The sequence below is a fragment of the Halioxenophilus aromaticivorans genome (genome assembly GCF_042850945.1).
Classification (GTDB): domain Bacteria; phylum Pseudomonadota; class Gammaproteobacteria; order Pseudomonadales; family Cellvibrionaceae; genus Halioxenophilus; species Halioxenophilus aromaticivorans.
Map to the genome: position 1 here is coordinate 5,241,567 of NZ_AP031496.1, position 115,343 is coordinate 5,356,909.

General features: G+C 51.9%; 90 protein-coding genes and 5 pseudogenes (2 of these 95 cut by a window edge). 36 read left to right on the plus strand and 59 right to left on the minus strand.

Annotated features, from left to right (window positions below):
- The 8 genes from ACGHM3_RS22285 to ACGHM3_RS22320 form a co-directional block, all read right to left on the minus strand.
- Positions 1–93 carry the start of an acyl-CoA dehydrogenase family protein gene (locus ACGHM3_RS22285; RefSeq protein WP_345426564.1) on the minus strand. Its footprint begins 1,053 nt before the window's first position, so the window shows 93 of its 1,146 coding nt (coding positions 1–93); its start codon is at positions 91–93; its stop codon lies beyond the left edge, outside the window.
- A gap of 13 nt (positions 94–106) precedes the next feature.
- The gene (locus ACGHM3_RS22290; RefSeq protein WP_345426566.1) at positions 107–1,348 is read right to left on the minus strand and encodes a thiolase family protein; all 1,242 of its coding nucleotides are present in this window, start codon (positions 1,346–1,348) and stop codon (positions 107–109) included.
- A gap of 43 nt (positions 1,349–1,391) precedes the next feature.
- Entirely contained in the window at positions 1,392–2,180 is a 789-nt protein-coding gene (locus tag ACGHM3_RS22295; protein WP_345426568.1) for an enoyl-CoA hydratase-related protein, read from the minus strand.
- A 241-nt stretch (positions 2,181–2,421) separates the two neighbouring features.
- Positions 2,422–4,860: a TonB-dependent receptor gene (locus ACGHM3_RS22300; RefSeq protein WP_345426570.1), complete on the minus strand. Its 2,439-nt coding sequence runs from the start codon at positions 4,858–4,860 to the stop codon at positions 2,422–2,424.
- 146 nt (positions 4,861–5,006) lie between these two features.
- A complete protein-coding gene (locus ACGHM3_RS22305) occupies positions 5,007–6,557 on the minus strand; it encodes a wax ester/triacylglycerol synthase family O-acyltransferase (RefSeq protein WP_345426572.1) in 1,551 nt (516 codons plus the stop codon).
- A gap of 8 nt (positions 6,558–6,565) precedes the next feature.
- The gene (locus tag ACGHM3_RS22310; protein ID WP_345426574.1) at positions 6,566–8,143 is read right to left on the minus strand and encodes an AMP-binding protein; all 1,578 of its coding nucleotides are present in this window, start codon (positions 8,141–8,143) and stop codon (positions 6,566–6,568) included.
- Between the two features lie 12 nt (positions 8,144–8,155).
- Positions 8,156–9,352, minus strand: coding sequence for an iron-containing alcohol dehydrogenase (locus tag ACGHM3_RS22315; RefSeq protein WP_027951045.1), 1,197 nt, complete (start codon positions 9,350–9,352; stop codon positions 8,156–8,158).
- 35 nt (positions 9,353–9,387) lie between these two features.
- Positions 9,388–10,893 (minus strand): aldehyde dehydrogenase, encoded by a 1,506-nt coding sequence (locus ACGHM3_RS22320; RefSeq protein WP_035528815.1) that lies wholly within the window; start codon positions 10,891–10,893, stop codon positions 9,388–9,390.
- Between the two features lie 235 nt (positions 10,894–11,128).
- Here ACGHM3_RS22320 and ACGHM3_RS22325 point away from each other — a divergent pair, with 235 nt between their 5' ends.
- Positions 11,129–12,145: an AraC family transcriptional regulator gene (locus tag ACGHM3_RS22325; protein ID WP_345426581.1), complete on the plus strand. Its 1,017-nt coding sequence runs from the start codon at positions 11,129–11,131 to the stop codon at positions 12,143–12,145.
- A 406-nt stretch (positions 12,146–12,551) separates the two neighbouring features.
- Here the strand turns inward: ACGHM3_RS22325 and ACGHM3_RS22330 are convergent, their stop codons facing one another.
- Positions 12,552–13,601 (minus strand): DNA-binding protein, encoded by a 1,050-nt coding sequence (locus tag ACGHM3_RS22330; protein WP_345426583.1) that lies wholly within the window; start codon positions 13,599–13,601, stop codon positions 12,552–12,554.
- 205 nt (positions 13,602–13,806) lie between these two features.
- On the opposite strand from ACGHM3_RS22330, the pseudogene ACGHM3_RS22335 reads away from it, so the two are divergent.
- Positions 13,807–14,406 (plus strand): annotated as a pseudogene (locus tag ACGHM3_RS22335) (integrase); the annotation flags it as partial.
- Between the two features lie 74 nt (positions 14,407–14,480).
- On the opposite strand, the gene ACGHM3_RS22340 reads toward ACGHM3_RS22335, so the two are convergent.
- Positions 14,481–17,501: a Tn3 family transposase gene (locus tag ACGHM3_RS22340; RefSeq protein WP_008250625.1), complete on the minus strand. Its 3,021-nt coding sequence runs from the start codon at positions 17,499–17,501 to the stop codon at positions 14,481–14,483.
- Positions 17,502–17,735: 234 nt separating this feature from the next.
- Between ACGHM3_RS22340 and ACGHM3_RS22345 the strand changes: the two genes are divergently transcribed.
- From ACGHM3_RS22345 to ACGHM3_RS22360, 4 genes and pseudogenes are all read left to right on the plus strand, one after another.
- Positions 17,736–18,758 carry an RES family NAD+ phosphorylase gene (locus ACGHM3_RS22345; protein ID WP_146191183.1) on the plus strand — a complete coding sequence of 341 codons (1,023 nt, stop codon included), beginning with the start codon at positions 17,736–17,738 and terminating at the stop codon, positions 18,756–18,758.
- 216 nt (positions 18,759–18,974) lie between these two features.
- Positions 18,975–19,877: a helicase C-terminal domain-containing protein gene (locus ACGHM3_RS22350; protein ID WP_059400345.1), complete on the plus strand. Its 903-nt coding sequence runs from the start codon at positions 18,975–18,977 to the stop codon at positions 19,875–19,877.
- Between the two features lie 48 nt (positions 19,878–19,925).
- Positions 19,926–20,561, plus strand: a complete 636-nt coding sequence (locus ACGHM3_RS22355) for a ParB/RepB/Spo0J family partition protein (RefSeq protein WP_227740917.1) — start codon at positions 19,926–19,928, stop codon at positions 20,559–20,561.
- A gap of 168 nt (positions 20,562–20,729) precedes the next feature.
- A pseudogene (locus ACGHM3_RS22360) lies at positions 20,730–20,897 on the plus strand (transposase); the annotation flags it as partial.
- A 36-nt stretch (positions 20,898–20,933) separates the two neighbouring features.
- On the opposite strand, the gene ACGHM3_RS22365 reads toward ACGHM3_RS22360, so the two are convergent.
- Positions 20,934–22,391 carry an alpha/beta fold hydrolase gene (locus tag ACGHM3_RS22365; RefSeq protein WP_345423099.1) on the minus strand — a complete coding sequence of 486 codons (1,458 nt, stop codon included), beginning with the start codon at positions 22,389–22,391 and terminating at the stop codon, positions 20,934–20,936.
- Between the two features lie 191 nt (positions 22,392–22,582).
- On the opposite strand from ACGHM3_RS22365, the pseudogene ACGHM3_RS22370 reads away from it, so the two are divergent.
- Positions 22,583–25,146 (plus strand): annotated as a pseudogene (locus ACGHM3_RS22370) (Tn3 family transposase); the annotation flags it as partial.
- 1,121 nt (positions 25,147–26,267) lie between these two features.
- On the opposite strand, the gene ACGHM3_RS22375 reads toward ACGHM3_RS22370, so the two are convergent.
- The 8 genes from ACGHM3_RS22375 to ACGHM3_RS22410 form a co-directional block, all read right to left on the minus strand.
- Positions 26,268–26,549, minus strand: coding sequence for a type II toxin-antitoxin system YafQ family toxin (locus ACGHM3_RS22375; protein WP_011114071.1), 282 nt, complete (start codon positions 26,547–26,549; stop codon positions 26,268–26,270).
- Positions 26,536–26,799 carry a type II toxin-antitoxin system RelB/DinJ family antitoxin gene (locus tag ACGHM3_RS22380; RefSeq protein WP_011114070.1) on the minus strand — a complete coding sequence of 88 codons (264 nt, stop codon included), beginning with the start codon at positions 26,797–26,799 and terminating at the stop codon, positions 26,536–26,538. The genes ACGHM3_RS22375 and ACGHM3_RS22380 overlap by 14 nt, the downstream gene beginning before the upstream one ends.
- A 202-nt stretch (positions 26,800–27,001) precedes the next feature.
- Positions 27,002–30,007, minus strand: coding sequence for a Tn3 family transposase (locus ACGHM3_RS22385; RefSeq protein ID WP_008246811.1), 3,006 nt, complete (start codon positions 30,005–30,007; stop codon positions 27,002–27,004).
- Positions 30,008–30,113: 106 nt separating this feature from the next.
- Entirely contained in the window at positions 30,114–30,611 is a 498-nt protein-coding gene (locus ACGHM3_RS22390; RefSeq protein ID WP_345423107.1) for a PIN domain-containing protein, read from the minus strand.
- A complete protein-coding gene (locus ACGHM3_RS22395; protein ID WP_345423110.1) occupies positions 30,608–31,066 on the minus strand; it encodes a helix-turn-helix domain-containing protein in 459 nt (152 codons plus the stop codon). The genes ACGHM3_RS22390 and ACGHM3_RS22395 overlap by 4 nt, the downstream gene beginning before the upstream one ends.
- Positions 31,067–31,811: 745 nt before the next feature.
- Positions 31,812–32,096 (minus strand): NadS family protein, encoded by a 285-nt coding sequence (gene nadS / locus ACGHM3_RS22400; RefSeq protein ID WP_345423113.1) that lies wholly within the window; start codon positions 32,094–32,096, stop codon positions 31,812–31,814.
- 5 nt (positions 32,097–32,101) lie between these two features.
- The gene (locus tag ACGHM3_RS22405; protein WP_345423167.1) at positions 32,102–32,416 is read right to left on the minus strand and encodes a type II toxin-antitoxin system RelE/ParE family toxin; all 315 of its coding nucleotides are present in this window, start codon (positions 32,414–32,416) and stop codon (positions 32,102–32,104) included.
- A 71-nt stretch (positions 32,417–32,487) separates the two neighbouring features.
- A complete protein-coding gene (locus ACGHM3_RS22410; RefSeq protein WP_345423116.1) occupies positions 32,488–33,105 on the minus strand; it encodes a tyrosine-type recombinase/integrase in 618 nt (205 codons plus the stop codon).
- A gap of 434 nt (positions 33,106–33,539) precedes the next feature.
- On the opposite strand from ACGHM3_RS22410, the gene nadC reads away from it, so the two are divergent.
- A complete protein-coding gene (gene nadC, locus ACGHM3_RS22415) occupies positions 33,540–34,394 on the plus strand; it encodes a carboxylating nicotinate-nucleotide diphosphorylase (protein ID WP_345423119.1) in 855 nt (284 codons plus the stop codon).
- Between the two features lie 149 nt (positions 34,395–34,543).
- Positions 34,544–35,005 carry a MarR family winged helix-turn-helix transcriptional regulator gene (locus ACGHM3_RS22420; protein WP_345423122.1) on the plus strand — a complete coding sequence of 154 codons (462 nt, stop codon included), beginning with the start codon at positions 34,544–34,546 and terminating at the stop codon, positions 35,003–35,005.
- 134 nt (positions 35,006–35,139) lie between these two features.
- Here ACGHM3_RS22420 and ACGHM3_RS22425 read toward each other — a convergent pair whose 3' ends face one another.
- Positions 35,140–36,420: a Rieske 2Fe-2S domain-containing protein gene (locus ACGHM3_RS22425; protein ID WP_345423125.1), complete on the minus strand. Its 1,281-nt coding sequence runs from the start codon at positions 36,418–36,420 to the stop codon at positions 35,140–35,142.
- Positions 36,421–36,743: 323 nt separating this feature from the next.
- On the opposite strand from ACGHM3_RS22425, the gene ACGHM3_RS22430 reads away from it, so the two are divergent.
- From ACGHM3_RS22430 to ACGHM3_RS22445, 4 genes are all read left to right on the plus strand, one after another.
- Positions 36,744–37,673, plus strand: a complete 930-nt coding sequence (locus ACGHM3_RS22430) for a PDR/VanB family oxidoreductase (RefSeq protein ID WP_299081232.1) — start codon at positions 36,744–36,746, stop codon at positions 37,671–37,673.
- Positions 37,648–38,820 (plus strand): Gfo/Idh/MocA family oxidoreductase, encoded by a 1,173-nt coding sequence (locus ACGHM3_RS22435; RefSeq protein ID WP_345423132.1) that lies wholly within the window; start codon positions 37,648–37,650, stop codon positions 38,818–38,820. Before ACGHM3_RS22430 ends, ACGHM3_RS22435 begins: the two co-directional genes overlap by 26 nt.
- Before the next feature lie 3 nt (positions 38,821–38,823).
- Positions 38,824–39,810, plus strand: a complete 987-nt coding sequence (locus ACGHM3_RS22440) for an ABC transporter substrate-binding protein (RefSeq protein ID WP_115469681.1) — start codon at positions 38,824–38,826, stop codon at positions 39,808–39,810.
- A 105-nt stretch (positions 39,811–39,915) separates the two neighbouring features.
- Positions 39,916–40,500, plus strand: coding sequence for a hypothetical protein (locus ACGHM3_RS22445; protein WP_115469680.1), 585 nt, complete (start codon positions 39,916–39,918; stop codon positions 40,498–40,500).
- Between the two features lie 116 nt (positions 40,501–40,616).
- Here the strand turns inward: ACGHM3_RS22445 and ACGHM3_RS22450 are convergent, their stop codons facing one another.
- On the minus strand, positions 40,617–40,997 hold the full coding sequence (locus ACGHM3_RS22450; RefSeq protein ID WP_345423140.1) for a group II truncated hemoglobin: 381 nt from the start codon (positions 40,995–40,997) through the stop codon (positions 40,617–40,619).
- Between the two features lie 109 nt (positions 40,998–41,106).
- Here ACGHM3_RS22450 and ACGHM3_RS22455 point away from each other — a divergent pair, with 109 nt between their 5' ends.
- Complete coding sequence (locus ACGHM3_RS22455) at positions 41,107–41,847, plus strand: class II aldolase/adducin family protein (protein WP_345423143.1); 741 nt, start codon at positions 41,107–41,109, stop codon at positions 41,845–41,847.
- A gap of 29 nt (positions 41,848–41,876) precedes the next feature.
- Here ACGHM3_RS22455 and ACGHM3_RS22460 read toward each other — a convergent pair whose 3' ends face one another.
- From ACGHM3_RS22460 to ACGHM3_RS22495, 8 genes are all read right to left on the minus strand, one after another.
- A complete protein-coding gene (locus tag ACGHM3_RS22460) occupies positions 41,877–42,749 on the minus strand; it encodes an EamA family transporter (RefSeq protein ID WP_345423146.1) in 873 nt (290 codons plus the stop codon).
- A gap of 53 nt (positions 42,750–42,802) precedes the next feature.
- Complete coding sequence (locus ACGHM3_RS22465) at positions 42,803–44,710, minus strand: TRAP transporter fused permease subunit (protein WP_345423149.1); 1,908 nt, start codon at positions 44,708–44,710, stop codon at positions 42,803–42,805.
- A gap of 36 nt (positions 44,711–44,746) precedes the next feature.
- Positions 44,747–45,742, minus strand: a complete 996-nt coding sequence (locus ACGHM3_RS22470; RefSeq protein WP_345423152.1) for a TAXI family TRAP transporter solute-binding subunit — start codon at positions 45,740–45,742, stop codon at positions 44,747–44,749.
- Between the two features lie 682 nt (positions 45,743–46,424).
- The gene (locus ACGHM3_RS22475) at positions 46,425–47,555 is read right to left on the minus strand and encodes a toprim domain-containing protein (protein WP_345423155.1); all 1,131 of its coding nucleotides are present in this window, start codon (positions 47,553–47,555) and stop codon (positions 46,425–46,427) included.
- Between the two features lie 13 nt (positions 47,556–47,568).
- On the minus strand, positions 47,569–47,745 hold the full coding sequence (locus tag ACGHM3_RS22480; protein WP_345423158.1) for a hypothetical protein: 177 nt from the start codon (positions 47,743–47,745) through the stop codon (positions 47,569–47,571).
- Between the two features lie 107 nt (positions 47,746–47,852).
- Positions 47,853–48,185: a hypothetical protein gene (locus ACGHM3_RS22485; RefSeq protein WP_345423161.1), complete on the minus strand. Its 333-nt coding sequence runs from the start codon at positions 48,183–48,185 to the stop codon at positions 47,853–47,855.
- A 252-nt stretch (positions 48,186–48,437) separates the two neighbouring features.
- Positions 48,438–48,824: a hypothetical protein gene (locus tag ACGHM3_RS22490; RefSeq protein ID WP_345423163.1), complete on the minus strand. Its 387-nt coding sequence runs from the start codon at positions 48,822–48,824 to the stop codon at positions 48,438–48,440.
- 69 nt (positions 48,825–48,893) lie between these two features.
- The gene (locus ACGHM3_RS22495) at positions 48,894–50,708 is read right to left on the minus strand and encodes a cobaltochelatase CobT-related protein (RefSeq protein ID WP_345423165.1); all 1,815 of its coding nucleotides are present in this window, start codon (positions 50,706–50,708) and stop codon (positions 48,894–48,896) included.
- A 150-nt stretch (positions 50,709–50,858) separates the two neighbouring features.
- Between ACGHM3_RS22495 and ACGHM3_RS22500 the strand changes: the two genes are divergently transcribed.
- Together ACGHM3_RS22500 and ACGHM3_RS22505 are read left to right on the plus strand one after the other, a co-directional pair.
- The gene (locus tag ACGHM3_RS22500) at positions 50,859–53,879 is read left to right on the plus strand and encodes a Tn3 family transposase (RefSeq protein WP_008250625.1); all 3,021 of its coding nucleotides are present in this window, start codon (positions 50,859–50,861) and stop codon (positions 53,877–53,879) included.
- A 51-nt stretch (positions 53,880–53,930) separates the two neighbouring features.
- Entirely contained in the window at positions 53,931–54,989 is a 1,059-nt protein-coding gene (locus ACGHM3_RS22505) for a NupC/NupG family nucleoside CNT transporter (RefSeq protein WP_390517691.1), read from the plus strand.
- Positions 54,990–55,042: 53 nt separating this feature from the next.
- Here ACGHM3_RS22505 and ACGHM3_RS22510 read toward each other — a convergent pair whose 3' ends face one another.
- Complete coding sequence (locus tag ACGHM3_RS22510) at positions 55,043–55,999, minus strand: 2-oxoglutarate and iron-dependent oxygenase domain-containing protein (RefSeq protein ID WP_345426353.1); 957 nt, start codon at positions 55,997–55,999, stop codon at positions 55,043–55,045.
- 199 nt (positions 56,000–56,198) lie between these two features.
- Here ACGHM3_RS22510 and udk point away from each other — a divergent pair, with 199 nt between their 5' ends.
- Positions 56,199–56,828 carry a uridine kinase gene (gene udk / locus ACGHM3_RS22515; protein WP_345426355.1) on the plus strand — a complete coding sequence of 210 codons (630 nt, stop codon included), beginning with the start codon at positions 56,199–56,201 and terminating at the stop codon, positions 56,826–56,828.
- An 82-nt stretch (positions 56,829–56,910) separates the two neighbouring features.
- On the opposite strand, the gene ACGHM3_RS22520 is transcribed toward udk, so the two are convergent.
- The gene (locus tag ACGHM3_RS22520) at positions 56,911–57,894 is read right to left on the minus strand and encodes a LacI family DNA-binding transcriptional regulator (RefSeq protein WP_345426357.1); all 984 of its coding nucleotides are present in this window, start codon (positions 57,892–57,894) and stop codon (positions 56,911–56,913) included.
- 158 nt (positions 57,895–58,052) lie between these two features.
- Positions 58,053–60,215 (minus strand): TonB-dependent receptor, encoded by a 2,163-nt coding sequence (locus ACGHM3_RS22525; protein WP_345426359.1) that lies wholly within the window; start codon positions 60,213–60,215, stop codon positions 58,053–58,055.
- 639 nt (positions 60,216–60,854) lie between these two features.
- Here ACGHM3_RS22525 and ACGHM3_RS22530 point away from each other — a divergent pair.
- From ACGHM3_RS22530 to ACGHM3_RS22575, 10 genes are all read left to right on the plus strand, one after another.
- On the plus strand, positions 60,855–63,236 hold the full coding sequence (locus tag ACGHM3_RS22530; protein ID WP_345426361.1) for a zinc-dependent metalloprotease: 2,382 nt from the start codon (positions 60,855–60,857) through the stop codon (positions 63,234–63,236).
- Between the two features lie 352 nt (positions 63,237–63,588).
- Positions 63,589–64,299 carry a phosphatase PAP2 family protein gene (locus ACGHM3_RS22535; RefSeq protein WP_345426363.1) on the plus strand — a complete coding sequence of 237 codons (711 nt, stop codon included), beginning with the start codon at positions 63,589–63,591 and terminating at the stop codon, positions 64,297–64,299.
- Between the two features lie 141 nt (positions 64,300–64,440).
- Positions 64,441–64,776 (plus strand): hypothetical protein, encoded by a 336-nt coding sequence (locus tag ACGHM3_RS22540; protein WP_345426365.1) that lies wholly within the window; start codon positions 64,441–64,443, stop codon positions 64,774–64,776.
- Between the two features lie 60 nt (positions 64,777–64,836).
- Positions 64,837–64,992: a hypothetical protein gene (locus ACGHM3_RS22545; protein ID WP_345426366.1), complete on the plus strand. Its 156-nt coding sequence runs from the start codon at positions 64,837–64,839 to the stop codon at positions 64,990–64,992.
- A 280-nt stretch (positions 64,993–65,272) separates the two neighbouring features.
- Complete coding sequence (locus ACGHM3_RS22550) at positions 65,273–65,425, plus strand: hypothetical protein (RefSeq protein ID WP_345426367.1); 153 nt, start codon at positions 65,273–65,275, stop codon at positions 65,423–65,425.
- 6 nt (positions 65,426–65,431) lie between these two features.
- Positions 65,432–66,202 carry a hypothetical protein gene (locus tag ACGHM3_RS22555; RefSeq protein ID WP_345426368.1) on the plus strand — a complete coding sequence of 257 codons (771 nt, stop codon included), beginning with the start codon at positions 65,432–65,434 and terminating at the stop codon, positions 66,200–66,202.
- 125 nt (positions 66,203–66,327) lie between these two features.
- Positions 66,328–67,743, plus strand: a complete 1,416-nt coding sequence (uxaC, locus tag ACGHM3_RS22560; RefSeq protein WP_345426370.1) for a glucuronate isomerase — start codon at positions 66,328–66,330, stop codon at positions 67,741–67,743.
- Between the two features lie 337 nt (positions 67,744–68,080).
- Positions 68,081–69,295, plus strand: coding sequence for a pectinesterase family protein (locus tag ACGHM3_RS22565; protein ID WP_345426372.1), 1,215 nt, complete (start codon positions 68,081–68,083; stop codon positions 69,293–69,295).
- 7 nt (positions 69,296–69,302) lie between these two features.
- Positions 69,303–72,194, plus strand: coding sequence for a pectate lyase (gene pelA, locus ACGHM3_RS22570; protein WP_345426374.1), 2,892 nt, complete (start codon positions 69,303–69,305; stop codon positions 72,192–72,194).
- A 125-nt stretch (positions 72,195–72,319) separates the two neighbouring features.
- Entirely contained in the window at positions 72,320–73,108 is a 789-nt protein-coding gene (locus ACGHM3_RS22575) for a rhamnogalacturonan acetylesterase (protein ID WP_345426376.1), read from the plus strand.
- On the opposite strand, the gene ACGHM3_RS22580 is transcribed toward ACGHM3_RS22575, so the two are convergent.
- From ACGHM3_RS22580 to ACGHM3_RS22590, 3 genes are all read right to left on the minus strand, one after another.
- The gene (locus ACGHM3_RS22580; protein ID WP_390517696.1) at positions 73,092–73,913 is read right to left on the minus strand and encodes a hypothetical protein; all 822 of its coding nucleotides are present in this window, start codon (positions 73,911–73,913) and stop codon (positions 73,092–73,094) included. The two genes, ACGHM3_RS22575 and ACGHM3_RS22580, sit on opposite strands and share 17 nt — an antisense overlap.
- Before the next feature lie 92 nt (positions 73,914–74,005).
- Complete coding sequence (locus tag ACGHM3_RS22585; RefSeq protein ID WP_345426242.1) at positions 74,006–75,091, minus strand: ResA-like WAxxUGC motif-containing protein; 1,086 nt, start codon at positions 75,089–75,091, stop codon at positions 74,006–74,008.
- A 4-nt stretch (positions 75,092–75,095) separates the two neighbouring features.
- On the minus strand, positions 75,096–75,593 hold the full coding sequence (locus ACGHM3_RS22590; RefSeq protein ID WP_390517698.1) for a limonene-1,2-epoxide hydrolase family protein: 498 nt from the start codon (positions 75,591–75,593) through the stop codon (positions 75,096–75,098).
- A gap of 332 nt (positions 75,594–75,925) precedes the next feature.
- On the opposite strand from ACGHM3_RS22590, the gene ACGHM3_RS22595 reads away from it, so the two are divergent.
- The gene (locus tag ACGHM3_RS22595; RefSeq protein ID WP_345426238.1) at positions 75,926–78,298 is read left to right on the plus strand and encodes a TonB-dependent receptor domain-containing protein; all 2,373 of its coding nucleotides are present in this window, start codon (positions 75,926–75,928) and stop codon (positions 78,296–78,298) included.
- Positions 78,299–78,425: 127 nt separating this feature from the next.
- Positions 78,426–79,370 (plus strand): AraC family transcriptional regulator, encoded by a 945-nt coding sequence (locus tag ACGHM3_RS22600; RefSeq protein WP_345426236.1) that lies wholly within the window; start codon positions 78,426–78,428, stop codon positions 79,368–79,370.
- Between the two features lie 91 nt (positions 79,371–79,461).
- Here the strand turns inward: ACGHM3_RS22600 and ACGHM3_RS22605 are convergent, their stop codons facing one another.
- The 14 genes from ACGHM3_RS22605 to hexR form a co-directional block, all read right to left on the minus strand.
- On the minus strand, positions 79,462–81,180 hold the full coding sequence (locus ACGHM3_RS22605) for a glycoside hydrolase 43 family protein (protein WP_390517701.1): 1,719 nt from the start codon (positions 81,178–81,180) through the stop codon (positions 79,462–79,464).
- Between the two features lie 55 nt (positions 81,181–81,235).
- Entirely contained in the window at positions 81,236–82,693 is a 1,458-nt protein-coding gene (locus ACGHM3_RS22610) for a tagaturonate reductase (protein ID WP_345424125.1), read from the minus strand.
- A gap of 113 nt (positions 82,694–82,806) precedes the next feature.
- The gene (locus ACGHM3_RS22615; RefSeq protein ID WP_345424128.1) at positions 82,807–83,601 is read right to left on the minus strand and encodes a gluconate 5-dehydrogenase; all 795 of its coding nucleotides are present in this window, start codon (positions 83,599–83,601) and stop codon (positions 82,807–82,809) included.
- The gene (gene kduI, locus ACGHM3_RS22620; protein WP_345424130.1) at positions 83,598–84,440 is read right to left on the minus strand and encodes a 5-dehydro-4-deoxy-D-glucuronate isomerase; all 843 of its coding nucleotides are present in this window, start codon (positions 84,438–84,440) and stop codon (positions 83,598–83,600) included. The genes ACGHM3_RS22615 and kduI overlap by 4 nt, the downstream gene beginning before the upstream one ends.
- A 21-nt stretch (positions 84,441–84,461) precedes the next feature.
- Positions 84,462–86,900 carry a glycoside hydrolase family 88 protein gene (locus ACGHM3_RS22625; RefSeq protein ID WP_345424133.1) on the minus strand — a complete coding sequence of 813 codons (2,439 nt, stop codon included), beginning with the start codon at positions 86,898–86,900 and terminating at the stop codon, positions 84,462–84,464.
- A gap of 70 nt (positions 86,901–86,970) precedes the next feature.
- A complete protein-coding gene (locus tag ACGHM3_RS22630) occupies positions 86,971–89,682 on the minus strand; it encodes a TonB-dependent receptor (RefSeq protein ID WP_345424136.1) in 2,712 nt (903 codons plus the stop codon).
- Between the two features lie 277 nt (positions 89,683–89,959).
- Positions 89,960–91,483, minus strand: coding sequence for an altronate dehydratase family protein (locus ACGHM3_RS22635; RefSeq protein WP_345424139.1), 1,524 nt, complete (start codon positions 91,481–91,483; stop codon positions 89,960–89,962).
- A gap of 126 nt (positions 91,484–91,609) precedes the next feature.
- Positions 91,610–92,638, minus strand: a complete 1,029-nt coding sequence (locus ACGHM3_RS22640; protein ID WP_345424142.1) for a LacI family DNA-binding transcriptional regulator — start codon at positions 92,636–92,638, stop codon at positions 91,610–91,612.
- A 13-nt stretch (positions 92,639–92,651) separates the two neighbouring features.
- Complete coding sequence (locus ACGHM3_RS22645; protein ID WP_345424145.1) at positions 92,652–94,106, minus strand: glycoside hydrolase family 28 protein; 1,455 nt, start codon at positions 94,104–94,106, stop codon at positions 92,652–92,654.
- A gap of 17 nt (positions 94,107–94,123) precedes the next feature.
- On the minus strand, positions 94,124–95,062 hold the full coding sequence (locus ACGHM3_RS22650) for a sugar kinase (protein ID WP_345424148.1): 939 nt from the start codon (positions 95,060–95,062) through the stop codon (positions 94,124–94,126).
- An 84-nt stretch (positions 95,063–95,146) separates the two neighbouring features.
- A complete protein-coding gene (locus tag ACGHM3_RS22655) occupies positions 95,147–96,439 on the minus strand; it encodes a TRAP transporter large permease subunit (RefSeq protein WP_345424151.1) in 1,293 nt (430 codons plus the stop codon).
- Positions 96,440–96,441: 2 nt separating this feature from the next.
- Positions 96,442–96,930, minus strand: coding sequence for a TRAP transporter small permease (locus ACGHM3_RS22660; protein WP_345424156.1), 489 nt, complete (start codon positions 96,928–96,930; stop codon positions 96,442–96,444).
- Positions 96,930–97,928 carry a TRAP transporter substrate-binding protein gene (locus ACGHM3_RS22665; RefSeq protein ID WP_345424161.1) on the minus strand — a complete coding sequence of 333 codons (999 nt, stop codon included), beginning with the start codon at positions 97,926–97,928 and terminating at the stop codon, positions 96,930–96,932. The genes ACGHM3_RS22660 and ACGHM3_RS22665 overlap by 1 nt, the downstream gene beginning before the upstream one ends.
- A 286-nt stretch (positions 97,929–98,214) precedes the next feature.
- Entirely contained in the window at positions 98,215–99,078 is an 864-nt protein-coding gene (gene hexR, locus ACGHM3_RS22670; protein WP_345424164.1) for a transcriptional regulator HexR, read from the minus strand.
- A gap of 173 nt (positions 99,079–99,251) precedes the next feature.
- Here hexR and eda point away from each other — a divergent pair, with 173 nt between their 5' ends.
- The 3 genes from eda (at position 99,252) to ACGHM3_RS22685 (ending at position 101,520) form a co-directional block, all read left to right on the plus strand.
- The gene (eda, locus tag ACGHM3_RS22675) at positions 99,252–99,890 is read left to right on the plus strand and encodes a bifunctional 4-hydroxy-2-oxoglutarate aldolase/2-dehydro-3-deoxy-phosphogluconate aldolase (protein WP_345424167.1); all 639 of its coding nucleotides are present in this window, start codon (positions 99,252–99,254) and stop codon (positions 99,888–99,890) included.
- A gap of 49 nt (positions 99,891–99,939) precedes the next feature.
- Positions 99,940–100,995, plus strand: a complete 1,056-nt coding sequence (gap, locus tag ACGHM3_RS22680) for a type I glyceraldehyde-3-phosphate dehydrogenase (RefSeq protein ID WP_345424170.1) — start codon at positions 99,940–99,942, stop codon at positions 100,993–100,995.
- A 63-nt stretch (positions 100,996–101,058) separates the two neighbouring features.
- Entirely contained in the window at positions 101,059–101,520 is a 462-nt protein-coding gene (locus ACGHM3_RS22685) for a methylglyoxal synthase (RefSeq protein ID WP_345424173.1), read from the plus strand.
- A 63-nt stretch (positions 101,521–101,583) separates the two neighbouring features.
- On the opposite strand, the pseudogene ACGHM3_RS22690 reads toward ACGHM3_RS22685, so the two are convergent.
- From ACGHM3_RS22690 to ACGHM3_RS22700, 3 genes and pseudogenes are all read right to left on the minus strand, one after another.
- Positions 101,584–101,780, minus strand: a pseudogene (locus ACGHM3_RS22690) (IS3 family transposase); the annotation flags it as partial.
- Between the two features lie 219 nt (positions 101,781–101,999).
- Positions 102,000–102,338 carry an MBL fold metallo-hydrolase gene (locus ACGHM3_RS22695; protein ID WP_390517708.1) on the minus strand — a complete coding sequence of 113 codons (339 nt, stop codon included), beginning with the start codon at positions 102,336–102,338 and terminating at the stop codon, positions 102,000–102,002.
- Complete coding sequence (locus tag ACGHM3_RS22700; protein ID WP_345424176.1) at positions 102,236–102,898, minus strand: MBL fold metallo-hydrolase; 663 nt, start codon at positions 102,896–102,898, stop codon at positions 102,236–102,238. The genes ACGHM3_RS22695 and ACGHM3_RS22700 overlap by 103 nt, the downstream gene beginning before the upstream one ends.
- A 241-nt stretch (positions 102,899–103,139) precedes the next feature.
- Between ACGHM3_RS22700 and ACGHM3_RS22705 the strand changes: the two are divergent.
- Positions 103,140–103,985 (plus strand): annotated as a pseudogene (locus tag ACGHM3_RS22705) (LysR family transcriptional regulator).
- Positions 103,986–104,064: 79 nt separating this feature from the next.
- Here the strand turns inward: ACGHM3_RS22705 and ACGHM3_RS22710 are convergent.
- Complete coding sequence (locus ACGHM3_RS22710) at positions 104,065–104,451, minus strand: hypothetical protein (protein ID WP_345424179.1); 387 nt, start codon at positions 104,449–104,451, stop codon at positions 104,065–104,067.
- Positions 104,452–104,687: 236 nt separating this feature from the next.
- On the opposite strand from ACGHM3_RS22710, the gene ACGHM3_RS22715 reads away from it, so the two are divergent.
- Positions 104,688–105,704 carry an endonuclease/exonuclease/phosphatase family protein gene (locus tag ACGHM3_RS22715; RefSeq protein WP_345424182.1) on the plus strand — a complete coding sequence of 339 codons (1,017 nt, stop codon included), beginning with the start codon at positions 104,688–104,690 and terminating at the stop codon, positions 105,702–105,704.
- Positions 105,705–106,061: 357 nt separating this feature from the next.
- On the opposite strand, the gene ACGHM3_RS22720 is transcribed toward ACGHM3_RS22715, so the two are convergent.
- The 4 genes from ACGHM3_RS22720 to ACGHM3_RS22735 all read right to left on the minus strand — a co-directional run bounded on the left by ACGHM3_RS22720 (position 106,062) and on the right by ACGHM3_RS22735 (position 110,831).
- Complete coding sequence (locus ACGHM3_RS22720) at positions 106,062–107,225, minus strand: acetyl-CoA C-acyltransferase (RefSeq protein WP_345424186.1); 1,164 nt, start codon at positions 107,223–107,225, stop codon at positions 106,062–106,064.
- Positions 107,226–107,433: 208 nt separating this feature from the next.
- Positions 107,434–108,822, minus strand: a complete 1,389-nt coding sequence (locus ACGHM3_RS22725) for a GTPase/DUF3482 domain-containing protein (RefSeq protein ID WP_345424189.1) — start codon at positions 108,820–108,822, stop codon at positions 107,434–107,436.
- Positions 108,822–110,315 carry a DUF2868 domain-containing protein gene (locus tag ACGHM3_RS22730; protein WP_345424192.1) on the minus strand — a complete coding sequence of 498 codons (1,494 nt, stop codon included), beginning with the start codon at positions 110,313–110,315 and terminating at the stop codon, positions 108,822–108,824. Before ACGHM3_RS22730 ends, ACGHM3_RS22725 begins: the two co-directional genes overlap by 1 nt.
- A gap of 108 nt (positions 110,316–110,423) precedes the next feature.
- Positions 110,424–110,831 carry a nuclear transport factor 2 family protein gene (locus ACGHM3_RS22735; protein ID WP_345424195.1) on the minus strand — a complete coding sequence of 136 codons (408 nt, stop codon included), beginning with the start codon at positions 110,829–110,831 and terminating at the stop codon, positions 110,424–110,426.
- A gap of 342 nt (positions 110,832–111,173) precedes the next feature.
- Between ACGHM3_RS22735 and ACGHM3_RS22740 the strand changes: the two genes are divergently transcribed.
- On the plus strand, positions 111,174–111,956 hold the full coding sequence (locus ACGHM3_RS22740) for a hypothetical protein (protein ID WP_345424198.1): 783 nt from the start codon (positions 111,174–111,176) through the stop codon (positions 111,954–111,956).
- Positions 111,957–112,047: 91 nt separating this feature from the next.
- Here ACGHM3_RS22740 and yghU read toward each other — a convergent pair whose 3' ends face one another.
- Positions 112,048–112,899, minus strand: coding sequence for a glutathione-dependent disulfide-bond oxidoreductase (yghU, locus tag ACGHM3_RS22745; protein ID WP_345424201.1), 852 nt, complete (start codon positions 112,897–112,899; stop codon positions 112,048–112,050).
- Positions 112,900–113,034: 135 nt separating this feature from the next.
- A complete protein-coding gene (locus ACGHM3_RS22750; RefSeq protein WP_345424204.1) occupies positions 113,035–113,997 on the minus strand; it encodes a hypothetical protein in 963 nt (320 codons plus the stop codon).
- A 392-nt stretch (positions 113,998–114,389) separates the two neighbouring features.
- Between ACGHM3_RS22750 and ACGHM3_RS22755 the strand changes: the two genes are divergently transcribed.
- Positions 114,390–115,343, plus strand: partial view of an MFS transporter gene (locus ACGHM3_RS22755; RefSeq protein ID WP_345424207.1) — the 5' portion only. The gene runs 414 nt beyond the window's last position; only the first 954 of its 1,368 coding nucleotides appear in the window; the start codon lies at positions 114,390–114,392; the stop codon falls past the right edge of the window.

The following is a 115,343-nucleotide window of genomic DNA, read 5'->3' on the forward strand; positions in this document are numbered from 1 at the left end:
GTGTTCACGGAAAGCCGGTTCGATCTCATTATCGAGAAACTTGCGCAGATTCTCGATAATCATCTGCTGTTCTTCGCTTCGTTGGAAATTCATCGTTAATTCTCCTTTACTGCTTCGAGAGTATGCTTACTGCGGCTGTAGCCTCTTCCAGGCCGACCAGGCCACCACCGTTTTCCTGTACCGCGATCCGCGCACCTTCAACCTGCCGCGCGCCGGCTTCGCCCCGCAGTTGGGTCACCAGCTCAAAAATCTGGCCGAGGCCGGTGGCACCAATGGGATGCCCCTTGGACTCCAGGCCACCGGAGGGATTGACCGGCACCCGGCCGCCGATGGTGAAGTCACCGCGCTCGGCGGCGGGGCCGCCCTCGCCCCAGGGCACCAGTTGCAGGTTTTCCACCTGGATAATTTCGCCCATAGCGGTGGCGTCGTGTACTTCAACCACGCTGACATCCTGCGGTGACACGCCAGCCTTTTCGTAGGCCTCTTTCGCGGCCAGGGCGGTAATGTGTTGTTCGTAGTCCTCGGCCGCGCGACTGGTTCCGGAGCGGAATACGCTGCTGAGCAACCTGACCGCCCGGGAGGCGTCGCCCTTGAGCCGCTTCAGACCCTCGGCGTTGCATAACACTGCCGCAGCAGAGCCATCAGAAATGGGCGCGCACATGGGCAGGGTCAGGGGGTAGGTAATCGGGGGAGCGGCCAGTACCTCTTCCACGGTGTAGGGAATCTGGTACTGGGCCAGGGGATTGTGTACAGAATGGGTGTGGTTTTTGGCACAAACCGCAGCGATCTGCTCCTGGGTGGTGCCGAAGGTCTTTATGTGCTGGCGGCAGAAGGCAGCGTACACATCCATGAACATGCTGTAGGGCTTGCCTGATTGGGAGCCTTCCGGGGGGGTTATGCCCTCCCCCATTTTCAGCAGGTACTCCTGGTTTGAATCAACCGTGGTCACATCCCAGGCAGAATCAAATGCGGCGAACATTTTTGCCTTGTCATGGGTGAACATTTTCTCCGTACCCACCGCGATAGCGACATCACAGCTGCCGGCGCGGATGGCCTGGGCCGCCAGGTACAGGCCCGAGGTGGCGGAAGCGCAGGCGCCCTCCACGTTAAAAATGGGAATGCCCTCAAAACCCATGGAGCGCAGGGCTACCTGGCCGGGCACCATGTGCTGGTCCTGCAGGAAGCCGATCACGCAGGAAGCGAAAAAGGCCTCGCCTACCTCGTTCTTGTCGGCTCCGGCGTCGCCCAGGGCCATCTGCACCGCCTCGGCGGTCAGGTCCTTGTAGCTCTTGTCCATGTGGCGACCGAAGTTGGTCATGCCAACTCCGGCGATAAGAATATCTGTCATTTCACTCTACCTCTGTGTCTGATTCTTGTCTTAGCGTTCGCGCTCAACGACCCTGGAACTCAGGCTTGCGTTTCTCGGCAAAAGCAGCCAGGCCTTCCTGCATATCCCAGGAGCGCTGGTGTTTGCGGAACTCGTACATCTCGTGCAACAGGGCATCGTCGCGGGTCTTGTCGGCGGCGGCGTTGGCCACCGACTTCATCCGGCGCAGGGCGATGGGACTCTTGGCGGCGATGTGCAGGGCCAGTGCCTGAGCGGCCTCCTGCAAATTTTCATCGGCCACCACCTCGTTGACGAAGCCGTAGGTTTTCATTTCCTGGGCTGACAGGGTATTGCCGGTAAACAACAGGTACTTGGCGACATTGTGGGGCACGATACGCGGCAGTACCGCGGCACCGCCCGCCCCCGGGTACACCCCGAAGTTGGCGTGTGCATCGCCGATCTGGGCGCTCTCTGCGGCCACTACAAGGTCGGCGCACATGGCAGTTTCCAGGCCTCCGGCCATGGTGATGCCGTTGAGGGCAGCGATAACAGGCTTGGGGAAGTCACGCAGTGGGTTCAACACGTTGTCGCACAGGCGATCGAGGAAATCCGGCTCACCCGGGGGCACATTGAGGCTGTCCTGCACCTGCTTGAGGTCAGCGCCGGCGCAGAAGGCTCTGCCCATGCCGGTGATAACCACCACCTTGATAGCGTCATCAGTCAGGATCTGTTCCATGTACTGCTCGTACAGGGCAATCATATCCAGGCTGATGGAGTTCATGGCATCGGGACGATTCATGGTCAACCAGGCCACTCCATCCCTGTTTTCGTACAAAAGGGCAGCGTCACTCATTGGAAAACTCCTGATACTGGCCCGTTTATGGGCCGTCATTGTTCGCGGAAACCCACGCCGGGCATCACTCCTGCACTCTCGGAATACTATAAGCGCTCGGGGCTGCCGGCCCCTTGTCATCAGAGCTTAAATAGTTGTCTGGATGATAGTTGTTGACGGGAGATTTGTGAGTCGATTCGGGCGAATTGGTGGTGAGAAAAAAACGGCACCTGCTGCCTCGGCAGCAGGCGCCGGAAAGGACTTAAAAGTTATAGCCGAGCGACAGTCCGTAAACGCGGGGCTCTTCAACCCAGCCTACATACACACCCGGGCTCAACGGCGCGTCAACCGAGGCGGTATAAGTGGTCTCGTCAGTCAGGTTACGGCCGTAAAGGACAACTTCCCAGGTACCGTCCAGGGACATCAGGCCGATGCTTGCATCGATCTTGGTGTAGGAATCCTGCAGCGCGTTTTCGTCGAGGTCACCGTCGAGGTAAAACTCATCCTTGTAGTTGACGTCGACGTGAATGTTCAGCTCCACAGTATCGAAGGCATAGGTGTAATCAGCATAGAGCGATGCGCTGTGCTCCGGTGCAAAGGCGCCGCGCTCGCCGGCCAGGTCCTTGGTGCCTGCGCCAGCGGAGTTCGGGCAGGTACCCAGGCCAATCTCGACAACGGAACAACCCGCCCCCGGATACGAATCGAACTCGTGATCGAGGTAGGCATAGCTGCCGCCGATTTCCAGTGCATCGGTAGCGGCGAACTGCGCTTCGATCTCGATACCCTGGACGGTCAGCTCCGCCGCGTTGCCTACGACAAAACTTGTGCCACCCCAAGAAGTAACCTGCAGATCTTCCAGCTCAGATCTGTAAATGGCTGTCGCGACGCGCGCACGGCCATCCATGAAGTCCTGTTTTACACCCAACTCCCAGGCAGTCACGGCTTCGTCTTCAAACTCGTGACCGGGTCGAGACGAGCCATCGGGATTCGCTGTATCCGGGCTGAAATTGAAGCCGCCAGACTTGTAACCTTCCGAATACGAAAGGTATGCCATTCCGGTGTCACTGTATTCCCAGCGCAGGCGAGCAGAGGGGTCAAAATGACTTTCATCACGCTCGTCTTCAAAATAGGCAGCGTATCGATCCAGGCTGCCGGCATGTGCCGCGGCCGCAGCTGTCGCACCGGCATCGCCAGTAGCCACCATGACATTGGTCAGGTATTCAATAAGATCTGCGGACCCGGCAGTAATGTCAGGAGTCACTATATCGTTTACTTGCCCTGGTGCGCCCTGGCCGATGGTAACCAGCTTGGTCATTTCCTTCTCATCTTCCGAGTAACGCCCGCCAAGATCGAGGCTCAGGGTATCGGTGATGTCGAAAGTGACTTCACCGAAAATTGCCATTGTCGTGGTGTCCTGGTCGAAATCGGTCAGACCGGACGATGTGTCTGTCTCACCAAACGGTGTCACGAAAATGGTGGGGACTAGCCCGCCAAATGTGCCATCGATGTGAGTACCTTCGTCCAATTCCAGCTCCTGGTCCTCGTAGTAAACACCCGCGATAAAGTTAAACCGGCCATCCCAGTTTGTAGCAACACGGATTTCCTGGCTGAACATGTTCAGCTTTTCCTGGTCGATATTCTCGATGAAGTTGGGAGGCAGGAAGTCCACATCATGGTACTGCTCGAATTCAAAGTCAGATATGCCGGTCAAGGACGTTACCGTGTAGTCACCGACATCCCAGTCGATTTTCACAGAGAAGGCGGTCGAAGTCGTGTCCTCGGTATCACCCCTGCCCCACTGCAGGTTGCCTACCCAACTTTCATAGTCATCGCCTCCGGGTGCATCGGCCGCCGCAAATTGACCACCAGTAAGTGCGGCAGAGAGGGCCAGAGTGCTAGCCGGGGGCAGGCGGTCATCAATCGTATAGGCGTTCATTTCCTTGCCGGTACTTTCCATATCCACGTGTGACGCCTTGGCAACAATCGACAGGTTGTCGGCTGCATCCCAGGCCAGTGTCAGGCGAGCCATCTTGTTGGTTTCTTCCTGCTCATCGGTGTCCCGGAACCTGTTATCCATGTAACCATCGGAGTCTTCCTGGCGCAGCACCAAGCGGGCCGCAACACTGTCGCTCAGACTGCCTGATACGATGCCAGTGTAACGTGTGGTGGACTGCTCAGGCTCAAACGCGGCCTTGATGGACCCGTTGAACTCATCGCCGACGACCGGATTGGCTGTTTCCACCTTGATAGCCCCGGCCACGGTGTTCTTCCCGAACAGGACACCCTGGGGACCGCGCAGAACTTCCACTTGCTGCAGGTCAACCAGGGACTGAGTGAACTGGCGGCTACGGGACTGGTAGATGCCATCGATGTACATGCCTGCGGATTGCTCGAAGCCCTTGTTGATACCGGAGCCGACACCGCGAATACGGATGTTGGTTGTCTGGGCACCGCGGCCAATCTGCAGGCCGGGCACCTTGCCGGAAAGCTGCTCCATATTGGAGATACCCTGGGACTCCATGGCCTGCCCGGACACAGCGGTGACAGCCACTGGAGCATCCATCAGGGTCTCAGTCCGCTTACGGGCTGTAACTACCACTTCTTCCAGGCTCTGTGCCTGGGCGGGCACCGACTGGTAAAGCAGTACCTGTGACACAGCTACTGCCAGTGCCAGTGGTTTGGTTTTGACAGAAATGTTCATGGATATCCTCTCTTTGCGTAGTTATAGGAGCGATCTGCAAATATTCGCAACGCCCCACTTTTGGTGGATAATTTGCCTGCCAATAACACGCTATCAGGGGGCAGAGTACTTGCCCTAACAATTAAAATTATTGCCTGAAAAGTACATCAAGCAGTTTTTTTGCCGGTTGCCTTTCTTCGCGCTGCTTTCTTGCGGGGAGCTTTTCTAGCTGCCACCTCCTTCGCTGGGCGTCGTTTAGGTGGCGTAACGTTCGCTGCCAGCAAATCCGCGTAACTCTGCTCAATACATTCGGTCAGGAATTCCGGGTCGGGCACGATCTCGCGGCAGGCCGTAGGACTGATACAGATTTCGCCGTCGTAACTGGTGACAGCGACAGTCAAGCCCATGCCATCGGTACACGGTGCAACAATCGACCAGTACCGCATCCGGGCGCCCTTGAGGTAAAGGGGCACGTTGGGGCCAGGCACGTTGGAAACAGCGACATTGAACAGGCGCTTACCGGTGCCACCGGCATCCAGTCCAATCCGTGCGATCAGTTTGCCCGTGGCCGCCAGCAGCGATGCGGGGATATGTTTGTTGATATCCGTCAGATCGTTGGCGCCGATGGCGTCCACGATGCTCTTGGATCGGGCTGTATTCTCCTGCACAAATGCCAGGCGCTCTTTCGGGTCGACTATGTCGGTGCCGATGGCGGCGCCCATAAAGGTGATATTGTTTGCACCGGGTTCCGCGTCTGGCCCAGGGCGCGTATTCACCGGCATCATCGCCACCATTGTCTCCCCGGGCAGTTCACCGTGGTGGTCCAGGTAGCGGCGCAGAGCGCCTGCAACGATGGTCACAACCACATCGTTGATGGTACTGTCGGCTACGGCCTGGCGCATCCCCTTTAGTTCGTCCAGATTGAAGCGCGCAGTGCAAAAAATCCGGAAAGGAGAAACCCGCCCGTCGAACCGGGTTGTGGGCACTTTGCTTCCCGAGGAATGTTCTTCAAAGGGATGCACCGCCCTCTGCTCCACTACCTTGAGCAGTTTTCTCCCGGCCTTTGGCAGCAAATTCGACAGTGGCCGGGCCAGTCGCATCGGCGAACTGGCATTGTTCCACCACGCCCGGGTGGCCATCTCCACGTGGCTGGGGGTGCGGATGTGACTGGTGACATGCTCACCACCGGCTCCCGGCTTCTTTCCCCTGGCGTCCAGATCGTGCAAGGCCCAGGTCATCTGCGCTGCTGCGGTACCATCCACCGCCGCGTGGTGCATACGGGTGAGAATGGCAAAACTGCCGTTGGGCAACCAGTCGACATTGTCCAGCCCCTCCACCACATACATCTCCCACAGGGGGCGATTCATGTCGAAGTGGGGCTTGGTCAGCCGCGAGGCCAGGATACAGAACTGGCGCCAGTCGCCAGGCTTGGGCAGGGCCACGTGGAATACGTGGTTCTCAATACGGAAGTTCTCATCTTCCACCCAGTAGGGATAGTCCAGAGCCAGGGGCACCTGCTTCAGCTTCTGGCGGAATATGGGCGAGGTAGAGGTTCGCGACTCAATATGCTCCAGGATTTCCTTGAAACGCAGATGACCGCCACCCGGAATAGTCGACTGGTCATACACATAGATCATGGTACCGCCGGTGCTGGCGCGGTCCGTATCCAGGTAGATGAAGGACGCATCCTGCCCTGATAATTGCTTGAGCTCACTCATAGGCTAACTTACCCGACCTTGCGGCCGGCCTCGCCCCAGTATTTTTCCCGGACATTGCGACGCAGTACCTTGCCCACCACACTCATGGGGATCTCTGAGACGATATCGATGGTCTTGGGGGTCTTGTAACCACCCAATTCGTTGCGCACGTGCTCGATCAGCTCAGCGGGATTGGCCGATGCCCCTTCTTTCAGCATGACCTCCGCGTGCACTGCCTCACCCCACTCCTCGTGCGGAACACCTACCACCGCAGACATCAGTACTGCCGGGTGGCTGTTGAGGGCAGACTCCACCTCGTTGGCGTAGACATTGAAACCGCCGCTGATGATCATGTCCTTCTTGCGATCGACGATGTGGAAAAAACCGCGCTCATCGATGCGGCCTATATCCCCGGATTTCCAGAAGCCGTCCTGAAACTCGGAAGCGGTCTGCTCCGGATCGCCGAAGTAGCCCGATACAATGGCGCGGGAGCGCAACCAGATTTCACCGGACTCTCCCCGCGGAACGGGGTTGCCGTCGTCGTCCATGATCTCCAGTTCGGTAAACGGCGCCGGGCGTCCAGCGGAGGCCAGGTGCGATTCGTCGCCGTCCTCACCCACCAAATGGTCGGTCTTACTCATGGACATCGCCACACCGAAGTGCTCAGTGGAGCCGTAAACCTGGATGAAATTATTGCCGAATGCTTGCTGTAACTCCGCCAGCTTGCTGGGGCTCATGGGAGCGGCCCCGTAGAACATGTTCTCCATGGTTGCCAGGCGCGCCCGCCCTTCTTCATTCATATCCAACAGGCGGTATAACAGGGTCGGCACGGCGAAGCCGTTGGTGATGCGCTCGGCGGCGATATTGTCGCACCAGGCTTCCAGGTCAGGCACATTCATGGTCACGGTACAGCCACCCTTAAACAGGGTCGGGCCGAACATCATGCCGCTGCCGTGGGTGATAGGCGCCAGGTGAATAAAGCGGGTTTCCGGGCTCCAGGCGGGATCAGGCAGGGCCCAGTAGGAATCCCGGCAGGCCAGCCAGGTGTCGGCAGAATACATGGCGCACTTGCCGCGACCGGTGGTGCCGCCAGTGAAGCGCATGATCACCACGTCCTCGCGGTCGTCGATCACCACGTTGGGGTTGCTGTCGTCCACCTGCTCCAGCAACTCCCAGAACAGGTGCACGCCAGAGTACTCTTTTTCCGGCGTATCCATCGCCACAATGGTGACCTGGCGCTCGCGCAGCATCTCGTAGTGGCTTTTTAGCAGGTCGGCTTCGATGAACACCACCTTGGCGTTGACCGTATCGACCTGGTAGGTGTGGTCGTCCAGGCTGTCGCGGTAATTGGTATAACACAGGGCCTTGCCGGCTTTTACCGCGGTGAACCAGTGAATCAGGGACGCATTGTCGTTATCCAGGATCACCACCGCGTTGTCGCCGCGCTGCAGGTCCAATTTGTGGCGCATCATGTTAACGATGCGATTGGTCAGCAGATGATACTCCCGGAAGGTATAGCGCCGCTGGCGCTCGATATTTACCAGGGCTTCACGATCTGCGAAGGCATCCGCGAGACGCTGACTAACAGTGCTGAAATTCATTCTCATGGCAACCTTTCCCTATGACCAGCCGCAGACCCGGCGGCACACCGTTTCTATAAGGTCCATGGGCAGCGGCAGGAACGCCGCGATGGGATCGCCGGCGATCGCCGCGGCGATTTCAGGCAGCTTCGATTCAGGGATGTCGTGGCGGGCGAAGTCGCGGGGATGCCCCGTCGCTTCGAGCAAGCCGCTGATTGCAGCTGCGCAGGCCAGGACAGCGTCTCGACCCTCGCCCTCAACGCCGAACACGCCCTTCAGGCGATCGGCAACCGGCACGTAGAAGTCAGCGAACTCCTCCATCACGATGGGCAGTAGTACACCGTTCGCCTCGCCGTGGTGGATATGACAGGCCGCACCAAAGGCGTGAGCAAAATTGTGCACCGGCACAGCCCCAAAATCGTTCACTACCGCGCTGCAGGCCATGGCGCTGGCATTGAGCATGGCCTGGCGCGCCAGCAGGTTCGAACCATCGGCTACCACTTTGGGCAGGTTCTCCAGGATGATCTTCGCGCTGGTCTCAGCGTGGGCCAGGGTGAAATCCCCCGTGTTCGGATGTCCCATAATCTCTACAGCGTGAGTCAGGGCGTCCATACCGGTGGCGGCGGTCAGCATGGGCGGCAGGCCGGTGGTCATGTGCGCATCCAGTACCGCGATATCCGACTCCAGGTAGTGGCTTACGATCAGGTGCTTGATGCCCAGATCCTTGTTGTAAATCACAGCACCGTTGGTCACTTCAGCGCCGGTACCGGCAGTAGTGGGCACCGAGATATGCGGTACGCCCATATACTGCACTTCCGGCCAGTGCATCATCTTCACCGGCGACTTCAACAACTGGGCCACGCTGTCTACCCCGGAGTACATGGCGAGCTTTACCAACTTCACCGAGTCGAGTACGCTACCGCCACCCACGGCCAGCAGGCCATCGGCGCCGGTAGCCCGCGCCATCTTCAGACACTCGTCGATACAACCGGATTCCGCATCCGGTGCGGTATCGGTAAACACGCTCGCCAGGCGAACTCCGCCAGGACCGCGTTGCTCGTCAAACAGGGCCGCGACCTTGTCGACAATTCCCACATCTTTCAGGCCCTGGTCACTGACCAGGAGAACGTTTTTACTACCCAGGCCGCTGAACAGGCCGGGCAGGCGAATGACAGTGCCGGGACCCGCGTGGATCATGCTCCGCTGCCAGTATTGAAATGCGCCAGTGCTGGACATCGTTTTTATCCTCTCAGGGTGATCGACCGGTTTACTCAGACGCTGCGATGCACCAGGCCATACATGGCCTTGGCATTCGGGTCAGTCTCGAAACTGGTCACATAGTTTTTGGTTTCCAGGTAGCCTTCCATGGACGCGATATTGATCTCCCGTCCGTAACCACTCTGCTTGATACCGCCGAAGGACATATCACCGCTGATGGCATGCCAATCGTTGACCCACACGGTGCCCGCTTCCAGGCGGTGACTGACGGACTGGGCGGCAATGGGGTCACCGGTCCAGACACCTGCGGACAGCCCATAACAACTGTCGTTGGCCATATCGATGGCGTCTTCGACATCGCTGTACTTGATAACCGATAGCACCGGGCCAAAGATCTCCTCGTTGTAGATTTTCATATCGGGGGTAACATCAGTGAAGATGGTGGGCTGTACGAACATTGAGTCGGGGAACTCTTCTACCGACAGCGGCCCGCCACCACAGGCGACTTGGGCGCCTTCGGCCTTACCGGATTCGATATAACCCAGCACTCGCTCGTAGTGCGCTCGATAGGCCATGGGGCCCAGGGTGGTTGCCGGGTCGAACTGGCTGCCGGCCTTCATCTTACCGGCCAGTTCCGCCATGCGCGCCACCAGTTCATCGTGTATGGACTCGTGAACAAACAGACGGGTGCCGGATATGCAGATCTGCCCCGAGCCCAGCAGGAAGCCGTAGGTCGCCCCCCTGGCCGTCAGTTCAATCGGCGCATCAGGCAGTACGACGCCGGGGCCCTTGCCGCCCAGTTCCAGGGTCACCCGCTTCATGGTATCGGCGGCTTCTTTCTGGATCATGGCACCGGTGCGACCAGAGCCGGTGAAAGAAATCTTGGCAATCCCCGGGTGGGAAGACAGGGCGGCTCCCACGTCCGGCCCAAGCCCAGTCACCACGTTGACGACACCCGGGGGCAGCAGGTCCTGTATCAGCTCCATTGCCCGAACTACCGCCAGAGACGCAGTCTCGGCAGGCTTGATGATCACAGTATTGCCCGCGGCAATCGCCGGCAGCATTTTCAGGAAGGCCAGGAACAGGGGGCCGTTCCAGGCGGTAATCAGGCCGCAAACCCCAAGGGGCTGCTTGACGATTTTCACATCGTGGGCTTCGGGTACAGCACGCACCGGGGGGTACTCGACGAATGGATAGCTCTCCAGGTTCTCCGAGAATATCTGCACAAACTGCATCACTGCGGGGATATCAAAACCCTGCAGACGGGTCACCGACAGCCCGGTACACTTGGCTTCAAGGCCCAGCAATTCCTCCATATTGGCCCCCAGCACCAGCGCCATACGGGCAATGATATTGGCCCTTTCACTGGTAGCGGTATTTTTCCAGCTCTTGAATGCCTCGCTTGCCGCTGCCACAGCCCTATCGACATCTGCACTGTTACCGGCGGCGGCCTTGCCGATCACCTGCCCCATAACGGGATCAATGAGATCTAAATACTGGCCGGAAGAAGGAGAAACAAACTCTCCGTTAATGATGTGGTTCTGGGTGGGGATGCTCACGTAGACCTCTCTCTGGAGATTGGTGTGTTATTCGTTGTGTAGGCTAAACCCAAGCCGGACACACTACTTGGCCCTAAAAACAAATAACCCGGTAAAACTGTCAGAGCGTGCCACCTGTTATACCTCCCCCTGTGCCGAACCAGGCTCTGAACAAAAGGTCTTTTTCTTTTTTTTTCAAGTTGTTATCCTGCAGTGTGCGGTGATGAGATACTGATAACGAGGAATTTCCAAGAGGATGAGCGAGACCACCTCGGCCACTACGATCGCGTCCTATACCATGGCGATTCATATGGCGCTGGAAGCAAATGGCTTCGACGCTTCGGAAGTATTCAGGGCGGCAGGCTTGAGTGACACCCCGAGCCAGGATCCCCTTGAACGCTATACCACGGCCCAGATGGCCACCCTGTTCCGTGAGTCTGTCAAATCCACCGGAAACCCCGCATTTGGTCTCACCGTAGCGCGCTTCCTGCACCCCTCCAACGTGCATGCCCTGGGCTATGCCCTGTTGGCCAGTTCGAGCCTGCGGGATGCTTGTGAAAGGCTGGTCTACTATTTCCGCATAGCCAGTAACCAGGGCGTTTATCGCATTGATGAGTCTGAAGATCGTTACTGCCTGGTTCTGGAGGAGATCGCGGACGGTGTCGCCTATGAAACCATCGACACCTGGAACGCATTCGTCATCCGCGTTTTTCGGATGATCTACCTACCCGATTTTGCGCCTATTTCAGTCTCGCTCGCACGCCCCCGACCAGAGGGCTACGAAGACCTGTATACGACAAGCTTTCACGTTCCGGTGACATTCGACACCACCACTTGTGAAATCTGCATGGACCAGGCTGTCATGGACATTCCGCTACGGGGCGGTAACCGCGAGATTGCCAGTGAACACGACAAGATCCTGCAGAGCTATATCGCCGCACTGGACGCGGAGGACATCGTCAACCGGGTCAAGCGCGTCATCTTGCAGAAACTGCCGTCGGAAAACTGTACCAAACAACAGGTGGCCAGCGAACTGGCCATGAGCCCAAGTGCACTGCAGCAAAAGCTGGCGGCGCGGGAATCCAGCTTCCAGGACCTGCTGAACCAGGTGCGAAAGTCCCTCGCACTGGACTATATGGAACAATCCCGGGTGAGCATCACCGAGATGAGCTTTATGCTGGGCTTTAACGATACCAGCAGTTTTACCCGGGCTTTCCGCCGCTGGACCGGCAAGTCACCCCGCGACTACCGTCGGGAAAAAGGGGTGGAGTAAGCGTGTAGGGGCTCACCTACGGCGCGCCTCGCTTCCCGAGCCCGCTCCGCATAGAATTGCGGATGCTACATATGGCATGGAGCTACAAGCAAACCGAAGAAACAAAAATGTTACCCTTTTGGCCAACACGGGCTTCGCTTCTGTTTGAATGCGTTATCTTACGCAATCGGTTAGATACGGACCAGCGGGGGCATTTGAACGAAAACCTACGGTTTTGAATCCCGAGACCACGTCGTAACCGTAGGTTTCTGTCCAATAGCCTCTATCCACTTAATTTGAGATACGACCGGTAAAACTTCCAGATGTAGCCACTTTAAACATATCTATCTGATATTATTGAAGTTATCAAAACTTACGCGCAATTACGCATGATTTGCGTAATCAGAAATACAGCCGACTTCTACTATCAAAGCGAGCCCTGTAGTTGCTTGAATTGTCCCTGGATCATCGCCTTTTCCTGAAGGATTACCTTGTTCTCATCGGTCAGAAATGCAATCTTGTCCTGGCAGGTCTTTAGTTCGGCTTTGGTGGTCTCCAATATTTGAGATAACACAGCCAATTCCTTGCTGACATCTGCTTTCTGAGTGGTGGCCACAGCCATGTTTTCCGCCAATTGTTCATTTTTATGCAGTAAATTCCGATACTTCGTCACGGCATCTTCAAGATCGCGTTTCAGATCCTGGATATCTTCTATCTTACCGTTTAGCTCCCTGTTTAGCGTTGCATTGACCTGTTCAAGTTTGCCGGCGTTGCTTTGCAACTGTGCATTGGCTTCAAATAATTCGGACGCTTTGGACTCGGCCTGGGTGAGCCGGTGTTGCAGATCCCGAACCTGGTCTTTTAATCCCTGAGTAACTGTACGAAACTGGACGCGCTCCTGCTGACGGTCTTCCGCAGTGCGCTGCTGATAGTGTTCAAAGTGCTCCCGAATATCCTTGTTTTCCTGCTTGAGTTCAGCAACACTTCCCTTCAGTTCAGTCGCCCTCGCAATCGCTTCGTCTCGTTGGGACTCGGCTTTAACCAGGCTGATACGGACATCTTCCAGAGACTTTTCTGCCTCACCTTTTTCTTTGTTTTGCCGCTCAATCTGGCTATCAAGGTCTTGTTGTCGGGCAGTTAGCTGCACGATGGTGTTTTTGGCATCGGTCAACTCTCTGCGAAGCTCTTTATTGTAACCTTCAAATTCCAGACGGGCCTGCTCGATACGATGGCCGGCCATTTGTTGCACCCGCTCATGCAGTGACTTTACCACTTCGATCAAGTCGTTCGGTAGTCCGCCGATATCGGCCGCCTCTCCGTTATCGGATCGCCAACGTTTGAGCAGTGGCGCGATGGTGCTTTTGCTGCCGGTGCCGAGATGTTCACGCACTCGATCTACAGTAGGTTCTTGGCGCTGACTTTTGATGGCTTCAGCGGCTTTGGCAACGTCGTGGTAAGTGACTCCGGCACGGGCCATGGTGGATTCCTCTCGGATTATTTAATAACGTATTATGTAACACGTAATATAACATTATATTGATGATTTTCAAACGCGCTTGAATTTCCAAATTTAACCACCGATAATGACCATTATCGTAGGTTAATATGATCAGGCAAAACTTTTCCACTTGTAACGCCGGTACATAGCCACCTTTTGAGCGACTCCAGTAGGAATCCGATGCATGAACAATAAACCGCCAAAATTGGCCACTGGCCTATCGTTACGTAATGAGGAGTCAGGTCAGATAGTCCGCCAGGGCTCCGAAGCGCTGCGCCATTACCTACAGGCAGCGACCTCAGATAACACCCGCAAGGCGTATCGGTCGGCCATCCGGCAGTTTGAAAAATGGGGTGGGCGTCTCCCGACAGATCGGGATACAGTGGTTCGCTACCTTTTAGCCCGTGCCGAGTCGCTCAACTCTCGAACCCTGGATCTCCATCTGACGGCTATCGGGCAGTGGCACTACTACCAGGGCATCGTTGACCCCGTGAAAGATCCCTTGGTCCGCAAAACGATGGAAGGAATTCGGCGCACCCATGGCCAGCCAAAACGCAAAGCCAAGGCACTGCGCCTGGAGCACATTGCTCAGATGGTGAATTACCTGCGGCACCTGCCCGACAGCAAAAAGAAGCAACGGGACATTGCAGTGCTGTTAACTGGCTTTTTTGGGGCCTTTCGTCGCAGCGAACTGGTTGCCATTCAAGTGAGCGATCTGGTGTGGGAGCCCGAGGGTCTGATCATCCGGTTACCTCGCTCTAAAACGGACCAGCAAGCAACAGGGGGTCCTAGGGATTTTGCCTCCAAATACTGCAAAAGCCTCTGAAGCGCCCATGTTTACTGGCCTGTAGAGAGGCATCAACTTTCACCTTTCGGCCGATACCCCTCAATTGGCGCCATTAAATCATCCAGTTTCGGAAGTTCTCCCGTCGGCGCGAACGTATACGTACCCCGGAAGTTGATATTCTCCCACGCGACAGGTGATGCGCCCTTTACGGTTTCCATGTATTTTTCGCTGCCCTGCTCCTCGAAGCTGTCCAGCAGGTTGCTGAGTACTTTCGAGTTGAAGTAGATAATGGCATTTGCTACCAACCGGGCGCTTTCGTTCCAGATTTGTATCTCCTCGTCGCTATTTCCCCGGAACCGGTCGCTGTTCACGTTGCTGATTGCCCGGCGCAACTGGTGATAAGCTTCTCCCCGATTCAAGGCTCGTTGCACGTGGTTTCTAAGGCTGGCGTCATCGATGTAATCCAGCAGATATTGGGCCTTCAACAGTCGGTTATATTCAGTCAGCGCTTTCAGTAGAGGGTGGTTTTGCTTGTAGCCTGAGAGTTTCCGGACCAATGTGGCTTGGGTGGTTTTCCGGTGAGCCAGTGAGACGGCAATTCGCTGGATGGTGTCCCAGTACTCCATGATGATCTGTGTATTAATCGGTTTACGCAACGCGAGTTTCAAGCGCTGATTCTCGTCCTCGGAGATATTGAACATCTCATTGATGACCCTGCCTACCTGAGCATATCGGGGGGCGAACCGGTATCCAAACAGATCGAGCAAGGCAAAATTGACGTGGTTTACCCCGTGGGTATCCGTGGAGAGCGTATCTGGAATGATCTCAGTACTGTTATTCATCAGAAGATCAAAGATGTAATGGGATTCATGTTCGTTAGCGCCGATCACCCGGGCATTGATTGCCATATGATTGGCGTTCAGGCTGATAGCCGAGACCCCTTTGCTGGTGCCGAAGTATTTTGAGGAATACCGGGTACGGAATGTCTCGCGCTTAGCTTCGAACTTTTGGCCATCGGCGCTGGCATGCAGGTTGTCATCCTGGATATTGTAGTGATTAAAAATGCTCAGTCGCGTAGTGGCGTTGTTGATGCGGTCATTTGCGGCATTCAGTGTTTCCAGTCGAAGGTAGTTCGCCTGGATCGTACTCAGCTGATCGTAGGTGCGGTCGGAGATCTGGGCGATACCATAGATGCCCTGGTTTGTGGCATTAGCGATCAGGATCGCCAGCAAGTCCACTTCATACTGGCGGCTTTTGGAGGTCATGCCCAGCACGTGCTCAAAGTCGTCAATAAATCCGGTATCCTGATCCACCACGCGCAAGACATCGGCGACTCCGATTGCCCTCATTTGCTGGAAGAACGGGTTGTTCACCAGATGTTTTTTGCCGGCAGTCGGTAAGCGCCAAAGGTGTTTACCCCCCTTCGGGCGCAGAATGATATCCCTGTTGTCCAGGCGTTCCAGGTAGTCACTGACCTCGTGTAGCCGAGTGGCCAACTGATCCGTCATGCGCGGGATCAGTTGCTTTGGATCCTCAGTAATTTTGGGCTGCTTCGTACCCTCGACCAAGGCCTGCTTCTGATTTTTCCAAGTCTGTGGTTTTACCAGATCGTCGTCCAGTGCACGATACCGTATGACTTCTGGCAGCACTAACTGGCCGTTTAGGCGGCTGGGAATCTGCAAATACAAGAACCATTCATATCTAGCCTTGTCTATGCCGCCGTCAGATTTCAACAAGAGTGGTCGCGTGGCTTTGGGTGGAAGACGCCTGTCAATACTGACATCCCCGAGCATATTGCCGGCTGCCAGCTCCTGTCGAGCTTGACTCAAGACCGCTGCCAACCGTTGTGTTTTATCGGTGCCATCAATGCGAAGACAACAAAAGAGTGATCGTAACAGGCCGGTTCTCAACGTAGATTCTGTATCCAGGTGTTGCCAGAACGCCTCATCCGCCGACTGCTTCTGATTGCCGAGATACCGGCAGACGGAGCTCAGCTCACTAGCATTGAGAACCTGGAATGCTTGTTTCTGTACAGAGTGGAATGACGTATTGGGATCGATACGATCATCAACGAACAGACGCAAGATTTCCGCAGCTTTACTCACATTGGTAGCCGCCTTTTGCCAATCCCGATAAACTCGGTCCTGCGCCAGCTGATGCGCTCGTTGCTTGACCTGTCGAACGTGATGAATGAACCCTTCGGCCATCCGTTCCAGCCCCTCTTGGTATCGAAACTGTAGGTAGCAAAGCAGATATAGGCACTGATTCTCAGGCGACTGACGTTTTATTTTGGCGCCGTAATAGTGAATCCGTTCGGCATAGTGCTGCTGATTTTTTTGAGACAGAGAAAGCGAGTCGAGGACAGCGGTCACCTCTGCCATCAGCGGTTGAATGTGGTGATACACTGCAAGTTCTTTCTGCAACTCGGTACCGGTGAAATTGCGCGCGCTGCCGCGCAATTGTGTTAACGTAAGCTGGTCATTACCGGATACCAGTGTATTTAGTATAGCCGTCAATTTTGGGCTACACGCGGCACCGATCTTCTCATGCAGTCGCTGCTGATGCTGGTTAACCACCTGGCTGACGATCTTCTGCAGGGTGCTATAGGCAGGAATGGCGATTTTCTGGTGAGCCAGGAACTCAATGGCAGCATCAAAGAGAGCACGCGCCGCGACCCAGCTTTCAGCGCAGACCAGTAAGTGTTCAACAAGCCGGGGTTGATGCTCAGGATCTTTCCAATTTTCATAATCGATCATGGAAAAAATCCGCTCATAAATGCGGGACTTTTGATCAGATTTCAGACTGAAGCGCCGAAATTTCAGGCCATCGAAGTGATTTTGCGCAATAAATTCCAGGTCATCCCGCATGGATTTAAATGTCGGATTGAGCAAGATGGGCTTGCATTTGAAGTAGCCCAACAATGCGATGGCGATACAGCGATACTTGCGTTGCCTTATTCTGGCCAGCTCAGCACGCTCTTTATCATTCAATGTGAAGTAAAACCGCTGATACGATTCGTTGAAGGACGGGACGCCGTATAAATCCTCGATTTCAGCGGCAGTGAGAATCGATAGTCGCTTGTTTCTGCTCATTCTTTGACCCAAAGGCCGAAGAAGATACTGAAACTTGAGCTAAATTAAAATTAATAGTGGCTTGGAGGCCAGTAAATACGGGGACTTCAGCGGTTTTTGCAGTATTTGGGGGCAAAATCCCTAGGACCCCTTCCTTGGCCGAACGTGTTTCGAGGCCCAAAACTCGTGCCATACTTGGCCTCATGCGGTTGAATTTCCTATCCGTACCTGCCGGAACACTTCGAGCTGGACCATGTGCTCTATCCCGGTTACGAACTCACGCTGAATGATGTCGTGGGCCATGCGATCCGATGCAGTTCCGAGGCCGTCCGGAGAGCGGTCGCTGCGTGTCTTGAAGACCCCGAGGCGGATGAAGAGGACTTTTACTGGCCGGGACAGGAGTACAGCCGCAGGTCCAGCCCGTTCGAATCGGAGGACCACGAACGCTGGTATGCGGTCGGCCCCTGGCACCACATTGCCCACGAGTTGGCCCATGGCCGGCGCTTTTTCAACGATGCCGCGCGCTCGTTCTTCGAGTGGTTGATCGGCGAGGCGCTCGAGGCCGAGGATCCAGAGACCCCGGGAACACCCGCCCTGGTGACCATGCTCGACGCCGGCGCGGCTTTCTACCGCTCCCGCATTGCCAGCGGTGAGCTGGAGGCAAGGTCGTTCGCAGAGAACCCGGGCATTGCGCTCGGCGCCGCTCCCAAGGAGCGAGCGGCCAACAACCGCATGAGCCCCGCCGGCGTTCCCTTGCTCTACGTTTCGCGGGAGATCGACACCTGCATCGCCGAAGTTCGTCCCTCGATCGGGGACACCGTGGTGGTGGGGCGCTTCCAGTCCACAGCATCCCTGAGGTTCTTCGATTTCACGAGGCTGGGTCGCCGGCTGCGACATGCCCCCTTGAGCTTGTTCGACCCCAGCTACCGAAAGCGCAGCGAACATCGGCTGCTGCTGGAGTACCTGCATGAAGAGATCGCTCGACCGGTCCGGACCGGCGATACGGATTACGTGATGACGCAGGCGCTGGCGGAGTTCATCCGCTACGACAAGAAGTGGGCTTTCGATGGCATCGCTTTTCGGTCCGTGCAATGCGAGGGTGGCGTGAACTATGTTCTGTTCGATAGAGGCGAGCCGGAGGCTATGCTGGCCCCGGACTGGCGGCCAGCCTTCCACCTGGCGATTGAGTGCGAGGCTGTCTCGATGCACGTGATCGAGGGCGTGCGTTATAGCCATGTTCCTGCCTCTATCCCGGTGCAGGCGACCAAGTCCTGGTGAACTGCGTATGGGCCACAGCGTGGCCTCGGGTGCGCTGCAGGCTACCCACGCCCCGCTGCGCCGGGCCTTGAAGACGCGCTTTGTTGCGAGAAGCTGGGCGCATGCTCAGCGACGAAGAGAAAGCCCGCATGCAGTCCTGTCTGCGCACCTTGCGCGAGGCCATGCCGGGCTTCGCCAGCCGCCGCGCGCAGTTGGTGATGATGGCCGAGGTGGCACATGTCCTTGGCACGCTGGATCGAGCGCGGTGGCAAGGAGGTCAGGGCGGGCCGGACGACAGAGTTCCACGTCTGCGCTGCGCCGATCGGTGGCGGAGAACGCCTGCGCACGCTGCTGTGGGATCGTGCCGGCGCTGCCGTGCTGACCTCGGCGACGCTGCAGGCCTGCGGCTCGTTCGACCTCTTCATGGAAGAGGCTGGCCTGAAGGCATGGGAGGGGGTGCATGCGCTCAGCCTGCCATCACCCTTCGACCATGCGGCGCAGGCCGAGCTGCACCTGCCGCGCATGCGCTCCCATCCGCTCGATGCCCAGGCGCATACCGAGGAGGTGGCAGCCATGCTGCCCGCCCTGCTCGAGGCGCAAGCCGGGTCTCTGGTCCTGTTCGCATCGGCAAGGCAGATGCATCAGGTCGCGCATGCGCTGCCGGAGGCGCTGCGCGAGCAGATCCTCGTGCAGGGAAGCACGTCCAAGCGCGAGCTGCTGGCGCGCCACAAGGCTCGCATCGACCAGGGCCAGCGTTCGGTCCTCTTCGGTCTGGCCAGCCTCTCCGAGGGGGTGGACCTGCCCGGCGCCTACTGCACGCACCTGGTAGTGGTCAAGTTGCCCTTCGCGGTGCCCGACGATCCGGTCGAGCAGACACGCCGGGAGTGGATCGAGGCGCAGGGGAGGTCCGCCTTCCATGAGCGCAGCGTCCCCGAGGTCGGCATCCGGCTGGCGCAGGCGGTGGGGCGGCTGCTGCGCACGCCCGAGGACCACGGCCGCGTCACGGTGCTGGATCCGCGGCTGGCGAGCACGCCGTGGGGCCGGCGCCTGCTGGCGGGCCTGCCGCCGTACCGACGTGTGCGCGGCGCGGCGCCAGGCTTGCCATCCGACGCGGCAACGGTCGATCGTTCGGCCGCGTGACGGCGCCAGCGGCGGCTCTTGAAGGTGCGTCGCGGTAGGAGATCCTGGGTGGACCAACACCGATCCACCCATGAACTCCATATGGAGGGCATCGGCGCGGTCGGCGTGCTCGAACCCATCGTCGTGCGGCCTGTGCTGGGCACCGACCTCTTCGAGATCATCGCCGGTGAGCGCCGTTGGAGAGCCGCAAGGAACGTCTTCGGCGACGACTACGACATGCCCGTGGTCATCAAGGACGCCAGCGACGAGGCGGCCGAGGCCATGTCGGTGATCGAGAACTACTACCGCGCCGCCATGTCGCCGGCCGAGGAAGCCCGTGCCGCGCAGCGCCAACTGCTGCGCCAGCGCGGCGACAAGGAAGAAGCCGCCCGCCTCATGGGCTGGTCGCCCGAGGTGTTGGAGCGGCGGCTCGCGCTGATGGCCTGCACACCCGCAGTGCTCAAGGCGCTGACTACGCGCAGCATCCAACTCGGCCACGCCGAACTGCTCTCGGGCACCCCACCGGAGAAGCAGGACGGCGTGCTGACGCAGAAGGTGCCGGTGACCTTGCCGAAGTCCCAACTCGGACGCTATGCGCGCCGGCTGCCTGATGGTTCCCTGGTTTTCGCCGCTTCTGGTCAGACATGCGAAAAGGTTGAACCTTATGCATTCGTATCAGTGCTCAGGCCGGGCCGCCGGCTTTGATCGCATCGTGTAGGCCTTCTCAGTCCGGGAGAGTGTCGAGGATCCGAGGCCGCTACCACGGCATTCTCGATGGACATCTGCGTCCGGCCTATGCGGTGTCCGAGGCGGCATGTAATCAATGTGCGCTGCGTCACGCGTGCGATCGTCCGGGTGAACCGCCCCGGGGCGGTTCACTACCTGCAGCAATGGTTCGCGCCGAGCGACCCGGCGATGGAGCAGTCTCTGCACAACATCCCCGTGTTCCGCCAGTTCGCCGCGCTGAGGGCCGTGGCGCGGTTGCTGGACGAGACGACGATCCTTCGGTTCCGCCACCTGCTTGAGAAGCAGGGCCTGGCAACCGAAAGGTGCCATTGCGGGCACCTGTCTCGCGGTTTAGAGGCCGCCCGCAGGATTGTTCTGTGGCCGGTTCGCCCGAGCTGGCTCGTATGGCACAAACGCGGGCACCGATGCGGGTATGAGAGCTTTGGCCCTAGCGTTCATTCCGGCTGGACTGACATCAGGCCAAACCCCAGTGTTGATCCGAGTCAAGACTGTCTCAATCGCCGCAGCTGACTCTGAAGGCTCGAACGTACAGTGCCCCGCACGGTCAACAATCGTCGTTCTGTAGAGACTCACATCTCCACCATTGGCCTGCATCTTCTGAACATACGAATCGATGATGTTTGGAGGCACCACGTTATCTCCTGTTGTATGCATCCGCAAGGAAGGTATCTTGGGTGTGCCGTGGACTGTTCGTCCCGGCCCGTTCCAGAACGCCGAGGCGGCGGGTTCCGCCTGTACACGGGTCGCGTCCCGCAGTGTTGCAAGATCGGCCTGGAGATTGAGTCCATTTGTCGAGTAAAGCGATAGCACCAGACGCCCGACTGCCGGCTCGGCGCGGGCCAGAAGTTGGGAGTAGTCGATGCCCGCATTCCAAGAGAGTTGCCGAACTGCCGGAGATGTCCCTGCATGCTCAAACATGAATCGAGACTGTCCTCCAGGTTGGGCGGCGTTGAGAAGCACAGTGTCGAAGACTGCACTTTGAAGCGCACCGAGATCGAAGGGATCTGGCTGAGCTCGTGTGGCATTGCTCCACACCGGCCACTGGCCTACTGCAGCAGCAAGCGCAATCCTAGCCCGACCTTCCTGGCTCTGCTGAGCTAGCGTGAGAGCGGCGCGCCATTTTGCAGATTGATCTGCTACGGAAGCAAGATCGGAGAAGCCGACGACCTGCAATTCTGATGCGATCAGCGTCTTCAGCACGAACCACCCATCCAACATCATGTTCATGAGTGGTACCGGCTCATGAGCGCACCCTACAACAACGCCATCAACCTTCTCGGGATAGCGCTCGGCAAAATTTAGAGCAACGAAGCCGCCGCCCGAGTGTCCATACTGGATCACCTTCGTAGGCTTCCCATAGCGCGCGTTGAACATGTCGATGACCGAGATCAGCTCTTGCTGCTCTCGATCCGGATCATAGTTAAAGTTTCTTTGCGGATTTCGACCGGTACCCGAAAGCGCGTAGCCTCGCTGCAACCAGTAGCAACTCCGCGCGCCGTCCTTAGCGGGAACATAGTCAAGGTCGTTGATCAACAAGCCGTTCCAGCCTGTTGGCCGACGCATGCTCCACGGCGACCCGTTTGCAAAGGCGCCCTCGGCCTCCACATAGGTAACGGTCCCATTGCATCCTGTCACTACAACTTCCTGCTGTGTCGGCGGACCATCAGCGGCCTTGACGATTCCGCCGCACGCCGTTAGTACAGCTGCCGCTATCACGCCGACGAGGCGCCTCGATTGACAACTGATAGATCCGATTGCCCTCACCTGCCGGTTTGGTTCACTTTTCATGTGGTCTCCTTTTTACATGTTGGTCGGCGCCCGCTAACAGTCGAAAACGAAATCTACCCACTGCGAGCCTCAGTTGCATAGTTTGCCACCTAAGGAAAATAATATTAGGTAACTAATCTTGTGTCAACGGGAGTTATAGACTCGGCATAATTTATTCATCAACTTTTGTTGATGACCTGACTCCAAAGTTCATGGAAAAAGAAGATGCACGCAAGCAGTCGCGGGAAGTGCTGCAAGAACGGCGCAAGCAAGTTATCCGTTTGCATCGAAAAGGTGTTGGCGTGATGCAGATCGTGGAGCAAACCGGGCTGAGTTGGTCTGGTGTCAACGCTGCACTGCGCCTGTTCGAGCAAGGCGGAGCGGCTGCACTCAAGCCACCGCCATCGCCGCCAGCGTTGATCCAGCAACACTTGATCGCTGGCGAGCCTCAGTTTCAGAGCTGCGCCCAGATGGACAAACCCAGCAGAGTTGGCTATGGGCTGCACCGGCGAAACACTCAACCCGCCAAATCAGCGAGGTACTGGAGCGCATCGACCTGCTTTACACGCTGGACGTTCATAAGCACCTGGCAGACATCCCCGATCTCATCTTGCGCCGCTACGCGCGCCGACTTGTCTCCAGGCCGCCCTCAGCCGGAGCCAAGATCAAAGAGCCAGCGCGCACCGTGGAGGTCGCATGCTTTCTTCGGTATTGCCTGTTCACCACCACAGACCAGTTGATCCTTATGGTGCAGCGCCGGATCGCCGATCTGTGGCGTCAGGCTGCCGCCGATGTCCCCGCTACCGTCAATTGGGCCGCAATGTACAAAACGCTGCTCGGCGAACTTGTTGCCTTGAGCGCGCAAGGTGCGGTGCCAGATGCTGAGTTGCGTGCCCGTCTTGAAGCCTTGATCACCGAAACCCAGAAACGCAAACCACCGAGCAGGGCCTCCCTGGTCCGCGAGGGATTGATTGATGGAATTCGCCCCGTGCGGTCGTTGCTCGTCGCCATTGCAAAGCTGCCCTGGCAGGCCACCGGCGAGCATCCTGCCATCGAGTACCTTGCCAAGCTGCAAGCTTTATATCTCAAAGGATCCAGAAAGCTGCCAGTTGAAGTGGTGGCACCAAGTCTGGGAATGATCTGGCAGGTTTCGATCTCCAGCCCAGACCGGGAACGGGCGTTTCAGGCGTTGGAGGTGGCCACCCTGTTTGCCCTGCGCCGCGCGGTGCGCAATGGCTCGGTCTGGATTGAGCACAGCCTGAGCTTTCGGGGTCGTGCGCGCTTGTTCTTCACGGACGAGCGTTGGCAGGCAGAGTCCAAGAAACACTATGCCCGTCTATCGTTACCCAGCAAGGCTGCCACTTTCTTGAAGCCTTTGCTGGCCAGAGTAACTGCCGGTGTCGATGCGGTGGCCGCTGCAGCCCGCAGTGGCGTACTGCGCGTGGATGATGAACTCCATTTGTCGCCATTGCCCGCAGAGGACGAAGACCCAGAAGTGACCAAGCTGCGCGCGGCTTTGGATCACCGCATCGGTGAGGTTCAATTGCCGGAAGTGATTCTGGCCGTTGACGCCCAGGTGCGCTTTAGCTGGATCATGCTCGGACGTGAGCCGCGCTCTACCGACGAGCTGCTGATGGTCTATGCCGGCATCATGGCCCACGGCACCAGTCTGACTGCGGTCGAATGCGCGCGCATGATTCCGCAATTGTCTGCCACCAGCATTCGCCAGGCCATGCGCTGGGCGCGGGACGAACGGCGTCTGAGCCAGGCCTGCCAGGCTGTGCTGGAATTCATGCAGCGACACCCGATTGCCGCCACCTGGGGGCGGTCCGATTTGGCATCTTCTGACATGATGACCATGGAGACCACCAAACGGGTGTGGCAAGCCCGGCTTGATCCTCGGCGCAACACACCTTCCATTGGAATCTACTCCCATGTAAAAGACCGGTGGGGCATCTTCCATGCGCAGCCCTTTGTGCTCAATGAGCGCCAGGCGGGCGTGGCCATTGAAGGTGTCATCCGCCAAGAAAAGCTGGAGACCAGCCAGCTTGCTGTGGATACCCATGGCTACACCGACTTTGCCATGTCACATGCCCGTTTGCTTGGTTTTGATCTTTGCCCGCGGTTGAAGGAACTCAAACAGCGCCACCTCTTTGTGCCACGCGGCACCAAAGTGCCCGCAGAAATCGCTGCGGTGTGCGAAGCCAATGTCGACGTCGCTTTGATCGAAAAGCATTGGGATAGTCTGGTGCACCTGGCAGCCTCGGTCATGAGCGGACATGCCAGTGCGGTGGCAGCTCTTGCGCGGTTCGGTTCTGCCGCCCAGGGCGATCCAATCTATGAGGCTGGCGTGCAATTGGGGCGGTTGCTGCGTACGGCGTTTTTGGCTGACTACTTTGTCAAGGACGCTTTCAGGAACGAGTTGCGCCGGGTGCTCAATCGGGGCGAGGCTGTTAACGCCCTCAAGCGCGCCATTTATACCGGCCGGATCAGCCCGGCGCAGGCCAAACGTGTCGATGAAATGCAGGCTGTGGCCGATGCGTTGAGCCTGATGGCCAACATCGTGATGGCGTGGAATACCTCACAGATGCAGGCGGTCCTGGATCGCTGGTCGAACCGCCGCCAGGTCATTCCACCGGAACTGATCGGGAAGATTGCGCCCACCAGGCTGGAGAGCATCAACTTGCGGGGTGTGTTTCGCTTCCCGGTTGACCGCTATGCTGACCAAATCCTGCCTTCGCGGCCAAATGCATCGATAACTGGCACCAATGGATGAAACCGACCACGGTTTGACGCCACGAATCGCAGATTTGAAAGTGAACAGGAAAGTCAATGAAATCAACGATCTACCAACACCACCTCCGCGCCAGTGCTAGCTTTTCGTACCGTCACTTATTGCACTGAAAACGAGGAGACCCCTCACCGGGCCGGTGGCCCTCGCCGCTGGGCTTTGCGGCCCTGACGGGCCTTCCTGGCCCGTTTCCGGGGCCTTCCCTGCCCTGCCCCACCGGCGCGGCCGTTGTGGACAGTTTCGGGACAAGTCGGCCGAGGCCGGCCGGCGCAGCCCTGACGTTGACACTTGAGGGGCAGCGGGGCCGGCGCGATGTTGACACTTGGGGGGCAGCGGCCGATTTCGGCCTGGTCGAGCCGTCCAGGCGGCCGCCGAGGCGGCCTAAGTGCCTGATCGGCATGGAGTTATCCACCGAAGTTGTGGATAACCCTGTTAGGAACCCTGCCCCGGTATTGACACTTGAGGGGCGGCCCTACTGACACTTGAGGGGCGCGGTTCTTGACACTTGAGGGGCAGCGTATTGACACATGGGGGGCTTATCCATTGACACTTGAGGGGCGGCCTCTTCGCGCTTTTCCTTGGCGTGACAACGGTTTACGCGCGTTTTTCGGTCATGCTAACCAGGTTTTTAACCGTCTTTATAACCTTTTTATATAACCAGGTAGTTTTAACCAGAGGCTGGCGAAAAAAACGGCAACACGGCCCAAGCTACCGCGCAGCATGACCGGCCGCCGAAGGGGGGAAACCCCCCTTCTCGATCCCACCCGGCCGCAAGCGGCCTCCCATCCCCCCAGGGGCTACGCCCCTCGGCCGCCTTGCGGCCTCACCCCACAATGGAGCGCCTTCGGCGCTACGGCTTAGGAGAGCCAGGCGCAAGCGCCTGGCGGAAGGCAGTAAGTTCGAGAGCTTGCGAGGGGGCAAAGCCCCCTCACACTCCCCAACCAGGTCGCCGCGGTTCGACCGGCCGCGCGATCCTCAAGCATCGCAGCAGCTCCACCGCCGCAGGTTTTACGCCAAGGAAGGGGGTCGGCCAGCTCGGCCGGTGGCGCGGAAAGCGCCCCTCAAGTGTCAATGAAACGTGAGACGCGGGGCCAGGCCCGCGCCGATCACAAGCCGAGTTCGGAGTGAGAGCCGAGGCGCACCAGGCGCAGCGTGTCGGCGTCGGGCTTCTGGTAGATCAGCACCAGGTCGGGCTTGACGTGGCAATCCCGGTGATCCTTCCAGTCCCCGGTCAGCGCGTGGTCGCGGTGCCGAGGTTCCAGCGGCTGGTCGTCGGCGAGCGCGACCAGGACGGGCACCAGGTCGGCGTCGAGCGTGGCCCGGTGCTGCCCTTTCGCCTCGCGCTTGTAGTCGCGCTTGAACTGGCCGGTGCGCTCAATCTGCCGCATGCAGATCGGCCATCAGATCGTTGACGGTGGCGAAGCGCGGCAGCTTGCCCTTGCGGGCTTCCTTCATCGCCTCGATGGTGGTGGCGTTCGGAATCAGCGGCTCGAAGGGCAGCGCCTTGTCCTGGGCCACCTTCGTGAGCAGCAGCCGCACCGCGTCGGACACGGTAAGGCCCATCGCGGCCAGGACGGCCGCCGCTTCTTCCTTGATCGCGCCGTCGATGCGCGTTTGTACGAGCTGGTTTGCAGCCATGATTGGTTCTCCGGTTGGGTTCGTGAATTACATTGTAATGCACGCCAAGGGAAAGGGCAAGGTTTAGCGGCTAAAACGTTTAGCTAAAGTGCTTGACGATTAGGACATTTTGCCCTAATATGGGGTCCTGGGGATTTTCCGTCTTAAAAAGACATAATACTACACAGCCCCCGTGGTTCCTGGTCTCCAGAGGGGTATTAACTTAGACATTTCCTCCAGTTTCGGTAATCGGCCGCATTATTTCCTCGATATCGATCAGGTTTTGTTCAAAGTCGAAGCTATAAGTCCCATTCAGATTAATGTTGTGCCAAGCCACCGGCGACACCTGCTTTGTAATCCCCAGCTTTTCTTCATCGCCAATGCCCTCGAAGTGCCTCAGTAAACGGGTCAGTATCATTGAGTTGAAGTAAATAATGGCGTTGGTGAGCAACCTCGCGCATTCATTCCACAAGCTGATTTCATAATCTGACGAACCTCGGAATCGGTTACCATTAACCGATGCGATAGCACGGCGTAATTGGTGGTAGGCCTCGCCTCGATTCAGTGCTCGCTGTACATATCCCCGGAGACTAGCATCGTCGATATAGTCCAGTAAGTACATGGCCTTGATCATACGGTTGTACTCAGTCAGGGCCTGTAATAACGGGTGGCTTTTGCTGTAACCAGATAACTTGCGAACCAGAATCGCTTGTGTGGTACTTTTCTCCTGAAGCGAGATGGCAATACGCTGGATGGTATCCCAGTGCTCAATGATGAGGTCTGTTTTAATCGGCTTTTTTAAACTCAGTGTTACGCCCTGGTCTTTGTTTTCACTGACTTTGAACATCTCTTCAATGACCTTGCCGAACTGGGCATATCTGGGGGCAAAGGTGTAGCCAAACAGATCCAACAAGGCAAAATTTACATGATTAACCCCATGGGTATCGGTCGATAATACATCGGGTTGTATCTCTGATGTATTGCTTTGCAACAAATCAAAGATGTAGTGGGATTCATGTTCGTTGGAGCCAATCACCTTGGCGTTTAGCGCTGCGTGATTGGCTATCAAAGTGATGGCCGAGACGCCTTTGTTAGTACCAAAGTATTTTGAGGAGTACCGGGTTTTAAAAGTCTCCAACCGGCTCTCGAACTTTTGCCCATCGGCACTGGCATGGATGAGGTCTTCCTGGATATTGTAGTGTTTAAAGATGGCCAGCCTGGCGACCGAGTTGTTGATTACATCATTGGCATTATTTAGCGTCTCCGGCCGCAGGTAATTGGCTTGGATACCTTTTAGTTGGTCATACGCCCGGTCGGAGATATTGGCCATGCCGTACAGCCCGTAATTAGTGCCGTTACCAATAATAACGGCCAACAGATCATTAACATTCGCACGGCCTTTCGACTGGACAGGTAGTACATGTTCAAAGTTGTCCAGAAAGCCAGTCTCCTGATCCACGTAGCGCAGTACATCGGTAATATTAATCGGTTTTATCTGGTCAAAGAACGGGTTGTTCAGCATACTTTTAACACCGGTTGAGGGCAGCCGCCACTTTGTTTTACCGGTGCGATTGCGCAGGATAACGTTTTGGTTGTCACCGTTTTCGATGCGCCGACTGACCTGTTGTAGTTTATCGTTGAGATCACAGGATAAAGTCTCGATTAGTTTGCTGGGTTTCGCCGTCAGGCGAGGCAACATGGATTGTTGGATCAGCGTCTTTTTGCCTTTCCAGCGCTCATTGCTGACCAAATCATCCTGGAGAGAACGGAACTTAATGACGGTCGGGAGATAGAGCTGTCCATTCAGCTTGCTGGGAATCTGCAGATATAGGAGCCACTCAAAACGATCCGGTAGGACGTTGTTCTCCTGATCAATAAGGTATGCCTTCTGTTTGGGCTGAATTAGCCGTCGGTTCATGGTTTGGAGAATAGCACCAGTGGCTAACTCGCCCTTAGTGACGGCTAGCTGTGTAGCCAGGGCCTGTGTGTTCTCAGTAGCCTGGAAGGCTAGACACTGGAAGATTGGCCGTAGCACCTTCTCTAACAGCGGCTTTTGTTGGTCATAGTATTCCCAGTAATAATCATCAAGTGCGCGTTTTTGCTTGTTAAGATACAGGCACAATGACTCGATATCCCGACATTTAAGCAGCTTTTGAGCCTCCCGTTTTACAGCACCAAAAGGCTGTTTTTCATCGATGGAGTTATCAATAAAAAGATGGAGCAATTCCGCAGCCTTGCTGATATTGGCAGCAGCGCCTTCCCAGTCCCGGTAGGCTGCCTCTTTCGCGTACACTTTGGCCTGCTCATGGACTTTCCGAATGTGGTAGACAAAACCGTCGGCCAGACGCTCACTATTTTGCTCGGCACGCTCCTGTAGATAGCACAGTAAATAGAGCTGCTGCGTAGATCGGTCAAAGCGCTTGAGTTTGCTCCCATAATAATCAACCATCGAAGCAAAGTGCTGTTGGTTTTTTATTGAGAGCGATAAGGCTTTAACCACGGTGTTAACTTCACTCATCCAAGGCTCGATTAATCGGTTCACCTTGAGCTCCTTTTCCAATTCCGGGGGAGTAAAGCTCTTGGCAGACAACCTCAATTTAGACAGAGGTAATGCCCCTTTTCCGTCCACCAAGTTTGCGAGCTCAGTCGACAACCTCCCTGATAACTGGTTTTGCAGCGAAGCAGTAATACGCTCTCGTTCCTGTTTCATCGCCTGGCTTACCACGGTCTGCATCACCGTGTATTTGGGAATTGCAATACGACGCAGTGATAAATACTCGGTGGTTGCATCGAACAAATACCGGGGTTCAACCCACGACTTAGCTGTTTGCTGTAAGTGAGTGATTAAGGAACCTCGATCCTGTCTATCCCGCCATTTTTGATAATTGAGGAGATCAAATATTTTCTGGTATAGGCGATCCTTTTGCTTTTGATCCAATGAGAAGCGCCTGATACCGGGACCAGGCAACTGTTCTTTGGCGATAAACCGCAAATCCTCTTCGACATCGCCAAAACTCGGACTCAGAACCACAGGCCTGGACTTGAAGTAACCCAACAGAGCGACAAAGAAACAGCGGTGAGCCCGGCTACGGATAGCGTTGGCGACACGGGCTTCCATCTCATTCAGAGTAAAGTAAAATCGACGTTCTTCGAGGGTGAAACTGGGAGGGCTGTACAAATCATTGATTTCTGAGTCAATGAGGATCTGGAGCCTTTCGGTATATGCCATATCTGATGCCTAAAAAGCTCAGCATAATAACCGAAAGGGACAAGTTAAGGGCTAGGAGGAAGTTAATACCCCGCTGGAGGCCAGGAGCCACGGGGGCTGTAGAGGATTATGTCTTTTTAAGACGGAAAATCCCCAGGACCCCAAGATGGGTGCGAGCGGCATTCAATACCGCCCCGATATTCAAATCCATCAGGTCCATAATGAATTCATCCGGGTGTATTGCCCTGAGATTAAAAGGCTCCAGCGCTTCATCGGGAAAATCGCGAAGATTAAAGGTGACAATTCCTTCGGCACGAGTATGAATAGCTGCGGCCACCACATGGCGATCATCAGCGTCTGGCAATTCAATGGCTGGAATTAGTTTCTCAAAGCCAGTAACCAGACAGCCGCGAACGTGTTGATTCATTAACCGGCGAGTGCGCTCTAACTGCGCTTCTGTCAGCTCAGGGCGCTCTTTAAGAAGGTTACGAATCCATTCGTCATGGATCATGTCTGACCACCTGGCCCTAAAAAGATCAGTCAGGGCCAGATACATCAGCAGGCTTCTCAGTGGAGCCGGATACAGGACGCAGGCATCATAAACGACAGTGAAATTGGAGGTCATTCGTACCCCATGCCCATGGACTGATCCAGCGCAGACAGCTCTTCCAGAGCCGCCAGGCGCTGTTGATCAATTTCCTGCTTATAGCTGTGTACATCGGCAAACTTCACTTTGCGCCGGTTTCCGGTGCGGTGAAACGGGATCTTGCCATCATCCAGTAGCTTAACAAACGTGGGGCGGGATACATTCAGCATATCAGCCCCTTCTTGCGTGGTGAGTTCAGCGTGTACCGGTACCAGATTAACGGTATTCCCCTCCCCTAGCTGAGTCAGCACTTCGACCAGTAACCGCAAAGCGCTTACTGGGATTTTGACAGGGTGACTGGCGCCCTCTTTATCGGTAATACTGAGTGCTTGGCTCTCGGACTGGGTTTCCAAGAATGCGGAAAGCTCACGACTGGAGATCTTCGCTAGGGCGACTTCTTCTGGTGTTGGCAGTGTTTCCTGTAAGTAACTCATGATATTGACCCTACTGGCTGTGGGACTGGGTAGCTCATGAGTTAATTATTCGAAATATTCGAAGGGTTGTCAATATTTGAAATATTCGAAAGGTTGTCGGGGGTGATGGCGACCAAAAACGGTGCGGAAAATTTATAGATATCAATGAGTTATGTGGGAAACTGTAAATTCCTGGCCCCTATATTGTTGGAGACCCAAACTGCCCCGTACCAACAATCAATGGTTTTCCGGGCTCATCACGGGTCGTCCAGATCAGCTGCAGAGCAATGGTGTTAAGTGTGATAGTAGAGTTGTCGCCCGAGCTTGGGCGCTTCGCTTTTGTGCTTGTCATGATAGATGCCTTTTCAGCGGTTAAGTTAAATGTCGATTGCTCGACGGTTTGCCCTATTGGGCGAAATAAGTGCCAATGCTGGCGAATTGAAAACAGCCTAGATGGACAAATAATGACTGTCAAATATTATTTAGGATCAATAACTTAAATCCACTACGGATTTTTTATGGCACTGAAATATCCGTAGTGGATTTATAAAAAAGCGGAGTAGCCAATGGATGATCAACGTCAAAAAATTGCCCTTTCCCGCCGTTCGATTCAGAACAATCAATGTAACTTGAACGGCTAAAGTTGATCCAATTCCCGCCGTTCAGCCGTCTAAATCACTTGGGAGCCGATACTTAAAACGGATGTGAGGCAATCAGTAGAGAAATTTTAGAAACGCGATGGTATTGAAAAAACACCTGTCACCAGCTAGTGAGAGGCCAGTTGTTCATATATTTTCGGGTCATCTTTTATTGACGCGAGAACTTTTGCAGCCAGTCCTGTTGGATTGCGACGTCGACCTTCCCAACTCTTCACAGTATCAATACTGGTGCCGAGGGCCTGCGCAAACTCTGCCTGAGACACATTGAGTTCTGCACGTATAGCCTTTACATCAGCTATATCAAAGCGAGTAAGGCGTGATGCGTCTTTCCGACCATTTTTAATGTCTATAGCTTCTTCTAGGGAAGCTTTTAAATCTTCAGCAATGCTCATTGTAATCACTCCTCTTTCAACTGCTTCACAAGCGACTTCAAAGCGGCCTTGTCAGCAGAGCTTAAAGTCTCTTTCGTAGATTTCGGATAGGCTAACACGAGGTAAATCACTTCCTCCGTAGCTACAAAGTAAATAATACGGGAGCCGCCGCTTTTCCCCTTTCCACCGGTAGCGAGCCGAATCTTCCTCAGGCCGCCGGTTCCTACGATCAGTGCGCCAGTTGTTGGATTTGCAATCAGCTCCGTCTGCAACTCTCTCAGCTCATCAGTAGCTAACTCTTTAATCTGACGAGTAAATATACTCGTTTCAATAAACTCTATCGCTTTAGTCAAACGCGGACCTCCTGCCGGTGTACATTGTACTCTTTTCATCCGCGATGACAAAGACACGCTCAAGCATCAATCTGTTCCGACAACTCAAGAGCATCATCGACATCTATGCCCAGATAACGCACTGTGCTTTCAAGTTTGGTGTGGCCTAGTAATAATTGAACCGCACGAATGTTCTTGGTTTTCTTATAAATCAAAGAGGCCTTGGTGCGTCGCATACTATGCGTTCCATATTCGGCAGAATCCAACCCAATGCTCTCAACCCAACCCTTCACAATCCTGGCATACTGTCGCGTTGATAGGTGTTGTGAAGCGTGCAACCGGCTTTGAAAGATAAAGTCACTTCCTCTGAGCTTGGCTTCCGTGATCCAGGCCTTCAAAGCGTCTCGTGTTTTTTCTGTTATTTCGAAACGAACAGGTTGCTTGGTTTTTTGCTGAACTACCATCGTGCGGCAAAGTATCGTATTGCCATGCATGACATCATGCACTTGGAGTTTTACCAAATCACAGGCACGCAACTTACTATCAATCGCTAGATCAAATAGAGCCAAGTCTCGAATCGCCTTGGCGAGCTCCAGACGTACGCGGATAGCCCAGATCTCCTTTAACTTCAATGGACGCTTTTGTCCCAGAATACGGCCCTTGTTCCAAGAGCCATCATGTTGAACGGAATATCTCATCTTTCACCTCCAATGTTTATTGGAGATTGAAGACTAGGTCATGTTCGCAACTCAGCCAGAGAAGCAGGTTCGGGTGCTGATTTAGATCAAGATAACCCTCAAAAGCAGACTATCAAATCACACGATTTGGAGGCTTTTGAACGACTCCAATGAGCGATAAATAGACCTTCAGTATTGGATGGTCTACTTCCAACCTACCTGAAACCTCGATCGGTAACTTTCAACCGTATGCTAATTTAAGCCTCACTGTTAAAAATATTACATACCTAATAATTACCAAAAGAGTCCACTTCATGTGGTAGAATCGTTACTCAAAAATAGTAAATTTATCAGATAGTAACGCTGTCAAAATTTTTCACGCGTACTCCATTGAGTAGCCTTAATAAATTTACACAGTGGCAATATCAGAGAGAGAGAGAGAGAGAGTTATAATAGTGTACAATTTAGATAATACAGCGTTACAGATTGCGATTGCAGCGAATGTAAGTGCAGCTCTTACTGAAGATGTTGCGAGTGGGGACATCAACGCATTACTTATCCCAGAGTCTCAAACGGCTGTTGCAAAAATTATTACACGGCAAGATGCTGTGCTATGCGGAACAGCTTGGGTGATCGAGACCTTCCGCCAAATTGATCCTTCGATCGAACTACGCTGGCACTTTAACGATGGTGATAGCCTCAAAGCTGATGATCTTATTGTAGAGGTTACTGGACCCGCCCGCTCACTCCTCACAGGTGAAAGAACGGCACTTAATTTTCTTCAACTCATGTCAGCTGTTGCAACGCGAACTCAATACTTTGTTAGTAAAGTTCGTGGCAACCAAATGGAACTCATCGACACACGGAAAACGATACCTGGGCTAAGACTGGCTCAAAAATATGCTGTCACTTGTGGTGGCGGACAGAATCATAGAATGGGTCTGTACGATGCATTCTTGATAAAAGAAAATCATATCGCAGCTTGCGGTGGTATCGATAAAGCTGTTCAGGCCGCACGAGTTCTAGCGCCAAATAAGCTAATCGAAGTTGAAACTGAAACTCTTGAGGAGCTAGAGCAGGCGCTCCAATCCGGTGCAGATATCATTATGCTGGATAATTTCTCATTAGAAGATACCAAGAAAGCGGTAGAACTGAGCCGTGGTAAGGCGAAAATCGAAGCCTCTGGCGGTATAAATGACGATACGCTAATAGACATCGCACAAGCTGGCGTTGACTATGTATCAATGGGTACGCTTACCAAAGATGTTACAGCCGTCGATTTATCGATGCGGCTATACATGGAAGCATAGTAAGGGCCTAAGATCACAGATCGTGTTAGTTAACTTTGTTATACCAACACGATCGGATTAACCCTGATGCTTAAAGCACCAGTAAACCAAGAGCTTTCAAAGCCAAGTTTACAGGTTCGATATTATGAGAAATCTCAGGAAACAAGAACATGTCTGTAGAGAAATTAAATACTGTTCCAGAGCTAAAATACGAGAGGATGGCACACATCGTTCGAGAGCTCTCTAAGCAGTACTTTAATTCATTGGAACGGCGACTACTGCCCTACGGCGTAAACCATGGATTTTGGGGATATTTACGTGAGCTGTGGAACGAGGAAGGAATCTCCCAAAAGACCTTAAGTGAACGAGTGGGGCTTACTGGACCCACAACGAACTCCGTTGTTAAACGCATGTTAGCGGCAGGCCTCGTTGAACTTCGTCCTATCATTGAAGGAAAGCCAAGACAGGTCGTTTATTTAACTGAATATGGAAAGAGCCTTAAGGACACCCTTGAACCTCTAGCAAAAGAGGTCAATGACGTCGCTCAAAGCGGCATGAGCCCTGAGGAAATTGCAATCGTTCGCAAATATTTATTGAACATGCATTCCAACCTTGTGAAAGACAATACCTAATTTGTGATGACTGCTAAGGCAGAAAATAGCCGGTAGCGAGATAGCAGAAAGCAAAACCCCAGCACAAGACTTTGCTCATACTGGGGCATTTGGCACTTCTAAGAAACCTTAAAGGAAGCCAACCTCTTTAGTGTTTATTCCGCCACTACGTTTTCTTTCCAAAGTTCACGCCAATCCGATTCTTTTGGCACAACACCCTGGAACGAAGCGATCGAAGACTGAATAATTTCAGGACTAGCACCAATCGCAGGCTCGCCATCAGCAACTTTTTGAGCAGCCTCAACCATTGTGCGACGGAATTCCACAATCGCCAAGTCAGAAGAACCAAGAATATCATCGGTACGGTTAACAATCTTACCCATCGATACCCACATCGCGATGTCTTGGTTTGGAATACCCGCGATACCAGTAAAATCACCTTCCTTCATTTTTACACGATCCTGACGGAAACGGTTTTCCATATTACCGACCGTGGCCCAAGTGATTGGATCAACATCTACTCCCGGTACCGCACGAGCAAACTCACGCCAAGCAGTCGTATCTGGCGTAGTTTCAGGGTTACCCCAGGCAATAAAGTGGAAGTTACAGTTTTCATTGTCGATCGGAACGATGACTGCTGCGACGTTGTATGAAGTGTTAGGCGGAATCAGCGCGTAGTAAGGTGCGACATACTGAGTGATACGAATGTAGTCGTGGGTTGCAGCATTCGCGATAGGACGACGAATCGCAGCGTAATGGAATCCATAATCAGTTTTCGCAGACTGCATACGCGGGGACTTATCAGTTGATGGACGGTACCAACCTTGATCATCCGCAGCCGCACTTTCAACTTTTGCAGGAACCATGTCCGAAGAGTGCAATGATGAAGAATGAGCTGAGTCAATCTGACCTTCTAGAACTTGAGCCCAGTTACATGGTAGGCGAATTTTGAGGATAGAGACTTGCACATCTTCATTAGGTGCAAATGCTGGCTTTTTAAATTCCGGCGCATCACCTTCTCCCAACCAAGCCCAAAGGAAACCACCCCACTCAACTGTTTTATAAGCTTTGTGCTTTACTTTAGAGCACATTGATTTCTCTGCTTCCGGTGGCTCTGAAGCCATTGCTACAGCGTTACCTTCCACATCAAACTTCCAGCCGTGATACAGGCAGCGGATACCACAATCTTCATTACGACCCATCACCAAGGAAGCCAAGCGGTGTGGGCAAAGCTCATCCAACAACCCCACTCGACCTTCAGTATCGCGGAATGCAACATAACGAGAACCTAATGCTTCAACCAGTGCTGGAGTGCCATCGCACTCTTTAACTTCTTCGAGCAAACAAACCGGCGTCCAATGCTGGCGCATAAGCTTACCCATCGGGTCGGTTGGCATAACATGAGTTAACAATTCATTTTCTTGTGGTGTAAGCATTGTGCCTTTCTCCATTTTATTTTATTTCGTATAGCTACAAGCACCCTACGTCACTGCTTGTAAGCCAAATTTGTAACCAAGTTTCTATTTGACGAGTCGACAAAACATGTCGAGGAGGCGTTAACAGAAAATCAGTCTCATGTTCGATTACCTCAACGGAACAAATAATAGATATCTAATTTTGCACAGTCAACATAATTAGCAATCTAATTTTTATTGACGATAAATAATTAGATTGCTAATATTGATCCAAGTCACGAACATCCCTATTTAAGGATTGATGACACCAAATCAATATGTAGTGATACCTAGAGAGAAGAACAATGAAACTGCACGTAACTGCTCGGCGCACACTCACGCCAGAGATTGAAGAATTCACCCTGACCCCTGTTGATGGGCAACAGTTGCCACCAGCAGAGCCTGGCTCACACATCTCTATCACCACTCCCTCTGGGGCTCATCGTTATTATTCGTTGGTTTACTCTGGTGACAACTTAAGCGCGTACACCGTTGCGATCAAAAAAGAGCCCAATTCTCGTGGTGGTTCAAAGTCGATGCATGAACAGGCAACAGTATCGACGGTTCTGGATGTAGAAACGTCTGATAATGAGTTTCCTCTCGGTCCGAAGCACGATGCTTTGTTAATCGGTGGCGGTATTGGTATCACACCGATTTACTCTATGGCACAAAGACTAAAAGCAGAAGGTAGAAAATTCCGAGTTGTTTATTTAGCTCGCAGCTATGAAAAAGCAGCGTACGCTGATGAGCTTCAGGAGCTTTGCGGAGATGCAATCACTATCCACTATAGCGAAGGCGATAGTTCAAACGCTTTCGATTTTTGGGATCTGCTGATGACGCCAACGCAGGAGCATATCTATTGCTGTGGGCCAACGTCTCTAATGGAAGAAGTGAAAGGCGGTACGGGCCATTGGCCTGATGGCCGAGTGCATTTTGAAGAGTTCATGCCCGTAGAAATCATTCGAGATAGCGATACCGAATTCACCGTCGAACTCGCTAAATCAGGTGAAACGATAACTGTTCCCGCGGATCACACTATTCTGGAAGCTCTGCGCGCTAATGGACACGATTTTTCCAGCTCCTGTGAAACCGGGACTTGTGGCACCTGTAAATGCAAATATACGGAAGGTGAAGTGGATCACCGTGACTTAGCTTTAATGGATGACGAGAAATCCGACACTATTATGCTGTGTGTATCCCGAGCAAAAGGTGATCGCCTTGTCCTCGATATCTAATCCAATACGCCTAGGCGTAGCGGGATTAGGGAGAGCCTTTGCGCTATCAGCCCCCGCTATTCATGCACACCCAGGTGTTAACTTAGTCGCTGGCGCGGAGCCAAACTCCGAGCATAGGAGGTCATTTGAAACGACTTTTGGTGCAAAGACCTATGCCGATGTTCGCGACCTAGTAACAGACCCAGACGTGGAAGCGGTCTATGTATCCACGCCTCATGGATTACATAAAGAGCATGCTTTAGCTGCTATAAACGCCGGCAAATCCGTCCTTATCGAAAAGCCGATGACTGTCTCATTAGAAGATGCGTCATCGCTAATTGAAGCGGCAAAAAAGGCGGGAGTACAGATCATTGTTGGCCCTAGCCACAGCTTTGATGGTCCGGTTAAGCTCGCTGAAGCTTTAATCGCGGAAGGTAAGATAGGGCGCGTAAGGATGATACATGCGCTCTATGCAACCGATTTTTTATATCGCCCAAGAACAGCGGCAGAGCTTTCTACAGACTTAGGTGGAGGTGTAGTGTTTAGCCAAGCCGTCCATCAAATCGATCTCGTCCGCCGACTCGCTGCTGTCCCCGCTCAGCGTGTTACCGCCAGAACGGGTGGAGCCTGGGATGCTGACCGACCGACCGAGGGCGCCTACAGCATGCTGATTGATTTCAGCGAAGGTGTCTATGCCAGCCTGACGTACTCAGGTTACGCTCATTTTGATGGCGACCGGCTAATGGAGAACACTGCTGAATTAGGCATACCCAAGTCAGATGAATTCAAGAGCGCCCGCAAAATACTGGAATCCGTCCAGGACGAATCGGAGTTTAAGTCATCACGTGGTTTCTCATCCCTCGAAACCTGCCCTCAGGCTCAAACTCACGAGCACTTTGGTCAGGTTTTCGTATTCGGCGACCGCGGAGACCTGCGCCTGACGCCGAACGGAGTAGAAATTACCGATACGAATGGACCCGAATTCTACCCCGCACCTTTTAGAACCGCCCGAGCAGAAGTATTTGACACACTTTATGCCGCAGTTCGTGAACAAACGACTCCATTGCAGGATGGCAAATGGGGCCGAGCTTCACTCGAAATCTGTCATGCACTACTTACCAGTAGCGAAACGGGTGACACAGTCACACTTAATTACCAAGAAGGATAAAAAATGTCTAAGCTCCAACTTTCCCTAGCAATGGGTGATTATGATCGAACTCGCCCTATTCATGATGGACGAGTACAGATCGACGGTGTCGATCCGATCACTTTTCTTCAATCACCAGAAGAGATGTTCTTCAACGCATTTCGCCACGAAACCAGCGATATTTCAGAAATATCGTTGAGTTCATATTGCGTTTCGTTGACTCGAGAGAATCCTCCATACATCGCAATTCCTGTTTTCCTTAGCCGCGCATTCCGCCACTCCTCTGTTTATATTCGTGCGGATAGAGGAATAGAAACACCTCAAGATCTCAAAGGTCGCCGCATCGGCATCGCGGAATACCAACTGACAGCAAACGTATGGGTTAGAGCTATTCTTGCAGATGCAGGTGTGACTCCTGATCAGATTACCTGGGTACGCGGGGGAATGGACAAGCCAGGACGTCCTGAAAAGATCAAACTTGATCTACCAGACAACGTAACTATCGAGAACGCTCCAGAAGGCGCTACCCTAAACCAGATGCTAATCGACGGGGAAATTGATGGTTTCATCGGCCCTAGATGGCCACGTTGTTTCCACGAAGGCCACCCTCAGATCCGTCGCCTATGGCAAGATGGTTTTTCTGCTGCACGCCAATGGCATCAAGACACCGGGTTGTTCCCAATCATGCACGTTCTAGGTGTGCGTCGTAGCCTAGCTGAGCAGCACCCCTGGTTACCCGGCGCTCTACTCAAGGCCTTCACTGAAGCTAAAACAATGGCGCTTGATGCCCTATCAGATACTTCAGCAACCAAAGTGACAATGCCATTTGTCGAAGATGTTTTGGGCGTAACGCAACAAATGTCCAAGGATCTTTGGTCATACGGAGTCGCACCGAACGTCAAAACGCTAGAATACTTCCTGCGCAACCACTACGAACAGGGGCTGAGTTCAAGACATCTTTCTGTAGATGAACTGTTCCACCCAGCAACTACCGAGGTCTATTCTCTGTAGATATCTTTAGTTACAAACGGTATAGAAGCAAACCAGCCAGGTCACTCCTCGCTGGTTTTTTTACCCAATATTGAACCATTACTCCGATACAGAGACATTCAACACATGAACGATGATAACTTACTCGATGCAGGGCACAATACCGTCCATTCAGCATCCTATTTAGTTTCTCTGCGTATCAATTATTCAGACGTTGATAGGTTTGCATCGCATCTTGCTAAATTGAATCTTCTATTAGAAGATCATGACGGATTTGAGTCTATCGACATAGTTCGTCGAGATGATGGGCAAGGCATCGATATATTTTGTATCGCGAGGTTTAGAAGTAAAGATGATTTAGAAGCCTGGAAGCTTTCTCCGGACAGGAAGACCGTACTTGACCCTATTGAAACACTATCCGTACTCGACGTAGACAGACAACAAGCCTATGGCTCAAATATTTGGTTTGAGCCTGTTGTTAACCTACCAATCCCCCCAAAGCCTCCACGCCTTTGGAAACGATGGATTGTTAGCTTAGTCGCTGTTTACCCGGCCCTTATCGTATTAATCTATCTACTAAAGCCGATTACGTCGAAAGTACCCGAACCTATCGGTCTGTTGTTAGTCGCCACAATTCTTACTGGGATAACAACGGCTCTAATCGCGCCCTGGCTCACCAAGAAATTACAAAAATGGCTAGTCTCTAGATAGATAAAATTTTCTCGTTCAAAAAAAAGCAGATATAGAATATCTGCGAAAGAAAAGCTGCAACAAAGCAGCTCCTCGAGGAACCTAGTAGTTAAAACAAGCCATATTTAGAAATGATATTACCTGTTCTTCACAGCATTAGCGAGGCGGTATATCGGATTCTTTAGCATCTCTTTTACATCGTCACTAAGTGCTAACGAATCCATAGCTTCATACATGCACGAGACCCAAGCGTCCCTTTCTTTAGGACCAATAGAAAAAGCTTTATGCGGCCCTGTCATGCATACCGACCCATATTTTTCTAAATAAATTTGTGGACCGCCCATCCAACCAACTAAATAGTCACCTAACTTTTCAGAAATACCACTCAGATCAGCTGAATGCATAGCTCTCAGCTCTGAATAGTTTGGCGAGGCATCCATGATTCTGTAAAACTCATTAACCAAATCTCGAATCCCTGATTCTTTCAGAGCCTGATAAGGAGACTCATAACTCATCATTTATTTTCCTTTTAATGAGGTGTAGAATCAAATTCTTAGATTGCTAATTATATATAATAAATTATTACTTTCAACCCTGAAACAAATAACAAAATGAAAAGGAATATCCATGAATAATACAATATTAGAAAGCCTAATAGACGATTTAGTAACTGCAAATTTAATTCTATTCAATGAAGGTGTACTGGATGCTTTCGGCCACGTAAGCGTAAGAAATCCTCATAACAGAGATCATTTTTTCTTAGCTCGAAATATGGCCCCAGGGCTTGTTACCAAGGAAGATATACTCGAGTTTAACCTTGATGGTGAAGTTGTAAACAACGATCCCAGAAAGGTCTATCTAGAACGTTATATTCACAGCGAAATCTACAGAGAGCGAGATGATGTCGAGGCGATCGTACATAGCCACTCTCACTCTGTGGTACCTTTTAGTGTTGTAAAATCTGCCCCCTTAAAACCTATGTGCCACATGAGTGGTTTCATGGGTACACATGTGCCTATATTTGAAATACGCGATGTAGCGGGTGATAAAACCAATATGTTGATTACCAACCGGAAACTTGGTTCTTCGCTAACCCAGTCTCTTGGAGAAAATACGTTAGTACTGATGAGAGGCCATGGCTCTACAGTCGTTGCACCTAGCCTCAAACAAGCGGTTTATAGAGCGGTCTATGTAGAAGTTAACGCACAATTACAGATCGAAGCGTCCAGACTCGGACCAATTGAATTCTTATCTGAAGGAGAGGCTCAAGCTACTCAAGTAACCAACGAAGGGCAAGTAGACCGCCCATGGAATCTATGGAAAACAAGAGCGATTAAGGCTCAGAAGTCTTGGCTACCAGAAGTTTGAGAGTTATCAACTTCAAACCAAGCACACTGCTAATTTTTAAATAGCGTTAGCAGTGTCACTCCAATAAATATACCGACTGTTCCAACGATTATCTGATATCCAAATTTTTCATTATTCTTTGAATAAAGCCAAGTCCCCACCAGTACAAACAACGGAGTGGTAGCCGCTAAGGGAGCAATCAGAAGCAGGTTTCCAACTGCCAACGATAGATAAAGAAAAATCGGCCCTATACTTGAAAGTATTCCTGCGTAAACAAAATAAGTAAACTCTCGACTACTACATGAAATTTTACATCTAGCAACCAAAATATATAGGCTCAGTATAATCCACGAGGCAGAAACCGTCACCGCACTAGCGAGTACAGGTGAATTAAGTTGGTCGATGCCCACTTTCCTTAGCGCAATAGATATCCCATAGGTCAATGATGCCAGCAGAGGATATATAAGATATATCTGATAACCACTCGAAATTCTTAGATTTCCATTTGATCCAGAAAATATAGCAATTAACAACGACCCTGTGATTATCAAAAATGCACCAAGCATTTGAACAACACTTCCGGACTCGCCGAGAAATACTAATCCTATTAATACTGTTACCAAAGGATGAGTCAAAGTTAATGCTGTCGTTGTATTTGCCCCTAATCTAGACATACCAACGAACTGGAATAGCCGGCCAAGTAATGGCGCAAATATACCCGAAACAATAAAAAACTTAAGATCAACCAGCGTTAGAGATTTAGGAATATCTATAAATAAGGTAGATAAACCCAGCACAACGACATTGATGGTAAGCGTGATCCATAAAACAGAAAGGTGCGAGGCACTTTCACGACCTATTTTCACAAGTAAAAATGTAGCCGCAAACATAATGGAAGACAATAATGCATAAATCACTTCCACTATGTTGCCTCGCTTTAAAGAATGTCCGGTTAGAAATCAATCATTCTGAATGATTAAGCTATTTTGGCTCGAGACCTCAGATGAGGTGTTGATATGACAGCGGCCACCACCAAAGCGACAGCTATGCCCAATGCGATGATACTCGGTGCCAAGAACATTAAGCCAGCCACCAACAACATAGCCTGCGCTATGCCTGATAGTGGTGCTTTCCAGTATCCTTCTATACCTGCACTTAGCACGATAACGCCTAGGGTAGCAGTCAGACAGTTCAAAACTATCCCCGTAATCGGCCCTTCAAGCAGTAACCCTTCTCCATACATAAAGGCGAATGGAACCACGAACGCTGTAATCGCAAGCTTTACCGCTCCAACCGATATACCAAGAGGTTTTGCATCCGCTATCGCCGAAGCAGCAAATGCAGCTACAGCCACCGGCGGGGTCATAGCGGAAAGCACCGCGAAGTAAAGGATGAACATGTTCGACTGCATCGCAGAGAAATCAAGCGAGCTTAAGGTCGGCCCTACCAATACTGCCGCGAGTATAAATGCCGACGGTGTTGGCATACCCATACCTAGAATGATTGCCAAAATTGCTGAAATGATCAGAACCAAGATACTACTGTTACCCGCAAGCATGAACACTAGGTCAGCAAATTTACCACCGAGTCCTGTCATTGATATACCACCGATTACGAGACCGGCAGCAGCACAAGCAGCTGTTACAGAAACCATTCTAAGGGTCGTTTCACCGAGCGCTTCCCAAATGGATTTTAGTCCCATACGAGTCGAGGGCTTTATCGCTGCAACTGCAATGACACTTAAAGAGGCAAATGCTGCAACATAAGTTGGCGAATATCCCATAACAAGAGCTACTGAAAGAACCAGTAGAGGAATAATGAACAATCCTCCGTTCGACATTGCTACTTTTACCGTTGAAACTTCGTTTTCCTCTAGACCTTTAAGGCCCATTTTTTCAGATCGCAAATGAATCTGTGTATAAACGCACACGTAGTACAGAAGCGCTGGAACAATACCTGCGATAGCAATATCCCGGTACTCGATACCCGTATATTCAGCCATAATGAAGGCTGCTGACCCCATAACAGGGGGTAACAAACTACCGCCTGTCGATGCTGCAACCTCAACACTTCCAGACAACGATTTTCCGTAACCCAAACGTTGCATCATCGGAATCGTAATCGATCCGGTAGTTACAACATCAGATGTAGGACTGCCAGACATCGTTCCATACAGACCTGAAGAGATAACAGCGATTTTTGCTGGACCGCCAACCCGCCTTCCCGCCACAGCCGATGCAAGATCAAAGAAGAAATCTGCACCACCAGCTCGGGATAAGAAAGTCCCAAAGAGTACAAAAAGAAACGCATAAGTTGCAGCTACACGGAGTGGTACGCCAAACAATCCATCACTGGTAAACATCATGATATCAAGAAAGTGGTTATACCCTACTTCACGGAAACCAAGTCCCGCGGGCAAACCATGCCCAAAGAGATTGTAGAGTACAAAAATCGTTACTACGCTGGTTAGGCCAAATCCGACTGTTCTTCGCGTGGCTTCAATTGTCAGGAAAAATAGTGCCGAGCCCGCAATAAGGTCGGGCATTTCCAGAGGAAATAACAACGTAATCCGTTCTACGATTCGAGAACTTTCTACTAGAAAGTAAACACCGGCCGCAACGCTTGTCAGTGAAAGTAACCAATCGGCTATTCCAGGGGCGTTAGTACGCCCCCAGGGTCCAGGTGTGTATAACAAGAACAGAAGAGCTAGCATTGATGACAAAAATACGATCGTCATCGCAAAGAGATCGACGTAGACGATAGTAGTTGTGTAGATCACTCCTAACGCTATTATTGCTGCGATTGATTGGAGTATTCGGGCAAGCCCGGGACTCAACTGACGTTTAGTACCGGTCTCTAACATTGATGAAAGTATATTCGACATTTAACTAGCTCTTATAACTTTTATAGCTTTATTAGCTTAACGTAAGCCTGCTTCTTCCAGATACTTCAACGCACCTGGGTGGTATGGAACCACAGTGACAGAGGCCATAACCTCAGGAGTTAACGCTTTCATGGCTGGATGTACGCCAGCGATTTGCTGGTAATTTTCAAAGATGGCCTTTGTTAGGTTGTAAGCTTTCTGATCATCCATATCAGCTCTTACAGCGAGGGTTGCACCCAAGGACGGGGTGTCGACCTTTCCTGGTGACCATTCATAGGTCCCTTCAGGAATAACAAAAGGAATCGTTCCACTTACCTTGTTCACAGCTTCAACGGTTGCAGGATCCATGCTTAGCAGGGTTAATTCGACACTGTTAGCTGCCTGTTGAATAGAACTGTGGCGTACGAAGAGCGAGTTGATCATCAGATCTGCTCGGCGATCCGTAATCAAAGACACCTGTTCACCTGAAGCAGCATAGATAACTTTACCGCCCCAGCTTTCGATATCTTTTTCAGTAACACCGATAGCATTCAGCATTTCAACGGCTACATTTGATGCGATGTTACCGCGCTTGTTGATAGCAATTGTGATGGGTGGTTTAACTTTAGCGATATCTTCAAGGGTATGAATACCATACTCTTCTGCAAAGCTGTTACGTACAAGCGCCTGCATCGGAGCCCAAGTGTACAAATAGGAAAGAACGCGAATGGAATCTATCGGTTCGCGAAATGGTGATTCCCCTTTTTTGGCCAGTAGCAATTCTGCATCGTGAACAATGGCCAGATCTGCTTGATTTCGGTCTAGTTGACCAATGTTGGCGATACCACCACCAGAGGTTTGATAGGTGATTTTTGAATCAGGGTATGCTGCTCTGACGCTTGAATCTAAACCAGCGCCTAACAAGCTCCACAGCCCTCCCGGAGACGCACCTGCAACAGTCATCTCATATGACTCAGCCTGTGCGGTTGGCATTTGAAGCAATGCAGCTGTCGTTAACGAAACTGCAAGACACTTTTTCAAACTTGATAACATAGTTAAATTCCTCTTATTTTTGAACTTGGTAGTCAACCAACTATGTAAAGCATTATGTGTATTGTCTTCAGCTGCCGGATTACACGACAGCCAATAAATATATCTCCCTTCCTCTAGACCTCCCGTTATTATCTATGCATTACGCACAATCTCTAGTTCATATGTGATGCGCTTACAGACTAATCGCCTAGCGGACGCACCTATGCTGTCAGACGCTACCACCTTAAAGTTAGATGGCTAATTTTGATAATGGTAGATATAAATTTGATTTAGGTCAACACAAATAATTCGCTATCGAATTATTTGTGTTGATTAGTCTCAGTATTCAATCCCTCGCAGAGGGCTTGATTCCATCTATAAATACGTTAGAGAGTCATGCACACCGAGCCTCCCCATGGAAAGTTTCGACATGAAATCAGAAGAGTAGAATAGGTTTTATTAAAAGCTCGATCTGCGCCGGTATATTAGTAATTAATTGCGGGCGACGTAGTAATGATTCCGGATCTCTCCGGCATTTTACGATTGTGCGGTTGTTCTTTAGACCCTTCGCATGCAAAGACCGCTCTGGATCGAGAGCAGACTCCCAGCATGGATGGCATTGAATGACCGGTGTTGCGGGAAAGTACTCATTCATCGGTGGCTAGTGGTTGGCACCCCCCTCAATAAGAGGGCTGCCAAAGGTTTATATAATTGCGTTGTTAAACGCAGTAGTCACAACGGCCATTCCATGCGTTCCGTGCTGCAGATCGGCATCGAGTTGGTCAGCCCAATCAATGCTTTTCTGAGACACATCGCGCTTGAGCAATGGCACCATCGGAATCACTCGGATACCTCTGGAAGCGAGCTTTTCAGCTAAGCCGGTTGCGGCTTTCTGTCCAGCACCATTTCGATCGACATCAACGAATATCATCAACGTGTGAACACCATTAGGCGGCACAAACTGAGACATCATCGCAGCCGATAAGCAGCTCCAAACAGGCACTTTAGTCGCTTGCATCACGGATAATGATGTTTCAATGCCTTCTGCAAGGCCCAAAACTCCATTTACCGGTGGTGCAAGACACACAACACGCCCTTTGCTATTACTAACAGCAGGCGTTTGTTTACGTGCAGGCGTATGGTCATCCAATCGCAATTTATCACCGGTCTTCGTTAAGAAGGTTCGGTGAAGTGCAACAGGTACACCGTCGTTGTCACGTACTAAAGCCATGAGACCCGGATACTTGCCGACAAAATTGCCATCAGAATCCTTAAAGGTCAGTGCCGGATTAAAGCGCAGGTCTTTGGAACTAAGTGCCGCATCTACGATGTGACGCCCTTCCAAATACGTGCGAGCAACAACAGCCTTCGAATCATCCAAACGCACAGAATGCCTCCAGAGATTGTTCAGCCATTCCCTCATATCCGATTCGTTATCGACAGTCTTTTTGGTTTGACGGCGCTCTGTTGCAGGCATCGAACGAATATCCGCGTCATACAATGCGTTATCCGAACGTTTGCCAGGTCCATCAAGCCAATCTACCAAATTGTCAAACACCTCGGTAAAAGGTCTGCCCAGAACCTCCATCAGTAACGTGATCCCATCGGGGTACACACCATCTGATAGCCGATTCTGCTTAACACCCCCGCCCGTTTCGTTAGCATCTTTAAAGAGTCGAAACCCCTCAATGTCGCCGTCGATAGGACAGGTCACGTTTTCGCCTAATTTGCTCATGGCAGGCGCGAGTTGCTGACCGGCAAGCGCACTAAACGCTGCGAGCCACTTTCCTCTCATTCGCTCTTTTAAAAGCGACGAATTACGCTTGTACCCCATTAGAAATTCCTCCTTAGTTACGGGCTGCGATTGCTTCCCTCACTTGGGAATGTATGGGGCGTGAAGAGCGCCAGTAAGCTACCCATCGATCACCGTACCGCTGCATCCGATGCTGGATAATGCGGTCGCCGACAATGCGATCTTCTATGCGAACTTCAGTCCCATGAGCGTTGTGAGTGTATGTAGTCATCGTGGTTTTCCTCTAAAGGTAAACGCAGGACAACGACATACCCCGAGAGGCAATATCGTTGCCCCGCGGGGTGGTTAAATGCGCCAGAGGCGCGGTGTTACAGATCCTTAGTGGATACTGCGATCATTTGAAGCAGGCTTCGTGTTTTTGTACTGTGGCTTAGCGTACCTAAGATGCTCATCTTCTGGACGTAAGCCCATCAGTTCAGCTTCTTTGCGCGCTAACGCTTTGGCTAACTCAACTTGATACGTTTCCGCATGCTTGTGAGCGATGTCTGCAGCTCGATTTGCGCGTTTCTCCGCTTCCTCTTCTTCTGGTGTTGATCCCATCGCGAAATAAATCACGACAAAGGACAGCACCGACAGAAGCTCCATGCGAAGCGCAAAACTAACAAACAGGACAGCCGTAGCTGCGAGTACAATCTTTAGGCGATGAGTCATCAGACTTTCTCCATTTTGGTTTAAGGTTGAGAAGGATTTCTCATGTTTTCTTTCTTGTTGGACATAGACCCCGCAGGGTTGCTCAGTTTCAGTCCTTGGTCCGAGCACTCAATGCGTGTTTCAAAACGAAACAACACAAAGAATCCTTCAATCCCTCTACACAGCACGCTGCACACAGGGATTGATCGGTCGCTCGACCTTTCACAAGTTGTTGAGGAAATGTTGGAGCCCCGAAGGACTCCACATTTGAGGTTAGGTAAAGCGTTGCTTCAGCATCGTCAGCTGCTCGCGCAACTCATCTGGATCCACACCCGCTGCTTTACAACAGTTTCGATAAGAGAACGGATAGTCGTTATCAAAGGGGTTGTCATACAACAACCACTCGAATGCGAGACGGCTTTCCTCGTAGGGTTTCCCGCCACGACTGAGCCCAAACGCCTCTTGGATGGTTGACTCAAGCAAGCCATCCGCGATTCGCAAGTAATCCGCTTCGGTGATCTCCGGCATCTTTTCACGCTTGGCAAAACTGCGTCGCGCTTCTGAGAACTGAAAATCATTTTCCTCTAGCTGTTTAGCTAACGGACCATCATTTACAAGGTCATCGAGTAGACGACCAAACATATCAATCTGAGATTCCATAAATGCCTCCTCGAAAGGACGCACCTATCCCCGAGGGGATAAGGTCATCCCCTCGACTGGGTTAAGGATTTAAGCGACGTTCAAGAACTGCTTGGCGAGTCCAAACAAGGCAGCCTGAAGCTGGCCTACATTGGAAATCACTTGGCTATTCTCAAAGTAATGACGAACCGCGTCGGAATTAATCCCGATCGCATACACATCCACTTCAGACGCGATTAACTGGTTCACGTATTCAACCGAAGCTCCGCAGTTAGGTGCGCCGTCAGTGATGACGATCAAGACCTTTCTGTTTCGTTTCGATACGTTTGCCAGCTCACGCGCTGCGTAGAACATTGCATCCGCCATGGGTGTGCCACCGCCCGAACTCACCGCAAAACGTGCCAGATTCGGCCTCACCGGAGCTTTACGTTTAATCAGAGGACTGACCCCTGCCGTTACGCCCGGAAAGATCGATACCGCTACGTCTGCTTTAGGTATCGCACTGATCGCTAACGCCAACGATACGGTCGCAGAATTTGCAATCACCTGGTCTTCGCCCATGCTGCCACTGGTATCCAGTAAGACATGCACTGACGTATCCACCATGGATTTTTGCTCCTTATGCTTCCATATCCGACGTTCACCCGTCATCGCTCTCGCAATGCGCTTCGAATCAAACCGTGACCCGTACTCTCGATGAGAGTGACGAGCACGCGATTGAGCTTGAAGCAAGCCAACTATTTGAGACCGCAACTTAGCGCTGTTCAGTACACCGTCGCGAAGAGATTCTTCGCCCAGGTCGCACCGATGTGACTCGGTTGTGATCTCACGTCCTACTTGAGAATTCAGATCGACATAGCGCTTATTGCTACCCGTCTCCTGTGATTCCTGTTCAGCCTGACTGCTCAGGTCCTTGGCAATGCTCGCCATCATATCCTCGGGCAAATCTGTCTCAGACAAGATCTGCTCAACGACTGACTTAAAGCCATCACCTGCACCGTCGCCATTGCGCTCAGATGAATCATCTGATGGTTGTTGCGTGTCACCACTGGATTGCCCTGAGCCATCCTGCTCGCCAGATTCTTCTGAGCTGTCACTCTCAGAGCCATTGGAATCCCTATTGGATCCTGAATCGCCTGATTGATCTTGCTCAGCGTCATCGGACTCACCGGATTGCCCTGACTGCCCTTCGGAATCACCGCTTTGCTGATCGTCTGCACCGTCTGACGATTGCGACCCATCCGAGGATGAATCTTGACCGTCTTGCTGTGCGTCAGAATCCGCTTGCGACTCTTCTTTCTGGTTAGCCTGCCGTTGCTCTTCCTCTGCTTGCTTGAGTGCTTCAATCAGTGCTTTCGCAAAGACCACCGCATCTCGAGTGCTGCTCATCGAATCAAAGTGCTTGTCGAATAACACGTCCAAACGAACGAAGAATCCGGCAGGCAACTCCTTCTCCACTGCAGCTTGCAACAGATCAAGTGCTGGCTGAGCAATGGGCGAATTAAACTGCGCCTGACGTACACGCGAGAGCATGTAGTTACAAAACAGCGCCGCAAGGTTACCCTCCACGACTCTATCTTCAGGCGTGCCCTTTGAGCTTGAGTAATCCCAGACCGCACCAAGGGTGCGTTTAGTGCCGGGATAATCATGGTCATAGAGGCCACGTTCGATTCTCACATCTTCCAGTATGTTCACCAGATGCCGCAAAACGCCTTCCGTTTCTCCGAATGCACGGAAATTCGTTAGACGCACATGGGCGGCTTCGTGGGCTAGATAACCTAACACCACATCACGCAGACTTGGATCATCGATCACAGGGATTTGAATCGTATCCCCGTTAGTCCACGCAGTGTCTCCACCGATGCGAACCCGAACTCCAAACTGCTGCCCAAATGCGCTGGCCAAGATTGGCAGCGCTCCTTTTAGGGGTCCTAGGGATTTTGCCCCCAAATACTGCAAAAACCGCTGAAGTCCCCGTATTTACTGGCCTCCAAGCCACTATTAATTTTAATTTAGCTCAAGTTTCAGTATCTTCTTCGGCCTTTGGGTCAAAGAATGAGCAGAAACAAGCGACTATCGATTCTCACTGCCGCTGAAATCGAGGATTTATACGGCGTCCCGTCCTTCAACGAATCGTATCAGCGGTTTTACTTCACATTGAATGATAAAGAGCGTGCTGAGCTGGCCAGAATAAGGCAACGCAAGTATCGCTGTATCGCCATCGCATTGTTGGGCTACTTCAAATGCAAGCCCATCTTGCTCAATCCGACATTTAAATCCATGCGGGATGACCTGGAATTTATTGCGCAAAATCACTTCGATGGCCTGAAATTTCGGCGCTTCAGTCTGAAATCTGATCAAAAGTCCCGCATTTATGAGCGGATTTTTTCCATGATCGATTATGAAAATTGGAAAGATCCTGAGCATCAACCCCGGCTTGTTGAACACTTACTGGTCTGCGCTGAAAGCTGGGTCGCGGCGCGTGCTCTCTTTGATGCTGCCATTGAGTTCCTGGCTCACCAGAAAATCGCCATTCCTGCCTATAGCACCCTGCAGAAGATCGTCAGCCAGGTGGTTAACCAGCATCAGCAGCGACTGCATGAGAAGATCGGTGCCGCGTGTAGCCCAAAATTGACGGCTATACTAAATACACTGGTATCCGGTAATGACCAGCTTACGTTAACACAATTGCGCGGCAGCGCGCGCAATTTCACCGGTACCGAGTTGCAGAAAGAACTTGCAGTGTATCACCACATTCAACCGCTGATGGCAGAGGTGACCGCTGTCCTCGACTCGCTTTCTCTGTCTCAAAAAAATCAGCAGCACTATGCCGAACGGATTCACTATTACGGCGCCAAAATAAAACGTCAGTCGCCTGAGAATCAGTGCCTATATCTGCTTTGCTACCTACAGTTTCGATACCAAGAGGGGCTGGAACGGATGGCCGAAGGGTTCATTCATCACGTTCGACAGGTCAAGCAACGAGCGCATCAGCTGGCGCAGGACCGAGTTTATCGGGATTGGCAAAAGGCGGCTACCAATGTGAGTAAAGCTGCGGAAATCTTGCGTCTGTTCGTTGATGATCGTATCGATCCCAATACGTCATTCCACTCTGTACAGAAACAAGCATTCCAGGTTCTCAATGCTAGTGAGCTGAGCTCCGTCTGCCGGTATCTCGGCAATCAGAAGCAGTCGGCGGATGAGGCGTTCTGGCAACACCTGGATACAGAATCTACGTTGAGAACCGGCCTGTTACGATCACTCTTTTGTTGTCTTCGCATTGATGGCACCGATAAAACACAACGGTTGGCAGCGGTCTTGAGTCAAGCTCGACAGGAGCTGGCAGCCGGCAATATGCTCGGGGATGTCAGTATTGACAGGCGTCTTCCACCCAAAGCCACGCGACCACTCTTGTTGAAATCTGACGGCGGCATAGACAAGGCTAGATATGAATGGTTCTTGTATTTGCAGATTCCCAGCCGCCTAAACGGCCAGTTAGTGCTGCCAGAAGTCATACGGTATCGTGCACTGGACGACGATCTGGTAAAACCACAGACTTGGAAAAATCAGAAGCAGGCCTTGGTCGAGGGTACGAAGCAGCCCAAAATTACTGAGGATCCAAAGCAACTGATCCCGCGCATGACGGATCAGTTGGCCACTCGGCTACACGAGGTCAGTGACTACCTGGAACGCCTGGACAACAGGGATATCATTCTGCGCCCGAAGGGGGGTAAACACCTTTGGCGCTTACCGACTGCCGGCAAAAAACATCTGGTGAACAACCCGTTCTTCCAGCAAATGAGGGCAATCGGAGTCGCCGATGTCTTGCGCGTGGTGGATCAGGATACCGGATTTATTGACGACTTTGAGCACGTGCTGGGCATGACCTCCAAAAGCCGCCAGTATGAAGTGGACTTGCTGGCGATCCTGATCGCTAATGCCACAAACCAGGGCATCTATGGTATCGCCCAGATCTCCGACCGCACCTACGATCAGCTGAGTACGATCCAGGCGAACTACCTTCGACTGGAAACACTGAATGCCGCAAATGACCGCATCAACAACGCCACTACGCGACTGAGCATTTTTAATCACTACAATATCCAGGATGACAACCTGCATGCCAGCGCCGATGGCCAAAAGTTCGAAGCTAAGCGCGAGACATTCCGTACCCGGTATTCCTCAAAATACTTCGGCACCAGCAAAGGGGTCTCGGCTATCAGCCTGAACGCCAATCATATGGCAATCAATGCCCGGGTGATCGGCGCTAACGAACATGAATCCCATTACATCTTTGATCTTCTGATGAATAACAGTACTGAGATCATTCCAGATACGCTCTCCACGGATACCCACGGGGTAAACCACGTCAATTTTGCCTTGCTCGATCTGTTTGGATACCGGTTCGCCCCCCGATATGCTCAGGTAGGCAGGGTCATCAATGAGATGTTCAATATCTCCGAGGACGAGAATCAGCGCTTGAAACTCGCGTTGCGTAAACCGATTAATACACAGATCATCATGGAGTACTGGGACACCATCCAGCGAATTGCCGTCTCACTGGCTCACCGGAAAACCACCCAAGCCACATTGGTCCGGAAACTCTCAGGCTACAAGCAAAACCACCCTCTACTGAAAGCGCTGACTGAATATAACCGACTGTTGAAGGCCCAATATCTGCTGGATTACATCGATGACGCCAGCCTTAGAAACCACGTGCAACGAGCCTTGAATCGGGGAGAAGCTTATCACCAGTTGCGCCGGGCAATCAGCAACGTGAACAGCGACCGGTTCCGGGGAAATAGCGACGAGGAGATACAAATCTGGAACGAAAGCGCCCGGTTGGTAGCAAATGCCATTATCTACTTCAACTCGAAAGTACTCAGCAACCTGCTGGACAGCTTCGAGGAGCAGGGCAGCGAAAAATACATGGAAACCGTAAAGGGCGCATCACCTGTCGCGTGGGAGAATATCAACTTCCGGGGTACGTATACGTTCGCGCCGACGGGAGAACTTCCGAAACTGGATGATTTAATGGCGCCAATTGAGGGGTATCGGCCGAAAGGTGAAAGTTGATGCCTCTCTACAGGCCAGTAAACATGGGCGCTTCAGAGGCTTTTGCAGTATTTGGAGGCAAAATCCCTAGGACCCCTTATTGGTTACGCCGACGCCGGCATTCAATTTTTGTTCGGTAATTTAAGCGGCGGCTCCGTGGGGTTTGTGTTTGCCGTTAATGTACTACCCGTAATTATCTTCTTTTCGGCGTTGATCTCTGTGCTTTACTACTTGAAGGTGATGGATTGGGTGATCCGCATTATCGGTGGCGGCATGCAGCGACTGCTGAGCACCAGCCGAGCCGAATCCATGTCTGCAGCGGCCAATATTTTTGTTAGCCAAACCGAGGCGCCGGTGGTAATTCGCCCTTACTTGGCGTCTATGTCTAAGTCAGAGATTTTTGCGGTGATGGTGGGCGGCATGGCCACCGTGGCGGGCTCGGTGTTGGCGGGCTATGTGGGCTTGGGCGTAGAGTTAAAGTACTTGTTGGCCGCCAGTTTTATGGCCGCGCCGGGTGGCTTTTTAATGGCCAAACTGCTGGTACCCGAAACCGAGCGCATTGATGAGAGCAAGCGTATTGTTGAAAGCCACAAAGACCACTACTGCAATATTTTTGATGCTGCCGCCGGTGGTGCCAGTAACGGTTTAAATTTGGCGGTGAATATTGGCGCAATGCTGTTGGCGTTTATTTCTCTGATTGCGCTATTAAATGGATTAATTGGCTGGCTAAGCAGTTTATTGGGTGGTAACCCTATGACTCTGCAAGAAATCATCGGCCAGTGCTTTCGCCCCATCGCATTTATTTTGGGTGTACCCTGGAGCGAGACCAGCATCGCAGGCAGTTTGATTGGCCAAAAATTGGTGTTTAATGAGTTTATCGCCTTCGTCGATTACGCCGACGTTAAAAACCAACTTAGCGCACACAGCCAAGCGGTGGTGACCTTTGCCCTGTGCGGCTTTGCCAATTTCTCATCCATTGCCATTTTGCTGGGTGGACTGGGCACCATGGCCCCCAACCGCCGCACCGATATCGCCAGGCTTGGCCTGCGCGCTGTAATGGCAGCGTTTTTAGCCAACCTAATGAGCGCCGCCATTGCGGGCTTCTTTTTATCGCTGGGTTCTGGTTTTTAGAGAGTGGTTTTTTTAGTCTGGCTTTTAAAATCAGGCTGCTAAAAAAACGGCTATTAAAAGCCGTTTTCTCGTAACCTCTGGGCCAAATAGTCGCCAGCACTAATAGGTTGCCTGGCTTCGCCCTGGGAGGCAAATTGCGCTAGCGGCTTTAGCACTACCTCGTTGCGAGGATGGACAAAAAACGGAATAGAATAGCGCGGCTCGGTGGTATTGGTGGGATTAACCACGCGGTGCACGGTGGCCGGCAATGCGTTGTTGGTGAGCAGCGCCATCATATCGCCGGTGTCCACTACCAAGTCATTGGCCTGGTTTTCCACCGCCAGCCAACGGCCATTTTTATCCAACAGCTCTAACCCAGAATCCGTGGCGCCAATCAGTAGTGTCATCAAATTGATATCAGCGTGGGCCGCCGCCCGCACCGACTCCCCCGGGTCTGTTTGGCCCAAAGGGGGGTAGTGAATCAACCGCTGCACTGAGTTGCCACGGTGAATCATATTGGCAAAATAATCGTTGGGTAGCTCCATAGCCAACGCCAAGGCTTCCAGCAAGGTCAGCGCCACTTCGGTAAGCTGTTGGTGCAAGGCAAGAAAAAACGGTTTAAACGCCGGCATTTGCGCATCGGGCCACACGTTGGCCGGGTAATCAACATAGACGGCTCCTGCGGTATTAAGCTCGGGGCCAATGTGCCAGTATTCTTTTAAATCTGGGTGGTTACTGCCCTTGGCGGTTTCTTTGCCAAATGCAATATAGCCACGCTGGCCGTTGCCTTGCTCGAAACCCTGCTTTTGCGCCAACGGCAGGCCGAATAATTGCTGGGACAACGCATAGGCTTTGGTAAAGGTGGATGCAGAAATACCGTGGTCGCTGATCACCACAAAACCAAACTCTGCCAAGGCCTGCCACAGCTGGTCGATAAACGCTTGGCGGCTTGCATCGCTAGACGATGCCCCGGCAAAACCTTGCAGGCTAATACGCGGTACTGAGTTGGCGGCGGTTTGGGCCTCGGCCATGGTGTTTTCCTTGTTGAGTGTTTCCTGAAACAGCATTCAAACCGGTCAATATGAGAACTACGACAGAGGTTAGCAAACTGACGCACCTACACTCTATGCCTAGCCGGAAGAATGCACTAAACTTAACCGATTAACTGGCATCGCACAATGTTGCCAAACCGCGCACCATCTTATTTGCCTGTTTTACGAGAGCCCGACCGTGACACCCACACCCAATAATCGCAGTAATCCAGTGTCACCCAAAATTATCGCCATTGCCGGTGGCAGTTGCTCGGGTAAAACCAGCCTCGCCCGCCACCTTGCCGACACCCTTGGCACCAAACAGTGCAATCTAATTTACCAAGACAGCTACTACCACGGCCGCGCCGAGATCTCCAATTACGACGAGCCCTCGGCCATTGAGTTTGAATTGCTGGCCCAGCATTTAGCACAACTAAAATCCGGTAGTGGCATAGACATGCCCACCTACGACTTCACCACCCACAGCCGCCTCCCCCAAACGGAATTTATTGCACCCAAGCCGGTGATTATTGTTGATGGCATTTTGATTTTGCACGCCGAAGTATTGCGTGCCAGTTTTGATTTAGCGGTGTTTGTGGAATGCGACCAAGACATCCGTCGGCAGCGCCGCCTACTGCGCGATTGCCAAGAGCGAGGCCGCGAACCCGAGGAAGTGACCACACAATTTGATAAACAAGTAGCCCCGCTACACAATTTGTATGTGGAGCCTTCCAAACAGCACGCCAACATTGTGTACCGCAATAATGGTGAGCAAGAGGTCGACCAACTTGTGTGTGAGCGACTACTGACGTTTTGCCAGGGCAATTAACGACAAAGATCTACAGATAAACCATAACGCGCTGTGTATGCCTGATTTGATTTAAAGCTCACCTTCGTAGGGTAGGCGCAGTCTAAAGTTGTTTTAAGCTTTCCCGGTCTAGGCTTTGCACATCCAAAGCAATTTGCCGCACGGTTTTATCCGGGTTATCGATTCTTTCCAATAACAAATGAACAGACTCGGTGCCTATTTGCTGAATGGGCAGTGCAATGGTACTCAACGGCGGGCTAACCAAATCTGACCACTCAATGGCGTCAAAGCCGATCAGTGACACCTCATCGGGTACTGCTTTACGAGCGGCGTGCAGTACACGCAAAATACCAATGGCTTGGGTATCATTGGCCGCCACAATGCAGCTCACTTCGCCGGCTAAAATGTGCGCCTGCACCTCGGCCGGAATCGTCATGTTGTACTCCAGACTGTATTCCCAAACGATGCTTACGTCCTGTGGCAGCGCCTGTACAAATCCTTGGCGTCGAATTTGAGCGCCACGGCTGCGTACGGGGCCGGATATCAAGCCGATTTTTTTGTGTCCTTTTTGACTTAGCATCTGCGCCTGCAAAGCGCCACCACTGGCGGAATCAGCATACACACAATCGTAGCCATCGATAGGCCGGTCGGTCATAACCACCGGGCAGGTAAGTGTATTGCGGGCGATGGATTTTTCATCGTCAATGGGGCACCAAATAATGCCTTCGATAGCGTACTGAGCCAACCGCTCTATTCCCTGCTGCTCTTCATCTAAGCTGTTGCGGCAATCCACCAAAAACACCGAGTAACCCCGCTCGCTAGCAGCTTGCACTACGGCCTGGGCCATTTTGGGAAAGAACGGATTGCATAGATCGGGCAGTACCAAACCCAGGGTATCGGTTTTGCCGGTGCGAGTGGCTTTGGCCAAGCGGTTTTCCTGGTAACCCATCTCCTTGGCCAGAGCGATGATTTTCGCCGCCACCGCAGGCGATACAGAGCCAGTGCCATTAAGGGCGTAGGATACGGTGGCCTTAGAAACCCCCGCGCGCTGGGCAATATCTTGGGTGGTGACCCTCTGCTTGGGCATGGTTGGTTGATTTTCCGACGCTGAAAAAGGCCGCAGTATAGCCTAGAAATAACACTGGCAGCAGTTAACTTGCCCCATGTGGAAGGGTCACGGGTGTATTTGTTAACGAATTAATAAATACACCTGCTGGAATAAAGCAAAGGCTTAGCGCGGGGCTGTTAAAACATATACTCCATGTCCAACCCAAACGTTTGCGGCGGATTCGTCGCCTGCGCCTTAAAGCCCAGCACACTTACCAGGTTATAGCCACTGGTGTACCACAGTTCGTTGGTTAGGTTTTTACCCCATAGAGATGCTCGTAAATTACCGCCAGCCAGGGGGATGTTGGCCCAGGTAACGCGGGCATTCCAAGAATCATAACCGTCAACATCGGTGCCGTTTTGGGTAAGCAGTGCAAAATCACTGCGGTAGGAATAATCCATACGTAAGCTAAGGTCGCCCCATTCAGACCACTGCACCATTTGCCAACGCATCCAGGCGTTAAAACTGTTTTTGGGGGCGTGGGCCCAGGAGTTTCTACTTAGGTCGGCACCGGAGACAGGATCAATGTAGGTTTTGTATTGCGTATCCAGGTAACCATAACCGGCACCGATATCCAACGTGTCTATGGGCTTAGCCACAACTTCTATTTCCAAACCTTGAATTTCGGCCTTACCCGCATTGCCAATGTTATTGCGAGCGGTGGCTTCATCAAGCAGGTTGACTTGCAGATCTTGATAGTCGTTATAGAACACAGCTCCGTTTAATTGCAAACGGTTATCTGCCAGGGTGGTTTTCCAACCAAACTCATAGGTGTACACAATTTCTTCTTTGTAGCCCTCGGTAAATGTCTCTGGCGACGGTGATCGGGGATTAAAACCGCCACTGACGTAACCCTTGGACGCCTTTAGGTAGGTCATTGTGTCGTCCGTCCATTGATAGGACAACGACAATACACCCGAGACATCATCAAAGTTCCCGTTGGCTTCGGGTAGATCTGTGATTGTTTCCGCTCCAAGCACCGGAATCCACAAAAAATCCTGGCGTGACATAGTGCGGTCTTCTTCGGTATAACGCAGGCCAAAGGTAAGGTCTACTTGTTCCGTGAGTGCTAATGTGGCCTCGCCAAACAGTGCCCACACTTTATTGTTAGCGTCAGCGTTTAAACCCGATTCTAAATAGCCGGCCGTGGGCAGCACGTTCACATTTTTAACATCGTAAATATCTTCATCCATATAAAATGCACCGGCCACATATTCCAGTTTGCCGCTGGCGGTGTTGCCCACCAAGCGCAATTCTTGGGTGAAGGTTTCGGTGTTATCCTCGGAATAAGTGGCAAACACAAATTCCGGTGTACCGTCAGAATCGGTACCGCCCTGCAGAGACATTTCTCGCAACGCAGTGATGGATACCAACGATGCATTGGCCAGCAAATCCCAATTCAGTGTTAGGCTGTGGCCCTTAACTTCAGCTTGTTGATAAGTGGCAAAATCTAAATTGCGGCTGCGGTTATCGCCATCGCTAACGTAGGGCGCCAGTTGCGGGTGAGTGGCAGGGTTATAATCCATTAACGTGACCGGCCAGGGTTTTTCGTCCACCTCGGTGTGATCATAGGCGTATAACAGGTTAGCGTTTTCGGAGATATCCCAACTCCATTGTAAACGCCCTACCAAGCGATCTCGGTCGGCCTCTTCGGTATTGCGAAAGTTGTTGTCAAAGTACCCATCGCGGTTGAGTGAGGCCAGATTGATTTTCACCGCCATGGTATCGGTTAGCGGCACGTTAACCACGCCTCTAACATCTTGCTGGTTGTACTCTCCCAATGTAACAAAAACACTGCCATCTAACTGTTCGGTATTGGGTTTTGCGGTAATAAGATTAACCGCCCCACCCACGGTATTGCGCCCATACAGAGTGCCTTGAGGGCCACGCAAAATTTCGATTCGCTCTAAATCCACCACATCAAATGCAGAGCCGGAATTTTTAGCGATTAGTACACCATCCAAATACAGCGCCACCTTGGGTTCAAAGGTGGACACGGTTTCGGCATTTTTAAAACCGCGAATCGAAATAGCGCCACCGACTTTTCCCGGCGACTCATGCATCATTACGTTAGGCGCCATATCACCAACTTGCTGATAATTATCAACGCCAATTTCTTTCAGTGTTTGCTGGCCTAACACCGTCATTGAAATATCGGTTTCTTGGAGCGAGGCCTCACGCCGTTCAGCAGTAACCACAACCTCCTCTAACTGTGCGTAAAGCTCGGATGAAAACAGCGACAAGGAAAACCCAGTGAGCAGTGATAAAGAAGAATACGTTTTGAAAGGATAGCGACTCATAACTTCCCCTTTTATATTTTTTTATTGATAGAGAACCTTCACTAAAAGGCCAACCCATTGCACATATTGAACACAAAAAAGCCGGCACAAAATTACGTTAGCACACTTAATTATTTTAACTCCATTGTTATTTTCCCGAATAAAATGCGTACACAAACAACCGACAAAAACTCATCTACTAGGCAACAAAAGAAATTTATATGTTTAATTGGTTGGCGATGGGATTGCGAAAAAGAAATAAAAAGCCTCAACCTTTATTACGGCAAATAGATTTAAAAAATAGTGGCAAGCAATTTACAAAAGTGAAGCTGGTTGTCTTTGCGACCACAATGTTAATTTCTTATTGCAAGTGTGCCTCAGCAGCTTACCGAAACGCCGCCTTAAACTGCCTTTGCAGCCCTGTCCATTCTACCGGCCTTACAATGAGCGTATTTTTCTACAATCCCAAAGGAGTTTGATTTATTGCCGTTGAGCGTATCGGCTCTTCGACCTATTTCACCATGGTGAGCGGGCACTGAGATATGGACGATAACTTAAACCTCTGCAGTTATTATCTTTGGCCAAAAATGTTATTTTGAGCACTTAGACGTGGGATTCGTCTCACGTCCAACGAACGTTTAACCACAATGAGCTGTATCTATGACTACTCCACTTCTGCACCCAGGTACCCTCGGCTACCTTTTGCGCTGGTGCTTGCTGGCAACACTGCTGGTTAGCGCCTCTGTTAGCCAAGCCGAAACCCAGCACCACAAAGGCTTATTCGATCTGTGGTGGGATACGGAACAGGGCAAGGTGCACATGGCCATCCCTGAGTTTGATAAAGAGTATCTGTACCTGGTATCCCTGCCTAATGGCCTGGGCTCCAATGACATCGGCCTAGACCGTGGCAAACTGGGCACAGAGTATGTGGTTACCTTTAAGCGTGTGGGGCCCAAGGTATTGATGATGGCCAGCAACACCCAGTACCGCGCCAACAGCGAAAACCCCGCCGAAGCGCGCGCCGTGGAAGAAGCCTTTGCCGCCAGTGTGTTGGCCCGCTTTGACATTGTGCCGCGCAAGCACAACACTCCGGTGGTGGACATTACACCGCTGCTGCTAAGTGATGCCTACGCCATTGCCCCAAGGCTTGCCGAGCGCGGCCAGGGTAATTTTAGTTTTGCAGCCGATTTATCGGCCGCCATTGGCAGCAGCCTGCGCAGCTTTGAGAAAAACGCCTTAGCCGAGGCTTGGCTGACTTTTACCAGCAGTAAGCCCGGCGATGAGGTGACCTCAGTAACGCCAGACCCAACCAAAGCCACCGTTAAGGTGCGTCATCATTTTGTGGCTTTGCCAGAGCAACCGTTGGCCCGACGGGAGTTTCATCCACAATCTGGCTATTTTTACGTGCCCTATCGAGATTACGCCGCCAGCCTAGACGCCCCCATTGAGCAACGCCTATTGGTACGCCATCGCCTAGAAAAGAAAGACCCTTCCCAAGCACAAAGTGAAGCCGTGGAGCCACTGGTGTATTACGTGGATGCCGGTGCACCGGAGCCCATTCGCAGCGCGCTGATTGAGGGCGCGCAATGGTGGAACGATGCCTTTACCGCTGCTGGCTTTAACAATGCCTTCCGGGTGGAGGTGTTACCCGAAGACGCCGACCCGCTGGATTTGCGCTACAACACCATTCAGTGGGTACACCGCTCAACCCGCGGTTGGTCCTACGGCGCCAGTATTGTTGACCCGCGCAGCGGCGAGATTCTAAAGGGGCATGTTTCCTTGGGCTCACTGCGGGTGCGTCAGGACATGCTCATTGCCCAGGCTCTCACCAGTCCATTTGGCCCCGATGGCGACAAAGGCGAGGCAGCACAACAAATGGCATTAGCGCGTTTACGCCAGTTATCCGCCCACGAGGTAGGCCACACACTGGGCTTAGCCCATAACTTTTTTACCAGCGCCAAGGACGATGCCTCGGTGATGGATTACCCACACCCCAACCTCCGGCTGAACGACGGCAAGGTAGACCTAAGCCAAGCCTACGCCAGCGGCATTGGTGAATGGGACAAACTGGCCATCACCTACGGCTACGCGCAAAACGCCGACGCGGAAAAACTGGCGGAAACCCTACAGAACACATTGCTACAGGCCGACAGCCTGGGGCTGCGGTTTATTACCGATGCCGATGTACGAGGCCCCGCCACTGCCCACGCCGGCGCCCACCTGTGGGACAACGGTGCAGACCCAATCCAAGCATTTGAGAACCTGCTGCAGGTGCGCCAAGCCGGCCTAAAACAGTTTTCTCGCTACGCCATCCGGCCCAACCAACCCCTGGGCGATCTAGAAACCACCCTGGTACCGCTGTATCTATTACACCGCTACCAGGCAGAAGCCGTGGCCAAACAAATAGGCGGTGTGGATTTTGATTACGCGCTGAATAACCCATCGGATAAAGCTAAGGTTATCCCGCGCTTAACGCAAAAATCCGCGCTGCAGGTGTTAATCGCAAGCCTAAGCCCGCAACAACTTACCCTGCCCAATAGCGTGGTAGAAACCCTGCTGCCACCGGCCTACGGTTACCAGCGCACACGCGAATCCTTTGAGCATCGCACCGCCAACAGTTTCGACCAACTGGCCCCGGCCAGGGCGGCAACGCAATTAATTGTAGGGATGATATTAGAGCCAGGCCGTGCCCAGCGCCTGTGGCAACAAACCTTGCAAGACAGCGCACAGCTCAGCTTAAAAGATGCCCTGTACGATTTAAGCGAGCAACTTATCGCCCCCATCAACAGCGCCAGCAGTGGAAAAGTCGCCATAGAAACGGCGTGGATTACGCTACGGGAGATGCAGCGCTTGGCGGTGAGCACCAAGGTTAGCGACCCGGTGCGGGCGCAAACACTGATGGCACTAAACCAGTTATCGCAATCCTTAAGCCGGAGCGGCAATGCTCGAGAAATGGCGAAGACACTAAAAGCATTTTTAGAACAGCCGAGCGAAGCATTAATTCCAGCACCGGTGGTTGTGCCGCCAGGCTCGCCGATTTAAGGGGACCCTGTTCAAGGCGCATCCAGCGGCTATCAGTTTGCCTACTTTTTTGCACTTCTCATTATTTAGATCCGCGCAACGGCAGGGAGGCCGATTCACGATAAAAATAGCTTTGCTGAACCGTGATATTTTGAAAAACTTACAAGAAAAGTCATACACTTCAAAAATATTATCAATCCGCAGCTTAGACAAGCGCGAAGTCCTTATAGTATAAGGCGTGTAAAGGTGGCACGGATTTAGCCGTTATTATAATCCAATGCGGTTTTGCTTTAGTCTTGTTAACAGGCCCTAAGTAGCATTGCCGAACGTGTTTACCGACACCCAGCCATGGATTAAATAAGAACTTACCGAAATGGAAACGACGAAAACGCAACAGACAATTCCCCCAAGCCGGCTTATGACTAAAGCGCAGTCCGACGTACCCAGAGTATGGTTGGATGCCTTCGCTCTACTAACCGCCGGCTTTTTAGTATTGGCCTATTGCGTTAGCCAAGGTTACACCCAACAACTGGACGAGTCCCTACTATTGAGCCTACGCACCGAGGGTAACCCCAACGACCCCATTGGCTCAGGCTTTGTAGAGGAATTGGTGCGGGATATTACGGCCCTAGCGGGCACAGCTATTTTAACCGTGGCCACAATATTGATCGCCATTTTCTTAATGCTACAACGCAAACTCGCCCTGGCAGCGATGACCATTATCGCCATCGGCGGCGCCTCTATTGTCAGCGGCAGCCTTAAACACCTCTTCGACCGAGACCGCCCCGCCATGGTAGCCCACGGAATGGAGGTATTTAACCAAAGCTTCCCCAGCGGCCACGCCACCCAAGCAGCCGCCACCTATTTGTTTTTAGCCTTTTTAATCGGTAGCCAAATGGCCAACTTGGCCATCAAACGGTTTGCCGTGGCCGCCGCCATCACACTTTTTGCAATGATCGGCGTTAGCCGTGTGTATCTCGGTGTGCATTGGCCATCCGACGTACTGGCCGGCTGGCTGGTGGGCTCGGCTTGGGCGGTATTATTGTGGTATATCACACAGAAATTAATCGCGATTAAGCCCTGATGTTTATCCCAAATGCGCCGCGGTGTTATGGTACTGATTGGTAAGTTATTCGGCCAAAGCCAACGAGGCCATTTCACGCGGCGGTAAAAGGCTCAGCTAGGACGTTCCCCTAGAGTGTAAGGGACTTAATTCAGAGCCTACATGGACAGTAGAATTAAATACGGCAAGGCTGCATTCATCATCCTTGCACTAGTAGCATTGATGGTTTTTGCTGTTATTAATGCCATTGATGAATATCAACTGATAAGTTCCTTAGCTGACAGGCCTTTCGTTATTTGTCTCTCACCACAGGCCATACCGATCCTATTGCTTTTACCGTCTTTTGCCGTAATTTGCGTCGGCATATACAGGCGTACTAGATACCCGGATAGAATTGTCAACATCGATAAGAATATCCGGTTTTTCGCCATCAGCTGGGTAGCTTTTATTGTCACATGCTTGGTTTTTGCCAGCAGAGAAAAGCAATGGCTTAGATAGATAGGATACTCAGATTGCCCTTGGTATTCTGCGAGCACCATTGGCGCACGTAAAGTTTGGGTGAGCGACCCCATCTTCTGTACAAAAGACGCAACCCTGGTTACGCTAGAGCTATTCGAATGGCTAGAGGACGCGCACCGCACAGGCCTTACCCCAACACTGGGTGACGTAACTGCCGTGGTTAACGCGTTGGAAAGCGCCCGAACCAAGCCTTAAACGGCGCCAGTGTATTTCGGGTTATTACAACCAACGCGCCCTGCAAGTCACAGAGCTGATTTATATGAAATACATTTAAGAGCCTTTGCTGAAAGCCACATCGTGATTGTTAACCCACCGAGAACCCGCGATGCCCACAAATACCCAGCACAGCCCAACCAGCAAACCGTTTAAAGAGTGGATTCCACTGATCAGTTTTTGTCTGCTGTTTTTGTGGTAGTGGTATTTCTACCAAGCTTCATTTTTCTTAAACGATTACGGCGCAGATAAACCGGATTGGTTGTATTTACTGGATGGCATCATCACCCTACCGCTACTGTGCTGGCTTTGCATCGCCGACAAAAAGAAAGCTCTGCTAACCGCCGCCAGCTTGTTTTGCTTGGTGATTATTACCGGCAGTTTTATCATCCCGGATGAAAACCAAACTGTTTGACCCCGGTTGACGCCCTTGCGCTGGGGATTTATTGCCTTATTCGCCGCGCGAGAAATCAGCGCTATTTTAACCGTGGCGACTGCGATAAAAGCGGCGATCGACCAACACCAAGACCCAGACGAGGCTTGTGAGCAACGCATTAAAGCCGTTGTACCCGATAACAAACTGGCGAATCTCTTATTATTTGAAAGCCGAGTTTGGATGTTTTTCTTACTGGGGCGACGAATAAGCCCCAACCAATATCGCGGCATTCACCATTTTAGCTACCACCACAAAGACGGCGCTGCCAGTAACGCGTTTGGGTGGATTATGGTGATTCTATTCGAAGCTCCGTTGCTGCATTTACTGCTGCACTTTATTTGGTCTGCCACCGCCGCCAATGTGGTTACCGGGCTTACCTTGCTATCGTTAGTATTTTTTGTGGCGGATTACCAAGCCATGCGTAAGCGGCCAATATCCCTGACAAAAAACACACTTATAGTACGCTACGGTTTGCGGGCAGCTTTTACGGTACCGCTGGCTGATATAGAGTCCATTGAACCCCTGCCGTTGCAAAGCAAGTCATCGCAAAACAAACCATCGGCGCAATATGGCCGCAACCAAAACCTAAAAGCCGACCTTAACTACAGCTACCATGGCTCCCCTAATCTGTTGATAACCTTGCACAGGCCAATTGGCAAGGTCAGCTCCATCACCCTGGGCATGGATCGGCCGGGTTCGCTAATCTCTCAAATCAACCAAGCTGAAAGCCCCACCCACAACCCAGAAGCGGACTAAGCCTCCTTTTCACTTGCCTGTTTACCTGCCTGACCAATTTAATGGCACGGGGTTGCCACCGGTGGCACAACGCGTTAGACTTTCCAACATATAACAAGCATCAAACTCAAAAGTACTCACATCCCATGAAGAAACCTCTGCAATTAAATCCAGATCGACTATTCCCGGCTGACGAAAAACAGCGCGCGGTTGCCCGCCGTCTATACCAGCAGGTAAAAGACCTGCCCATCATCAGCCCCCACGGCCATACCGACCCGGCATGGTTTGCCACCAACGAACCCTGGGACAACGCCACTGCCCTGCTGATTACGCCAGACCACTACGTATTTAGAATGCTGTACAGCCAAGGCATCAGCCTGGAGCAGCTGGGTATACCCACCATTGATGGCAGCGCGGTTGAAACCGACCAACGCAAAATTTGGCACCTGCTGGCCAACAACTACCACCTGTTCCGTGGCACGCCCTCGCGCAGCTGGTTAGATCACGTATTTAGTGTGGTTTTTGGCTTAGAAGTCACCTTGTGCGCCGAGACCGCCGATTACTACTACGACAGCATTAACGAGAAACTGGCCACCGAGGCCTTTTTGCCGCGCGCCTTATTTGAACGCTTTAATATTGAGTGCATCGCCACCACAGAATCGGCATTGGACGACCTTCGCCATCACCAGGCCATCCGCGACAGTGGCTGGCAGGGCAAAGTGGTTACCGCCTACCGCCCGGATAACGTGGTAGACCCGGACTACGAAGGTTTTGTTGATAACCTAACAGCCTTTGGCGAAATCACTGGCACCGACGTTTCTACCTGGGAAGGCTACCTAGAGGCCCACCGCAAGCGCCGCCAGTTTTTTGCCAGCATGGGTGCCACCTCCACCGACCACGGCCACCCCACAGCAACCACCAGCAATTTAAGCGTGGAAGACTGCCAAGCGCTGTACCAAAAGGTACGCACGGGCCAGGCCAGCGCCACCGAGGCAGAAACCTTCCGCGGTCAAGTACTAACAGAAATGGCCGGCATGAGCATTGAAGACGGCTTGGTAATGCAAATTCACCCCGGCAGTTTCCGCAACCATAACGATGCGGTTTTCCACCGCTTTGGCCGAGATAAGGGCGCCGATATACCCTCACGTACCGAATACGTTAGCGCACTTAAACCCCTGCTCGACAAACACGGCGCCAACCCCAAGCTAAACGTTATTTTGTTTACCTTAGACGAAACCGTTTACAGCCGAGAACTGGCACCACTGGCTGGCCACTACCCTTCACTTAAATTGGGGCCGCCATGGTGGTTCCACGATAGCCCAGAAGGTATGCGTCGCTTCCGCCAACAAGCCACCGAAAGCGCAGGCTTTTACAACACCGTTGGCTTTAACGACGACACCCGAGCGTTTTTATCCATCCCTGCGCGCCACGATGTAGCCCGCCGTATGGATTGCGTGTGGCTTTCTGAATTGGTAGCAGACCACCGCCTGGACGAAGACGAAGCCGGTGAGTTGGCCGCGGATTTGGCCTACAACCTAGTGAAGGCTGCTTATAAATTATAGAAATGCTAACTGCACCGGGTAGTTTTAGTTTAGCAACGGTGTTTAATCCGTTTTGCACAGCCGAAATAAGATGCGGCTTAAGAAAATGTCAGTGCAGGGTACCAACACAACAGATTTTACCCAGCAAACCGGTGCAGTTTAAAGCCAAGCGAAGTATCAGTGAGTAGACTTGTGCCCCACTTTTTGTGGGGCTTTTTTTCGTTTTAGGCTCACATTCGTTCACAGCAATAACCATAACAACTGCGACGAAGACCAACATATGCTAATACCAGGCCCTAATAACGCCGTATTTTTAACTCTACTATTTATTCACAGAGCCCAATTTAAAATACCCCTTATGTTGCTTTTGGCGGTGTTGACTGTTAGCAACCTAGCATGCAGCCATGCAACGGTTACCCGTCACAACAATGCGCAAAACAATACCGCACAAACAGATTCAGCAAATAGCAACAACCAAGCACTACCCAGCGACGTTAAAATAAATGCCTACGTTGATAAGCACAGCGCCACCGCCTTTGGCACTATTAGCGAAGCATTGGCCGCCGCACCCAGTAACAGCCCAACGCCTTTTATCATCGCCATCGCCCCCGGCGACTATTACGAAAAAATAACCATTACCAAAGCCAATATCACCTTGGCTGGCAGTGGCGCGGACAACACACGGTTGCATTACGATGCCTATTCCGGCGCGCCCAGGCCCAATACAAATGCCAACCCCCATAAAACCTGGGGTACCTCAGGCTCTGCCACAGTAACCATTAAAGCGGTGGGCTTTACCGCCCAAGACATCACCATTGCCAACAGCTTTGATTACCCCGCTAACGAACAATTACCCGAGCAACACCCCGATAAAAAACACCAGGTACAAGCCGTTGCGGTGCTAACCGATATCGGCGCCGACCAAGCACTGTTTGACCGAGTACGAATAACCGGGTACCAAGATACGCTGTACTTAAAAAGCGGGCGGAGCTTACTGCGCAACAGCTTTGTGAGCGGCCACGTGGATTTTATTTTTGGCGGCGGCCAGGGATTATTTTGGCAAACCACCATTGAAACCCGAGCCCGCCGAACCGCCGAAGGCACCAGCAAACCCGCTCCCATTGGCTACGTCACCGCACCCAGTACCCAAATAAGCCAACCCTACGGGCTGGTATTTGCTCAGTGTAAATTTACCAAAGAGCCCGGCGTTGCCAACCAAAGCATGGCTCTGGGCCGTCCTTGGCACCCTACCACGACCTTTGCCGATGGCCGTTACGCTGACCCTAACGCCATAGGCCAAACCGTCATAATGAATACCTGGATGGACGCCCACATTGCGCAACGCGCCTGGTACCCCATGGGCGGCACCGCGCCAAACGGAAAAAAAATGCAATTTATGCCTGAAGATGCACGCTTTTTTGAATACAACAACCACGGCCCAGGCGCGCCACACACCAACAATAAAAGCCGGCGGCAACTGAATGCACAGCAAGCCGCTGATTTCACCGCGGCCAACGTATTAAATCAGTGGTGGCCCAATCCAACGCCTCGCTACTACCCTTCGCCCGAGTAACCTACCCATGACCGAAAGAACACTGCAAAAAACCTCATTTAAAGCCGCTTCCTTTTTGGCTCTATCGTTGGCGGCAACCGCATTAAGCCAAGCACCATTAAGCCAGGCGGACGTCCTTAAGGATTTTGAGCAACTTGAGCCCAAGGTCTATAGCGAGGTCGTTGGCGAAATGCCGGATTTTTCCATCGCCAGGGAAGTCACCAAACAAACGCCTAAATACCCGTTTATTACCCCAATTAAAGAAGACCAGGTTACCGGTATCACCACTAACCGAGATGTCATCTACTTCCAACAGAGCGGCACAACGCTGACGCTGGATATTGCGGAGCCAACCCACCATGGCAAAGCCAAAGCTCCGGCGGTACTGTTAATTCACGGCGGCGGTTGGCGCACCGGCGATAAATCCATGCAATTACCCCTCGCCCAAGCGCTGGCGTGGCAGGGATTTGTGGGCGTTACGGTGCAATACCGAACATCACGCCAGGCCCTTTATCCGGCCGGAGTACACGATATCCAAGCGGCCATTCGCTGGGTGAAAAACCACGCCAACGAATACGGCATAGACGCCGAGCACATCGCGTTACTGGGCGCGTCCTCCGGTGCCCATATGGCAACATTGATTGGCAACCTAGGGCCACAACCCACCTTTGCCGGTAAGCCCACAGTTGAGGGAGACACCAACAGCCAAGTGCAAGCCATTATTAATGTTGATGGCGTGGCGGATTTAGAATCCCCGGAAGCGCGGGTATTTGAAGACAAACCGGGCAAGATCTCCTACGCCGCGTTGTGGCTGGGCGGCCGCTATGAGGCAATGCCCCAGCGTTGGCAGGAGGCCTCGCCACTACACCACGCTGGGCAACACTCGCCCCCCTCCTTGTTTATAAACAGTGCCCAGAGCCGATTTCATATTGGCCGGGATGAATACCTAGCGATTTTAAATAAACACGGCATTGCCAACGCAGTACACACCCTGCCAGACACGCCCCACGCATTTTGGTTATTCCATCCGTGGTTTGATACGCAGGTACAACAGATCACAAAATTTTTACATCGCGTCTTTAAAACCCCCGGCAGCAAGCAACTCACCGTAGCGCTGAACCCTTCACCGGAAGACCCACTACGCAAAGATCGCATTGCAGCGCTACCGGCTGCGCAGCAAAAACAATGGCAGACTTATATTAAACGCAGCCATCAATTAAAAGCCGAGGATTTAGCAGCCCTTACCGACACCACCCACGCCATAGCCGCTTTGGAAAAAAACACGCCCCTATGGCACCAAGTGCGCGCTTACCAGGAGCAGCCCTTACCAACCGAGCTGATGGATAACTTGGTTACCTGGCAAACGCCCAGTGGTGGCTGGAGCAAAAATACCGATGTTTATTCGCAACCTCACCGCCCAGGCACAGCCTACGGGGTAGAGAGCCACTACGCGCCGACCTTTGATAACGGCGCCACCACCACTCAGCTGCGCATGCTGGCCCAGGCCTTTAACGCCACTGGCAAAAAACACTACGCCCAAAGCCTGCAGCGCGGCTTTAATTTAATTTTGGCCAGCCAAATGCCCAACGGCGCCTTTCCGCAGACCTTTCCGCTGGCCGGCGGCTACCATAACCTGGCGACATTTAACGATGGCGTTACCGCAGCCTTAGTACAACTATTACAAGACGCCGCTGCAGAACCCGCAGCCTTTGCATTAACCAAGCAACAAATCGGTAAAGTGAATAATGCCATTGATGCAGCGATAAATTATTTACTGGCGGCACAACAAAAAGCCCAGGGTAAACGCACTGGCTGGGGCCAACAGCAAGACCCAATAAATCACGCCCTGGCGCCGGCAAGAGCCTTTGAAATGCCAGCATTGGCCACTATGGAAAGTGCGGATCTGTTAATTACGCTGATGCGAGTTGAGCAACCCAGCGAGGCCGTTAGCCAAGCCATAGAACACGGTATTGAATGGCTGCAGCAAACGCAAATTCACGATACGGTATGGCAACGCCACAGCGATAGAAACAGCGAACTCACACACCAGCCCGGCGCTCAACCTATTTGGCCCAGGTTTATCGACGCCAGCACCGGTGAGGCCTTATTTGGTGATCGCAATAGCGCCATTTACAAAGACGTGAGCCAAATATCGTTAGAGCGCCAGCTGGGTTACGCCTGGTATTTTAATTCGCCGCAACGGGCTTTAAACCAATACCAGCAGTGGCGCCAAGGCCAAACCGAAGCAAGCTGCACCCTGCGCATGGCCGGAGACTCCACCATGCAGATTGTAGACCCCGGCAAAAACCCGGATTTCGGCTGGGGCCAAGTGCTGCCCACCATGATTCCCAGCAGTACCCACGTATTTAATTACGCCAAAGGCGGCCGCAGCACAAAGACCTTTATTTCCGAGGGCCGCTGGCAAAACCTACTGGACGACACTAAAGCCGGCGATTGGGTGCTGATTCAATTTGGCCACAACGATGCGTCCTACCAAAAACAAGAACGCTACACCGCTCCAGTAGACTTTAAAACCAACCTAGAACGCATGGTGGCCGATGTAAAAGCCAAACAAGCCAAGGCTCTACTCATTACCCCCGTGGTACGCAGGCACTTCGACGAAGAAGGCAAGCTGCGTGATATGCACGGCATCTACCCAAGCTTGGTACGCGAAGTCAGCCAGGAGCAAAACGTACCCCTGATGGATTTATTTAAAGTCAGCAGTGAATACATTCTTAGCCTAGGCGTAAAAGATTCCATCGACCACTTTGTGCATATCGGGCCGGGTATCCACAACTGCTGCGCAGAAGGCCGCATGGACAACACCCACTTTACCCAAAAAGGTGCCAAGGCCATGGCGGAGTTGGTGATAAACACAGTGAAGCAACGGGGGCCGAAGGAGCTGGCCGAGTGTTTATAAGCGTGTAAAACACTACGGAATTTAAAGAAATATTTCGGCTGCTTAAAATCGATATACAGCAGAAAAGATGACAGAAAAGACAACAGATAAGGCGACAGACAAGAATGCGCAAAAAGAGATGCACAATGAATAAAAATTACCTAACACTGCTGGCGGCGATAACACTCACCGCCTGCGCCTCAAACACGCCCAAAGCAATGACATACGACAACAAACCGAATGCAGGCCAGAGCATTCAAATATTTCTGGCTGGCGATTCCACCATGGCCATTAAAGCCGATGACCGGCGGCCGGAAACCGGTTGGGGGGAACGATTGCCGGAGGAGTTAAACGAACTGGCCAGGGTACACAACCGAGCAATCAACGGCCGCAGTACCAAAAGTTTTAAAGATCAAGGTCACTGGCAAACAATCGTCAGCGAGCTCAACCCCGAAGACTACGTGTTTATCCAATTTGGGCACAACGATCAAAAACACGAAGACCCGCTGCGCTATACCAATCCCCACACAGGCTACCGAGCAAATTTAACCCAGTTTGTGGCCGACGTACGGGCCAAGGGCGCTACGCCAATATTGCTGTCGTCCATCGCTCGGCGTAATTACAATGAGCAAGGTGTGTTAATTGACAGCCACGGCGTTTATGCAGAAGTGGTTCGCCGGGTAGCGGCGGATTTAGAAGTGCCCTTTATTGATATGACCTTACTCACCGAGCAGGCTCTAAACGAAATGGGCCAGGCCCAATCCCAAAGTTTATACCTACACCTAGCCCCCGGGGAGCATCCAAACTACCCAGACGGCGTAACAGATAACACCCACCTCAACACCTTGGGCGCCCAGGTGGTAGCCAATATAGTGGTAGAGGAGCTGTGCAAAAAAGATCTTACGCTTAACCGCTATCTTACCCGCTGTAATTAAAAATCAATGGGGTCAGAGCATTTGATCTCCGATCAATCGCTCTGACCCCCTTGATTTTCAGCTTTACGGCGAAGTGCTCCACCTTAATGTGCCCGTTGCCATTGGTTTTGTTTTGGTTAAACAGACCTACTCTAGCGCCTACCCAGCGGCCGGGTCGCAGGGTAAATTGTTGCTCGATGGCAGACCAATATTGAGATTGGGGTAGTTTGTAGGAGAATTGGGCGGTTGCTTGGCGGGGGCCGGTTTCTTCGATGGTGACTTTTAAGTCTACTGCTAAGTCCACTGCCGACGAGGCGTTATCTTTATTCGTTAACAGGTTCTTATCCTCAAACAGCGTTTGTTCCTGGCATTGGTTTAATGTATCCACACAGGTTCGATAAATTAATCGTTGGGTATCATTTAACTTTTCGATCCCGAGCCAAGCGTAATCGTAGCCGTACACAACCAACCCGGCTTCATCCCCCTGGGCCATATTTTGCCAATTGAGTTGGGTCTCCACACTCATTGACGGGCCGTACACCATTTGGGAAATCAGTGCCGGCTGCTGCCATAAATTGCTCTGGGCTGGCTGCGCGTTGAGAGTGAGTTTGCCATCGTCAAGCCGGTACCAACTGGGCTGCCAATTGGCGTTCCATTGCCATTGCGCGCCTAGCGTTTCACCATCGAAGGTATCGCTGGTGGTGAGCCCCGCCAGTGGCTGTTGCGCTGCGTCAATGGCCAGTATCTCCACCGGCTCGCCCACACCATTGCCGTCGATGTCTTTGCCCATCACCGGCCAATCATTCTCCCAGGCCATGGGCTGCATATGAACGATGCGCCCGTAGGCGTTACGATCTTGCCCTTTGGGACCGGTTACCCAAGCGCCTTGGTGTTGTATCAGTCGTCTCAGGCGGATTATCAGGGAATAATTTTGGGATAGTAATTAATTGCACCAATTTCCAGAAGATCTTCCAGCATGCTGCCATCGTATACATCCTTCGGGTTTTGGACTGCTGGGTCTTCAAATGACCAAGCTTGACGTTTGTAGGTCCAATTATTGGGCTGTAAACGATGCGCCTCCCGCCAATGAGGAATGGCGTCTTCGTGAAAGCCGGCTAAGTGTAAATGCTGGCCCAGTTCATAGCGGGCAGCGGCTTCAGCTACCGAAGGCGAGCGTGGTTGAGAGCGTGCGATAACCTCTTCTTCTGGCAACGCATAGCGGCTTTCTGCGCCCAGCTCGACCCAATCTTCAAGCATTTCCAGATAGAGCTGTGTTTCAAAGCGCATTTGTTTTACTTGTTTCAAAATTTCAATGTGCTCGGGCGTTAATTGCTTTACGCTTTCCCACTTTTCAATATCTTCGAGCGCTAATTCCGTTACGGGAGTTCGACCCGGCCATGACGGCTCAGGTGGCCTGACAATAAACCCTTCCTCATTAATCCAGATCCCATTGGGCACATTAACGACACCAAACAACTCGCCCATACAGTGAGCTTGATCAATCAAGGCCGGGTGGCGTGGTCGTGCCATCTCGATCCATTCTTGTACGGCTTCAACACCTCCGGTATCCATCGCAATGGTCACGATCTCCAGTCCTTTGGGGTGGAGCCGCTCTCGGACTTCAGACCAGATCGGGCCATCGGTACGGCAGCCACACCAAGACGCCCAGGTGGTGAGTAACACTTTTTGCCCACGCAGGCTGGCGATATCAAAGGGGCGGCCATTGACGTCGGGCAATACCAAATGGGGGGCTTGGGCCGTAGTTAATGCATGCCCATTTAAAGATTCCGGGCCAAGTGCCCATAGCGTGTGTTTATCGTCTTTAATGAGCGGCATCCCTAATGCGTTGGCTAACTCTGCTGCATTTAGGCTGCCATTTTTATTACGAACAGAGTCCGGTAAGGAAACGCATTGTGCTCCTTTGCAAGCGCCTTGGGGTTTGATGCTCCAGCCGGTTCGTTCGGCAAAATGAGACGGGTCTATCGTGAGCGAATTTAATATCATACCATTAGTCTCCCGTTTTATTGTCGCGTGGCAAAAGTGCCAGCATCTGCTCTTCAGTCATGCCCAGCTGGTACTGGATATCTCGAATATCCCAATATTCCCGCCAGGCTGATATTTTTTGCTCGGCGTTAAATTCAAATACCGCACACACGCTGGAGAAAATACGTTGTCCACTTTTTTTCATGGTTACATGGTCTCTGCGTTCGGTAAATACACGGTGGTTATTACCGGCGGAGCATATAATTTCGCACCGGCAATCTTCATAGTCCTCCAGTTGACGGGCCAATTCAGCGACCAATCGATCACGGCCTTTAATAGGTCTAATCGACGGTACGTGCACTTGATAGTAAGCATTTTCAGCAAATGCGTTGGTGAACGTGTCAAAGTCCGGTTGCTTAGCATGAAGTAAGGTCAGTATGTTTAAAACGATCTGTTCCTGAGCAGACCTATTGGACAATTGACTGTTTTGGGGTTGGGATGGTTGTTTGGTGGCGGTATTCATAGGCAAGGCGTTCATATTTTTTACGGTGATATATAATTGCCACTAGTGTCCGACTATGCAATCCCGCTCAGTATCGACGACCGGGATATTAATATCGCCGATTGACGTAAGGTGAGTCAGCGATATCAATGTTGTTTCATCGATATGCTTAGCTCTTTCTCCAATTACACAGCTTCTTTACTGTTCACTCAGTTCTTCGATTTTGCCTCCGTCTGACTCAAGCAAGTGCATGAACGCGTGCACTACGCGCCGGCACGTATCGTCCGAATAGACACTTAGCAGTAGAAGGGATCGATGCAACAACCAATAACAATAATTAGGAATCCATCATTATGCGTTTACGCCCAGTCCCGGTCGCCTTATCGTCTATTTCGCTGTCTTTGTCGCTATCCAGCTCACTGGCAGTGGCGCAAACTGCCCCTACGGCCGCACAACTCGAGGAGGTGGTCGTTACGGCACGTCGTCGAGAGGAGACATTGCAAAAGGTCCCGGTAGCCGTTACGGCATTGACTCGAGAGCATCTTGAAAAATCCTCAGTCCAGGAGCTGGAGAATCTGACCGCAGTCGTACCGGGCTTTCGCTTTAGTTTTGAGGGCGGGGCAAATAATGTTTCACTCTCGTTACGTGGGCTGGGCATTACACCGTTAGGTGAGGGCGTGCCTTCCGTTGTTGTCTACAGTAATGACGTACCCTTACCCAAAGTCGGCGGTAATATAGCCACCTATGACCTGAATACGATTCAAGTGCTGAAGGGCCCTCAAGGCACGCTATTTGGGCGCAACACCATTGGCGGAGCGGTTTTGTTGTCGCCTAAAACCCCAGACTACCGGCAAGACGCGTATCTGCGTTTTGGCGTTGGTAATTACCAATCGTCCTTATTAGAAGGCGGTGCCAATGTTACGCTTGCAGATGACATTGCTGCGTTGAGGGTAGCCGGTCAAATAAGGCGCCGTGATGCAACAGAAGATAACCTCGCCGAGGGTGGCGCGGACACCAATCAAATCGACCAACAAAGTTTACGTGTGTCGTTACGTACGGATATTACCGAAACGTTTAGCAATAACATCGTTTTTGATTATTATAAATCGGATCGTGCTCCAGGTTCTGATCATGTTGTGGGCTACAACCCGGGTATCGTGCAAGGCGCGTTTGCGCCTGTGCTGGGTGCAGCCACGGCTATAGCCTATGAGCAGGCGATAGCGGAGCAACTGGCACAGCTTATTGCCGCAGGGGCTCACACTATAGGAAATAATTTTCACAATGATGGCAATAGCCGGACTCATCGCGAACAAACGGAAATATGGGGTGTGGCTAATACCACCGAGTATCACTTTGAGCATATGTCGTTGCGAAATATTTTTGGCTATCGCCGGGTCTCTAGCAGTATTACAGCGAATACTCAGGGAATCGGCGATATCAACGGGCCACTGGGCAATTTGATTATATACCACCTCGAATCTCTGGATGAGAAAGCATATCTGACGAATGAATTGCAGCTGGTAGGTAAGGGCGATGGTGTCGACTGGATTATGGGCGCGTTTTACAGTCATGACAAGCCTACGCATGCTATGGGTACCAGTGCTCAAGCATTCAACCTTCTCGCCTTTGGGGTTTCAGATATCCATACAACAGCGTTGACTGAAAATGAGAATTACGCGTTATTTGGCCAAGTGGCCTATCATCTAACGGATAAAGTCACGCTTAATATCGGTGCACGTTACAGTTGGGATAACATCGAAGGTTGCGGTGTGGGCGGTAGATCTTCATTTTTAGATTGGTCGGACTGCAAAGATACAGGCGTACAAACAGTGAAAGCTGAAGGCGATGCACCCACTTGGACGCTAGGCCTCGACTATCGACTCAGTTCGAATATTTTTTTGTATGCCACTCACCGTCGGGGCTATCGCGGTGTGAATATCAATACGCCGCAATTTTCCTCCATTTTTACCACAGGTGGTACGGACCCAACGTGTGTTGTAGGTGCCGGCCAATGCCCGGACCTACGTCCCTACCAAACGGTAGATGAGGAACAAATTGATGACATTGAGTTTGGCCTAAAAGCCGACTGGAGCATCGGGACTATGGCGGGTCGCAGCAACCTATCGTTATTCCATACGGATCATACCGATGCGGTCCAGTTTGTTACGGTCCGCGGTGCGGTACCCACTTCTGCGCCCGATAATCCAACTCGTTCGTCGGTGGCGATTAATGCGGCCAACCTGACAATTCAAGGGCTAGAATTTGAACTAACACTAGCACCGACCGATCGTTTAGTCGTCGGACTGAACGGTACTTATATTGATCAGACTGTGGATGACATTAATATCCCCGCCATTGGCACTCAGCAGCTTACAAAAAATAATGTGACCTTACCGACACCTAAATTTTCGGGTACTGCTACGGTCCGCTACGAAGCTGGACAACCCATTTTCGGTGGTAATTTGGCGGTTAGTTTAGATTATTTTTACACGGATTCATGGGATGCTCAAAGCGGTGTATCTCTACCCAGTTACGATCTTTTAAATGCCCGTCTCGATTTGTCTGAGTTGGCGAGTGAAAATGTACGGATTTCGCTTTGGTGTCGTAATCTACTCAATGAAGAGTACACAAGTGCACCCGGTACTTTGGGGCCGTCACTGCCTGCCCGAACGGCATTTTACGGCGACCCAAGAACGTTTGGTTTAGAAGTCAACGTAGCGCTGTAACCCGTTCCATACAGGTTGGAGTCTTTGTCGGCTGGCCAGAGGCTTTCACGGTGGTTTCAAAAAGTTAGCTGGAGTGATAATCTTTTTGTATGGGTACGACTATAAAAATAATAGTGTGGTATTAAATATGATCCAGCCACTCCAGTCAGGCAATCACCAAAACTCCGAATTTAGTATACAGAAGCAAGCGTTTCAGACTCAATCGGTCTATTACAGTTCGCAAGATGCTCAACTGTCTACACCTAGTTACGATATTGAAGTGCACAAACTGAATTTACCCAGCGTAGGCCGCGGAACCTATTATTCAGAGCGGCATTGCTTTCTTGAGTATGTGGAAAGGCCCGAGCACACACTCAGGGCATGTTACCCGGATAACAGTGATCAGCATCAATCAATAGGGCAATTGATATTTGTACCCCCAGGAGTGGCGTTAGAATGGCATTGGGGAAAGGGTGTGCAGCGAGCCGTTACCTGCATGTTCGAAGTTGAGCGCTTTGGTGTTGGCGATAGAGCTGATTGGCGTTGGTGTCATATCGATTTATCTAAAACCTTCGATATAAAAAATGACTACCTCCTCACTGGTATGCGTAAACTGGGTGAAGAAGCCTGTGCACCCAGCTTCGCCAGCGATTTACAGATAGAAAGTATGCTCTCGGTTATGAGCATTGAGTTGTATCGCGAGTTTATGGGTAGTAGGCCGCTTATCGAGCGTAACCCCAAGCGTTTATCAACTCGGCAAATACATAATGTAAGAGATTTTGTTCAGGCCAACCTCGGTGACCCACTGACCATCAACCGGATAGCCGATCAATGCGACCTCTCACCTCGGAAATTATCCAAACAGTTTAAGGATGCCTACGGCACTCCTATTCGGCAGTTTGTCGCAAGTGCTCGTATCGAGAAAGCCAAACAACTCCTCGCCTGCCAGGCTAACAATCAAATGATGATCAAACAAATAGGTTATCAGTGCGGGTTTAGAGGTCCAGCGGCGTTTGTGGCAGCGTTTAAAAAGGCAACTGGGGTGACACCGGCAAAATACAGACAATGTGCTACAGGTAAACCTTACCCATAGTTTGATGCGTAGAAAACCGTCGCGATGGGCGTTTAATGGCTGGGTGAGCCTCCATCTAGTTTGTTAACTGTATTTAGAGACCCGTTGATTTTCAGTTCAGCTTTACGGCGAAATGCTCCACCTTAATGTGCCCGTTGCCATTGGTTTTGTTTTGGCTAAACAGACCTACTCTAGCGCCTACCCAGCGGCCGGGTCGCAGGGTAAATTGTTGCTCGATGGCAGACCAATATTGAGATTGGGGTAGTTTGTAGGAGAATTGGGCGGTTGCTTGGCGGGGGCCGGTTTCTTGGATGGTGACTTTTAAGTCTACTGCTAAGTCCACTGCCGACGAGGCGTTATCTTTATTCGTTAACAGTTTATTATCCTCAAACAGCGTTTGTTCCTGGCATTGGTTTAATGTATCCACACAGGTTCGATAAATTAATCGTTGGGTATCATTTAACTTTTCGATCCCGAGCCAAGCGTAATCGTAGCCGTACACAACCAACCCGGCTTCATCCCCCTGGGCCATATTTTGCCAATTGAGTTGGGTCTCCACACTCATTGACGGGCCGTACACCATTTGGGAAATCAGTGCTGGTTGCTGCCATAAATTGCTGTGTGCGGGCTGTGCGTAGAGGCTAAGTTTCCCCTCGCTAAGGCGGTACCAACCGGGCTGCCAATTGGCGTTCCATTGCCATTGCGCTCCAAGCGTTTCACCATCAAAGGTATCGCTGGTGGTGAGCCCCGCCAGTGGCTGTTGCGCTGCGTCAATGGCCAGTATCTCCACCGGCTCGCCCACACCATTGCCGTCAATGTCTTTGCCCATCACCGGCCAATCATTTATCCAGACCATGGGCTGCATATGAACGATGCGCCCATAGGCGTTACGATCTTGAAAATGAATAAACCAATCTTGCCCCTCAGGCCCGGTTACCCAAGCACCTTGGTGGGGGCCGTTTACATCGGTGGTGCCTTGCTCTAGCGTAACGCGGGTTTCGTAGGGGCCTTCAATATCCTTGGCGCGGAACACCGTTTGCCAGCCCTCTTCCACGCCACCGGCCGGAGCAAAAATATAAAAATACTCGCCGCGCTGATAAAACTTGGGGCCTTCTAGGGTTCTAAACCCGGGCAGCTGGTTGCCGTCTATCACCACCTTACCCTCATCTAAAATGGTTTTGGCATCCGGTGTCATACTGCGTAGAGTGAGTACGTTATTAAAACCGGCGCGGCTTTTTGCCCAGGCGTGCAACAGATACGCTTTTACTTCGCCGGTGTCTGCATCGGTAACCCACATGGGGGTTGGGTCGATTATACCTTTGCCGGGCAACAAGAGATGCGGTTCACTCCAGGGGCCCGTAGGCTGGGTGGCGGTACTCACGTAAATACCATAATCTGGGTCTGGCATAAAAACCCAAAACTTACCATTGTGATAACGAATACAGGGCGCCCACATGCCCTGGCCATGTCTGGGAATGGCAAAATATTCGGTCTGTGGGTGATTGTTCATCACAAAACCAATACGTTGCCAATGAATTAAATCCGTAGACTGTAAGACAGGCACACCGGGCTGGTGATTAAAACTGGAGGCCACTAAGGTGTAGTAGCCATTGTGCTCTACTACATCCGGATCGGAAAAATCGGCGAAGATGATTGGATTGCTTGGCGCGGATTTATTGGAAGCCTGCGTTTTTTCGCTATTGCTAGAAGCCAGCGACGGCAATGCCAGGGCGGTTACCAACAAAGCCAGTGACGTTGAAGCCACGAAAGCCGATGGCAAGCGCATCCCATCGGCCGCACTCATAAATCGAGCACTGTTTTGATTATTCATTTTGCCTGTTATCCGTTATGTGGGCATATTGAATGTCACTGTGCAGTGTCAGAGGTCAGACCTGCTGCAAATAGGTTTCTACGCCCTGTTGCTGCAATTGGCCAACCATTTCGGTCACTGTTTCTGCCAAGCCTGGTATTGCGGTTAAATCCTGGCCCCACAAGGTCTTATCCGCCAGTATTTGGCCAACAAAGCGTTCAACCGGTTGGGTTTGGAAGGCCGTCTGAAACTTGGTGATTATTTCCGGCGCATCCTGGGGCCCTTGCGCAGGCGTTTTCGGTTGGGCGCCATACAGCAATAAAAGCGCAGCCAATGAGGTGGCGATGCCCGCGCTTGGTTTGCCATTGCCTGCAACAACATCTTGCAAAGTTGGCAGTAGCCGAGCAGTCCATTTACTGATGCTGTTTAGGGCGATGGATTGCCAAGCGTGGAACAAAAACGGATTTTCAAAGCGTTCGATAATTGCCTGGGCGTAGGCGGTTACTTCGGCCCGGGGCTGGTTAATGGTGGGCACAATTTCATCAAACACCAAACGCTGTAAAAATTGCTTAATAAGGGGCGTTTGCGTGGCCTGGTAGACTGTTTCAATATCCAGCAACTGTGCCAGCGCCACACAGCCTGTGTGGGCACCGTTTAGGATACGCACCTTGCGTTGGCGATAGCTGGTTAAATCTTCGGTTAAAATCACATTTAAACCGGCGGACTCGGCAAACAATTTACTTAAAACTTCTGCTCTGCCATTGGTTTCAATTACCCACTGGTAATAGGATTCGGTTTCGATCAATTCTGCATCGTGGTAATTGACCGCTTGGGTGATTTCCACCACACGCGGCTCCGGCGGCCGACCGGTAACAATGCGATCCACCAGTGTGTTGTGAAAATAACAGTGTTGGCTTAGCCAGTGTTCAAATTCAGCATCCAGCTGCCAAAGCTGAGCGTACTGTTTTAAATAACCCAGTAAGACCTGGGCGTTATTTTCAATTAACTCACAGCACAACACCGTCACCCCTTTACTGCTATCGCCATTAAAGGTTTGGTACCTGCGATAGAGCAACTGAGTTAACTTGGCCGGAAACCCAAGCGCAGGTGCATCGCTAAACTGTTGTTGCTCGTCAAAGCAGATCCCGGCCTCTGTGGTATTAGAGACAATCCACTCTAACTCTGGGTTGTCCGCCAGCGCCATAAAGCCGTCTACGTCATCGTAGGGGCTAAGGGCGCGGTTTTGGATATCAATAACGTGGTAGTTATCCACCAATTTGCCGTTGTCTACGCCGCGCACATTGAGCGTAAACAATCCATCTTGCCGGTTAATCTGTTCGATCTGCTGGGCATTTCCCGGCCGTAACTTAACCGCTACTATTCCGCCATCGTAGAGTCCGTGATCGTTCAATTGCTGAAAAATGTCGTTAATAAAGCCTTTTAAAAACGCGCCGGTACCAAACTGTATAATCTTTTCGGTTTTTGCCGGTTTATTAACAAGGCTGCGGTTTAAAGTGGGATAGGTTTCAGACATAAAGGCACTATCGTATGTTTGAGTTTTGATGGGCAATAGCTCACCGGCCAGATTTTAGACCTTGTCGCCGGTAAGCCTGATACAGAAATCAGTTTATAAAGTGCTGGACGGGCTTATTCGTTGGCGGGTTTACCAATGGTGGCAAGGATGCCGCCATCCACATACACCACCTGGCCGTTGATAAAATCGCTGGCTCCGCCAGCCAAAAATATCGCCGCACCTTGCAGATCGTTGGGGTCACCCCACTTGCCGGCCGGTGTGCGCTGGATAATAAATTCGTTCATGGGGTTGCCGGGCACACGAATGGGTGCGGTTTGCTCGGTGGCAAAATACCCTGGGCCAATACCATTTACCTGAATATTATGGCGCGCCCACTCTGTGGCCATATTTTGGGTAAGCATTTTTAAGCCGCCCTTGGCGGCAGCGTATGCGCCAACGCTGTCTCGGCCCAGCTCGCTCATCATAGAGCAGATATTAATCACCTTGCCCTGTTTGCGCGCTACCATATTTTTCACCACAGCTTTACTCATGATAAACACACCGGTGAGATCGGTATGGATCACCTGCTGCCAATCCTCCACCGACAACTCCAGCAATGGGATACGTTTAATGATGCCGGCGTTGTTCACTAAAATATCGATGGCACCCACTTCGGCTTCAATTTGGCTTACCGCCTGCTCCACCTCGGATTCATCGCAAACATTAAATTGGTAACCCACGGCTTTGTAGCCCTGGTCGGTTAAATGCGCGACGGCACGGGTAATTTTTTCTTGGCTGGAGTGGCCATTGATGACCACGGTAGCGCCAGCGCTGGCCAAACCTTCCGCCATGGCCAGCCCCAAACCATGGGTGGCTCCGGTGACTAAAGCAACTTTGCCGGTTAAATCAAATAATGGATGTTGGCTCATCGTATGTCCTTGGGAGTAAATTTATCCATGTCGTCGTAATCTAGGTTTTCGCCTGCCATACCCCAAATAAAAATATAACTGGCGGTGCCTGCACCGCTGTGCATGGACCATGGTGGTGATACCACCGCTTCATCGTTTTTAACCCACAGGTGACGAGTCTCCGTGGGTGGCCCCATAAAGTGACATACGGCTTGGTCTTCCGGAACACTGAAATAAAAATACACTTCTATGCGGCGGTCGTGGACATGGGCCGGCATGGTATTCCACACACTGCCGTTGCGCAGCTCGGTCATACCCATTTGTAACTGGCAGGTTTCTAACACGGTATTCACCAACAACTTATTAATTACACGGTCGTTACTGGTTTCCATACTGCCCAACTCAATCTTGTCGGCCTCGGCCAAACCCACTTTTTTATTGGGATAGGCCTTGTGGGCCGGGGTTGAGTTGAGATAAAACTTAGCTGGCTGGCTGGCGTCCACGCTTTCAAAGATAACTTCCTTATTGCCAGCGCCCAGGTAGAGCGACTCTTTGAAGGCCATCTCGTAGGTTTCGCCATCGACTATTACACGGCCAGCGCCGCCGACGTTGATCACGCCCATTTCACGGCGCGCCAGAAAAGTGGCTGACTTTAATGCATCAATGGGTTCCAGTGTCAGCGGGCCGTTTACCGGATGAGCACCGCCCACAATGTAACGCTCGTAATGGGTGTAGGTGAGATTAATCTCGTCGGCAACAAATAAATTTTGCACCAAAAAATGGTCGCGTAGAGTTTGCGTATCCATGCCACGATAATGATCCTCGTGCACGGCGTAACGCGTGGTGTAATTGGTTGGCATAATCAGGTCCTGTTGTGATGCTTACTGCACCAGTTGGTTTACCAACGGGCCAAGCATCATAAATGGGGCGAGTGCTTTGGGGTCGTTATCAACCACCGGCTCGCTCATATAATATTGGTAACTGCCATCGCGGCCAAAACCCAGTCCGGCCACTTGGCATACCTGGGTGATGTGCAGTTGATTTTGCGCATCTACCAAGGTGAAATTGTCGACGATGGCGTTGTATGCCTGTAAAGCCTGGGGCTTATACTCGGCGGGCAACAATCCGGTTAAGGCGCCCTTTACCAATAGGTAGGTAAACATCACAGAGCCCGAGGCCTCTGGGTAGTTCCCCGGCTCGCCGGCCATATCGGTAATTTGTAACCAAACACTGTTTTCGGTTTGGTAGGGCAAAATGGCCTGCACAAACTCCAGCGCTATTTGGCTCAGTTCGGCGCGCTTTTCGGTTTCCGATTCAGGCAGTAGCGCATAAGTATCTGCTAGAGCCATGGCAAACCAGCCCATACCTCGGCTCCAAAAGAAAGGCGACAGTCCGCTATTCTTATCCGCCCACACCTGCTCACGTTTTTCATCGTAGGCGTGGTAATAAAGGCCATTATCTGGATTACGTAAAATCTCATGGGCGACGCGAAATTCTTGCAGCACTTCGTCCAGCGCGTGGCCGTCGTCAAACATCAACGAATATTCGGCTAAAAACGGCATACCCATATAAACGCCGTCCAACCACAATTGGTAGGGGTAGCGCTGCTTGTGCCAAAAGGCGCCGGCATCCAAACGCGGATGGTCTTTTAATTGATCTGCCAGCTGAGCGGCGGCAATGCGGTATCTTTCATCGCTACTGTCTTTGTAGAGCTGCAGTAACATTTTACCGGCGTTGATGCTGTCGATATTAAATTTGCTTTTGTCGTAGCTCAGTATGTTGCCGTCTTCGGTGACAAAGCTGTCAATAATATCTTTCGCCCAGGCTTGGTAGTCAGCATTACTGGTCGCCTTGCCCACGCCGTAAATGGCTTGGGTCATCATACCCATGGTGTACTCCCAATTTGCCGGGCGTTGACGCATGGTGTCGTATTGGTTGTAGGCCAGCTCGTTACCGTGGCGAGCAATTTCTGCGGCGGCGGCCTTTTCAGCCCAGGCTAGCGCACTTTGCGCTCCGCCCAATTTTTTACGCAACGCCTGAGTGGCTTGGTTGTTAATGACTACCCTGGGGGAAATAGTGAGTTGTTCTGCTTGGTCTTTTAGCCATTGCACTAAGGCTGCTTCGGTAAGGTCGATGCCAGGCTCCAAACCCCAGCTTGCGCCAAAATAATATTCCAACTCGCCGCCGCGCACTTTCAGCAAAACGCCGTTATTAAATTCGTCTTCCACAAACTGCTGGTAGTCTTCTTTTTGGAACAGAACAAACATGGCCAGAGTGCTGCCGTCTAGGGCTTGCTCACCCAGGGTAGCCATATAGCTCCAGGCTTCGCCGGTAATGTCCAAGTCGCCGGTGATAACTTTAGAACCGCCTTTCACCAAGCCAACGGCCATCTCTTGAATACTTGGGTCGGTGGATAGCTTTACGTTTACCAAGCGGCTATCGGCTTGCATGGAGAGCACGGCATTAAGGTCTGTGGTGAGATCGCCGGTGTTCCAGCCTTGGTAGTCGATGGCAAACGCAGAATACAGGTTGCCGTCTTCGATAATTTTGGCAGACCAATCTTGCACATCAGAGACTCGCTCTATGGCGTTTTTTTTCCACAGGCCATAGCCGCCGGCACCCACGGACTTACCCACCTTGAGAATATCCATGCCCCAGTCGGCCAGCTCGTGGTAACTGTCGTAGCCATCCTGGCCCACCTGATCTAAGTGCAGGCCGTAGCTTTGCTTGCCAAAAATATCAAAACCGTTACGCCAATCCAGGTACACCCGGTAGCCCACCATATTGGATTCGATGCCCGGGCCTTCGTAGCGCAAATAGTAGGAGTGGTCGGTAACCTGGGGCGGTAAATCTATGGCTTCGACATCCTGAAAAACGCCGCCTTCGTAGGTTTTGCCGTTCCAACTACCGCCAACTTTTACCCCGATTTCAGCGTGGGTTTGTTTAGCCGTTGTGGGTTGTTGATCTGCGGCCAGCTCAGCCAGTGTGATACTTTTAGCTTCTGCCGCGGCAAAATCCAGCATTAACAATGCAGCATCTTTTTTGCCGTCGCCGTCTTGATCGATCCACTGATAATCCACCGGCTGGTTATTCGCCGTAAAGCCCAAGGTCGTTAAGTCCTGAGTCGAAACGAGGCCTAAATCCGACAGCGATAGTGTTACGGATTGACTAGCGCGTGGCTGCGCGGAAGGATTGGTAACGCTCACCATTGCCAAGCTGCCACTGGGCAGTGGTTCTTTTTTGGATTCGGTGGTTGTAGCGCCACAGCCAGCCAAGGCCAAAAAAGAAACACCGTAAGTGACTTGTTTTATCATTTTCATCAACTTGCCTATCTATTTTTTATAAAAAACTCCCCCCAGTTGGGGGGAGAACAACACACATGACACTAGATCAATACTTGTAAGACATGCCCAGAAGCCATTGGGTACCGGTATTTTGCTCTGCCCAAAGGCGGCCAATACCAGGTGCCATATAATCGGCTACCGGTTCGTCGGTTAGGTTAATCCCTTCCAGGGTAAAACGCAGGTTATCGTTGAACTGATACGCCACTGAGAAATCCAGGTTGGCGGTTTCGTCGCGGTAACGCGCTTTGTTAAAATCACTGTTATGACTGGTGACATATTCGTCGCGGTAGGAATAAGCCAATCGCGTACTCAGCTTGTCGTCCTCGTAGAAAACGGTAACGTTATAGGACACATCGCTCTGGCCAGTCAGCTGCAATCCGGTGGCATCAACCTCTGAATCTACCAACGTGATATTGGTTATAACACCCATTTTTTGGAAGAATTCCACCGGTACAAAGGTGAAGTTTTGCTGGTACTGCAGCTCCCAGCCGTCCAGCATTCCGCCACCGCCGTTAACGCGGCGTGTTACATCAAACTCGGCATCAATAAGATCATTAATTTGTGATCCCAATAGGCTGTCTGGCAAACCGGTTTGTGCCCAAGTTAAACGGGTTGTTTCACTGGTTGGGAATGACTCGATATCTTTGTAGAAATACGCCAACGAAACCAACGCACCTTCATCAAAATACCACTCGGCAGAGATATCATAATTATCCGCACGGAAAGGCTCAATGTAAGGGTTACCGTAGCTCACCGCAGGGTCGCCAAAAATGGCTACGCTACCACCTGGGTTGAGATCGGTTAGGTTAGGCCGCGACATTACTTTGGCGTAACTGGCCCGCAGAATTAAATCTTCCGCTAGGTTATAGGCTAGGTTTAAAGACGGCAAAGTGTCGCTGTAATCGTGATCAACCGTTACGGTCTGGTCGCTATTAATACCGGTGGCAGACAATTCGGTTTCAACCTGACGCACGCCGAAATTACCACGGAATCGACGACCGGCTAAGTCGGTATCGAAGTCCGCTTGCAGGTAAAAACCGGTTACGTTTTCTTCAACGTCACGGGTATCGCCGGTACGCACCGCGTAGGGCCAACAACCAGAGTCTAAGTAGGTATTAAACTGCGACGAGTCACCCATAAAGAATGTTTGACCACCAGCGTTAACTACAGAACCCATGTCCGCAGTCACTTGCGGAGACAAACCACAGGCCAAGCCATCAACGGTGCCATCCAATTCATCGGCGCTGGTGAAAGAACGGTCCGCGCGCAAGCCTTCGATTTCGTAGGTGTAATCACGCTGGGAGAATCCAGCCTTTAACACAAAAATATCGTTTAAATCGTACTCAAGGTCGATTTTAATGGTGTCTGAATCGGAGCTGGCATCGTACAAACGATCTCGATATTCGGACACTTCCCAGTTAGCAGGGTTGGCGGTATCAAAGCTGTAATCCAAAAATGGACTGGTCATGCTACTGAAATCGTAGCTCACCGCGGATGAAGACTCAGCGTAGTTTACTAACTGACGTTCATCACCATCACTGTAGTGCTCATAAATTAACGTGGTCTCGCGGTTGTCCAGCTCAGATTGAGACTGAGAAACCATGGCCTTTACGCGCAGCTCGTCGGTAATATCCTGATCTAACGTTAGGGCAAATTGAGTAAACTCCGACTCCCAGTTTGATTCGAAAGCTTCTGAACGAACATCAACGCCATCCATAGTGGCCGAAATCAGCGAGTTATTGCCGTCGATGGTGTAAGCCGCAACGTCGGTCTGTTGCACCCCGGTAGATCCGGTTCTTGCCAAAGAAATCGCCTGCATAAAGGGCTCTTTTCGCTCGGATTCTACATTGGCGTATAGAGCATCAAAGGTAATTAATGTGCCTTCGGCTGGTTTAAATTGGAAAGCACCAGTTACGCCTGTACGATCTTGCTCGTGGGTTTTATCGGCGTAGCGTGGGAAGCGCGGGTGCCAGGCTGAGTTAACCGCGGCGATTTCTTCATCGGTAGTACAAGCACTGCAGCTGCCGAAGGTGTCGTCTTCCCAGCGACCTGTATCTGCGCCAGTGTTACTCACCACTCGCTCGGCGGTGGAGAAAGAAACCAATGCACCAAAAGTTTCAGAATCGTTGGTAAAGCTAAATAAACCGGAGGTACGCGGACTGGTTTTAGAGGCATCCTCGCTGTAACCGGCCTGCACGTTAAGTGCGATTTCTAATGGGTCGTAATCAAAGGGGCGGCCGGTGTGCAGATTAACGGTGGCTCCCAAAGAACCCTCTTCCAACTCGGCAGATTGGGTTTTGTATACATCCAATCGGTTAAACAATTCGGATGCAAACACGTTAAAGTCAAACGCACGGCTGGTACGCACACCACCTGAGCCCGCGGCCAAAGATTGACCCATGGCGTTATTTATCATCACTCGTGAATAGGTACCGTCCAAACCGCGCACGGTGATTTCACGGCCTTCACCGGCTTCACGAGAAATAGCCACACCGGGAATACGCTGCAGCGATTCCGCTAGGTTGGTATCTGGGAAATCAGCAATATCTTCGGCCATGATGGAATCCACCACACCAGAAGCATTGCGCTTGGCCTCCAGGGCCTGGGTTAAACTTTCACGGAAACTTGCGGTGACAACGACTTCTTCGATAACACCTTCCTGCGCGATGGCGGGAAGTGACATACCGGCTGCAATCATGGAATTGGCAATCAGTACGTTTTTAACCAAAGAATTGCGTTGGAGAAATGTAGTTTTCATTAGAACTCTCCCTTAACGTCGGCGTGGCCTTGGCGCTGCCGAGTCTGTTTTATTTATGTTTTATAGTGGTTTGGCCGTGGTTTGCTGCGCCTGGCTGCCTGCAGCCACCAACATTGGCCTAATACAGTAATCCCTTATGGCCAATAATTTAGCGCTTTGTGCCACCGGTGGCAAGCTTAAAACGAACAAAAGCCAAACCTCTTTGCTACCGGTGGCACAGATAATACACAGTTATGCCACCGGTGGCCACAGAAGATAAATTAAGTTTGCGGTTTTTTTACACTACTGCGCCGATATGCCACGGCAGAAACTCATAATTACCGTAATCTAATAATTCGCTTTTGGAGCGTTCACCGGAGGCAAAAGCGACTAAACGCGCCAATAATGCCCGCCCGCATTCATCAACGGTTTGTTCGCCGTCAAATACCACGCCACAGTTGAAGTCCATGTCGTCGGCCATGGCTTGGTAGAGAGGCGAGTTGGTGGCTAATTTAAAACTCGGTGTGGGCTTAGAACCAAAGGCAGAACCTCGCCCCGTGGTAAAGCATACGATATTGGCCCCAGAGGCGATTTGACCGGTAACCGATACCGGGTCGTAGCCGGGGCTATCCATTACCACTAGGCCCCGCTCGGTAATGGGCTCGGCATACTGGAACACACCATTTAAGGCAGAAGTACCACCCTTGGCCTGTGCCCCTAGAGACTTTTCCAAAATGGTGGTTAGGCCGCCCGCTTTATTACCCGGCGAGGGGTTATTGTTCAGCTCGGCGCCATTCTTTTGTGTGTACTGCAGCCACCAGTCGATGCGATCTTGCAGGGCTTGGGCTACCTGGGGTGATTTGGCCCGGGCCAAAAGCAAATGTTCAGCGCCGTAAATTTCCGGCGTCTCGGATAAAATCGCCGTTCCGCCGGCTGCGGTTAAATAATCCATGGCCGCCCCCAGGGATGGGTTGGCGGTGATACCCGATAAAGCATCAGAGCCACCGCACTGCAAACCAACTTTTAATTCACTGATGGCAACCGGCACGCGCTCTTGGGCTTGGGCCGCAGCTAGCATGTCTTCTACAATTTTAATACCAGCGGCTACGGAATTACGGGTGCCGCCCTCACGCTGAATGACCAAACTGCGAAAGCGAGCGTCTTCTTGCAAACGGCTGCGATCTTTAAATTGATCCAGCTGCATTACCTCGCAGCCCAAACCAATCATAAGCACCGAAGCAAAATTGGGTTGCCGCGCAAATCCCGCGTAAACCCGGTTAAGCAAATCGTACCCCTCCCCCATGGCCATGCCACAACCGGTGGCGTGGGTAAACGCCACCACGCCATCCACATTGCTGTAGGCGCTTAAGGCTCCGGGGCTGGCGAAGTGTTTTTCAATTAATTTTGCCACGGTGGCGGAGCAATTAACCGAGGTTAAAATGCCTATGTAATTACGCGTGCCTACTTGGCCATCCGCGCGAGGATACCCTAAAAAATGCGTGGGCAGGTCGGTGCTGGTTTCAGTTTTTGCCGTTTGGGATTGGCCGGCCGGGCGCTTGGGCAAACCATCGGCGGGTAAAAAACAGTTGTGGCTGTGCACGTGCTGGCCAGGCTGAATATTTTCACTGGCGATACCAATCACTTGATCGTATTTAATAATTAAATCATTTTTGGCAATGGGGCGCGTGGCCAGCTTATGGTACCTAGGTATCGTATCGGCCACGGCTAAGCCGTCTAGCTCTGGTAATAAAACATTGGGTAGTAGCTCGGTACGGGCTACCGCGACGTTATCCGCCGCGTGTAATTGAAGGGTTAACTGCATTGTTGAACACCTAGCTGATTAGCAAAGGCCTGACAGGCAGGCAGGATAACGGTTATACCAACACCGCCAACCCCTAATGTTTAAACCTAAATTCAACAATGACGACTGAAAACTCAGCCCGAGGGATTAGCGATCGGTAGACTGACGCTGTAGCAGCTCAGGCGTAAATTCTGAAACCAAATCGGCGTCTTCGACGGTTTCTACGCTGAGCGCTTGTATTAGTTTTAGCGTGGCCGCTTTGGCCATGTCTTCATTGGGGCGTTTTAACGTGGTTAACGATGGCCGCAGGCGAGAAGCCATTGGATCGTCATCGTAACCCACCACGAGTAAATCTTGCGGCACCTTAATGCCGAGATCTTCGGCACTGTGCATCACTGCAATGGCCATTTGATCGTTGCTGGCAAAGATTGCGTCCGGTTTTACTTCGCCAGACAATAATCGATCGGCGTTTTGCTTTGCGGTTTCGTAGGTAAAATCGCCGGCAATAATAAATTCTGGGCGAATTTTTTGGCCCCGCTGGGCCAATGCCTCGGTCAACCCAGCGAAGCGTTCTTTGGACGCTAAACGGTGCTCGGGCCCCAATAAAATGGCCACGTCTTTACACTGTTTTTGTTCAAATAATTGTGCCACCTGATCCATGGCCTTGCGATCGTTAGATACCACCACGGCTTCGGGCCTATCCACGGCTTTGGCCGCCAGGCGCACATAGGGAATGGTGTTTTCCCGCAGCGCCTCAAACAATGGCTCAACGGCGGAAATCGGCGGCATCACAATTAAGCCATCGATTTTAGAACGCGCCACAAAACTCAACACTTCCGGAATCAGGTCGTCTTCGTGATAGCTACGCGGGTGCACAACCAGTTCAAAACCGAATTTGGCACAGGCATTTAAAATACCGCGCTGTACCGAATGCAATACAATGGCGTTGGGCTCATCGTACACCAAGCCAATTAAATACGAGCGGCTGGAGGCCAAGCCTCGGGCTTGCTTGCTGGGCGCGTAGTTTAGCTCGGCAATGATTTTTTCAATTTTTTCTCGGGTGTCAGGATTGACCTTAGGTGAATTATTAATCACCCTCGATACGGTACGCTTAGATACCCCCGCCAAACGCGCCACATCATTGATGGTGGCCGCGCCTTTTGAATCCTTACCCATAGTGCTATCTCAATTACGCCGATGTAAATTGCCCAGCGTCCAGCAACTTGCCATTGACGCTTACCGACTGCAATTGTATTTGACTCACGTTCTCGATAACACCCATACTTTCTGCCTGGAAAATCTCGCAATTGGCCATGGTCAGGCCACTTACCGGGTTATCCGGAAAGCCGCGCAGCACAAACGCTTGCTTGGCTTGCTGCACACTTAACCCCTGGATTTCCACGTCTTTCACCGTGGGCATAAAGTCGCCATCCGGCCCTTCCTCGTAGTAGAAGTTCACCACCACAGCATCGCGCACCACACCCACTTTAATATCCTGGTAGCGAATGTGCTCGATCACACCACCACGGGAGGCGTTGGTTTTTATGCGGATGGCGCGCTCCAGCTCCGGGCTGCTCATCACACAATGGCGAGCGTGCAGATTACGAACACCGCCGGAGATCTCACTGCCCATGACAATGCCACCGTGGCCGGCGCGCATGGTGCAGTTTTGTATCAATATGTTTTCGCAGGGCTTGTTGATTCTACGACCGTCGTTATTGCGGCCGGATTTAATAGCAATGCAATCGTCACCGGTATCGAATATGCAATCTTCAATCACCACACGGTTGCAGGATTCTGGGTCGCAGCCATCGGAATTGGGGCCGTGGCTGTGACAGGTAACGCCGCGCACGGTAACGTCTTCACACAGTACCGGATGCAATAGCCAAAACGGCGCCTGGGTAACGGTAACGCCCTCGATGAGCACCCGGTTGCAACTGTAAAACTGCACAAACGAAGGCCGCAGGAAGCTGCCATCGGCGTACTGCCGGCTGGCCACCGGGTCACCGGCCTCGGCCTGGGCAAACAGCGCCATACGGGCTGGCTTTTGATCCTGCTCTGGGTAGTAATTCCAATCGCGCTCGGAGTGCTTGCCCTTCCAGGGCCACCAGGTATCGGCATCGGCATTGCCGTTGAGGATGCCACCGCCGGTAAGCGCTATGTTGTCTTGCCCATAGGCATACACCAGGGGCGAGTAGCCCATCATCTCCATGCCTTCCCAGCGCGTGAACACCGCCGGCAAATATCGGCTTGGGTCGGTATAAAAACTCAGTTCAGCGCCCTTGGCCACGTGCAACTCAACGTTGCTCTTTAAATGTACCGGGCCGGTTCGGTAAACACCCTGTGCGCACACCACACGGCCACCACCGGCTTGGCTGCAGGCGGCAATGGCAAGGCTTATGGCAGCACTGCAATCGGCTTGGCCATCGGCCACAGCGCCATAGGCTTCCACAGGAAAATCTTGCTTGGCAATATTGGGCAACGCAGTGACCTGCTTAATGTCATCGGCGCTGAGCCATCCGTTGCTGTCGGCGGTAGCCGATTGATTTGTTGGGCCCACCCAACTTTGGCAACCGGTAAGCAACGGGGCCACAGCGGTGGCAGACACCAATCCGGTGAATTGGCGGCGGTTTAACAGGGGCATACAATTACCTTTTCATTCTAAAACTCAAACGCGGGCATGTGCTCTTGCGCAATGATGGCACCGGGGTGCTGAATCACCGTACCCGCCAGTCGATGGCCATACTCGGCGGCCTTGGCCGGGGCCAAGCCGCGCGCACGGGCGGCCAAAAAACCCGCGTTAAACGAATCACCGGCGGCGGTGGAATCAATCATTTTGGCAACCGGCTGTGTGGGCACCCATTGTTCGTTATCTGGCTGCTGCACCAACACGCCCTGGGCACCATGCTTAACAATGACTTCCGCCACCCCCAAGTTAGCCAAACGCTGGGCGGTTTGCGCAGGCGATGTGTCGCCAAACAACTGGGCCTCGTCGTCGTAGGTTGGCAGGGCTATGGAAGCTGCACTGTAAGCCTGGGTAAACCAATCCTGTGCTTGGGCGACACTGGCCCAACCAGCCGGCCGGTAATTACCGTCGAACACAATATTGACGCCACGCTCGCGCAGCACCAACAACTGTTGCATAAATCGCGTACGGTCTTCGTCGTTATACAGCGACAAAGTAATACCGGAAAAATACACCGCTTGATAATGGCCTAGCTGACTAAAAAACGACTCTGCGCGCTGGGCATCCGCCCATAGTTGCGTAGCTGCAGATTGCTTGCGCCAGTAGCTGAAGCTGCGCTCGCCATGGGCGTCGGTTTGAATCATATACAGGCCAGGATTTAAACCAGGCAACTGCGCCACTAAATCGGTACCAATACCTTGCTGCTGCCAATCTTGCAGTAACCATTGGCTGTAGGGGTCCTCGCCCAGGGCGGTTACGTAATCCACCGCCACTCCTAGCCGCGCCAAATAAACCGCCGTATTTAACGTATCGCCGCCGTAAGAAAACTGCAGGCTCATGTTCCTCGCCAGAGGCTTGGCTCCGGGGTTTGATAGTTCCAGCATGCATTCGCCAATCGAAGCGATTTTCCACATGGCTTTAGGCTCCAGTTATTGTCTTTTAACGTCTTTAAATGTGTTCGTTTATCAAAACGGCGCTTAGCCGGTGAAAGCTTTTATTTACATCAAGCCAAAATAGCGCGGTAGCGCTTCGCTGATGGCCGGTACATAGGTGACCAGTAACAGCGCCACAATCATTGCTGCGTACATGGGCAACAGTGGCCGAATAATATTTTCGATGGTGGTTTTAGCAATGGCGCAACTGACGAACAACACGCTGCCCACCGGCGGTGTGCACAGACCAATGGATAAATTGAGCACGATCATGATACCGAAGTGCAAAGGTGACATACCCAGCTGTACGGCCACGGGCAAAAATATGGGCGTAAAAATCAGCACAGCCGGCGTCATATCCATAAAGGATCCAACAATCAGCAACACCAAGTTGATGATCAGTAATATTACCAACGGGTTGTCGCTAAATTGCAGCAAAAATTCAGCAACCTGAGTTGGTACGTTGTGATAAGCCAGCAACCAAGACATCGCTACAGAGGTGGCCACCAGCAGCATAACAATGGCCGTGGTTTCGGCAGCTTTGAGTAAAATAGGGTAGATATCGCGGCGTGTAATCTCGCCGTAAAAACCCCAGGCCAAGGCCAGTGCGTAAAGCACGGCTATGGCGCCGGCTTCCGTGGCGGTGAACACGCCACCAATAATGCCGCCAATCACCAGTACAATTAAAAATAAACTGGGCAGTGCCGCGAGCCCAGCGGTGGCCGCTTCGCGCAGGGAAACCCGAGCCGATGACGGGAAATTATTGCGTTTGGCATAGATACCACACACCACCATCAGTGACAGCGCCACCAATAGGCCCGGCAAATAACCGGCAATAAATAATGCCGCAATGGATACGCCGCCACTGGCAATGGCGTACACAATAAGAATATTACTGGGCGGAATCAACAACCCGGTGGTGGCGCTGGTGGCCGTTACCGCAGCACTAAAATTACGTTGATAACCGTCTTTTTCCATTTCTGGAATCATAAAACCGCCCACCGCGGAACTGGCCGCCACCGCCGAGCCGGATATCGCGCCAAACAGCGTACAAGAAATAATATTCACAAACGCCAGGCCACCGGGCACCATGCCGATCAAACATTTAGCAAAATGAATTAAGCGAGCAGCGATCCCCCCCTGCCCCATGATGACACCACTTAAAATAAACAGTGGAATGGCCAACAAAGCAAAACTGTTTAAGCCGCTGACCATTCGCTGGGCCATGGTGGCCAGGGCCGGGCCTGCATCTAAAGATGCCAGCAGTGCGCCTAACGTGGCTACACCGATACAAAACGCCACCGGCACACCAATACCTAACAACACCACAAATACAATCAATAAAATAGCGATACTCATGATTAGTCCTCCATCGCTTGTGGCGCTAGGGTTTCAATAATAGCGATGGCGGCATACAAAATGAGCATGACCCCGCTGATGGGCAACGCGCTGTAAATAAATGCCATGGGCACTTCTAATGCCGCCGAGTATTGCTTGAGCTCGGTGGTCATTTGCACTATGCGCAGCCCCCCCACAATCAATACTGCGGCGGAAAACAGTATGACCAATACGTGCACAAACAGCGCATGCAGTACTTTTTTACTGCCGGTTAGCTTATTACTGAGTATATCCAGGCCCAGGTGCATTTTTACGTGGTAAGCGTAGGCTCCGCCGAGTAAACCAATCCAAATCAATAGAAACCGAGCCAATTCCTCCGTCCATTGACTGGGATCACCCAGCACATAACGCGACACAATTTGCCAGGTTACACATAGCACCATCAGCGCTATTAACGAGGCCAAAAAAAATCGAAATCCTTTATCTAATTGCGCAACCAATGCAGTAAACATTAGCGAACCTCCTGAATTGCACGAATGGTGTCACCTAATGGTGAGGCTTCGTAATCGGCCAGCATGATTTCCACTTTGGCGCGGAAAAGGGATTTATCCGGGCGAATAATCGTGACGCCATCCGCCGCCACTTGTTGCAATGCGTGCTCGGTGTCGATCTGCCATTGTTTGCGCTGGTATTGCACCGCAACTGCCACTGCTTGCTGTACCCATTGCCGTTGCTGAGCAGTTAGGTGCTGCCACACGTAATCGCTCATCAACAAAACATCGGGCACGGCGGAGTGTTCATCCAGGGTAAAATACGGGGCCACTTCGTAGTGATGGGACAAATAAAAGCTGGGCGGATTATTTTCTGCACCATCTACCACACCTTGCTGCAGGGCCGTATACAGCTCACCCCAGGACACCGGCGTAGGGCTGCCGCCCAGCGATGACACCATGCGCATGGCGGTTTGGCTCTCTTGCACGCGAATTTTTAGGCCGGTGAGGTCATCCGGGGTATTGATCGGTTTTTTGGTGGAGTAAAAGCTGCGGCTACCGGCATCGAAATAGCCTAAACCACGCAACCTCACGGCGGTGGGCGCATCCAACAAAGCCTGACCCACTTCGGAATCCAGCACGTTTAGGTAATGCTGTTTATCGCGGAACAAATACGGGATATTAAAAATTTTCATCTCCGGTACAAATGACTCCAGCGGGCTGGCGGAGACCTTTGTCATGGCGAGGCTGCCAATTTGCAGCAACTCAATTAATTCTCGCTCGCTACCCAGTTGGCCACTGGGGTACAGGTCGATGGCCATGGTGCCCCCGGACAGAGACTGCAGCTCTTTGTCCATTACCAACATGGCTTTGTGCACGGTGTGAGTTGGATCTAGGGTGTGGCCGATCTTTAGCCGAGTAACTCCCTCGTCTTCATTACAGCCCGTGAGTACTACCACTAACAGCGCTATTACCAGCCTGCTAGCAACCCGCATTGGAGAGTTGTGTGAACAAAACATCGATCGTATCCATTGTTATCTTTATGTTTGCACCAGCGCCGCGATGATTCGGCTGCTTGGTGCTTTTATTATTGCGCGAGCAGCAATGGGCCAACACCCCACCGCTTCCGATACCGTGCCGGCGCTGGATAACTGCTTCGCTTATTTTTTTCTTACTTCTTTGCCTTGGCTTCTTCGGTTGGGCGCCGCTGGCTAACCAGCAGATTATGCCACCGGTGGCATTTTAGAGCTTAGATCGGCAATATGCAACCTAACTGGCGCGCTAGGTTACCAGCTCCTGATGTAATTACTCCGTTTTTTGGGGCGAGCGAGTGGCTTTTAACACCTCGGTGGCCTGCTTAAACGAACTCTGCAAACGGCCTCGACGTTTTAACGCGAAGCCGGTGGCCAGAATGTCCACCAGGACCAGATGGTCGATGCGGGAGGTCATCGGCGTGTACAAATCGGTGTTTTCGGCGCCATCCACCGGCAGTACCAGATCGCACTCATTGGCCAGCGGCGACAGGGCGTTGGTAATGCCAATCACCGCGGCGCCGGCGTTTTTAGCAATGGCAGCTACTTCCACCATGGCTAGGGTTCGCCCGGTGTATGAAATGCACACGGCAACATCCTGGGAACCTAAGCCGGCCGCAGTCATACGCTGGTTGAGGTTATCAATGTGAGCAATGACAGGAATATCAAAGCGTAGAAACTTGTGCTGGGCGTCGATCGCCACTGAGCCCGAGGCACCCAGACCATAAAACACAATGGCCCGAGCTTGGGTCAGCAAGTCTACGGCCTGCTCCACCGTCTGCGCGTCGCACACAGCTTGGGAGGCCTCCAAACTGGCATGGGTGGTATCAAAGATTTTGTCGATGACTTGCTCGATGTCGTCGTCAGCATCCACGGCCCGTGTCATTCTGGCTTCTTGGCCATACTGGCTATGGGCCAGCTCCTGGGCCAGCTGCACTTTAAAATCGGGAAAACCTCGACACCCCAGAGCGTGACAGAAGCGATTTACGCTGGGCTCACTGACGCCTGCGCGCTTAGCAACTCCAGCGATGGCGCTGCTAATAGCCCAATCTGGATCCGCCAGGATGACCTCCGCAATTTTGCGAGATGCCTTGGTTAACTCCTGATCCTGTTCCTTCAGTCGTGAAATTAGCCCCATATGCTCGTAACGCCCTTGTTTTTGATTAGTTTATATCAAAATGAACCTTAAGTTACGAGCAGGTGCTTGTATCCTGTCCAATTACTGTAATATTATTACACTATTCTCGTTTATATCCGGAAATACTGTCGCTTTGTCGACATTATTAAGTAATAAAATTACAAAAGGCTCCTATGTCATCCATCGCCCTTGCTAAAACCCTGCAAAATGTACAGGTTTTACCCGTTCTGACCGTCACCAACCCCGACCAAGCCGTTCAGCTGTGCCAAGCCCTATATAAGGGCGGTATCAACGCCGTGGAGATCACCCTGCGCACGGCCGCGGGCTTAGAGTCCCTGGCCGTGGTTAAACGAGAGCTACCGGAAGTGGTGGTTGCCGCCGGCACGGTTTGCAACGCCGAGCAGGTTGCCGCGGTAAAGGAAGCTGGAGTCGACTTCGGTGTTAGCCCTGCGTCCACACCCGCACTACTGCACGCCATTAATGAAGCAGAATTGCCTTTTATTCCCGGCGTGGCAACACCCAGCGAAGCTATGTACGCCGCCGAGTGCGGTTTTAATCATCTTAAGCTGTTCCCAGCCACCGCCGTGGGCGGTCTAAAGCTGTTGAAAAGCATCGCAGCTCCACTACCAGAGCTGGGCTTCTGCCCAACCGGCGGTCTCAATCAGGATAACTTCTTAGAGTTTTTGAACCTGCCCAACGTGTACTGCGTGGGTGGCTCTTGGATGGTGAACAGCGCCGATTTGAACGCCGGCAACTGGCAGGCAATTACCGATGCCGCCCAAAAAGTTACCGATGCTATTGCACAGCAATAAGCACTACACCCATCAGAATTTATAAAAGATTTAAAGCGAGGATCTACTCATGACTGTACGCGTAGCCATTAACGGTTACGGGCGCATTGGCAGAAACGTACTGCGCGCCCTTTACGAATCCGGCAAACAAGAATTCGTTAAAATCGTAGCCATCAACGACCTGGGCGATGCCGAATTGAACGCGCACCTAACCCGCTACGATTCCGTACACGGTCGTTTTGCACAACCAGTGTCATTGAATGGTGGCAAACTGGTGATTGGCGATGACGAAATTAACGTCACCAGCGAGCGCGACCCGTCCAAATTGCCTTGGGCAGAGCTGGATATCGACGTGGTATTTGAGTGCACCGGTATTTTCACTAGCAAAGAAAAGGCGCAACCGCACTTGGATGCTGGCGCCAAAAAAGTGATTATCTCTGCCCCGGCCAAAGGCGTAGACGCCACCATCGTTTACGGCGTAAACCACCAAGTATTGGACGCTAACAGCACCGTTATCTCCAACGCCTCTTGTACCACTAACTGCCTGGCACCGGTTGCCAAAGTACTGCACGAAGCCGTGGGCATTGAGCGCGGCAGCATGACCACCGTGCACGCCTACACCAATGACCAAAACCTGAGCGACGTTTATCACTCTGACGTGTACCGCGCGCGCTCGGCAACTCAATCAATGATTCCCACCAAAACCGGTGCAGCACAAGCGGTTGGCTTGGTGCTACCAGAACTGGATGGCCGCTTGGATGGTATGGCGGTACGCGTGCCGACGATTAATGTCTCTTTGGTGGACTTTACCTTTGTTGCCAGCCGTGAGACCTCCAGAGAAGAGATCAACCAAGCCATTCGCCAAGCAGCGGACGGCGCTCTGCGCCCGGTCTTGGCTTACAACCAAGAGCCTTTGGTTTCCATTGATTTTAACCACCGCACCGAGTCGTCCATTTTTGATAGCACGCAAACCCGCGTCAACGGCAACCTGGTAAAAGTGATGAGCTGGTACGACAACGAGTGGGGTTTCTCTAACCGCATGCTGGATACCGCCATCGCCCTAATGCACGCCTCTGTAACCGGCGGCGCAGAGCTAAACGGTTTAGATCAAGCAGTTCAACATTAATATAGGGCACCTTAAAGGTACTCATAAAAGAGCAAGCACAACGAAGCAGCTTGTAACAGTTTCATGCTATTAACCCAAAGAAAACTGGCCGCACAAAAAAACATCGCGCTTGTGGCCCACGATCATCGCAAGGCTAGCCTTGTAAACTGGTGTAACGCCAATAAAAACCTGCTATGCCACCACCATTTATATGGTACTGGTACCACCGGGAATTTATTGCAACGTGAAACCGGTTTGGCTGTCCAGACGTTGTTGAGTGGGCCAATGGGGGGCGACCAGCAGTTGGGTAGCATGATTGCCCAGGGAGAAATTGATTCGTTGATTTTTTTCTGGGACCCTCTAAACGCAGTACCGCACGATCCTGATGTGAAAGCGTTGCTGCGGTTGGCCACGGTATGGAATATTCCCGTGGCCACCAATGAGTCCAGTGCTGATTTAATCATCAGCAATCCTTTGTTTAACCAAACAATGGAAATCGCAGTACCCGATTACGATCGCTATTTAAAAGATCGTATCGAGCAATAGCCCACTTTTTTGCTGGCTTTCCCAACCGTGGGACGGCCAGCAGGGTGGGCAACCTCTTCTTTAACCCCGGCGTTTTTGAGTCTGGATCAGCCGAAATAGCCAATCTGCCACTCGAGCATTCTCGACCCAGAGCTTTGCCTGGTAGCGTTAACAGGTCTCGCTGGTGCCGTAAAGCACAAAAGCCATCCAGACGCTGCGGCCATGTTAACCTCGGCCTTCCGGGCCATCTTTCGGCGCTGAGGTGGCGTTATAGCTTTCCCTCTAGTGTATCCAGACATTGTGATCGCAAAACAGCCCCGCCACTGGGACACAGGCTTCGCGCTGTTTAAGGACTGCCATGATCTGGCGGCGATGAATCGAGACTTCATCATCAGCCGCTATTTTTGCGATTATTGTGAAAACCTCGATTACTTTCTGAGGGATTACGATCCAAGCTCATTTCAACAGCGGTCACATACGCGCGTGACCTTTGCTAAAAACTAAACGGCAGGAGACCAAGTGTCGTAATCTAATCTGTAATGATTATGCTCCCGGTGAATTTTACCGGGCGCCGGCAAGTTAAAGTCCATCCCACTAATGGAGAGTTGATCAGTTGCTACCCTATCGAACCGCGCGGATCTTACTTTCGACGCCTCGCTCGGATCGCTGTCGAAGGCAATAGTCACTTCCGAGTGTGCCATCTGTAGATGTGGAAAATGAACAATATCACCCCAAATCAGTAACGAACTTTTTTCATCTCCGACCACATAACCCGTATGCCCCGGAGTGTGGCCAGGAGTGTGGCCAGGAGTGTGGCCAAAAAGGGGCACCGCCTGCACGCCTGGTAGAATAGCCTTATTACTGAAAGGGACAAATTTCTCATCGTAGGCGTCAAAAGCATTACGAGCCAAGCCGAAAAAGGGCTTAAAGCTATCCGGGCCCCTGAATAGATCATATCATCCCTCCAGAATGCCAACTCCTTTTCATGTACATAAAGTTCCTGCACATTCCGGAATAAGGGCGTTGCCATTATCCCGGCCAATCCGCCGGCATGATCGGGGTGAGCATGAGTCAACAAGACAGTATCAATATCCAATGAATCTACATCTGCGGTCAAAAACGCCGCATTGAGACGTCCTTCCCAACCATTAATGCCGCCTGCCCCACTGTCAACCAAGATGATACGGCCAGCGGTTTGAACAACGAAAGCATTCACATTAATACGCGGTAACGATTCAACTCCCTTTTGTTCCAATATGGCTTCCGCTCTGTTCGCTTCTATCCCATTCAGCAATTCAAATGAGACATCAAGATAGCCATCACTCAGCATCGTGACGATTATATCGCCATAGTGCTTTCTGTTGACTGCTGGAGCTTGATAAACGTTATTTAGATCCATGATTTTTCCTCGTTACTGCTATGAAAGGATGACTTCTGGTGAATAGTGTAAGGAAACTTCTTATCTACGTGGGCGACGTAAAATCAACACATTGGATAATTGCAGGCATTTATAAATGATATGTTCGAGCCGGTGATGCTGAATGCGTCAAAACTGATTGTGCAGACTGGGAACGCTATGAGCAGGCGTAATCCTCGGGTAGACCGCGTCAGTGGTATCGTTATGTTTATCGCCGTGGTGAATGCAGGAAGCTTCTCCGGTGACGCGTTCAGCCGTTGCCAAGGCGATTGCTAAAATGGAGCAACGCTTGGGTATAAAACTCTTTTATCGAACGACTCGTCAACAGACGTTAACCTATGAAGGTGGTTTGTATTGCGAGCACTGTTTAGCCATGTTGGAAGATTTGAATTCGTTAGAGTCTAAACTCAGAGATGGGCAGGTGAGGACAGAGGGCAAAATCAGAATCAGCTGTCCTATGCTGTTTGGTCGCTACTGCATTGCGCCCGTAACAAGGAAGTTGATTCGACAGTATCCCAATATTTATATCGAAACAGAGTTTTCAGATCACGTGATCGATGTGCTATCAGCAGGTTTCGATGTCACTATTCCGCTCGGGAAACCAACGGACTCGACAGCAATTATAGCCAAGAAAATTGCGGTTCAACGCATGGTCGTATTTGCATCCCCCAGTTACCTTGCAGCGTTTGGCACCCCGACTTCTACAGAAGACTTACAACAACACCGCGCCATACTCTATGGTCGTTCTGCGCATATCTATTCATGAACAATACGAGATAAAGACGGAAAAACCATCAATAACACCCCGCCGGGCACAGAGATTTATGATGATTTGCAAGTGATTGCAGACTCTGCCATTGAAGATGGAGGATTGGCGTGGCTACCTCGTTGGGTAGGTGCATCTTATGTCAAGTCAGGCCGACTACGGTTGGTAACCGATAGTCAGCAGACAAAGCCCATAGATGTATTCATCACTTGGCCGAAAACCAAGTACCTTGCTCACCGCACTCGGCTATTGATAGATAAACTCGCAGAGCAGGTGCCGTTATTGATGGATGACCTCCATTAAAAAGCCTGAATAGGCAGTGCTCATAGTTCTGTTTCGTTTACCTAAACTGCTCTAAAAGCACGCATGTATATCCACTGCCTTAGAGCAGCTCAACCTGCAATCGCTTGACGTTGGCATTAACCTTTTTGTCGATGGGATGCCAAGCCGATTGCCAAACATCCTCCACACCCTTATGTACCGTTTGCATAGTTTTCTGTGCATGTTTTACATTTACACTGGGCGATGCTTGCGGTATTTGCATCGCGGCGGACATTAGTTTTTGCTGTAATTCAACGCTGGTGAAGGTCATCTGCGCAAAGGCGGAATGAAACGCAAATACCTTTTCGCTCCACATGCGGTACAACTCTTGACTGACCTCCGGCGAAGGGATGAGCCACTGTTTATTTAAGTAGTCGGTACGTGCATTGATAACTTTACCGGCCGCCAGCAGTGTTGCAAACGGGTTAATCGATTTTTTACGCGCCATAATTGGCTCCTATACAGTAAAAACTTTCCGAGATGCGAGACTATTCCTGCACCACAATCACTCTTGGTAGTAGCGAATAGCAAATACCGGCCACTGGCCTACTGCTTTGCCAGGGCTGTAAATAAATGCTGGTTTAATTGGAATTATGATTTGTCTTGTTGGAGCTTGCTGCTTTTATGCCACATTGGTGTAAATCTGACGCTTAACAGCTTAAATGAACTAATAAGGATATTTGGATGGCTTACTTTGCCTTTTGGAACCTGGAAAACCTGTTCGCCCCGCAGGACCACCCGGACCGCGAGCCGTGGCTGGCGCGCCGAATAGCAAACGACCTTACAGGTTGGACGGCTGACTTACTGGATATCAAGCTCAGCCAGTTGACTGACGTTATCGCAGCCATGAACGATGGTCAAGGGCCAGACGTACTTGGTGTGTGCGAGGTTGAAAACCGAACCGTACTGGAACTGTTGGTAGCCAAGGTCAATACCGCCACTGGTAGGCAATACGGCATAGCCCACGCCGACAGTCAGCGCGACCGACGCGGCATTGATACCGCTTTTTTGTACGACAGCGCGATATTTGAAGTACCCGCCGCCACACTGTTCAGTTATTTTGTGGTGCGCCGCACCGGCACCCGGGACATCACTCAAATCACGCTAAAATCCCGCGCTACCGGCAAGGACATTGTCGCCTACGCTAATCACTGGCCATCGCGCAGTGGCGGCGAAATTCAATCCGCTGGATTCCGAGCGGTTGCCGGTGAAACCTTGGCCTATTGGCACGAGCGCGTGCGTGAAGAACTGGGCGCGGACACCCCCATCATCGCCATGGGCGATTTTAACGATGAACCCTGGAGCCCGTCGGTGGCGTTTAATGCCAACACCTCTCGGGAACGTGGCGACATCGAACGGTCCCTATCTGCCAAGCTTTACAACCTTGCTTGGCAGAGTTTAAACCGAGAGGTTACCGACCACCGCGGTGATAGCCGCACCCTAGATGGCACACTCTACTACGGCGGCAACGGTAATTTATTCGATCAAATTTTGGTGAATCGCTCACTATTAAACGGCGAACGCGGTTTTCAAATGCAGGACGATAGCATGACGGTATTTGCCTACCCAGCTATGGTAGACCATCGCGTGAGCAACGGCCCCATTCGCTTTGGCTTACCGAAAGGCGAACCAGAGGAAAATATCAATACGGCAGGGTTTAGCGATCACTTTCCGGTGAGCGTGATTATTAATGAAATTTGAAAACTTGAGATATTCTTTTTTATCGCTGTTTAGGAACCTCTGAATAACCTCGGATGACTTCTGGCTTCCAGAGCTTTTCGAGATCGCGGCAGCGTTTTGAAGGCATACTGGCCGTACGTCAAGAAACGCTAACAAAGATATCGGAAAGCTCTGAAAGCCCCGCAGGGCGCGGCCTCAAAGCCCATCTGACTGCGTTGATTTTCTTGCTAAGGACGACGGCCATTAACTGCGAAAATCGCCTTGTCAGTTGAGCTTTGAGGACTCGCGCAGAAGCAATCGGGGTTAATCAGAGGTTCCTTTAATAAAAACGCCGAGCTCTACTCGGCGTTTGGATTTTTGTAAAAAATTAAAAAATGCTTAGCTCATAGATTCCAGTATCGTGACATTGGCAACACCGCCGCCTTCACACATCACTTGCAAACCGTATTTTAAATTGCGGTTGCGCAAGGCGTAGGCCAAGGTCGACATTAATTTAGTACCGGTGGCGCCCAACGGGTGGCCTAGGGCAATAGCACCGCCATTCACATTCAATTTTGCAGCATCGGCGCCGGTGTCTTTTAACCAAGCCATGGGCACGGATGCAAAGGCCTCGTTTACTTCAAATAAATCGATATCGCCAATGGCCATTCCGGCCCGTTCTAACGCTACCTGGGTGGCACGGATGGGTTCCTCCAGCATTATCACTGGGTCGCCGGCGGTGACAGTAAAACTTTTAATTTTTGCGATGGGTTTAAAGCCGTACTGCTTTAAAGCGCGCTCGCTTACGATTAACGCCGCCGATGCTCCATCGCACATTTGGCTGGCATTACCCGCCGTGTGAAAACCGTCGGGGAGAATGGTATCCAAATCGGCAAGGCCCGCCATGGAGCAATCCAAGCGGATACCTTCGTCTTGGTTTAACGGACCCGCTTCGGTATCGATAACAATAATTTCATCGGCAAAGGCATTGGCTTTCACCGCTTGGGCCGCTTTTTGGTGGCTGGCCACGGCGAATTCATCCAACTGCTGACGATTAAAGCCGTGTTTTTTTGCAATCATGTCGGCGCCGATAAACTGGCTAAACTCCGCCACGCCATAACGCTCTAGTATGGATTTGCTCCAGGGGCCCTGACCAATTTGAGCTTTTTCGTGCAGGCGAAAATCGCTTTGCATGGGCACCCGGGTCATGTTCTCAACGCCGCCGGCGATGACGATATCCTGTGTGCCAGACATTACCGCTTGGGCTGCGAATTGCACAGACTGCTGAGAAGAACCGCACTGCCGATCAATGGTGACCGCCGGTGTTGTATCAGGCAACTGGGCCGAGGCCAGCACACAACTGCGACCAATGGCAAAACTCTGCTCTCCGGCTTTGGTCACACAACCAAAGATAACGTCTTCTACTTTGCAGGGGTCAACGCCTGTGCGCGTCACCAGCGCATCTAAAACAAGGCCGCCGATATCGGCCGGGTGAGTGCCGGATAAAGCCCCTTTTCGGCGGCCTCCAGCACTTCGAACTACATCAACAATATACGCATCCATGGGTCTTTACCTCGCATGATATTTGATTCATATAGGGACCGCATTGTTATGGTCTGCGTTTGCCCTATTCAACAAAGATTGCCGCTTTGTCTAGCTTCAATAAAGACTGAGCTCCATTATGGGCCATGACTGCGGATACCACAATCAACCATATAAGAAGACTATTTTTTGCTTTGACGGCGGGCTACCTGCCAAAAACGGCAGGGGGCTATGAACCGATTACCGAGGCAATTACTTGATTGAGTTTTTGTTGGTTTTCTTCCAGCTCACCGTAGCCACTTTTGGTAATTTTGTGGGCGTATTTTAATAATTGTTTTTGCAAGCTTGAATCAACGTGGCGCAACACACTTTGGTCGGTTAAATCGGGAGAATCCCCGCTGCGATTACCGTGGGCGTGATTGGCAATTTCATTTAAATAGAGTAGCGCTCGGTCGAGCAGCACCACAGGGAATTGCGGATTTTGGTTGGGCCCAACTACTATTTTGGTGCCGCCTAGGGGCAGCGCTTTTAATTTTACCCGGGTCAGTTCAGCGCCCTTAAAATAGGCACTGCCACCAGCAAACAAGGCGCCGGCAGCGGCAAACAGGCCGTGGGATAAACCACCGGTGGCCATATCTAGGGTTACGCCCAAACCCGCGCCCATACCGGTGGCGGCGATGGTTAATTGTTTTTTGGTTAAGCCCAACACATCCCAGGTGGTTTCTGAAAATAAATCCTCGCGCAGTACCGAATGATCGGCCAGCTCTAAATCGAATACCGTGTGGTGGTACAAGTGGCGGATACGCTTAAACAGTTTCTGCTCGTACTGGGCGATTTTTTGCTGGTAATCGGCCACAGCCTTGGCTTCTGCTTCGCGTCGTTTGGATTCATCGCTAAAGGTTCTACCGACACTCAACCGTAGCGCGTAGGTTAGGTATTCGGTGATGGCCAGCACAGCGTCTTCGCGCCGATTTTGCCAATCGTCGTTGAAGGCATCGATGGCCCGGTTGATGGCCGGCTCCCAAGATTGCTGAATGGCTTTTAATGTTTCTAACAGGGCGATGCGTTCCTGAAAACGCGCTTTATGGGCGTTAAATTCACGAATCACATTAAAATGACGACGAAAAGCTTGGGTCCAGTCCTCGAAGTAATCACGATCGTCATCTTTAAAATTAATGATTGCCATTCTGGGTTTGTTGATTAACCGCAGAATTTCCATTTCCGCCTCATCCACCGGCAGTAGTGGACGCGAGCAGTCCACCACATAGATAAGGGCGGCGCCTTTTACCAACGGCTGCATTAGCTCGCAGTCGTGCTCGTATCCGGCCTGATTGGCAAATTCGGCCAAAAACGCTGCTAGCAGTGCATCATCGGTGGAGCCCTGCTGCTGCATCCACTGCAGAATATTCTGAGGGTTTTGAAACCCCGGAGTATCCACCAACTCCAAAATGGTTTCCCCGCCGATCACCACCGGAAAATACTGACAGTGTGTCGTTTCACCAGGGTAATCATTGACCACCACAGTGTCGTCTTCCGTTAACGTGGAGAGCACCGAGGACTTGCCCTCGTTGGGGTGACCAATAACGGCAATTAACGGATGGCTAGGGGTTGCTTGCATTAGGATTCACTGCCCTGTGCGCTGTCTGCGTGTACCAAAATGTTGGCCTGTTGGTGGAGATCTAATTTTTTGCGCCAAACTTCTGCCATGCGTGGGCTGATCGGCTTGTTGCCCACCTTACCGGGTTTACCCAACAACAGAATATGTAAATCCGAATGCTGCTCGGCGGCCCGTTTTGCCGCATCCACCAACGCTAATAACACTTCTTCTATGGGCGGTTGCCAACCTTCTACCACCACGTAGATGGGCTTACCTGCGGCCGGGGCGATATCGCTAAAGGCATCAATTATCAGTAGCTGCTGCTCGCTACTGGCAAAAGGCAGCCAATGAATAAGGTCCGCTTGCCGATACCGCGCCAGCGTGTCTTGCAGAACATAGGCGTTGGCACTGATGGTTTGCTGAGCAGTGATGGGCGTATGAACTGTACTGGCTTCGGCGGTATGTGGGCTGGCGTGACCAAAGCTATGCAATTGTATGGACTGCATGCGGCGCCACAGCTCCTGGTAGTGAAAGGTGTCGAAACTAAGGCGGGATAGCAGCCAGTGCTCGCGCAAGGCGGCGAACAGATAGACAGCGATTCTGGGCAACAGGCCGTAAAATACTACGCACAGTAACAGAAACGGCCACCAAGCCGCCGCCTGGGGGATCGAGCTTTGGGCGGCCAACACGATACGAGATTGCTCTATCTGGGCCAAACTCGGGTACCCCACACCGGCGCCAAGCCATTCTCGCCAGGGCCAAGCGAGGCCGCTTACTATCTGCTCCACTAGAGCCGGCGAGTCAGTGAGCGAACTCTGCCAGCCGAAGGCGCGGTCGGTAACAGCCAGCAGCAACACAAAACAGGCCAACGCACCCAGGTTGAAAGCTACCCCCACCACCTGGAACAAGCGCAAGGCGCGGTTGGCAAACAGGGGGCCATGCAAGCCGAGGGTTTGCTGCAATAATTCTTGCTGTAATTGTTGCTGATCTTGCTGGGCACCGCCGGGCCTGGCCACCAATCGTCGCCAACTGGCGGCCAATAGCGTCTGCATTAACTTGGCTGCCGGGCGATACCAAGCACTGAACCAGCGGCCGGCCAATAGCGACAACAGCACCGACAATACCAGCAGCACTAACATCAGCAACTGAGGCAGCACCAACAGCGCCAGGAAAATTGCCACGTTCACGGGCACCGTGCCGTCGTAATAGAGAGCCCCGTAGGACATGGCCGCGCCCATAAAGAAGCCAATCAACAGCAACATCCAAAGCGTGCCGCCGTAGGCGCGGTTGAACAGTGCTCCGGCATCTACGGCTAACGGTGACTGGTTAACGCGTTGCGCCAACCAGGCTAGATAGGCTCGGGGTCTGGTGTGCTGATTAGCGGGGAGCCGTTGAAATACGCTACGGTCGCGCTGGGCCTGCGCGGCGGAGTCGGTTTGCTCATCGAGCTTGAGATATTGCTCAAATTGCAGCAGATGGGACAGCGTCCAGCGTGGGCCAACAGGTTTCTTCACTCAACTACCGTACTTACTCGGGGTTCACATTAACCCGGAAGTATACACGGGACGGCCACAAAAACCCGCCCAGGTAGCAAGCTTGTTGGCTTTTTGCTGACGCCGCAATTACAAACTGGAAAAGCCCACAACGTGGGTAATTTTAGGCTCACCACCCACCAAGCGGATTTCCACTTCCTCGCTGGAGGTACCGGCGACTTTCTGGCCGTTGATCACCATGGATTCGCGCACTTTGGCCCGCACCACTGCGCGATCTTCGTGTAGATCGATGTCGGTTTCGGTACGCTGATATTGATAACCTTCGAAATGAGTCCAGGCCTGTGAAAGTACCTCGATGTATTCGTCTTTATTGGGGCTCACCACCTGCTGCTGGCCAAGCATATTGATATTCAGCTCGATCACCACGTCGTCGGCCATCATTGCGCCCAACGCGTGGGGGTCTAATTGGTTGGTCGCCACTTCAACCGCATTGATCACTTGTTGCACCATAGGTTTTGTCAAAACAGGTTTGGTCAAAGCCTGCGCCCAGGCACCGGATACCCACAACATGCAAACAGCCAAACCGATCGTTTGAATACAGCGCACCTAACCACCCCCTAAATTACAAAAAACTTAACTAATTTCGCCGAAATGCGCGTAATCCCCTTAAGACTAGCAGTTGTATTGAAAAACGCGCCAAACAATATAGAAACAAAAACACCGGCAATACTTTCTATCGGCCAAATGCGCCAGAACTTCTGTTAGGCCTAAGGGTTCACAAGCATTTACGCGACTTCTGTTGTACAGTACACCACTGTACAATTCCCAACGTCGCATTAAACCCCAGACCACACGCCAAGGATCAAAGTTGCGCCCGTTATGAGTCACCGAGTCATCGCCCGTACCCTTGCCCTATTCTGTTTCGCAGTGGTTGCTCTCACCTGGACCCACGCTCAGGCACAAACCATCGCTCAAGCCGAACTGAGCTTGCGCAAACTGCAACAGCAAAAACAAAACTTGGCCGGACAGTTACTCAACTTGCAACAGCAACAGTCTGCCGCCGTCGCCAGCCAAAACGAAGCAGATCAAGAGCTGGCGCAAAAACAAGCCGACCTCTCTGAAGTTTTACAGCACAAGCGCAACGCAGAAATTAAACTTCATACCAAGCCCACGGCCGAGAACGAGCGCTTGGTGCAAGATCTAAAGCGCTCCTTAGAGTTGTCAGAAAAAATCGTTAGCCGCCGGGAGCTGGAAGTCAGCCGTGCCGAGCGCCGCTATCAATCCATTACCCAGCGCCTGGTAGGCATCCAACGGCAATTGGCCGCCACCGAAATTTCTATCGATGGGCAACGGACTCAGCTTGCCAGCCTGAAGCAACAGGCCACGGCACAGGCCCAAGCCGCGGCCGCCGAGGCCGCCAAACGTAAGCAGCAACTGGCACTTAAAGCGGCCGAGAAAGCGGAAAAAGCCGCTGAGGCCAAGCGAGCCGTCGCTCAGCCAGCGGAGCCGAAGCCCGCCCCAGCCGAAGTGGCCGAAGCCCCTGAGATCGGCCGCGACGCAGCCGAATCTGAAGCCGAAGAGCCAGGAGCTGCGCCGTCACTAGATGAGCAGATGGACGCCATTAATCGCGCCAGTGACAGCATTTTCACCACCGGCTGGTAGACCAACGACTGGATGAGATTTACCACTAGATTTCTCAGCCTTAAATCGCCAACCCACAACCAATAAGCGCTGTCTCCTCCGGCACTGGTCATCAACCCTTAACTTTACCCTCAAAGTCTGCGGCGCTATGGCGCTCGATAACCCGGGTTTCCTCGGGGCCGGAAGTTTTGTTCACCATCTGCCCTCGCTGGTAGCCGGGACGAGCAAATACGGTCTCGCGCCAGCGCGCCAGGTTACGGTACTCCTGCACCTGCAAAAACTCACCTGCGTCGTAGGCTTCCCCGGCCTGGAGCCTGCCGTACCAGGGCGCTATGGCAATATCGGCAATGGTGTACTGGTCGCCGGCGATAAATTCTCGGCAGGCCAGCTGCTTATCCAACACATCCAACTGACGTTTCACTTCTAGCGCATAGCGATTGATGGGGTATTTGTAACGCTCGGGAGCGTAGGTATAAAAGTGGCCGAAACCACCGCCCAAAAAAGGCGCTGACCCCATCTGCCACATCAACCAATTCATACACTCTGCTCGGCCCGCGGCGTCCGTAGGTAAGAAGGCGGAAAATTTCTCCGCCAAGTAAAACAATATCGAACCCGATTCAAATAGTCGCAGTGGCTGTTCTACGGAATAATCCAACAACGCTGGAATCTTGGAGTTAGGGTTAACCTCAACAAAACCACTGCCAAACTGGTCGCCCTCACCAATATTGATGAGCCAAGCATCGTATTCGGCCTCGGCGATGCCCAGCTCCAGCAACTCCTCTAACATGACGGTAACTTTCACTCCATTGGGCGTGGCCAGGGAGTAAAGTTGAAGGTTGTGTTCACCGCGCGGTAGCGGTTTCTCATGGGTGGCCCCGGCTGTGGGCCGGTTCAGGTTAGCCCAAGCACCACCGCTGGGCTCATCCCAATGCCAGATGGCCGGTGGAGTGTATACGTCGCTCATACCCTATCCTCTGTGTGCAAACGGTTAGAAATAAGGCATTGGAAACGAGCTGAGTGGATTAGTTCGTTGAATTAAATTAACGGAGAGGGAGAAACTATTTGCAGGTCGCTGGGCACCGGCGGGCGACCAAACGACCTACCAATTGTACTGCTGGGAGCGAATCTCATAAATGACGTTGACACCATCCAACCGCGCTTGCAGCCATGGCGTTAGGTCAGAGAGCAGCGTTTGAGCTTTAACTAAGCGCGGCAGGGCCACCACTGTGGTATCGCCAAAGGCGTTTAAGAGCACCGAAGACTCATCTCGGCCAGACATAGCGTTGACCGTTAAAAAATTCCAATCGATCAAAACACCGTGTTGCCGCTGCCAATGCAATGCCGAAATCAGAGACTCCAACTCATTAAAAAGCTCACTGCACTCCTCGCGCAGCCGTTTAAGGTTATCGCTGCTATTGAACTGTATCGTCAACTGGCCATGGCTGCAGGTGGTACCGGCGGAGGAAAACTGCCAGTCCATTTCGCGGACATCACTGCCCGCGTGTGCAAAGTCACCGGCGCTGGCCAACTGAGTGGGCGATTCCGCCAGAGGTACACAGTCGACCAGGGCACAGTATTCCACCAATACGCCCTGCTCAAACGCCGATTGTTGATCTACTCGGGGATGGGCCAAGGTAATAAGGCGGTTATCCACCTGTACCACGGCCTCAGAGTGCGGGTATAGCCGCACAGCGGGTTGCGCACCTTTGACGATACTATCGTTGAGCAACACGATGCCGTGAACATAGTCGGTAACTGATCGGGCCCAGCGCGTTTGCTTGCGGTTTGCATCGCGGCTGTAAACGACGTCAATTTCATCGTAGTAGGCGGTGGCCAGATGGGATAACGCGATATTGGCAAAAATGGCGCTGTTTTCTTGCGGCATTTGTTTTAGCTGCACAATTGTACGGGCAAATAAGTTGGCCGAATCCACTTGGTCATTACTCAACGCCAACGAGGGGCCCGCAGCCAGCACAGCTAAGAATAGCAGCCACCGAACAGGAGCCACCTTGCTTAATCGGCCGCGGTTAACATGCTGCGCAAGCCTAATTTTGTTGATCATCCCTTTTTCGCCTAGAAAACCCGCCTAGAAAACCTGCCTAAATAAATCCACTTAGAAAACTGGCCGAACTTTAGCATAAAGTGACGCGACTTTTTGGCTCTTTGAGCCACAAAAAAGTCCGTTTATAAACAGCATATTGAGTTGCATTAAAATTTATGACGACTTTTCTCTGCAAGCGCCGTTTTGCGACATCAAATTGCGAGATTTTCCTCGCAGTTGCTGTGTACAATCGAACCAGCGGCCGCTCATTAATGGTACACGTAACCAGTCTTACACCGCTTTCTTGCCAAACTCTGTAGCTGCGCACAATGCGTTTAGCAAACACATGAATAAACGCCAGCTGCAGTGAACACGTTACCGCGATAAAAATAAATATTGACCCGAGGTAAGGGATGCCTGAAGTATTAGCAAGCATTGATAAACACGATGCATCAAACTACCCATCTGCAGCCATAGGCTGGTACACCACGATACTGCTGGCGCTTTTATATTGGTTATCACTGTTAGACAGAACCATTATTTCTCTGATGGTTACCCCCATAAAACAGGATTTGGGGCTCACTGATACGCAATTCGGCCTCATTTTGGGAGCCGCCTTTGCGGTGTCTTTTTCAGTCTTCGGTTTAATTGCCGGCACCATTGCCGATCGCTACAGCCGCCGCACCATTATTTACGTCAGCGTTACCGTGTGGTCTGTGGCAACCGCCGCCTGCGGCGGCGCGGCCAGCATGTGGCATTTACTTCTGGCCCGGGTGGGCGTGGGCGCGGGAGAAGCCGGTCTCAACCCCTGCGCTAGTTCCATGATCACGGATTTATTTCCACCCAAAAAGCTCACCCTGGCACTGGCCGTGTATGCGCTGGGCGCCTCCGTGGGCGCCGGCTGCGCGTTTTTATTTGGCGGCGTGCTGGTAGAGGCGGTGTCCAAAACGCCCACCATAACGCTACCGGTGATTGGTGAAGTTCGCTCCTGGCAAGCTGTCTTTTATATCATTGGTCTGCCCGGCATTTTTGTAGCTTTACTGACCTTTACCATCCCCGAGCCCAAACGCCTGGGCGTGCGCAACCAGCAAAAAAATACCTCAGTCATAAAGCACATCGTGACCAACTACGGCGAGTTGCTCAAATTTATGGCTCAGCGCAGAAAGTTCTTTATTCACCACTACATTGGCTTTGGGCTAGCGTCTATTTGCTTTACCGGCGGATCTGCTTGGTACGCAGAGCATATTGCCCGCGCCTTTGGATGGGACGCGGCCACCCGTGGTACCGCCCTGGGCGTGAGTTTGGTGGCCGGTGGCTTTGTAGGTAAATTCGTGACCGGCACAGTAGTAGGAAAACTCACAGAAATG

Coding starts and splice junctions, on each gene's coding strand:
- ACGHM3_RS22290 (WP_345426566.1), bottom strand. CDS start 1,348: ATGACAGATATTCTTATCGCCGGAGTTGGCATGACCAACTTCGGTCGC.
- ACGHM3_RS22295 (WP_345426568.1), bottom strand. CDS start 2,180: ATGAGTGACGCTGCCCTTTTGTACGAAAACAGGGATGGAGTGGCCTGG.
- ACGHM3_RS22300 (WP_345426570.1), bottom strand. CDS start 4,860: ATGAACATTTCTGTCAAAACCAAACCACTGGCACTGGCAGTAGCTGTG.
- ACGHM3_RS22305 (WP_345426572.1), bottom strand. CDS start 6,557: ATGAGTGAGCTCAAGCAATTATCAGGGCAGGATGCGTCCTTCATCTAC.
- ACGHM3_RS22310 (WP_345426574.1), bottom strand. CDS start 8,143: ATGAGAATGAATTTCAGCACTGTTAGTCAGCGTCTCGCGGATGCCTTC.
- ACGHM3_RS22315 (WP_027951045.1), bottom strand. CDS start 9,352: ATGTCCAGCACTGGCGCATTTCAATACTGGCAGCGGAGCATGATCCAC.
- ACGHM3_RS22325 (WP_345426581.1), top strand. CDS start 11,129: ATGAGCGAGACCACCTCGGCCACTACGATCGCGTCCTATACCATGGCG.
- ACGHM3_RS22330 (WP_345426583.1), bottom strand. CDS start 13,601: ATGGCCCGTGCCGGAGTCACTTACCACGACGTTGCCAAAGCCGCTGAA.
- ACGHM3_RS22340 (WP_008250625.1), bottom strand. CDS start 17,501: ATGAGCAGAAACAAGCGACTATCGATTCTCACTGCCGCTGAAATCGAG.
- ACGHM3_RS22350 (WP_059400345.1), top strand. CDS start 18,975: ATGTCCTTGGCACGCTGGATCGAGCGCGGTGGCAAGGAGGTCAGGGCG.
- ACGHM3_RS22365 (WP_345423099.1), bottom strand. CDS start 22,391: ATGAAAAGTGAACCAAACCGGCAGGTGAGGGCAATCGGATCTATCAGT.
- ACGHM3_RS22375 (WP_011114071.1), bottom strand. CDS start 26,549: ATGCGGCAGATTGAGCGCACCGGCCAGTTCAAGCGCGACTACAAGCGC.
- ACGHM3_RS22380 (WP_011114070.1), bottom strand. CDS start 26,799: ATGGCTGCAAACCAGCTCGTACAAACGCGCATCGACGGCGCGATCAAG.
- ACGHM3_RS22385 (WP_008246811.1), bottom strand. CDS start 30,007: ATGGCATATACCGAAAGGCTCCAGATCCTCATTGACTCAGAAATCAAT.
- ACGHM3_RS22390 (WP_345423107.1), bottom strand. CDS start 30,611: ATGACCTCCAATTTCACTGTCGTTTATGATGCCTGCGTCCTGTATCCG.
- ACGHM3_RS22395 (WP_345423110.1), bottom strand. CDS start 31,066: ATGAGTTACTTACAGGAAACACTGCCAACACCAGAAGAAGTCGCCCTA.
- nadS (WP_345423113.1), bottom strand. CDS start 32,096: ATGAGCATTGCTGAAGATTTAAAAGCTTCCCTAGAAGAAGCTATAGAC.
- ACGHM3_RS22410 (WP_345423116.1), bottom strand. CDS start 33,105: ATGAGATATTCCGTTCAACATGATGGCTCTTGGAACAAGGGCCGTATT.
- ACGHM3_RS22420 (WP_345423122.1), top strand. CDS start 34,544: ATGTCTGTAGAGAAATTAAATACTGTTCCAGAGCTAAAATACGAGAGG.
- ACGHM3_RS22425 (WP_345423125.1), bottom strand. CDS start 36,420: ATGCTTACACCACAAGAAAATGAATTGTTAACTCATGTTATGCCAACC.
- ACGHM3_RS22430 (WP_299081232.1), top strand. CDS start 36,744: ATGAAACTGCACGTAACTGCTCGGCGCACACTCACGCCAGAGATTGAA.
- ACGHM3_RS22440 (WP_115469681.1), top strand. CDS start 38,824: ATGTCTAAGCTCCAACTTTCCCTAGCAATGGGTGATTATGATCGAACT.
- ACGHM3_RS22445 (WP_115469680.1), top strand. CDS start 39,916: ATGAACGATGATAACTTACTCGATGCAGGGCACAATACCGTCCATTCA.
- ACGHM3_RS22450 (WP_345423140.1), bottom strand. CDS start 40,997: ATGATGAGTTATGAGTCTCCTTATCAGGCTCTGAAAGAATCAGGGATT.
- ACGHM3_RS22455 (WP_345423143.1), top strand. CDS start 41,107: ATGAATAATACAATATTAGAAAGCCTAATAGACGATTTAGTAACTGCA.
- ACGHM3_RS22465 (WP_345423149.1), bottom strand. CDS start 44,710: ATGTCGAATATACTTTCATCAATGTTAGAGACCGGTACTAAACGTCAG.
- ACGHM3_RS22470 (WP_345423152.1), bottom strand. CDS start 45,742: ATGTTATCAAGTTTGAAAAAGTGTCTTGCAGTTTCGTTAACGACAGCT.
- ACGHM3_RS22475 (WP_345423155.1), bottom strand. CDS start 47,555: ATGGGGTACAAGCGTAATTCGTCGCTTTTAAAAGAGCGAATGAGAGGA.
- ACGHM3_RS22480 (WP_345423158.1), bottom strand. CDS start 47,745: ATGACTACATACACTCACAACGCTCATGGGACTGAAGTTCGCATAGAA.
- ACGHM3_RS22485 (WP_345423161.1), bottom strand. CDS start 48,185: ATGACTCATCGCCTAAAGATTGTACTCGCAGCTACGGCTGTCCTGTTT.
- ACGHM3_RS22490 (WP_345423163.1), bottom strand. CDS start 48,824: ATGGAATCTCAGATTGATATGTTTGGTCGTCTACTCGATGACCTTGTA.
- ACGHM3_RS22500 (WP_008250625.1), top strand. CDS start 50,859: ATGAGCAGAAACAAGCGACTATCGATTCTCACTGCCGCTGAAATCGAG.
- ACGHM3_RS22510 (WP_345426353.1), bottom strand. CDS start 55,999: ATGGCCGAGGCCCAAACCGCCGCCAACTCAGTACCGCGTATTAGCCTG.
- ACGHM3_RS22520 (WP_345426357.1), bottom strand. CDS start 57,894: ATGCCCAAGCAGAGGGTCACCACCCAAGATATTGCCCAGCGCGCGGGG.
- ACGHM3_RS22525 (WP_345426359.1), bottom strand. CDS start 60,215: ATGAGTCGCTATCCTTTCAAAACGTATTCTTCTTTATCACTGCTCACT.
- ACGHM3_RS22530 (WP_345426361.1), top strand. CDS start 60,855: ATGACTACTCCACTTCTGCACCCAGGTACCCTCGGCTACCTTTTGCGC.
- ACGHM3_RS22535 (WP_345426363.1), top strand. CDS start 63,589: ATGGAAACGACGAAAACGCAACAGACAATTCCCCCAAGCCGGCTTATG.
- ACGHM3_RS22540 (WP_345426365.1), top strand. CDS start 64,441: ATGGACAGTAGAATTAAATACGGCAAGGCTGCATTCATCATCCTTGCA.
- uxaC (WP_345426370.1), top strand. CDS start 66,328: ATGAAGAAACCTCTGCAATTAAATCCAGATCGACTATTCCCGGCTGAC.
- ACGHM3_RS22565 (WP_345426372.1), top strand. CDS start 68,081: ATGTTGCTTTTGGCGGTGTTGACTGTTAGCAACCTAGCATGCAGCCAT.
- pelA (WP_345426374.1), top strand. CDS start 69,303: ATGACCGAAAGAACACTGCAAAAAACCTCATTTAAAGCCGCTTCCTTT.
- ACGHM3_RS22575 (WP_345426376.1), top strand. CDS start 72,320: ATGAATAAAAATTACCTAACACTGCTGGCGGCGATAACACTCACCGCC.
- ACGHM3_RS22580 (WP_390517696.1), bottom strand. CDS start 73,913: ATGCAGCCCATGGCCTGGGAGAATGATTGGCCGGTGATGGGCAAAGAC.
- ACGHM3_RS22585 (WP_345426242.1), bottom strand. CDS start 75,091: ATGATATTAAATTCGCTCACGATAGACCCGTCTCATTTTGCCGAACGA.
- ACGHM3_RS22590 (WP_390517698.1), bottom strand. CDS start 75,593: ATGAATACCGCCACCAAACAACCATCCCAACCCCAAAACAGTCAATTG.
- ACGHM3_RS22595 (WP_345426238.1), top strand. CDS start 75,926: ATGCGTTTACGCCCAGTCCCGGTCGCCTTATCGTCTATTTCGCTGTCT.
- ACGHM3_RS22600 (WP_345426236.1), top strand. CDS start 78,426: ATGATCCAGCCACTCCAGTCAGGCAATCACCAAAACTCCGAATTTAGT.
- ACGHM3_RS22605 (WP_390517701.1), bottom strand. CDS start 81,180: ATGAATAATCAAAACAGTGCTCGATTTATGAGTGCGGCCGATGGGATG.
- ACGHM3_RS22610 (WP_345424125.1), bottom strand. CDS start 82,693: ATGTCTGAAACCTATCCCACTTTAAACCGCAGCCTTGTTAATAAACCG.
- ACGHM3_RS22615 (WP_345424128.1), bottom strand. CDS start 83,601: ATGAGCCAACATCCATTATTTGATTTAACCGGCAAAGTTGCTTTAGTC.
- kduI (WP_345424130.1), bottom strand. CDS start 84,440: ATGCCAACCAATTACACCACGCGTTACGCCGTGCACGAGGATCATTAT.
- ACGHM3_RS22625 (WP_345424133.1), bottom strand. CDS start 86,900: ATGAAAATGATAAAACAAGTCACTTACGGTGTTTCTTTTTTGGCCTTG.
- ACGHM3_RS22630 (WP_345424136.1), bottom strand. CDS start 89,682: ATGAAAACTACATTTCTCCAACGCAATTCTTTGGTTAAAAACGTACTG.
- ACGHM3_RS22635 (WP_345424139.1), bottom strand. CDS start 91,483: ATGCAGTTAACCCTTCAATTACACGCGGCGGATAACGTCGCGGTAGCC.
- ACGHM3_RS22640 (WP_345424142.1), bottom strand. CDS start 92,638: ATGGGTAAGGATTCAAAAGGCGCGGCCACCATCAATGATGTGGCGCGT.
- ACGHM3_RS22645 (WP_345424145.1), bottom strand. CDS start 94,106: ATGCCCCTGTTAAACCGCCGCCAATTCACCGGATTGGTGTCTGCCACC.
- ACGHM3_RS22650 (WP_345424148.1), bottom strand. CDS start 95,062: ATGTGGAAAATCGCTTCGATTGGCGAATGCATGCTGGAACTATCAAAC.
- ACGHM3_RS22655 (WP_345424151.1), bottom strand. CDS start 96,439: ATGAGTATCGCTATTTTATTGATTGTATTTGTGGTGTTGTTAGGTATT.
- ACGHM3_RS22660 (WP_345424156.1), bottom strand. CDS start 96,930: ATGTTTACTGCATTGGTTGCGCAATTAGATAAAGGATTTCGATTTTTT.
- ACGHM3_RS22665 (WP_345424161.1), bottom strand. CDS start 97,928: ATGTTTTGTTCACACAACTCTCCAATGCGGGTTGCTAGCAGGCTGGTA.
- hexR (WP_345424164.1), bottom strand. CDS start 99,078: ATGGGGCTAATTTCACGACTGAAGGAACAGGATCAGGAGTTAACCAAG.
- eda (WP_345424167.1), top strand. CDS start 99,252: ATGTCATCCATCGCCCTTGCTAAAACCCTGCAAAATGTACAGGTTTTA.
- gap (WP_345424170.1), top strand. CDS start 99,940: ATGACTGTACGCGTAGCCATTAACGGTTACGGGCGCATTGGCAGAAAC.
- ACGHM3_RS22685 (WP_345424173.1), top strand. CDS start 101,059: ATGCTATTAACCCAAAGAAAACTGGCCGCACAAAAAAACATCGCGCTT.
- ACGHM3_RS22700 (WP_345424176.1), bottom strand. CDS start 102,898: ATGGATCTAAATAACGTTTATCAAGCTCCAGCAGTCAACAGAAAGCAC.
- ACGHM3_RS22710 (WP_345424179.1), bottom strand. CDS start 104,451: ATGGCGCGTAAAAAATCGATTAACCCGTTTGCAACACTGCTGGCGGCC.
- ACGHM3_RS22715 (WP_345424182.1), top strand. CDS start 104,688: ATGGCTTACTTTGCCTTTTGGAACCTGGAAAACCTGTTCGCCCCGCAG.
- ACGHM3_RS22720 (WP_345424186.1), bottom strand. CDS start 107,225: ATGGATGCGTATATTGTTGATGTAGTTCGAAGTGCTGGAGGCCGCCGA.
- ACGHM3_RS22725 (WP_345424189.1), bottom strand. CDS start 108,822: ATGCAAGCAACCCCTAGCCATCCGTTAATTGCCGTTATTGGTCACCCC.
- ACGHM3_RS22740 (WP_345424198.1), top strand. CDS start 111,174: ATGAGTCACCGAGTCATCGCCCGTACCCTTGCCCTATTCTGTTTCGCA.
- yghU (WP_345424201.1), bottom strand. CDS start 112,899: ATGAGCGACGTATACACTCCACCGGCCATCTGGCATTGGGATGAGCCC.
- ACGHM3_RS22750 (WP_345424204.1), bottom strand. CDS start 113,997: ATGATCAACAAAATTAGGCTTGCGCAGCATGTTAACCGCGGCCGATTA.